The 115,343-nt window shown below is 39.4% G+C and carries 97 protein-coding genes, 2 pseudogenes and 1 riboswitch (2 of these 100 only partly in view); of the genes and pseudogenes, 28 read left to right on the forward strand and 71 right to left on the reverse strand.

Going from position 1 to position 115,343, the window contains the following annotated elements; genetic code table 11:
* A pseudogene (locus tag IGJ20_RS12385) lies at positions 1-154 on the forward strand (IS3 family transposase) (it extends 1,249 nt beyond the left edge of the window).
* Positions 155-428: 274 nt separating this feature from the next.
* Here IGJ20_RS12385 and IGJ20_RS12390 read toward each other — a convergent pair.
* The 5 genes from IGJ20_RS12390 to yfmF form a co-directional block, all read right to left on the reverse strand.
* Positions 429-1,226, reverse strand: coding sequence for a hypothetical protein (locus IGJ20_RS12390; RefSeq protein WP_071646827.1), 798 nt, complete (start codon positions 1,224-1,226; stop codon positions 429-431).
* Between the two features lie 355 nt (positions 1,227-1,581).
* The gene (gene pgsA / locus IGJ20_RS12395) at positions 1,582-2,160 is read right to left on the reverse strand and encodes a CDP-diacylglycerol--glycerol-3-phosphate 3-phosphatidyltransferase (RefSeq protein ID WP_002365382.1); all 579 of its coding nucleotides are present in this window, start codon (positions 2,158-2,160) and stop codon (positions 1,582-1,584) included.
* 124 nt (positions 2,161-2,284) lie between these two features.
* A complete protein-coding gene (locus IGJ20_RS12400; RefSeq protein WP_126254800.1) occupies positions 2,285-3,151 on the reverse strand; it encodes a RodZ domain-containing protein in 867 nt (288 codons plus the stop codon).
* Positions 3,152-3,318: 167 nt separating this feature from the next.
* Positions 3,319-4,623, reverse strand: coding sequence for an EF-P 5-aminopentanol modification-associated protein YfmH (gene yfmH / locus IGJ20_RS12405; RefSeq protein ID WP_126254801.1), 1,305 nt, complete (start codon positions 4,621-4,623; stop codon positions 3,319-3,321).
* Positions 4,616-5,884 carry an EF-P 5-aminopentanol modification-associated protein YfmF gene (gene yfmF, locus IGJ20_RS12410; protein ID WP_002398177.1) on the reverse strand — a complete coding sequence of 423 codons (1,269 nt, stop codon included), beginning with the start codon at positions 5,882-5,884 and terminating at the stop codon, positions 4,616-4,618. Before yfmF ends, yfmH begins: the two co-directional genes overlap by 8 nt.
* A 208-nt stretch (positions 5,885-6,092) precedes the next feature.
* Here yfmF and mscL point away from each other — a divergent pair, with 208 nt between their 5' ends.
* Positions 6,093-6,542 (forward strand): large conductance mechanosensitive channel protein MscL, encoded by a 450-nt coding sequence (mscL, locus tag IGJ20_RS12415; RefSeq protein ID WP_002354883.1) that lies wholly within the window; start codon positions 6,093-6,095, stop codon positions 6,540-6,542.
* Positions 6,543-6,582: 40 nt separating this feature from the next.
* Here the strand turns inward: mscL and IGJ20_RS12420 are convergent, their stop codons facing one another.
* The 3 genes from IGJ20_RS12420 to treR all read right to left on the reverse strand — a co-directional run bounded on the left by IGJ20_RS12420 (position 6,583) and on the right by treR (position 9,218).
* The gene (locus IGJ20_RS12420) at positions 6,583-7,299 is read right to left on the reverse strand and encodes a WxL domain-containing protein (RefSeq protein WP_126254802.1); all 717 of its coding nucleotides are present in this window, start codon (positions 7,297-7,299) and stop codon (positions 6,583-6,585) included.
* A 96-nt stretch (positions 7,300-7,395) separates the two neighbouring features.
* Positions 7,396-8,103 (reverse strand): WxL domain-containing protein, encoded by a 708-nt coding sequence (locus IGJ20_RS12425; RefSeq protein WP_126254846.1) that lies wholly within the window; start codon positions 8,101-8,103, stop codon positions 7,396-7,398.
* 401 nt (positions 8,104-8,504) lie between these two features.
* Positions 8,505-9,218: a trehalose operon repressor gene (treR, locus tag IGJ20_RS12430; RefSeq protein WP_002354877.1), complete on the reverse strand. Its 714-nt coding sequence runs from the start codon at positions 9,216-9,218 to the stop codon at positions 8,505-8,507.
* A gap of 261 nt (positions 9,219-9,479) precedes the next feature.
* Between treR and IGJ20_RS12435 the strand changes: the two genes are divergently transcribed.
* Positions 9,480-12,224 carry a glycoside hydrolase family 65 protein gene (locus IGJ20_RS12435; RefSeq protein WP_126254803.1) on the forward strand — a complete coding sequence of 915 codons (2,745 nt, stop codon included), beginning with the start codon at positions 9,480-9,482 and terminating at the stop codon, positions 12,222-12,224.
* Between the two features lie 14 nt (positions 12,225-12,238).
* Positions 12,239-12,889, forward strand: a complete 651-nt coding sequence (gene pgmB, locus IGJ20_RS12440; RefSeq protein ID WP_010824266.1) for a beta-phosphoglucomutase — start codon at positions 12,239-12,241, stop codon at positions 12,887-12,889.
* Positions 12,890-13,258: 369 nt separating this feature from the next.
* Here pgmB and pepG1 read toward each other — a convergent pair whose 3' ends face one another.
* The 16 genes from pepG1 to IGJ20_RS12520 form a co-directional block, all read right to left on the reverse strand.
* On the reverse strand, positions 13,259-13,402 hold the full coding sequence (gene pepG1, locus IGJ20_RS12445) for a type I toxin-antitoxin system toxin PepG1 (RefSeq protein WP_002392696.1): 144 nt from the start codon (positions 13,400-13,402) through the stop codon (positions 13,259-13,261).
* 231 nt (positions 13,403-13,633) lie between these two features.
* A complete protein-coding gene (locus IGJ20_RS12450) occupies positions 13,634-14,605 on the reverse strand; it encodes a ribose-phosphate diphosphokinase (protein ID WP_002381060.1) in 972 nt (323 codons plus the stop codon).
* A 174-nt stretch (positions 14,606-14,779) separates the two neighbouring features.
* Positions 14,780-15,217, reverse strand: coding sequence for a peptide-methionine (R)-S-oxide reductase MsrB (gene msrB, locus IGJ20_RS12455; RefSeq protein ID WP_002354871.1), 438 nt, complete (start codon positions 15,215-15,217; stop codon positions 14,780-14,782).
* Positions 15,218-15,349: 132 nt separating this feature from the next.
* Entirely contained in the window at positions 15,350-15,904 is a 555-nt protein-coding gene (locus IGJ20_RS12460; protein ID WP_002354869.1) for a Maf family protein, read from the reverse strand.
* A 24-nt stretch (positions 15,905-15,928) separates the two neighbouring features.
* Positions 15,929-18,061, reverse strand: coding sequence for a DNA mismatch repair endonuclease MutL (gene mutL, locus IGJ20_RS12465; RefSeq protein ID WP_126254804.1), 2,133 nt, complete (start codon positions 18,059-18,061; stop codon positions 15,929-15,931).
* 31 nt (positions 18,062-18,092) lie between these two features.
* Positions 18,093-20,669, reverse strand: coding sequence for a DNA mismatch repair protein MutS (gene mutS / locus IGJ20_RS12470; RefSeq protein WP_126254805.1), 2,577 nt, complete (start codon positions 20,667-20,669; stop codon positions 18,093-18,095).
* Positions 20,670-21,056, reverse strand: a complete 387-nt coding sequence (locus tag IGJ20_RS12475; RefSeq protein ID WP_002359008.1) for a RicAFT regulatory complex protein RicA family protein — start codon at positions 21,054-21,056, stop codon at positions 20,670-20,672.
* A gap of 73 nt (positions 21,057-21,129) precedes the next feature.
* Positions 21,130-21,927 carry a TIGR00282 family metallophosphoesterase gene (locus IGJ20_RS12480; RefSeq protein ID WP_002354864.1) on the reverse strand — a complete coding sequence of 266 codons (798 nt, stop codon included), beginning with the start codon at positions 21,925-21,927 and terminating at the stop codon, positions 21,130-21,132.
* 159 nt (positions 21,928-22,086) lie between these two features.
* The gene (gene rny, locus IGJ20_RS12485; protein ID WP_002354863.1) at positions 22,087-23,643 is read right to left on the reverse strand and encodes a ribonuclease Y; all 1,557 of its coding nucleotides are present in this window, start codon (positions 23,641-23,643) and stop codon (positions 22,087-22,089) included.
* 195 nt (positions 23,644-23,838) lie between these two features.
* Complete coding sequence (locus IGJ20_RS12490; RefSeq protein ID WP_126254806.1) at positions 23,839-25,743, reverse strand: BglG family transcription antiterminator; 1,905 nt, start codon at positions 25,741-25,743, stop codon at positions 23,839-23,841.
* Between the two features lie 68 nt (positions 25,744-25,811).
* Positions 25,812-27,275 carry a glycoside hydrolase family 1 protein gene (locus IGJ20_RS12495; RefSeq protein WP_002383207.1) on the reverse strand — a complete coding sequence of 488 codons (1,464 nt, stop codon included), beginning with the start codon at positions 27,273-27,275 and terminating at the stop codon, positions 25,812-25,814.
* Entirely contained in the window at positions 27,257-27,598 is a 342-nt protein-coding gene (locus tag IGJ20_RS12500; RefSeq protein WP_002359005.1) for a PTS lactose/cellobiose transporter subunit IIA, read from the reverse strand. Before IGJ20_RS12500 ends, IGJ20_RS12495 begins: the two co-directional genes overlap by 19 nt.
* A 19-nt stretch (positions 27,599-27,617) precedes the next feature.
* Positions 27,618-28,868 carry a PTS sugar transporter subunit IIC gene (locus tag IGJ20_RS12505; protein ID WP_126254807.1) on the reverse strand — a complete coding sequence of 417 codons (1,251 nt, stop codon included), beginning with the start codon at positions 28,866-28,868 and terminating at the stop codon, positions 27,618-27,620.
* Positions 28,869-28,872: 4 nt separating this feature from the next.
* A complete protein-coding gene (locus IGJ20_RS12510; RefSeq protein ID WP_010821936.1) occupies positions 28,873-29,178 on the reverse strand; it encodes a hypothetical protein in 306 nt (101 codons plus the stop codon).
* A 161-nt stretch (positions 29,179-29,339) separates the two neighbouring features.
* Positions 29,340-30,386: a recombinase RecA gene (recA, locus tag IGJ20_RS12515; protein WP_002354860.1), complete on the reverse strand. Its 1,047-nt coding sequence runs from the start codon at positions 30,384-30,386 to the stop codon at positions 29,340-29,342.
* 113 nt (positions 30,387-30,499) lie between these two features.
* Positions 30,500-31,744, reverse strand: coding sequence for a competence/damage-inducible protein A (locus IGJ20_RS12520; protein ID WP_126254808.1), 1,245 nt, complete (start codon positions 31,742-31,744; stop codon positions 30,500-30,502).
* A 191-nt stretch (positions 31,745-31,935) separates the two neighbouring features.
* Between IGJ20_RS12520 and IGJ20_RS12525 the strand changes: the two genes are divergently transcribed.
* On the forward strand, positions 31,936-33,141 hold the full coding sequence (locus tag IGJ20_RS12525) for a hypothetical protein (RefSeq protein WP_002359001.1): 1,206 nt from the start codon (positions 31,936-31,938) through the stop codon (positions 33,139-33,141).
* 75 nt (positions 33,142-33,216) lie between these two features.
* On the opposite strand, the gene IGJ20_RS12530 is transcribed toward IGJ20_RS12525, so the two are convergent.
* From IGJ20_RS12530 to IGJ20_RS12540, 3 genes are all read right to left on the reverse strand, one after another.
* The gene (locus tag IGJ20_RS12530; RefSeq protein ID WP_002354854.1) at positions 33,217-33,846 is read right to left on the reverse strand and encodes an NAD(P)-dependent oxidoreductase; all 630 of its coding nucleotides are present in this window, start codon (positions 33,844-33,846) and stop codon (positions 33,217-33,219) included.
* A gap of 58 nt (positions 33,847-33,904) precedes the next feature.
* On the reverse strand, positions 33,905-34,330 hold the full coding sequence (locus tag IGJ20_RS12535; RefSeq protein ID WP_002383201.1) for an Rrf2 family transcriptional regulator: 426 nt from the start codon (positions 34,328-34,330) through the stop codon (positions 33,905-33,907).
* An 88-nt stretch (positions 34,331-34,418) separates the two neighbouring features.
* Positions 34,419-34,802: a YccF domain-containing protein gene (locus IGJ20_RS12540; RefSeq protein WP_002358999.1), complete on the reverse strand. Its 384-nt coding sequence runs from the start codon at positions 34,800-34,802 to the stop codon at positions 34,419-34,421.
* Between the two features lie 163 nt (positions 34,803-34,965).
* Between IGJ20_RS12540 and IGJ20_RS12545 the strand changes: the two genes are divergently transcribed.
* A complete protein-coding gene (locus IGJ20_RS12545) occupies positions 34,966-35,757 on the forward strand; it encodes a hypothetical protein (RefSeq protein ID WP_002354848.1) in 792 nt (263 codons plus the stop codon).
* Between the two features lie 52 nt (positions 35,758-35,809).
* On the opposite strand, the gene IGJ20_RS12550 is transcribed toward IGJ20_RS12545, so the two are convergent.
* The 12 genes from IGJ20_RS12550 to IGJ20_RS12605 all read right to left on the reverse strand — a co-directional run bounded on the left by IGJ20_RS12550 (position 35,810) and on the right by IGJ20_RS12605 (position 50,851).
* Positions 35,810-36,946, reverse strand: a complete 1,137-nt coding sequence (locus tag IGJ20_RS12550; protein WP_126254809.1) for an ArgE/DapE family deacylase — start codon at positions 36,944-36,946, stop codon at positions 35,810-35,812.
* Positions 36,947-37,075: 129 nt separating this feature from the next.
* Positions 37,076-37,960 (reverse strand): RsiV family protein, encoded by an 885-nt coding sequence (locus IGJ20_RS12555; RefSeq protein WP_126254810.1) that lies wholly within the window; start codon positions 37,958-37,960, stop codon positions 37,076-37,078.
* Between the two features lie 24 nt (positions 37,961-37,984).
* Positions 37,985-38,482, reverse strand: coding sequence for an RNA polymerase sigma factor (locus IGJ20_RS12560; protein WP_002354845.1), 498 nt, complete (start codon positions 38,480-38,482; stop codon positions 37,985-37,987).
* A 236-nt stretch (positions 38,483-38,718) separates the two neighbouring features.
* The gene (locus IGJ20_RS12565) at positions 38,719-40,200 is read right to left on the reverse strand and encodes a helix-turn-helix domain-containing protein (RefSeq protein ID WP_002378832.1); all 1,482 of its coding nucleotides are present in this window, start codon (positions 40,198-40,200) and stop codon (positions 38,719-38,721) included.
* Positions 40,175-40,660, reverse strand: coding sequence for a hypothetical protein (locus IGJ20_RS12570; protein WP_002372750.1), 486 nt, complete (start codon positions 40,658-40,660; stop codon positions 40,175-40,177). Before IGJ20_RS12570 ends, IGJ20_RS12565 begins: the two co-directional genes overlap by 26 nt.
* A 101-nt stretch (positions 40,661-40,761) precedes the next feature.
* Positions 40,762-41,844, reverse strand: a complete 1,083-nt coding sequence (locus IGJ20_RS12575; RefSeq protein WP_002380985.1) for a DUF916 and DUF3324 domain-containing protein — start codon at positions 41,842-41,844, stop codon at positions 40,762-40,764.
* A gap of 105 nt (positions 41,845-41,949) precedes the next feature.
* On the reverse strand, positions 41,950-42,708 hold the full coding sequence (locus tag IGJ20_RS12580; protein ID WP_002383195.1) for a WxL domain-containing protein: 759 nt from the start codon (positions 42,706-42,708) through the stop codon (positions 41,950-41,952).
* A complete protein-coding gene (locus IGJ20_RS12585) occupies positions 42,709-43,509 on the reverse strand; it encodes a WxL domain-containing protein (RefSeq protein ID WP_002385162.1) in 801 nt (266 codons plus the stop codon).
* A 4-nt stretch (positions 43,510-43,513) separates the two neighbouring features.
* Positions 43,514-44,248 carry a WxL domain-containing protein gene (locus IGJ20_RS12590; RefSeq protein ID WP_002365407.1) on the reverse strand — a complete coding sequence of 245 codons (735 nt, stop codon included), beginning with the start codon at positions 44,246-44,248 and terminating at the stop codon, positions 43,514-43,516.
* The gene (locus tag IGJ20_RS12595) at positions 44,205-44,594 is read right to left on the reverse strand and encodes an LPXTG cell wall anchor domain-containing protein (RefSeq protein ID WP_002354835.1); all 390 of its coding nucleotides are present in this window, start codon (positions 44,592-44,594) and stop codon (positions 44,205-44,207) included. Before IGJ20_RS12595 ends, IGJ20_RS12590 begins: the two co-directional genes overlap by 44 nt.
* A gap of 19 nt (positions 44,595-44,613) precedes the next feature.
* Entirely contained in the window at positions 44,614-49,473 is a 4,860-nt protein-coding gene (locus IGJ20_RS12600; protein WP_161970874.1) for a hypothetical protein, read from the reverse strand.
* Positions 49,474-49,837: 364 nt separating this feature from the next.
* A complete protein-coding gene (locus IGJ20_RS12605; protein WP_126254811.1) occupies positions 49,838-50,851 on the reverse strand; it encodes an alpha/beta hydrolase in 1,014 nt (337 codons plus the stop codon).
* A gap of 165 nt (positions 50,852-51,016) precedes the next feature.
* On the opposite strand from IGJ20_RS12605, the gene IGJ20_RS12610 reads away from it, so the two are divergent.
* A complete protein-coding gene (locus IGJ20_RS12610; RefSeq protein WP_126254812.1) occupies positions 51,017-51,562 on the forward strand; it encodes a cysteine hydrolase family protein in 546 nt (181 codons plus the stop codon).
* Between the two features lie 196 nt (positions 51,563-51,758).
* Here IGJ20_RS12610 and lrgB read toward each other — a convergent pair whose 3' ends face one another.
* From lrgB to IGJ20_RS12650, 8 genes are all read right to left on the reverse strand, one after another.
* Complete coding sequence (gene lrgB / locus IGJ20_RS12615; protein ID WP_002354830.1) at positions 51,759-52,442, reverse strand: antiholin-like protein LrgB; 684 nt, start codon at positions 52,440-52,442, stop codon at positions 51,759-51,761.
* Positions 52,439-52,858 (reverse strand): antiholin-like murein hydrolase modulator LrgA, encoded by a 420-nt coding sequence (gene lrgA / locus IGJ20_RS12620; RefSeq protein WP_126254813.1) that lies wholly within the window; start codon positions 52,856-52,858, stop codon positions 52,439-52,441. Before lrgA ends, lrgB begins: the two co-directional genes overlap by 4 nt.
* 151 nt (positions 52,859-53,009) lie before the next feature.
* Entirely contained in the window at positions 53,010-53,738 is a 729-nt protein-coding gene (locus tag IGJ20_RS12625; protein ID WP_126254814.1) for a LytR/AlgR family response regulator transcription factor, read from the reverse strand.
* On the reverse strand, positions 53,719-55,488 hold the full coding sequence (locus IGJ20_RS12630; protein WP_002367484.1) for a sensor histidine kinase: 1,770 nt from the start codon (positions 55,486-55,488) through the stop codon (positions 53,719-53,721). Before IGJ20_RS12630 ends, IGJ20_RS12625 begins: the two co-directional genes overlap by 20 nt.
* Before the next feature lie 90 nt (positions 55,489-55,578).
* Positions 55,579-56,397 (reverse strand): MetQ/NlpA family ABC transporter substrate-binding protein, encoded by an 819-nt coding sequence (locus IGJ20_RS12635; RefSeq protein ID WP_002354826.1) that lies wholly within the window; start codon positions 56,395-56,397, stop codon positions 55,579-55,581.
* A 12-nt stretch (positions 56,398-56,409) separates the two neighbouring features.
* Positions 56,410-57,081 carry a methionine ABC transporter permease gene (locus IGJ20_RS12640; protein ID WP_002368484.1) on the reverse strand — a complete coding sequence of 224 codons (672 nt, stop codon included), beginning with the start codon at positions 57,079-57,081 and terminating at the stop codon, positions 56,410-56,412.
* Entirely contained in the window at positions 57,078-57,800 is a 723-nt protein-coding gene (locus IGJ20_RS12645) for a methionine ABC transporter ATP-binding protein (RefSeq protein ID WP_002354824.1), read from the reverse strand. The genes IGJ20_RS12640 and IGJ20_RS12645 overlap by 4 nt, the downstream gene beginning before the upstream one ends.
* 361 nt (positions 57,801-58,161) lie before the next feature.
* Entirely contained in the window at positions 58,162-58,560 is a 399-nt protein-coding gene (locus IGJ20_RS12650; protein ID WP_002398194.1) for an OsmC family protein, read from the reverse strand.
* Positions 58,561-58,760: 200 nt separating this feature from the next.
* On the opposite strand from IGJ20_RS12650, the gene rpsN reads away from it, so the two are divergent.
* From rpsN to IGJ20_RS12675, 5 genes are all read left to right on the forward strand, one after another.
* Entirely contained in the window at positions 58,761-59,030 is a 270-nt protein-coding gene (gene rpsN, locus IGJ20_RS12655; RefSeq protein WP_002354822.1) for a 30S ribosomal protein S14, read from the forward strand.
* 110 nt (positions 59,031-59,140) lie between these two features.
* Positions 59,141-59,290 (forward strand): 50S ribosomal protein L33, encoded by a 150-nt coding sequence (gene rpmG / locus IGJ20_RS12660; RefSeq protein ID WP_002354818.1) that lies wholly within the window; start codon positions 59,141-59,143, stop codon positions 59,288-59,290.
* Between the two features lie 15 nt (positions 59,291-59,305).
* On the forward strand, positions 59,306-60,280 hold the full coding sequence (locus IGJ20_RS12665; protein ID WP_126254815.1) for a CobW family GTP-binding protein: 975 nt from the start codon (positions 59,306-59,308) through the stop codon (positions 60,278-60,280).
* Between the two features lie 31 nt (positions 60,281-60,311).
* A complete protein-coding gene (locus tag IGJ20_RS12670; RefSeq protein ID WP_002383181.1) occupies positions 60,312-60,434 on the forward strand; it encodes a putative metal homeostasis protein in 123 nt (40 codons plus the stop codon).
* 20 nt (positions 60,435-60,454) lie between these two features.
* Entirely contained in the window at positions 60,455-61,990 is a 1,536-nt protein-coding gene (locus tag IGJ20_RS12675; protein ID WP_016618625.1) for a zinc ABC transporter substrate-binding protein AdcA, read from the forward strand.
* Positions 61,991-62,047: 57 nt separating this feature from the next.
* On the opposite strand, the gene IGJ20_RS12680 is transcribed toward IGJ20_RS12675, so the two are convergent.
* The 3 genes from IGJ20_RS12680 to IGJ20_RS12690 all read right to left on the reverse strand — a co-directional run bounded on the left by IGJ20_RS12680 (position 62,048) and on the right by IGJ20_RS12690 (position 64,912).
* Positions 62,048-63,022 carry a tRNA dihydrouridine synthase gene (locus tag IGJ20_RS12680; RefSeq protein ID WP_002413934.1) on the reverse strand — a complete coding sequence of 325 codons (975 nt, stop codon included), beginning with the start codon at positions 63,020-63,022 and terminating at the stop codon, positions 62,048-62,050.
* 191 nt (positions 63,023-63,213) lie between these two features.
* Positions 63,214-63,984 carry an ABC transporter permease gene (locus tag IGJ20_RS12685; RefSeq protein WP_002354811.1) on the reverse strand — a complete coding sequence of 257 codons (771 nt, stop codon included), beginning with the start codon at positions 63,982-63,984 and terminating at the stop codon, positions 63,214-63,216.
* Positions 63,977-64,912, reverse strand: a complete 936-nt coding sequence (locus IGJ20_RS12690; RefSeq protein WP_002354809.1) for an ABC transporter ATP-binding protein — start codon at positions 64,910-64,912, stop codon at positions 63,977-63,979. Before IGJ20_RS12690 ends, IGJ20_RS12685 begins: the two co-directional genes overlap by 8 nt.
* Before the next feature lie 257 nt (positions 64,913-65,169).
* On the opposite strand from IGJ20_RS12690, the gene IGJ20_RS12695 reads away from it, so the two are divergent.
* From IGJ20_RS12695 to IGJ20_RS12715, 5 genes are all read left to right on the forward strand, one after another.
* Positions 65,170-65,589, forward strand: a complete 420-nt coding sequence (locus IGJ20_RS12695) for a PTS mannose transporter subunit IIA (RefSeq protein ID WP_002389491.1) — start codon at positions 65,170-65,172, stop codon at positions 65,587-65,589.
* A 12-nt stretch (positions 65,590-65,601) separates the two neighbouring features.
* A complete protein-coding gene (locus tag IGJ20_RS12700) occupies positions 65,602-66,093 on the forward strand; it encodes a PTS system mannose/fructose/N-acetylgalactosamine-transporter subunit IIB (RefSeq protein WP_002354800.1) in 492 nt (163 codons plus the stop codon).
* A gap of 16 nt (positions 66,094-66,109) precedes the next feature.
* Positions 66,110-66,925, forward strand: coding sequence for a PTS mannose/fructose/sorbose/N-acetylgalactosamine transporter subunit IIC (locus IGJ20_RS12705; RefSeq protein ID WP_002365419.1), 816 nt, complete (start codon positions 66,110-66,112; stop codon positions 66,923-66,925).
* The gene (locus IGJ20_RS12710) at positions 66,922-67,749 is read left to right on the forward strand and encodes a PTS system mannose/fructose/sorbose family transporter subunit IID (RefSeq protein ID WP_002354796.1); all 828 of its coding nucleotides are present in this window, start codon (positions 66,922-66,924) and stop codon (positions 67,747-67,749) included. The genes IGJ20_RS12705 and IGJ20_RS12710 overlap by 4 nt, the downstream gene beginning before the upstream one ends.
* A gap of 147 nt (positions 67,750-67,896) precedes the next feature.
* Positions 67,897-70,416 (forward strand): sigma 54-interacting transcriptional regulator, encoded by a 2,520-nt coding sequence (locus tag IGJ20_RS12715; protein ID WP_126254816.1) that lies wholly within the window; start codon positions 67,897-67,899, stop codon positions 70,414-70,416.
* Between the two features lie 110 nt (positions 70,417-70,526).
* Here the strand turns inward: IGJ20_RS12715 and IGJ20_RS12720 are convergent, their stop codons facing one another.
* Positions 70,527-71,993, reverse strand: coding sequence for a glycoside hydrolase family 1 protein (locus IGJ20_RS12720; RefSeq protein ID WP_126254817.1), 1,467 nt, complete (start codon positions 71,991-71,993; stop codon positions 70,527-70,529).
* Between the two features lies 1 nt (position 71,994).
* Entirely contained in the window at positions 71,995-73,398 is a 1,404-nt protein-coding gene (locus IGJ20_RS12725; protein ID WP_104859534.1) for a PTS transporter subunit EIIC, read from the reverse strand.
* A 130-nt stretch (positions 73,399-73,528) separates the two neighbouring features.
* On the opposite strand from IGJ20_RS12725, the gene IGJ20_RS12730 reads away from it, so the two are divergent.
* Positions 73,529-74,527: an AraC family transcriptional regulator gene (locus IGJ20_RS12730; protein ID WP_002396794.1), complete on the forward strand. Its 999-nt coding sequence runs from the start codon at positions 73,529-73,531 to the stop codon at positions 74,525-74,527.
* A gap of 75 nt (positions 74,528-74,602) precedes the next feature.
* Here the strand turns inward: IGJ20_RS12730 and IGJ20_RS12735 are convergent, their stop codons facing one another.
* The 4 genes from IGJ20_RS12735 to IGJ20_RS12750 all read right to left on the reverse strand — a co-directional run bounded on the left by IGJ20_RS12735 (position 74,603) and on the right by IGJ20_RS12750 (position 81,075).
* Positions 74,603-75,163 carry a hypothetical protein gene (locus IGJ20_RS12735; protein WP_010817722.1) on the reverse strand — a complete coding sequence of 187 codons (561 nt, stop codon included), beginning with the start codon at positions 75,161-75,163 and terminating at the stop codon, positions 74,603-74,605.
* Positions 75,164-75,617: 454 nt separating this feature from the next.
* Positions 75,618-77,573: an AlwI family type II restriction endonuclease gene (locus IGJ20_RS12740; protein WP_126254818.1), complete on the reverse strand. Its 1,956-nt coding sequence runs from the start codon at positions 77,571-77,573 to the stop codon at positions 75,618-75,620.
* Positions 77,573-79,675: a Dam family site-specific DNA-(adenine-N6)-methyltransferase gene (locus IGJ20_RS12745; protein WP_126254819.1), complete on the reverse strand. Its 2,103-nt coding sequence runs from the start codon at positions 79,673-79,675 to the stop codon at positions 77,573-77,575. Before IGJ20_RS12745 ends, IGJ20_RS12740 begins: the two co-directional genes overlap by 1 nt.
* A gap of 152 nt (positions 79,676-79,827) precedes the next feature.
* Entirely contained in the window at positions 79,828-81,075 is a 1,248-nt protein-coding gene (locus tag IGJ20_RS12750) for a hypothetical protein (protein WP_126254820.1), read from the reverse strand.
* Between the two features lie 116 nt (positions 81,076-81,191).
* Here IGJ20_RS12750 and IGJ20_RS12755 point away from each other — a divergent pair, with 116 nt between their 5' ends.
* The 6 genes from IGJ20_RS12755 (at position 81,192) to IGJ20_RS12780 (ending at position 86,381) form a co-directional block, all read left to right on the forward strand.
* Positions 81,192-81,509, forward strand: a complete 318-nt coding sequence (locus tag IGJ20_RS12755; RefSeq protein WP_126254821.1) for a hypothetical protein — start codon at positions 81,192-81,194, stop codon at positions 81,507-81,509.
* Entirely contained in the window at positions 81,496-81,837 is a 342-nt protein-coding gene (locus IGJ20_RS12760) for a hypothetical protein (protein WP_126254822.1), read from the forward strand. Before IGJ20_RS12755 ends, IGJ20_RS12760 begins: the two co-directional genes overlap by 14 nt.
* The gene (locus IGJ20_RS12765) at positions 81,830-83,185 is read left to right on the forward strand and encodes a cell division protein FtsK (protein WP_126254823.1); all 1,356 of its coding nucleotides are present in this window, start codon (positions 81,830-81,832) and stop codon (positions 83,183-83,185) included. The genes IGJ20_RS12760 and IGJ20_RS12765 overlap by 8 nt, the downstream gene beginning before the upstream one ends.
* A gap of 213 nt (positions 83,186-83,398) precedes the next feature.
* Positions 83,399-84,766 (forward strand): Rep family protein, encoded by a 1,368-nt coding sequence (locus IGJ20_RS12770; RefSeq protein ID WP_126254824.1) that lies wholly within the window; start codon positions 83,399-83,401, stop codon positions 84,764-84,766.
* Positions 84,767-84,831: 65 nt separating this feature from the next.
* The gene (locus IGJ20_RS12775; RefSeq protein ID WP_126254825.1) at positions 84,832-85,092 is read left to right on the forward strand and encodes a helix-turn-helix transcriptional regulator; all 261 of its coding nucleotides are present in this window, start codon (positions 84,832-84,834) and stop codon (positions 85,090-85,092) included.
* A gap of 68 nt (positions 85,093-85,160) precedes the next feature.
* Positions 85,161-86,381 (forward strand): tyrosine-type recombinase/integrase, encoded by a 1,221-nt coding sequence (locus IGJ20_RS12780; protein WP_126254826.1) that lies wholly within the window; start codon positions 85,161-85,163, stop codon positions 86,379-86,381.
* Between the two features lie 109 nt (positions 86,382-86,490).
* Here the strand turns inward: IGJ20_RS12780 and rpsI are convergent, their stop codons facing one another.
* The 5 genes from rpsI to IGJ20_RS12805 all read right to left on the reverse strand — a co-directional run bounded on the left by rpsI (position 86,491) and on the right by IGJ20_RS12805 (position 90,480).
* Positions 86,491-86,883: a 30S ribosomal protein S9 gene (gene rpsI / locus IGJ20_RS12785; RefSeq protein WP_002354786.1), complete on the reverse strand. Its 393-nt coding sequence runs from the start codon at positions 86,881-86,883 to the stop codon at positions 86,491-86,493.
* Positions 86,884-86,896: 13 nt separating this feature from the next.
* Positions 86,897-87,325 (reverse strand): 50S ribosomal protein L13, encoded by a 429-nt coding sequence (rplM, locus tag IGJ20_RS12790; protein WP_048670019.1) that lies wholly within the window; start codon positions 87,323-87,325, stop codon positions 86,897-86,899.
* 236 nt (positions 87,326-87,561) lie between these two features.
* Positions 87,562-88,029, reverse strand: coding sequence for a Dps family protein (locus IGJ20_RS12795; RefSeq protein WP_002354782.1), 468 nt, complete (start codon positions 88,027-88,029; stop codon positions 87,562-87,564).
* 127 nt (positions 88,030-88,156) lie between these two features.
* Positions 88,157-88,876, reverse strand: a complete 720-nt coding sequence (locus IGJ20_RS12800; RefSeq protein WP_085443200.1) for a DUF5105 domain-containing protein — start codon at positions 88,874-88,876, stop codon at positions 88,157-88,159.
* A gap of 83 nt (positions 88,877-88,959) precedes the next feature.
* Positions 88,960-90,480, reverse strand: coding sequence for a gluconokinase (locus tag IGJ20_RS12805; RefSeq protein WP_126254827.1), 1,521 nt, complete (start codon positions 90,478-90,480; stop codon positions 88,960-88,962).
* 108 nt (positions 90,481-90,588) lie between these two features.
* Between IGJ20_RS12805 and IGJ20_RS12810 the strand changes: the two genes are divergently transcribed.
* Entirely contained in the window at positions 90,589-91,281 is a 693-nt protein-coding gene (locus tag IGJ20_RS12810) for a prepilin peptidase (RefSeq protein WP_126254828.1), read from the forward strand.
* A gap of 48 nt (positions 91,282-91,329) precedes the next feature.
* On the opposite strand, the gene rpoC is transcribed toward IGJ20_RS12810, so the two are convergent.
* The 5 genes from rpoC to IGJ20_RS12835 form a co-directional block, all read right to left on the reverse strand.
* The gene (rpoC, locus tag IGJ20_RS12815; RefSeq protein ID WP_002354777.1) at positions 91,330-94,983 is read right to left on the reverse strand and encodes a DNA-directed RNA polymerase subunit beta'; all 3,654 of its coding nucleotides are present in this window, start codon (positions 94,981-94,983) and stop codon (positions 91,330-91,332) included.
* A gap of 166 nt (positions 94,984-95,149) precedes the next feature.
* The gene (gene rpoB, locus IGJ20_RS12820; RefSeq protein ID WP_002389470.1) at positions 95,150-98,764 is read right to left on the reverse strand and encodes a DNA-directed RNA polymerase subunit beta; all 3,615 of its coding nucleotides are present in this window, start codon (positions 98,762-98,764) and stop codon (positions 95,150-95,152) included.
* 370 nt (positions 98,765-99,134) lie between these two features.
* The gene (locus IGJ20_RS12825; RefSeq protein ID WP_002396016.1) at positions 99,135-99,476 is read right to left on the reverse strand and encodes a type II toxin-antitoxin system PemK/MazF family toxin; all 342 of its coding nucleotides are present in this window, start codon (positions 99,474-99,476) and stop codon (positions 99,135-99,137) included.
* Complete coding sequence (gene mazE / locus IGJ20_RS12830) at positions 99,476-99,706, reverse strand: type II toxin-antitoxin system PemI/MazE family antitoxin (protein WP_002367500.1); 231 nt, start codon at positions 99,704-99,706, stop codon at positions 99,476-99,478. Before mazE ends, IGJ20_RS12825 begins: the two co-directional genes overlap by 1 nt.
* A 412-nt stretch (positions 99,707-100,118) precedes the next feature.
* The gene (locus IGJ20_RS12835) at positions 100,119-100,334 is read right to left on the reverse strand and encodes a zinc ribbon domain-containing protein (protein ID WP_002354768.1); all 216 of its coding nucleotides are present in this window, start codon (positions 100,332-100,334) and stop codon (positions 100,119-100,121) included.
* A gap of 138 nt (positions 100,335-100,472) precedes the next feature.
* Here IGJ20_RS12835 and IGJ20_RS12840 point away from each other — a divergent pair, with 138 nt between their 5' ends.
* Positions 100,473-101,465: a biotin--[acetyl-CoA-carboxylase] ligase gene (locus tag IGJ20_RS12840; RefSeq protein WP_002358973.1), complete on the forward strand. Its 993-nt coding sequence runs from the start codon at positions 100,473-100,475 to the stop codon at positions 101,463-101,465.
* Positions 101,466-101,631: 166 nt separating this feature from the next.
* On the opposite strand, the gene IGJ20_RS12845 is transcribed toward IGJ20_RS12840, so the two are convergent.
* Complete coding sequence (locus IGJ20_RS12845; protein WP_126254829.1) at positions 101,632-102,270, reverse strand: lytic polysaccharide monooxygenase; 639 nt, start codon at positions 102,268-102,270, stop codon at positions 101,632-101,634.
* Positions 102,271-102,698: 428 nt separating this feature from the next.
* A riboswitch (M-box (ykoK) riboswitch) is annotated at positions 102,699-102,865 on the forward strand.
* Positions 102,866-102,956: 91 nt separating this feature from the next.
* Between IGJ20_RS12845 and IGJ20_RS12850 the strand changes: the two genes are divergently transcribed.
* Positions 102,957-104,573, forward strand: a complete 1,617-nt coding sequence (locus tag IGJ20_RS12850; RefSeq protein WP_002372620.1) for a phosphatase PAP2/LCP family protein — start codon at positions 102,957-102,959, stop codon at positions 104,571-104,573.
* Positions 104,574-104,905: 332 nt separating this feature from the next.
* A complete protein-coding gene (locus IGJ20_RS12855; protein ID WP_033624079.1) occupies positions 104,906-105,049 on the forward strand; it encodes a putative holin-like toxin in 144 nt (47 codons plus the stop codon).
* A gap of 193 nt (positions 105,050-105,242) precedes the next feature.
* On the opposite strand, the gene IGJ20_RS12860 is transcribed toward IGJ20_RS12855, so the two are convergent.
* From IGJ20_RS12860 to menA, 4 genes and pseudogenes are all read right to left on the reverse strand, one after another.
* A complete protein-coding gene (locus tag IGJ20_RS12860) occupies positions 105,243-108,302 on the reverse strand; it encodes a WxL domain-containing protein (protein ID WP_161970875.1) in 3,060 nt (1,019 codons plus the stop codon).
* A 211-nt stretch (positions 108,303-108,513) separates the two neighbouring features.
* Positions 108,514-113,798, reverse strand: a pseudogene (locus IGJ20_RS12865) (WxL domain-containing protein).
* Between the two features lie 379 nt (positions 113,799-114,177).
* Positions 114,178-114,540 carry an LPXTG cell wall anchor domain-containing protein gene (locus IGJ20_RS12870; protein WP_126254831.1) on the reverse strand — a complete coding sequence of 121 codons (363 nt, stop codon included), beginning with the start codon at positions 114,538-114,540 and terminating at the stop codon, positions 114,178-114,180.
* A gap of 385 nt (positions 114,541-114,925) precedes the next feature.
* On the reverse strand, positions 114,926-115,343 hold the 3' portion of the coding sequence (menA, locus tag IGJ20_RS12875) for a 1,4-dihydroxy-2-naphthoate polyprenyltransferase (protein WP_002358958.1). The gene runs 530 nt beyond the window's last position; 418 of the gene's 948 nt are visible here — the last part of the coding sequence; the start codon falls outside the window, past its right edge; its stop codon occupies positions 114,926-114,928.

Here is a 115,343-nt window from a genome sequence, read left to right on the forward strand (position 1 = left end):
AGAAGTGTACTATGGAAAAATCTATCAAAGTCAAAATGAATTGAGAGAAGCAATTGAGAACTACATTTATTATTACAATCATCACCGAATCAAGGAAAAACTTAACTGGAAAAGCCCAGTAGAATTTCGACAATTCAATCAAAAAACTGCATAAAAATAGAGTGGAAAAATCCACTCTATAAAAAGTCTAACTTTTTGGGGTCACTACATTTTTTGGTCGCTTTTTATCTTGTGGGTAAAAATAAGTTAGAAAAAAGAACTTACATGACTACTTTCATAACCTTAAATTTTAAGATAAACAGTAGTTCACTATTTATGGAACAATAGATGACATGTATAATTATTCAATGTATTTAAGCCTTTGAGAGTGTTAAACAGTATCAACTCCACAAAGCTCCGTTCTCATTAATCTCTAGGTATTAAATTTACTATTGTAATTTTTCTCTTTCTTCCCAAATCTTCCTTCTTCGAATCGCTTCTTCAGAATAACTAGGTACAAATTGATTATCCTTTAGTTCATATCCTAAAGACTCCAGAAGGATCATTGCATACTCCTGAGAAATATTCAAATTGATTGCTAATTCGTTAAGTTCCCAGTTCCCTTTATTTATAATAAACTCCCTTAGTTGCCTTGAAGATCGTATTCCTTGTTTATTTACCCAATATTCAGCTATTTTTTGAATATCTTTATATTTTAATTTATACTGCAAATTCTTCAAGTTATCTTTTACATAATCAACCGCTAATGCTAAAAAAACTTGAAACATTATATTACTAAGATTGTTTATTATTACTTCAAGAAAAGAACCTGACCCTGCCGCTGCCCCCATACCTTTTGGTACATATATATATACGACAGAAATATCGTTTCTTATATGTCCTTTTTCCTTCAAATTCTTTAATTCTTTTAGCTTCCAATTATGTTTGACGTTATCAAAAATATCAAGAAATATCACTTCATTTTTTTCGTTAAAATAATAGTTAAGCATACTATCATAAAAATTTTGTCCTTTTATTGGATTAAGAGAAAGATAAACAAATTGGTTGATTATCTTTCCTTTAAAATTACTCATTTTATGTTCAGTACACCTCTTAGCTATATCTCTAGCTATATCTGTTATTGAATCATCATCATCCAGCTCCTTTGTTACTGTATAAAAATCATCCAGACTAAAATTTTTTAGATCAATATCTGGGGCATCGATATAAATAAATGTCATTTCCATGAATACAACTTCTCCTTTACCATATTTATTTACTTGATTCCTTTTTACAATTATCTTACATGTTAATTTTACTATTAAAAGTACTGTTACACAAAATTTTATATAAAAAATAATTAGAGTTATTACATAAGCATAAGCTATTGCAACACTTCTTTAAAAACATAAAAATTATTGCCTCTTCTGTAGGTCTCTTAACTAAATTTTTTTGTACGCTACTAGTTACTTTTTTCTTTATCTTTAGATTTCGCTAAATAAAAATTTTTCCGCTCTGCTTTATTTTGCAACCCATCAATTGGTTCAAAGAAAATACTAAAAAAACGCTTGGCACAAGCCAAGCGTTTTTTTGATTCTCTCTTTACATCGAACCTTTAAAAACATCTTTATTCTTAGCAAAATAATCAACACCAGAGTAAATGGTGAAAATCAAGCAGGCATATAGCATGATTTGATCTAGTGGTAGATGGAGTGCTGAAAATGGAATGTTGTTAATGAACAGTAAAATAATTGCAACCATTTGGGTAGCTGTTTTTACTTTTCCCGGCCAAGCTGCTGCCATTACTTCGCCATGTTCGACTAATAACAACCGTAAACCAGTTACTGCCAATTCACGACAAACAATAATTGCTACAATCCAAGCGGGTACTTTGCCTTGACCAACTAAGACGATAAAAGCGGTCATCACTAGCATTTTGTCCGCTAATGGGTCCGCAAATTTTCCGAAGTTCGTCACCAAGCCTTGTGCACGGGCAATTTTGCCATCCAACCAGTCTGTAAAACTAGCAACTGCAAAAATAATCGCGCCCACTAATTGGGTAACGGCTAACGTTGTGTCGCCAAAACTAATCGTTCCCCAGTCCATCGGCACCGACACAATAATAATAAAAATCGGAATCATAAATATTCTTAAAACTGTTAATTTATTTGGTAAATTCACTTCAATTGCCCCTTCCTTCTCCTGTTCTATTTTACGTTATCTTACTGGCAGTGTCACGAAAAAAAGAAAAGAATCTGGAATAATTGCCGTTTGACAGTTTATCCAGATTCTTCTTACACCATTTCTAACGATACGTAATCCCTAATGTAACATCCTTACGAATTAAAACTGGCGTTTTTTCCAGTGCTAAATCGGCGCCATCGACTTGAATGGCGACGTTATTTGAGGCGCCTAGAATCAGTGTTGCATTGGCGGCATTCGCAGGTAAAGCTGTTGTTTCTGTTTCTCCTGCTTGCAGGGTGTGTTGGTACGTATAGTTGCCATCGACCATCACGCCAATCCAGCAAGAGCCTTCAGTCCCTTTAAAGGTAATGTTGATTGGACTATTCGCATCTTTAACCGTTGCAGTCACTTGATTGTTGGCATCACTCACCACAGCCACAGCTGTTTTCTTCTCTGGTTCGCTTGAAGAAGACGGCGGTGTACTACTTTGTGTGCTACTTTCTGGGGCTTGACTTGATTCTTTGGGTTTTTCCACACTGGCACTAGTTGCCGGTGTTTGAATAATCGGTTCGGCTTTTTGATCTTGCCACATAATATACAGCACTACGACCGCAATGGCTAAACCAATTAACGAAAAGGCAATGGCTGGTAAGTTCCGCAGTAACCAACTGGATTGCTTTTCTTCGTCATGCAATTGCTTACGTGACCCTTCAAGCTCTTCATACACTGGCTTGGGTTCTTCGACAATTGCTGGTTCTTTGCCATCATAGATATCTACCAATTGATTGCCATCTAAGCCGACCGCACTTGCATATTGGCGGATAAACGCCCGCACATAAAAGGTGCCTGGTAAGGACTCAAAATCGTTTTGTTCAATAATTTCTAAATATCTTTTTTGAATTTTTGTCATTTGTTGCAGTTCATCAATTGAGATGTTCTTCTGCAATCTTGCTTCTTTTAGTGTTTCTCCAATATTTACGCTGGCCACTCGTCCATCTTCTCCAGTCTATTTTGTTAATTTATCGATTGTCTCATCAGTCTTTTTCAATTGCCAAGGAAAACATTCCCGTCCTTTAAGAATACCACAAAAGAAGCCAACTGAGGATAACAAAATTGAAAGATTTCAAAGATTTTTCTTTTTCTTAAACAGTTGGTTTATTGCTCGGTTTCTCCTTTAGGATACATGTAGAAACGGCTCAATCCTTCTTCACGAATAAAGGTCTCTGCTACTTGGTGGATGTCGGCTAATTGAATGCTTTCAATGACTTCAATCTTATCAAACAGCGTGGTTTCCCCAAACAATGATTGTGAAAATTGGTTGGCGATATACTCTAAAGAGTTTAAGGATTGGAAGTATTTACCAATCATTTTTTTCTTCAATAAGGACAAATTTTCTTCCGTTAATTCTGGACTTGTTGTGGCAGATAATAAAATAGCTTCAATTCGTTCCGCTAAGACTTCTGGTTGCTCACTATCGCCGCCAATATCCGCAAAATGGAAACTGCGATCTAAATTAAAGTCATAACTAAAACTATCATCTAACAAACCTTCATCATAAAGAGCCAAATAGTTTTGAGAGGTATTACCAAACAATAATTGTAACAACAAGTTCACGGTGACTTGATATTTCATTAAGTCACGACCTGTTGTTGGCACTTCATCTAAGCCTTTCAAGCCAACAAGCACTTTTGCCCGTGTGACTGCCATTTCAATGGCGCTCTCTTTGACAATGTCAGCAGCTGTTTCTTCAGGAAAATGCCGACGAATAGGTTGGGCGGCAGGAAACTCTTTCGCCGCTTGGTTTTCACGAATGAACGCCATTAACGCTTCAGGGTCCATTTTCCCTACCACGAATAAGGTCATATTACTTGGATGATAAAACGTATTGTAGCATGTATACAAATCTTCTGCGGTAATCTCCGCAATACTTGCCACTGTGCCGGCAATATCAATATGCAATGGATGCTTCGGATAAAGGTTGCCTAAAACCCCAAAGAACAAGCGCCAGTTAGGATCATCTAAATACATTTGAATTTCTTGTCCGATGATGCCTTTTTCTTTTTCGACCGTTTCCTTCGTGAAATACGGCGATTGCACAAAATCAAGCAACGTTTCTAGATTTTGTGTCACTTGATCCGTCGTTGAAAACAAATAACTCGTTTTCGTAAAACTGGTAAAGGCATTCGCTGAAGCCCCTTGTTGCCCAAATTTTTGGAAGACATCGCCATCTTCTTTTTCAAACATTTTATGTTCTAAAAAGTGGGCGATTCCGTCAGGCACTTCAATCATTTCCTCTTGACCAATTGGCACGAACGTATTGTCAATTGAACCATAATCAGTCGTAAACAAGCCATACGTTTTTTGGAAATCATTTTTCGGCAATAGGTAAACCTTTAACCCATTCGCCAGTGTTTCTGTATACAATGTTTCTTTAATTTGTGCATAGTCTTTTTTAATCATTTTCCGTTTCTCCTTCCAAAAAGAAGATCGCTTGAAGTTCCAAACGTTTGGCTACTTCTTGGATTTCTGGAATAGTCACGGCATTGATCCGCGCAATCCATTCCTCCGCCGTCAGCATCGTCTGCGGCATTAATTCGTTCAAGTATTCTTTTTCCAGCCACGCGCCTGCATTATCTAACGCTAAGATATACTGATTTTTTAACATTGCTTTCGTTTGTTCAATTTCTAATTCGCTAATCTTACCTAAGCGAATATTTTCCAATTCTGTCGAAATCAAACGCAAGACCTGATTCCGATTTTTGCCATCGATCCCTGTTTGAACCGTCATGAAGCCACGGAAAGTGTCGATACTACTAGAAGCATAATACGCTAAATGCTCTTTCTCACGGACATTCATAAATAATTTAGAATGCGGGAAACCGCCAAAAATTCCATTAAACACTTGCAACGCAAAATAATAGCTATCGCCATAATAAATATCCGTGTTGTAAGCCAAGTTTAATTTCGATTGGGCTAGCACCTCACGCTCGGTCCGCTCTTCAATCACGTTGCGAATTGGTTGATTGTAGAAAATCGCGGCTTTGCCTTCTTCACGAGGCGTAAACGGTAATTGCTTGAATAACGGCACTAGCTCCGCCTCATTGACATCGCCTAAAACAAAAATATCCACTTGATCTTCCGCCAGCATTTTTTGATAATATGCCGCTAATGACGCCGCTGTTTCCTCAGCTAACGCCGCAACGGTCCCGAAACTAGGGATTTTTTGATCCTCCGATTGATTGAAATAGACACTTTGAAGCGCCAAAGAAGCATAGGTTTGCTTGTCCTCCACAATACTTTCCAAGTACGCTTTCAAGTTCTCTTTCTCCCGTTGGAAGGTTTCCGCCTCGAATTGGCCCGCTTGAATATTGGGGGCAAAAATAATTTCCTTCAAAAAGTCCACCGCTTCGGCGAGAACCTGACTATCCTGTAAATAATGATCATTGACAATATTCATAGAAATATTAAACCAATGTTGATTGCCTTTTTTGGAAACGCCAATCCCGAAGCTGGCGCCGTAAAGTTCCGCCAAACGCTCACTTAACTTGACTTGATTCGGGTAATTCAAGCTGTTGGTTTCCATCAAACTGGACAACAGCGTTCTTTTTGTAATAGTTTCATGATTTAATCGTGTATTAAAGCGGACTAAAAGACGCACCGTTTTATATTTTTCTGTAGGAATGACGTGTAAATTCACGCCTTTAACTAATTGAACAGACATTGCCGCATCGCTCCTTCATTTGCTTCATCTTACCTAAAGAATGCTGTGAAATATATGTATCGCGTAAATTCTAAAGCATTTTTTAATGTTTTTTCCAATAGCTCTATTATAACACAGCTTCAGGTGCTTTCTGAATGATAAGAGTTTTTCAGTTCAAATTTTCAAGAAGATTCGGTATACTGTTTTTAAAGTGAGGAGGGAAAAAAGAATGATTAAAGAATTTAAAGAGTTTATCATGCGCGGGAGTGTCTTAGACCTAGCCGTTGGTGTTGTCATTGGTAGTGCGTTTACAGCGATTGTGACACAAGTGGTGGAAGGCTTGATTACCCCGTTAATTAGTCTGATTTTTGTCTTGACGACTGGGAAAAAGAGCGCCGACGATGCATTGGGTGCCCTTGTCTATAAAGTCGAAGGCGTTGAATTCAATATTGGTAGCGTGATTAGTGCACTTATTACATTTTTAATTACGGCCTTCGTCCTCTTCTTGATTGTCAAAGCGGCCAACAAAATGAAAAACCGTGGCAAAAAAGAAGAAGCGGCAGAAGAAGAAGTGGTACCAACGAGCGAAGATTACTTAAAAGAAATTCGCGACTTATTAGCGGCGCAAACACCGCCTGCTGAAACTGTCAAAACAGACAGCACTTTCACAGAGAAATAAGCAAAAAGTCATCCTAAGGGGATGACTTTTTTGTTTGGACTTACACAGACGGTCCTGCGACGAGGTTCCACGTGATACTGTCTGTGTAGGCCCCTGCTTTAATATTGTTGGCTGGTGTTGTGATGTTTAAGGCTGTATTAAACAGTGAAAATTGCCATAATCCTTGGCCTTGACCAGCTGCTGCGTTAGCCATTAATTGGGCTTCCCCGCCTAAATCAAGGGTCCAATTTTGCGGAGCAGCCAGTTGTGGTCTGACTTCTGGTGTAGAGACGGCTGTCGTCAGAGCTACATAGCTATTGCTTGTTGCCTCGTATTCTAAATCAAGTTGAGTAATCAGCGCCACTTTAATGTTGCCTTGTAAGCTTTCAGTGCCTAATTTTAGGCCATTAGATTGGGCCGTTAAATGCCAGCCTTCTTTGCTCCCACGTACGTCACCAACACCAATCATTTCTGTATGGCCGTTGATGGCCTCTGGGTCCCTTTGGTTAAGAATTGGTTTCGTTAAATCATCTGAAATTGATAATTTCCCAAAATTAAATTCGCGAGGAATAAACAGTAAATCAAAGTTACTGTTTGAGCCACTCGGGTCTGGATCAACGGTATTGGCATCGCCGTTGCCGTCTGGCAACGTGCCGCCTTCAAATTCTGCTGTGACTGGCGTGTCCCCAGTGGTCACAGCCTGTGCTGAAAGAGGTGCTAAACTTGCGCCAACCACTGCGCTACCAACTAATAAACTTGTCATCATTTTCTTTTTCATTTGTGTTCTTCTCCTTTACGATTGAATGATTATTAGAGGGCAGAACAGCAGAAGTTATCCGCTGATGGTCCGTCCTCTGTTTTTTGTTGCTTGTGCTTAGATTGATGGTCCTGCGACAAGGTTCCAAGTGATGTTACCTGTGTAGGCGCCTTGTTTCAATTCTTGAATTGGTGTAGTGACATTCAATGTCATTTTTTCAAAACGTACTGCCCAAGTCCCTTGACCTTTACCAATAGTTGCATTACTTAATGTAGTGGCGCCACCGCCAATTTTCATGCTGGTTCCAGTAGCACTAGGGGCTGTTGGATCATCAGCAATATTCATGCCATTTAAAATAGAAGTTGCTCCATAATAAGGTTCTGGAGTAACACCAACAAGATATTCTGCATAGTAAACTTTCAATCCAAAATTAATATCACCCGCTAGTTCATCTGTTCCATTACTCATTTTCGTTAGTTCACCAGTTACATGCCATCCTTCTTTAGTACCACGCACATCTCCTACCATAAGGTCTCTGGGTGTCGTTGAACTTGCTTTGATAGCAGATAAATTATCATTAATTTTTACGAGAGGAAAGCTAACACTTTTTGGAATAGCTAATAAATCAAAATCTGTATTTGGTTTCGTTGGATCTGGGTCGACATTTCCGCCAGTATTATCCTCATGGTCTGGCAACACCCCTCCACCAAACTCTACCTGCACTGGTGTATTCCCTGTCGTAGTCGCCTGTGCCGAAAGAGGTGCTAAACTTGCGCCAACGACTGCGCTACCAACTAATAAACTTGCCATCATTTTCTTTTTCATCATAATATGTACGTCTCCTTTTACTGTATGAATTTCCAGAGCGCGTGGTTCCCTTTTTCTGCGCTTCCGAAGCTATAGCCTTATTATACAAGAATCTGCCCTCTTCGTAATTTTAAATATTTAACAGCCATTCGTAAAAACTGATGATTCCTTTAAAACCAAGCGTTTCTATTGATTTCAAGCTTTAATTTCAGCACTTTTTGATATTTACAAATGTTATTTAATGATTTTTTCGTCAAATTCGTTTAAAAAACAAGGAGAAAACGTCAAAAAGTAAGAGTTAGACCTCTACTTTTTGACGTTTTCTCTTAAAATCTTATACATTTACCGGCGGTTCTTGCAAAAAAACCGTCAATTTTCATTTAATGACAGCCGTTTTTATATTTGTTCGTCACTAAGACTTACAATTTACGGCGACGGGCGAATTCCACAAACTTAAATTTGTTTAAACGGTGACGAGATTCCGTATAGCCAAAACAGCGGGTATCTTCCAAGTTCATGATACTGCGGACCACGACGACATGATTGCCTTCGACTTCACCAATCAGCTGCTTGTCCATCTCTGTGAGCGGTTCCACGGTAATTTCTTTCTGGGCATAACTAATCGCCAAGCCAAGGTCGTTTTCCAGATAATCGAAAATCGAATCTTCGGCACGGTGCTTCGGCAGTTCTGGGACAATCTCTTTAATCAAGTAATCAATATCTAAAATATCGACTTCCCCTTCAATCTCCCGTTGCCGAACTAAGCGCCACACAGGGGCCCCTTCCGTCCAACCAGTCAACTGAGCCAAGTTGCGCTCCACAGGAATTTCTTCTAAGGAAACCACATGAGTATGACTTTCAATATGCTGCGTTTGTTGTAACTCCTTGTAACTGGTCACCCCTGAAATAGGAAAATTAAACTTTTTAAAGTTGAGCACAATCGAGCCTTTGCCTTGTTTTTTCTGAATGTAGCCAGCGTTAATTAGTAAATTCAAGGCTTTCCGAATTGTTTCACGGGAAACATTGTAAGTTTCCACTAATTGATTTTCACTAGGTAATAAATCGCCTGGCTGATAGTCGCCTTGGACAATTTGTTGTTCTAATTCTAAAAATATGTCATGAAACTTGTTCATGCCGATCCTCCTCTACCAACAATTTCTTTTCTAAAAGCATAGCATATTCCCTCCGAAAAACCTAGAGCTGGTCAGAAAAATCCCCCGCACTTTCTGCCTTGCTTACGCCACAAACTCCCCCAGCCAAACCACTGCTTGACCGCCTTTTTTTCGGACCCAGCGCAGTCGGTTGCTGCCCCCTTCTGGAAAAGTTTTCCCAAGAATCTGGGGAAAATCCTTGTAATTCTGATTCGTTCATACTATACTGTAGTCAAACACAACATGTCTATACAAGTTTACAAGGAGGCGCCAAACATGACCATTTTAGAATTAACATTCGCAACGAACCAACTAACGACGACTTTTTTTAACCATAAATTGGAACCGCTTCACCAAAAAACGTTCCCTTTTGAAGCCTTGACTATCGAAGAAACGGTTCCTGAACTGTGCCAATTGATTTTGGCAGAGGCTGCGCCGATTCTGGGGGGGATTGTGGCTGATTTCCCAGTGGACTTCTTTTCGCCAGAGGAAACGTTGGCGCTGGTTCCGCAAGCGGTGATTCAAGCATTCGCGGAACAGTTGAACACGCCACTTTTAACGGCAGCCGAACAAGCGGCGGCACCGAATCTGCTGGCAGCATTTGAAGAAAAACGGCAGTATCTGGCTTGGCATTTGGACTATTATGGCTACGTGCCTGGGAAAAATGAATATGCGGTGGAGTCCCTGTTAACTGTCGGCAATGGCTTTTTAGGCTTGCGCGGCACGACACCTGAGATGACGATTTCTGATGATCATTATCCAGCAACCTATATTGCGGGGCTTTATAATACAGCGGCTTCGGAAGTTGCGGGTCAAGTAGTGGAAAATGAAGATTTCGTCAATGCTCCTGACAACCAACACATCGCTTTAAAAATTGGCGATGCCACTGACTGGTTAACGATTTCTCCAGACACGCTACAACAATTACATCGTCAATTGAACTTGAAAACGGGGTTGTTTGTCGCAGAAATGATTTTGAAAGATGCGGACAATCAGCAAATTAAATTAACGACGAAAAAAATCGCCAATATGGCACAGCCGAATGACTATCATCTGCAATATACGTTTGAGCCGTTAAACTTTTCAGCCCCGATTACTTTGAAAACCGTCACGGATGGCAGTGTCTACAACTATAACGTGGCGCGGTATCGCAACTTAACAGCGAAACATTTTCAGGTGACAGCATTAAGCGCGCAGGAAAACAAAACCGTGATTGAGGTTTGTACCAATCAATCTAACTTAAGCGTCCGAGAAACGGCTTTGATAACCGGTGATTTTTTTGAAAAAGAAGCCATTATGATTCAAGAAGAAGCGGAAAAAATCGCCCAAGTGGTGACCGTGATGGCGTACCAAGGAACGCGCTATACACTAGAAAAACAAGTCTTTGTGCAAGCCAGCCACGCCGAACAAAGTTGGCAGGTACCGTTTACGCCGAAGGACTCTTTTGCGGCCGCCGCTCAGGAAAGCGCCCGCGCTTGGCAAACTCTTTGGCAACAAGCCAACATTACTGTGACAGGCGATTTGATGTCTCAAAAACTTTTACGGATTCACAGTTATCACTTGCTGGCTTCGGCTTCGCCTTTTAGTAACCAAGCGCAAGCATTGGACGTCTCGATTACCGCCCGAGGCTTGCATGGTGAAGCGTATCGTGGACATATTTTCTGGGATGAAATTTTTATTTTACCTTTTTATATTCAACATTATCCTGACACAGCGAAACAATTGTTGCTGTATCGCTACCACCGATTAGAGAAGGCGAAGGAAAATGCGGCGGCCAGCCAGTATCGTGGCGCAATGTATCCGTGGCAATCAGGGCGTGATGGGCGTGAAACCACGCAAAAACTTCACTTAAATCCGTTGAATGGACATTGGGGCGAGGATCATAGTATTTTGCAACGGCATGTTTCCTTAGCGATTGCTTACAATGCTTGGTTGTATTGGCATAGTACACAGGATCATGAATTTATGAAACAATATGGCGGCGAAATGTTGTTAGAAATCGCTCAATTTTGGAACAGCGCTGCGACGTTAGATGACGCAACAGGACGGTTCTTTATTGATAAAGTGATGGGACCTGATGAGTTTCACGAGGGCTATCCAGACCAAGCGGAAAGCGGCTTGAAAAACAACGCCTATACGAATTTGATGGTGGTTTGGCTATTCGAAGAATTAACCAACATTTTGGCACTTTTCTCTGAGGAAGAACAGGCACAACTTTTTGCCAAAACTCAGACCTCTTCGGCTGATCTAGCCCGCATGCAGCAAATTCAAAATTCACTGGAAATTGAAGTTAATTCTGACGGTATTATTGCGCAATATGAAGGGTATTTCGGCTTAAAAGAGATTGACTGGGCGGCGATGAAAGAGAAATACGGCAATATTTACCGCATGGATCGAATTTTAAAAGCCGAAGGAGAATCTCCCGATGATTACAAAGTGGCGAAACAAGCCGACACGTTAATGTTGTTCTACAACTTAGACAAAACTCGGGTGGATCAAATTTTAGAAGATTTAGGGTATCAATTGCCTGCGGATTATTTGGAAAAAAATCTTTTGTATTATCTAAAACGGACGTCTCATGGTTCGACTTTGTCACGAATTGTTCATGCCCAATTGGCAGAAATGGCGCAATTCCATGAGCTATCTTGGCAACTTTATCAAGAAGCGTTGTATTCCGATTATCGTGACATTCAAGGTGGCACGACCGCTGAAGGGATTCATACAGGGGTCATGGCTGCGACGATTCACGTTACTTTAGCGACGTATGCAGGCGTTGACACGCGCCAGAACGAGTTATCAATTTGTCCAAACTTACCTGAACATTGGCAAGCGCTGGCGTTCCAGTTTATTCATCAAGGCGTGACGTATCAATTTTCATTAACACAAACCAGTGTCACGATTACAGCAGATAAAGACACACAATTATTGGTTCAGGGCGCGTTGATTCCGTTAACCGCCGAACGACCAAAAGAAGTACATTATCAATAAAGGAGCGAACCACAATGACGATTGGATTTATTTTTGATTTGGATGGTGTCATTACTGACACCGCCAAATTTCATTATCAAGCTTGGAAAGCATTGGCCGATTCGCTAGGCATTTCCATTGACGAAACCTTCAACGAAACATTAAAAGGCATTAGTCGGATGGACTCCTTGGACCGCATTTTAGCCCATGGCCACCGCGAAAATGCGTTTACTCCAGCAGAAAAAGAAGCCTTAGCTCAGCAAAAAAATGACCACTACGTTCAATTATTAGAACATTTAACAACAGAAGATGTTTTACCTGGTGTCGTGCCATTGCTACAGCAAGCCCAAGCACGTCACATTCCCTGCGCCGTGGCTTCGGCTTCAAAAAACGCGCCCCTGATTTTGGAAAAATTAGGCGTGCGCGCGTACTTCGCCACAATTGTCGATCCCGACTCGTTAAGCAAAGGCAAACCTGATCCTGAAATCTTTTTAGCCGCCGCTGACAGTATTGGCGTGCTACCGCAAAACGCCATTGGCTTTGAAGATGCACAATCAGGCATTGACGGCTTGAAAGCCGCGGGCATCTATGCCGTCGGCTTGTCGGCCAGCCAACCCTTACTCGGAGCCGACATGCAAGTCTCTGAAATGACTGAACTAAGCGTTGATGCACTGCTCAATCGCTAAAGAAGGACAAGAACCTTTAGCAGCAGGCACCTCTTTTCATCTACATTGTATCTATGCTAGAATGTAGATGAAAAGAGAGAGATGCGTCAACATACCTCTCTAGTGTAGAGCCGTTTGAGACGGTGACCAATTGTATTATTTAAAAATAACCGTACTCGGTCAAAGTTGACGGTTATTTTTTATTGTCATTTTTAACAGCTTTTATAATTTCACGGATTAACGCTAAATTTATTCGTGCTTTTCGGGAAAATGTGCTATAATGAAAATGAAAAGAGAGATATGCGTCAACATACCTCTCTGATGTAGAGCCGTTTAAGACGGTGACCGATTTTGTTACAAAAAATAACCGTACTCGATCAAAGTAAACGGTTATTTTTTATTGTCATTTTTAAGCAATTTCACAATCAGCGCAATCAAAGCAATGGTAAACATACCAAACCCTAGGATCGTCTGAATTGTTTCATATGCTGACAACAGGCCTCTCCTTTCTGTAAATTTTGGAAGTACGCTCATACGCACCACCTCACTGAAAGGGGAAAGTCTCTGCTCCTACGCTTCTCACTTTGTTGCGATGCTCGTCGCAAAGCGCATGTTCCTTTGCGCTTGCCTCCGCCTTAACTTCTCTACACTTATCGTATATCATGAATGCCTAATAAATATTCAGGTTACAATATTTTTTTAGATAAAATGATTTAGAGAAAAAACCGCCCACATCAGAAAAATGATGTGGGCGGTTTTTTGTAATTATTTATTTTTTGTTTCAAATAACGGACTAACTGGTTTGTTTTCGTGGATACGTTTAATCGCATCTCCGATTAATTCACCAACGCTGACTTCGTCAATTTTAGCAATTTTACGATCATCAGATAGGTAAATAGAGTCTGTTACAACTAAGCGTTCAATTGCTGAATCTTCAATACGTTGTAAGGCTGGTCCTGATAAAACGGGATGTGTACAAGAAGCGTAAACGTCTTTTGCTCCGGCTTCTTTCAATGCGTTTGCAGCAAGAGAAATTGTCCCCGCTGTGTCAATCATGTCATCAATTAAGACACATGTTTTGCCTTCCACATGACCAATGATATTCATTACTTCTGCTACGTTCGCTTTTGGACGACGTTTGTCAATGATCGCAATTGGTGCTTTTAAGAATTCTGCCAATTTACGCGCACGCGTTACACCACCATGGTCAGGGGAAACAACAACGACGTCATCGCCTTGAATGCCGTGTTCGATGAAGTAATCGGCAATTAATGGTGCACCCATCAAATGATCCACTGGAATATCAAAGAATCCTTGAATTTGGACCGCATGTAAGTCCAATGTCAACATTCTTGTTGCACCAGCTTTTTCAATCATGTTTGCAACAAGTTTAGCAGTGATTGGTTCCCGGGCACGTGCTTTACGGTCTTGACGTGCATACCCATAATAAGGCATAACCACGTTAATTGTTTTAGCACTCGCACGTTTTAACGCATCAATCATGATTAATAGTTCCATTAAGTTATCGTTAACAGGGCTACTTGTTGATTGAATGACGTAAACATGTGCACCACGAATACTTTCTTCAATATTCACTTGAATTTCACCATCACTAAATTGTGTTACAGAGCACTTTCCTAGCTCCACACCCACAGCATCCGCAATTTTTTCTGCTAAGGGACGATTAGAGTTCAAAGAAAAGATTTTCAATCTTGGATCAAAATAATGTTTCGACATTAGAACCTCCACTTTCTATTTCAGCCAATTCGTTAAAACTGAACAATACTTTCCTTCTAAAATAATAGTAGTCCTAGCCAAATAAATCAAGAGATTTTCTGTATTTCATACAAGATATTCATCAAAAGTCGCTTTCTTCTAACTATTTTATCGTATTTGTCTAAAAAATGAGGATTATTTGAATAAAGAAAGGTACTCGCCATAGCCTTCTTTTTCTAAATCTGCCACTGGCACAAATCTCAAAGCTGCCGCATTAATGCAATAACGTAAGCCGCCTTCTTGGAGTGGGCCATCAGTGAAAACATGCCCTAAATGTGAATCCGCTTCTTGACTGCGAACTTCTACTCGGTGCATGCCGTGACTAAAATCAGCTTTTTCTTTGACGCCACGTTTTTCAATTGGTTTGGTAAAGGATGGCCAGCCGCAACCAGCATCGTATTTGTCTAGGGAGCTAAACAACGGTTCGCCACTAACAATGTCTACATAGATTCCGTCTTGGTAAAAGTCATCATATTCTCCTGAAAAAGGGCGTTCTGTTGCGTTTTCTTGTGTGACGGCATATTGAAGATCCGTCAAGGTTTGTTTTAATTCTTCTTCTGTTGGTTTTGTCATTCTGTCCACTCCTTTTCTTCTGTTCAATTTATTGGGTTCAATGATACCACGTTTGCCAAACAGGCACCTAATAGTTTGCATAGTAAAAGACAGTCCTTTCTCTTTTTGACGAATGAAAAGGACTGTCTTTTATTAGTTGAATTCTTTTAGTAGTCGGGCTACTTTGGCAATTGGTAAGCCCATAATGGCGTAATAATCGCCGGCGATTGCTTCAATTAGTAATGCCCCTTGTCCTTGGATACCATAAGCGCCTGCTTTGTCGGCATATTCTGCGGTATCTAAGTAAGCATGGATTTCCGTGTCTGTCAGTGGATAAAACGTCACGGTTGAATGAACTGTCGCGGAGCGCTCTTTTTCCCCTTGTTTCAACGTCACACTTGTATACACGTCATGTGTTTTGCCACTTAACAGGCGCAACATGCGATAACCGTCTTCCCGAGAAGTCGGTTTGCCGAGAATTTCTCCCGCCAATGCCACAATTGTATCGCAGCCAATGACTAGTGCTTCGGGGGATTGTTCTGCTATAGCCGCTGCTTTTTGGGCAGCCATTTGCGCCACATATTCTGCTGGTAAGCCGTCTTTACCAACAGTTTCATCGATATCGGCTGGTGCAATCGTAAAAGTTGGGACCACACGCTTTAATAACTCCTGACGGCGAGGAGATTGGGATGCTAAAATAATTTGCATAAATTGATGACGCCTCGTTTCTTTTTAATGGGGGTCTTGAATGCGTTTAAACATTCGTTCCATATCTGAATTCGTAAAATGAATCAGCACCGGACGTCCATGCGGACAATTAAACGGATTTTTGCACAAGGCTAAATCTTTTAATAGCACGCGTGCTTGTTGCTCGTTGAGGTAATGATTGGCTTTGATGGATCGCTTACAGCTCATCATAATGGCAGTTGCTTCACGGAATTTTTTCACGCTGACCGAGCCAGTTGTTAGCAACATGTCAATCATCTCGCGAACAATGCTTTCCTCTTCGCCTGCAGGATACCAAGTTGGGTGCGCCCGCACAATGAAACTATTTTGTCCAAAGTCTTCCAAATGGATGCCGACTTCCGCAAGGGTTTCTTTCTGCTCTTTAATTTTCAAGGCATCGCTATTTGGATAATCAATAACGATTGGTACCAATAGTTCTTGTAAATCATCACTGACTTCGCCAATTTTTTCACGGAAGTACTCGTATTTAATTCGTTCTTGGGCAGCGTGTTGATCGATAATAAACAGGCCATCTTTGCTTTGTGCGAATAAATAAGTTCCGTGCATTTGACCGAAGTATTCTAGCTCAGGAAAACGTTCTGTCGGTCGTTCTTCTTCCAACTTGTTCAGGGCTTGTTTCAGTTCTCTTTGACTCGCAGCTCTATTGGCATCGAATTCTGGGTGAAGTTTCATTTCTTCTTGGAAAACCTCGTCAGCAGCCTCTGATGAAGGCAGAGAAGGTTCTGAATCAGATACTTCAGTTATTTTCGTTTCTTCGGCTATTATCTGTTGCTCATTACTAGCTGTTTCCCAATGATTTGCGGAATCAGCAGCTGCCGAAGAGGTTTCGTAAGCTGACGTTTCTTCCGCTACACTCGTTGATTCTGGCACTGGCGGCGCAAATGGGTCGTCCATTGGGTCCACTGCTCTTTCTGTCTGGTTGACAGCTTCAGGGGCGCTTGAGACTGGTGTTTCGTCTGTCGCATGTTCCGCATAGAAGCGACCCGTTGCGGGATTATAGCTTAAGCTGCCCGGTCGTTGTTTTACCGCAGGTTGTTCAGTCGATAAAGGAATTTCCATTTGTTCGGCTTTAGGTTCTGGCGGTAGTTTCTTTTTAAAACGCAAATTGTCTGCCGCATTGGGAATCAACTGTTCTTGGCTCAACACTTCTTGAATCGCCTGTTCAATTAATGCCATTAAATCTTTTTCTTTACTTAAACGAACTTCTTGCTTAGTAGGATGGACATTGACATCGACTAACAGCGGATCCATTTCAATTTCTAACACAGCAATTGGAAAACGCCCCACCATTAGTTTCGAACCATAGCCGGCTACAATTGCTTTATTTAACGCGAAATTTTTAATATAACGACCATTGATAATCGTTGATAAATAGTTGCGGCTGGCCCGTGTGACTTCTGGCAATGAAACATACCCTGTCAAAGTAAAATCAAGGTCTTTTCCTTCAATTTTCAACATTTTCTTTGCGGTACTAATGCCATAAATCCCGGCAATCGTTTGTTTTAAATCACCATTGCCTGTTGTACTCATCATTTTGTGGCCGTCATGAACTAAGCGAAAAGCGACTTTAGGGTGGCTTAACGCCAGACGATTGACAATGTCACCAATATTGGCCAATTCCGTTTGGATCGTTTTGACGTATTTCAAACGAGCGGGCGTATTATAAAATAAATTAGAAACGGTCATTTTTGTGCCTTTACGGAGGGCTGCTGGTCGGTTTTCTTCGACCTTGCCCCCTTTTAGAATCACATAGCTGCCTTCTTCTTCCTCAGCTGTGGCAGTTTCGACAATCATTTCAGAAACTGAGGCAATACTTGGTAAGGCTTCGCCTCGGAACCCCAAGCTGCGAATTCGGAACAAATCATCTCTTGTATGAATTTTGCTTGTGGCATGGCGTTTGAAGGCATTCAGTACATCTTCTTTGGCAATTCCTTCACCATTATCAATAATTTGAATGGTTTTCAAGCCAGCTTCTTCAATAAAAATATCAATTTGGGTGCTTCCTGCATCCAGTGCATTTTCCACCAATTCTTTGACGACAGAAGCGGGACGTTCAACAACTTCACCAGCAGCAATCTGGTTGGCTAGTTGTTCGGATAGTTCTTGAATTTTCCCCATTTCACGACCTCCTAACCGGTTCGGTTCCTAATTAGATACGTTTTTGCAATTGATGAAGCATGTTTAACGCATCTAGTGGTGTCATTTCTAATAGATTCATTTTCTTCAATGTGTCAATGACACTTAATTCTTCTGTTGAAACTTCTTTAAATAATGAAAGTTGCTCGGTTTCTTCATGGACTTCTGAAACTTCTTCATGATGAACTGAACTTGGAATCGTTGTTTCTTCCGCTTCTAAAGCGGATAAAATGGTGGCTGCTCGTTCTAAAAGCGGGCTTGGTAAACCAGCGATTTTAGCAACATGTATCCCATAGCTCTTATCAGCAGGTCCTTCCATCATTTTATGAAGAAAGACCACTTCGCCATCTTTTTCGACAGCGCCCACGTGAATATTCTTCAAGCCTTTTAAAGTTTCATCTAGAACAGTTAGTTCATGATAATGTGTAGAGAATAGCGTTTTGGCTTGTACTTCACGATGGATATATTCAATGATCGCTTGCGCTAGCGCCATTCCATCATAGGTTGCCGTGCCGCGCCCTAATTCATCAAATAAAATTAGGCTGTTAGGCGTGGCGTGCCGCAGTGCTTGGTTGGCTTCCATCATTTCTACCATAAAGGTACTTTGCCCTGCAATTAGATCATCAGAGGCCCCAATCCGTGTAAAAATTTGATCGAAAATTGGCATTTCAGCACTTTCCGCTGGTACAAAACAGCCAATTTGCGCCATGACCACCGTCAAAGCCAATTGACGCATGTAGGTACTTTTCCCTGACATGTTTGGTCCAGTAATCAAGAGAATATCTGTTTCTGGGTTCATGCGGATACTGTTTGGAATGTATTCTTGGTGCCCTAAAACTTTTTCCACGACTGGGTGTCGTCCTTCGACAATCGCCAAATTTTTCGTGTTACTTCTTAACGTTGGTCGAACGTATTGATACCGTTCACTAATTGTTGCAAAAGATTGTAAAACATCAACCGCACTAATGGTTTTAGCCAGTGTTTGCAACCGATCAATGTTCGTTTTCACTTGTTCTCTCACGGCCAAGAACAATTGATATTCTAGTTCAACTGATTTTTCTTCGGCTTCTAAGATTAAACGTTCTAGTTCTTTTAGTTCTGACGTAATAAAGCGCTCCGCATTAGCTAATGTTTGCTTCCGCTCGTATTTTCCTTCTTCTAAATTCGCTAAATTTGACTTAGTGATTTCAATGAAATAACCAAAGACCCGATTGTAGCCAATCTTCAAGTTTTTAATCCCTGTTTCTTGGCGTTCTTTCGCTTCTAACTCCGCTAACCATTGCTTACCATTGCGCATGGCATCACGGTATTCATCTAATTGGTCGTTATAGCCGTCCTTAATAACATTTCCTTCAGTAATTTGTAAAGGGGCTTCTTCATTAATCGCCGTCGCAATCAATGCCACTAAATCTTCAACAGGGTTTAAGTCGACTAACAAATCATCCCATTCCCCTTGATTGATCCCGACAATTAACTGTCGAATCGTTGGTACTTGTTCTAAAGAGGTCCGTAATTGAATTAAATCACGCCCATTCACACTGCCGAATGCCACGCGTCCTGCTAACCGCTCTAAATCATAAACGTTCGTCAATGCTGCTTGCAAATCTAAGCGTTCAAAATAGGCATTTAATAAGGATTGCACCATTTCTTGACGCGCCTTAATTTGACGTTCCTGAATCAGCGGACGATCCAACCATTGTTTTAATAAACGGCCGCCCATAGCTGTTTTCGTTTCATCTAATAGCCACAATAGAGTCCCTTTTTTCTGTCCTGTTCGAATCGACTGACTCAATTCTAAATTGAATTTAGAATAATGATCCATTTTCAAGAAATGATCTGGCTGATATTCCACAGCTTTCTGAATATGGGACAAGCTCCGCTTTTGGGTAACGGATAAATAAGATAATAACTTGCCTGTAATTTCAATTTCTAATGGATTAATCAGTTCATTGGTTAAAAAACTAAACTCGGCATTTTCTTCCACCGTTTCTTGTGTCGAAAAGATGATATTTAAACGTAAACTTAAGTTCTCTTTTAACGATTCAGGGATCCCTGAACCTAGGACCATTTCTTTTGTTTGCAACGCAGAAGCTTCGTTCAAAACGCCCTCTTCATCAGCCAAGACTGCTGTTTTTAATTCGCCTGTACTCAAGTCTACATAGGCAAAACCGAACTGATTACCATCTGTTAGCACAGCGGTTAAGTAATTATTGTCTTTGGCTTCCAAGCCTTTACTATTCATCACCGTTCCTGGCGTTACCAACTGGACCACTTCTCGTTTGACCATGCCCTTGGTAGTCTTTGGATCTTCCACTTGCTCACAAATCGCTACTTTATAGCCTTGCTCAATCAACGTATCAATGTAGCCTTGCGCGGCATGATAAGGAACGCCACACATAGGGATCGGATCATCCGCATTGCGGTTACGACTGGTTAACGTCAATTCTAAGATTTGCGCTGCATTGATAGCATCTTCATAAAATAACTCATAAAAATCACCTAAGCGATAAAATAAAAACGCATCCTTGTATTGGGCCTTAATGGATAAATATTGTTCCATCATGGGTGTATTTTTTGTCTTTTGTGGCATTTAATTCCCTTCCTTCTCTAGCTCTTCGTTCACGCGGTATTGAATGAGCGCCGTGACATGTTGGACTAAGTCATTGGCTTCGATCAGTTGTTCGCGGTAGGCTACAACGAGTGGGTGCTCATCAAACTCTTTTGTTTTCGCATCAGCTCGTTGAATGGCTTCTTTTTCAGCAGTTGGTTTGCCATAGTGAGCAAATTGAACCGCATCTTTTTGCGCAGCTTTAATTTCTTCCACTAATTCTGTCAGCTTTTTGTTTTTCTTTACCTTTTCTTCAATCGCTTGGTAGCGCTGAATGACTTCATCTTGTCCAATTAAATGTAACAATTTTTCTAATTCTTTATTACTTTGTGCATCTAAATTCAACGGCTCCATTTTTTTCACCTTCATCTTTCACCGGCACTTTTTCTATAAGAGCAGAAAAAGTTAACCTCTTAATGATCCGAGATTAACTTTTCTTCTATTATTCTTGAAACGGGCGATCTTCGCTAATCTGAATCGGCTCAATCATCTTCGCTTGGCCCGTTTGGTCATCAATCTCTAAAATACAGGCAGATAAAATTGTCCGCCCTGTTTCGACTACCTCAAAGCGCTTCGGCAATGCTGTCATAAACTTCTCAATAATCGGTTCACGCTTCATTCCTAGAATCCCATCATAAGGTCCGGTCATACCGACATCACTTAAGAAGGCTGTCCCTTTCGGTAAAATCCGAGCGTCATTTGTTTGAACATGCGTATGTGTTCCAACAACGGCTGAAACTTGGCCATCTAAAAACCAGCTCATGGCTTGTTTTTCACTCGTCGTTTCGCCATGAAAATCCACAAAAATGAGCGGTGTCCGTTTGCGAGCGATAGCCACTAGCTCGGCGGCTTTCTTGAAAGGATCTTCCAATGGCACCATAAATGTGCGGGCCTGTAAATTAATCACCGCTAGTTCCAATTGATTGACTTTCACAAAAACCATTCCTTGACCAGGCACATCTTCTGGAAAGTTCGCTGGACGAACCATTTTCTTCGCATCATCAATGAATTCAAAGATATCCTTGTTGTCCCACGTATGGTTACCCATCGTAACAACATCGACACCATCTTGCAAAAATTTCTTATAAATCTTGCCAGTAATTCCCCGACCAGATGCCGCATTTTCACCATTGGCAATGGTCACTTGTGGACGATATTTCTTCTTTAATTTAGGGACATACGTTGCTAGGGCTTCTCTTCCTAAAGAACCGACAACATCTCCTATAAATAATATACGCAAAAAGGTTCCTCTTCTCTTTTTAACATCTCTTGTTTATTATAGTTGTTTTCGCTTTGAAAAGAAAGTTTTGGTTTTAAAAGATTAAAAAAAGTGTCTCAACGAACAATCCTTGCAATTGTTCGTTGAGACACTACACGCGATACTTATTCGCTTTTTATTTTATTTCGCATAGTCAACGGCACGTGTTTCACGGATAACCGTTACTTTGATATGTCCTGGATAATCCAAGTCATCTTCAATTTTCTTCCGAATGTCTCGAACTAAACGAACAGATTCTAAATCAGAAATTTCTTCTGGTTTCACCATGACACGAACTTCACGTCCTGCTTGAACAGCAAAACTTGAATCAACGCCTTCAAAACTATTAGAAATATTTTCTAAGTTTTCTAAGCGGCGAATGTAGTTTTCTAACGATTCACTACGTGCACCTGGACGGGCTGCAGATAACGCATCTGCGGCTGCCACTAAAACAGAAATAACTGAGGTTGCTTCCACATCACCATGATGCGAGGCAATGGCATTAATAACTACTGAATTTTCTTTATATTTCGCAGCTAATTCTGCGCCAATCTCAACGTGAGAACCTTCAATTTCATGATCTAATGCTTTCCCAATATCATGTAGTAAACCTGCACGTTTGGCTAATTGAACATCTTCGCCTAATTCGGCGGCTAAAACGCCAGCCAGTTTTGCTACTTCGATTGAGTGGTTCAAGACATTTTGACCATAACTTGTTCTGAAACGTAAACGGCCTAAAATTTTAATTAAATCAGGATGTAACGTATGAGCACCTACTTCAAAGGCTGCTTGTTCTCCGTATTCACGAATCCGTTCATCCATTTCTTTACGTGATTTTTCTACCATTTCTTCGATACGAGCGGGATGAATCCGACCATCTTGGATTAATTTTTCCAAGGTCATTCGAGCGATTTCTCGTCTGATTGGATCAAATCCGGATAACACAACCGCTTCTGGCGTATCATCAATGATTAAGTCAATCCCTGTTAATGTTTCCAATGTACGAATATTACGTCCTTCACGACCAATAATGCGACCTTTCATCTCATCATTTGGTAAAGTGACCACGGAAACAGTTGTTTCAGAAACAGAATCGGCGGCGCAACGTTGAATTGCTAGGGAAAGCAAGTTCTTCGCTTTGCGATCAGATTCTTCTTTGGCACGTTGTTCTGACTCCTTGACCATCAAGGTTAGTTCATGATTCAACTCTTCTTCTGTTGACTTCATAATAATCGATTTTGCTTCTTCTTTTGAAAGGGAAGCAATTCGTTCTAATTCTTGATGTTGCTGATTAATTAAGTTTTCTACTTCTTTTTCTCGCTCATCAATTAATTGCTGTCTAGCACCAAGTTTCTCTTCTTTTTCTTCCAGTGAGCCTTCACGTTTTTCAAGAGAGTCATCTTTACGATCCAACGTTTGTTCCCGTTGAATTAAACGATTTTCTTGAGATTTAAGTTCTAATCTGCTTTCTTTCAACTCACTTTCAATTTCTGAACGATACTTCTGGTTCTCTTCCTTAGCTTCTAGCAATGCTTCTTTTTTCAGTGTTTCTGATTCTTTCCGAGCGTTCTCGAGAATACTCGACGCTGAAATTTTTGCACCATTTATTGCTTTATCATGACGTGACTTTGCAATAACAAATCCTAAACCAAGACCGACAATCAAACCGACGATAGCGAGGAGAATATTTAAAACCATATTTCCACCTCCATACTATCTTTTTGTTAATTCATATCTTGTAGTTTTTTGATAAACTAAAATCAATTATCAATATGCCTACTTGCATATTTGTGCATACACACAATTTTATTCTAATGTTTGTCGTGAAAGGTGTCAACTTAAAAAAGCCCTTTCTTTTGGAAAGGGCAGCAAATATTAGACAACGTCACATTTTTAGGTTTCCGCCGTCACGAATTGTTTAAATTTTAGAACAAACGACGCATAGTCTGCTGTTTGACTAAGCTGCTTGATGTAGATGGGCTCGGACATGATTTCAATAAATTTTTCAAAAAAGTCATCAAAGATTGGTGCGTCTTCTTGACGAATTGCTACTAAAGCCACCAACTTCACCTCATAATTAGCCCACCGAATAGGCTCTTGTAAGGTCATGATTGAAATACCACTTTTCTCTGCTGTTCGATCAATAGCATGGGGGACAGCGATACCTGATGGAAAGCTTGTTGGAGAAAGCTGTTCTCGTTTTTTCACACTTTTTTTAAAATCACTCGAACAATATTTTTGTATACTCATTCGTTGAATCATTTGATCAAGTAACATTTCAGGGGTTAAATCTGCTGGATCAATCTGGCTAAAATATAACTCCTTAGCAATGAACTGATCTGTTCTTATTTTCATCTGCCGCTTTCGCTTTTGTCCTTTTAAAAGATACATTCGATTTTCAATTTTCCGCAGTTCTTTTGTTGTAATAAAGGAGTGAATAAAGATTGCTCCTTCATATTTTGTGGCTAACCTACGATTAGTAGTGACTAGCAAATCAAATTTTTTCTGATCAATATTGGTCTGACGAACGACTTGTATATTTATTTGATTTCCAAAATGTTCTTGAAGTTTTTTCTGAAGCACTTCACGCATATTATGATAATCCTCCACCACCAGTAAAAGGAGAAATGGTTGCTGTTCTGTTCGCTGACTTTCCAAAAATGAGCCAAGATGTAAAGCGATAAAAGAAATCTCATCTTCTGTAAACCAAATACTTAAACGTTCTTGAATAAAGGAAGAAATGTAAACAGAAATGTCATAAATCAAAGGATAGCCTGTCTTTAAGTCCCATAAACGACTATTTCTTGTAAAAGCTTCAACATTTGAACGATCGTATAGTCCCTGTAAATGAATTGCTAATTTATTGAAAAACTCTTTGTTTTTCAATTGAATAAAATAGATTTGCTCAACCTTTTGTAAAACTTCTTCTAACACTTCAATAATTTTCGGATTCACAATCTGTTGTAATTGTGTTTTTTCACTATTCACTGTGTGTTCTTTTTGAATTCCTACAAATAATAACGAAAGTTGCGCTAACTCTTCTTTCGAGAATAGAATGTCGTAAGTTTCTTCTAAACGTAGGGCAATTTCTTTGGCCATTTGATATTCTTCTGAGTGATTTTCGGCTAATTTTGGTTTCGTTAACAAGGTGTGGCCTTGTCGGATACGCTCAATGCTAATCGCATAATGTAAAACAATATTGTTCAAGACATACTGGTTTAACCTTCTTTCATAATTAAAAAAAGTTTGTTGAATCATTTCCTCTAACTCTTCTAACGAAATATAGCCAATCATTTCCCGTACACTACGGGTCAATTTTTCTTGAAAATCACTTTCTGCATATAATAATGAAACCATGTATTGCCGTTTAGCGCGTTCTGTTCCTGTTAACCAAATATTCGCTCCTTTAAAACAAATCGTTGTTTGTTGATTTGCTAACTCTTCTTTTAATTGTTGAAGGTCATTTTTGGCGGTTGATTCAGAAATGTATAAACAATCTGCTAAATCATACAGGTTCACTCCTTCAGAGGAATGTTTTAATAGTTCAAGAAAAATTCTAGCTTTTCGTTCCTTACTGGGCGTTTCCTGTAAAATCGAAATTTGATCATTTCTACGATAGCCCCGTTGACTAGACAAAATAGCTTCTGGGTAGGCTTCATTGATTTTTGCGACACGGTTGCGAATCGTTCTTGTTGTACAACCACAAAATTCTGCTAACTCTTTGGCTGTCACCCAATGATGTTGCTGACTTTCTAAAAAAAGTATTATCTCTCTTTGCTTACTTTCCAACCTTCCCACATCCCTTTAAAAGAAAAGAAGAAGACGATTGCTTTTTATTAAAACAATAATCAACTTCTTCAATTAATCTAGATTTCTTCACCATTGGTTGCAATCACTTTTTGATACCAAGTAAAGCTATCTTTTTTCATACGTTTTCCTGTTCCCTTCCCTTCATTATCTAAATCAACATAAACAAACCCATATCGTTTTTCCATTTGCGCTGAAGAACAACTAATGATATCAATCGGTCCCCAAGCACAATAAGCAATCACATCTACGCCATCATACATGGCTTTTTTCATTTGTTGGATGTGTTCAGATAAATAAGAAATTCGATAATCATCATGGATTTGACCATCTGTCACTTTATCATACATACCAAACCCATTTTCCGCTATAATTATCGGTTTCCCATAACGATCCCAATATTGAGAAAGTGAGTTGTATAATCCCTGAGGGTCTACTGCCCAGCCCCAAGGATTGACTTTCAGTGTTGGATTTGGCGTGACAGATGCTGGATTCATTGAATTTTTTTCTGAATCAACCATCTGTGAATAATAATAAGAAATTGCTAAATAATCCATCGTATTTTCTTTTAGCATTTGTTGATCTTCAAGTGTAATATCTATCTCAATTCCGTGTTCTTCAAAATAGTTCAACGCATATTGCGGGTACTCACCACGAAATTGAACATCTGTATAAAAGTATTCCATTCGATTTCGCTTCATGGCTAAAATGACGTCATCTGGCTTACACGAAAAAGGGTAGACAGTACAGTCGGCAACCATTGTTCCCATTTGCATTTGAGGATTAATTTTTTTAGCGTACGCAACTAATTGTGCACTTGCGATAAACTGATGGTGAATCGCTTGAAAACTTGCTTCTTCATAATTATCCACTGTATCATAAGGAATTGCTGTTGAGTTAAACGGTTCAAATTGAATCAGATTAATTTGATTAATGACAATCCAATATTTTACTTTTTCTTTGTAACGTTCCAAAAGGACTTTGCCATATTTTACAAATAAATCAATAACTTTTCGATTGTTCCAACCACCATATTTCAATGAAATTTCAATCGGAGTTTCATAATGTAGAATAGTGATGATTGGTTCCATCCCTAATTCAATGATTTTGTCGATTAATCGATCATAATAAGCCAAGCCCGCTTCGTTTGGTGTTTCTTCTTCCCCTGTTGGAAAAATCCGCGTCCAATCAATAGAAGTTCGGAATGTTTTGAAACCTAATTCTTTAAGCAATGCTAAATCTTCTGGATAAGTATGATAAAAATCAATCCCATGACGTTTAGGATAGTAGCCATCAGTATCTGCTAGATTCGCTTGAATGTCTGCTACAGACATGCCTTTTATTTGTTCTTGGCTGATTTCTGCATTTGTTTTATCTGGATAGTATTTGTGTACATCCGCTAAACTGATGCCTTTACCATCTACTTGAAACGCTCCTTCTGCTTGATTTGCGGCAATTGCGCCACCCCATAAAAAATCCTTTGGCATCTGATAATCTTTAAACATTATTTTTCCTCCTGACATAATTGTTGACTAAACTTTTTAAAAAGCTTCACTAAATGCTCACCAATTAAAATTTCACTTTGAGCCGTCATTAAGGTATCTTGTGCATGACAAAACAGCGTCGAGTAACGAATTTGTTCTCCTGAAGCTTCTAATTGTAACGTATCTGTCTGTATGCCATGTGCTAAAACGACTTCTTTCCGTGCCTCTATTAACTCCTTTTGTGCCTGCTCATACGAAGTCTCTTCTAATTTTTCTAACGCTTGAACTAGATGGTCTCTCGCATTTCCTGCATGAATTAAAATATTCATTGATAACTGATTTAACTGCTCATTTTCTTCCATAATAACCTCTCCTTTAACCTTAAATAATTACTTCTTTTTGCACTTCTTTTTCTTGCTTAAGCAGTGATTGATCATATGCTTTGAAAAATGGCAAGAATACCAGCCATGTAATGACAAAAATAAGCACGCAAACAACAACCGCTCGAATATCTTGTGTCGCTAAATAAGAGGTAAATGGATATGGCATATACCATAATAAAAAGCTTTGCGTAGGAATATTGACGAATCCCCAATACATCGTAGCGTAGGCAATTGATGGAACAACGAGTGCATTAATCCACATAGGAATCATCAAGTATGGATTAAAGGCAATTGGCGCACCGAAAACTAGTGGCTCGTTGATATTAAAAATTGAAGGAATCAACACAGCTTTGCCAATTGCTTTTAGTTGTGCAGATTTGCTAAGTAAAACCATCATGACAGACAAGGACAATGTTGCACCAATCCCGCCCATCGATGAAAAAGCGTAACACGTTTCTTGTGTCGCAATATTCACTGCATGACCACCATTCGCTACAGCTTCCGCATTTGCAGCTAAACCAGCCATATAAACAGGATAGATTACAGGCATCATCACCCAACCAGAGATTCCAAATGTATAAAGAAAGACTGGAATAAACACAGATAAAACAAACCCCGGATATGATTGCACAATATTTGCTAATGGACTGAAAATTAGAATAACGATATCAAAAAAATCAATCCTAAATTGAATAGTGATCAACCAACCGACAAACAAGATAAAGGTAATTGGCAGCAGACTATTAAACCAACCAACCACAAAATCGGGAATTGGTGTATCTTCATCAAAAAAAGATTTTTTGGCAGCCAAATGCATCACAAGACTAACAAAAAGGCCTGTAATCATCGCTAAAAACATCCCTGTTGCACCAAACCTTGAAAGAATAAAGGTAATTTCACCTTTCTCAGATAACGTTGGAAAGAGCAAAATCATAAACAAAACAATGCTAGTAGCACCTGCTATTAATTTTTGTCCGCTATGACCTTTCTTCTCCATCAAATAATAAGGAATCATAAACGAAACGATTAACCCAAACATTCCAAAAGAAAAATTACTAATCATTGAAAAATCTGGCATGCTTGGAAAGAGATTTTTTAACAAAGAGACCACTGTAACTAACGAACCTACAAAAACCAATGGAAGAGCCGCCATAATTGCATCCTGTATAGCAGAAATCCAAGGATTTTTAACTACTTTATTCACTTTCGGCGCGAAAGAGTTCGTCATAAAATCCATAATTTTTTTCATTCACTCATTCCTCCATTGTCATTATTAGGTCTAAGGCTTTTTCTCCATCTAAGCTTCCATAAATAGCTTGTGGAATAACCATAGCCTTCACTTTTTTCTCAGCCATTTGCTCTTGAATATCATTTAACATATAAGCTAAATGTGGTCCAATTAACAAACAATCAATTTCATTTATACGTTCATCCAGTTGAGATTCACTTGTCGCTTTAACTGTCACTTCAATCTGTCTTTTTTTAGCAGCTTTTCTAATCGCTGCAGCCATGAATCCACTTGATGCACCCGAACCACAAATTAGTAAAATATTTTTCATTTTCTCCACCACTTTCTTTTTTGTGTCTTAATTATAGAAAAAACTTGTATCCGCTTACAAATAAATATTTTTCCTATCCTTAGGAAATAAAAAAAAAGACAACACCTGTCCTGTTCAGTAAGTGTTGTCCTTCTTCTTAACGAGTCGTATTCACTCGTTATTTATTCATCTAAGGGTAATTCTTCTTGACCTTCTGCTTCTTCTGTAATGGTTGAACCGTCACCGATGCCGTATGCATCACGGACCAATTTAGACACTTCTGCCATCATTTCAGGATGATCCGCCATGTATTGTTTGGCATTTTCACGGCCTTGGCCAATTCGTTCTTCTTTGTAGCCATACCAAGCACCACTTTTGCTGATAAGGTCTTTTTCCACAGCCATATCTAGTAATTCGCCTTCTTGGGAAATCCCTTGGCCATACATGATATCAACTTCTGCCACTTTAAATGGTGGCGCCACTTTGTTTTTAACGACTTTAATTTTTGTGCGGTTACCGACGATGTCTGTTCCTTGTTTTAACTGTTCTGCACGACGGACTTCTAGACGAACCGTTGCGTAGAATTTCAATGCACGTCCACCAGGAGTTGTTTCAGGATTTCCGAACATCACGCCAACTTTTTCACGAATTTGGTTAATGAAAATAGCAATTGTTTTTGTCTTATTAATTGAGCCTGATAATTTACGTAGTGCTTGAGACATTAGTCGAGCTTGTAAGCCGACATGGCTCGCTCCCATCTCACCATCAATCTCTGCACGAGGAACTAACGCAGCAACCGAGTCGATGACAACGATGTCAATCGCACCACTTGAAACTAAGGCATCGGCAATCTCTAAGCCTTGCTCACCCGTATCTGGTTGAGATAAAAGTAATTCATCAATGTTAACGCCTAGTTTCTCCGCATATTGAGGATCCAATGCATGCTCAGCATCGATAAAAGCGGCTGTTCCACCATTTCGTTGCACTTCTGCAATTGCGTGTAAAGAAACAGTTGTTTTACCTGAACTCTCAGGACCATATACTTCAATAATTCGGCCACGTGGATACCCACCTACGCCCAATGCAACATCTAACGCTAAAGAACCACTAGGGATAGTTGAAATTTTTTGATCAGCTTTTTCGCCTAATTTCATAATAGAACCTTTCCCAAAGTTCTTTTCAATTTTTTTCAGTGCGGCATCTAAAGCCACTTTACGATCATCTGCCAATGGATAATCCTCCTTTAATTTATATAAACTTATTTTTCATTTCCTGTTAGTAGGTCTATCATATCTCTTTTGTACCAAAAAAGCAAGAAAAAACCGAACAAACATTCGTATATTTATTTTTCATTAATGATTCGGCGCCGCAAAAGATCTAACCCTCGCATAACCGCACTCTGTCTAATATAATTTCGGTCACGGTTAAAATGGAAACATTCTGCAACGGTTGGTTGGCCTTCTTCCGCCAGCCCAATCCAAACAGTGCCTGTCGGTTGACCTTCGATTGGGTCACCAGCGACCCCAGTAAATGATAAACCATAGTTAGATTTAGCTAACTGACGCGCTTTCTCTGCCATTTCTTTGGCACACGCTTCACTTACCGTGCCATGCTCTTCTAAAAGTTCATGAGAAATTCCTAAAAAGTTCTCTTTTGTTTCTTGCGAATACGTCACGAAGCCTCCCTTAAAAATCTTCGAAGCACCCGCAATTTCCCCCAGTGTACTTTGGAATAGGCCAGCGGTGAGGCTCTCAGCAGCCGTGACGGTTTGTCCGTTTTGTAATAACAAATCCACTGTTACCTTGGCTAAACTATTGTCATCCCCATACCCATAAAAATAGTCTCCCACTTTAGCTAAAACCTTTTCTTCCGTCGCTGTTAATAATTCTTCGCCAGCTACTAAGTCTTTTGTTTTAACTGTTAAACGAAGTGTCACTTCATTAGGCTTAGCATAAGGCGCAATGGTTGGATTCGTTTGGTGCGCAATCAACGATTGAATCTCGGTCACCAGCTGTGATTCACCAATGCCATAAAAACGCAAGACTCTTGAAATCAATTGTTCTTCTTGTGGAAACGCATCAATCAATAAAGGTCGTGCCGCTTGTTGGAACATCGGAATTAACTCATTGGGCGGCCCTGGTAAGAGCAAATAGCTTGTTGTGCCTTCTGTTACGAAAGAACCAACCGCTAATCCTGTCGGGTTTTGAAGAACTTGTCCACCTTCAATGGCTAACACTTGTCGTAAATTATTTTCCGTCATTGGCCGCTTAGACTGTTGGAAAAACTGGTGCAAGCGGTTCAATCCTTCTTGATCTTCTACTAATGATTTATGGAGATGTTGTGCAACAACTTGCTTGGTTAAATCGTCTTCTGTAGGTCCTAGCCCTCCACACAGGACAATTAAATCACTTCTTTTTTCTGCTTCTGTTAGTAGCGTTTCTAAGCGGCCGCCGTTATCGCCAACAACGGTCTGATAGTAAACATCGATGCCTAGCGCAGCTAACTCTTCTGATAAAAAGGTGGCGTTGGTATTCACTACTTGTCCCAGTAATAACTCTGTTCCGACTGCAATGATTTCTGCTTTCATTGATTTCCCCTTCTCTAATAACATACGTAGTTAAACTCACTTTCCATTTTAGCACAACAAAATTTTTACAAAAGAATTTGAGCTTCAGGAAATAATTTTTTTATCAGGAAATTTATTAATTATTACGAAAAAAATGTTCATTTTCTCACAATACATTGTATAATAACGTTATATCGAAAGGAGAGAAATGAATGAGTGTAGTATTAGGACTTTTGGGTCTATTAGGGTTACTTGTCAGCGGGGGACTGACTATCAAAGCATTAATTAAGAAACAACCGAAAAAACAATATGGCTATGCCGCATTAGCAAGTGCCGCTCTATTTATTGGTGGGGTTGCCACGACAGATTCTTCCCCAACGCTTTCACTTGATGCAGAGAGTGTTGAAACCGATGCCAATGGCTCAGCCACCATCAAAGGCGAATACGACGGCAACAGCAAACTAACGGCCAATGGCAAGGAAGTAAAAACGAAAGACAAAACGTTTGCTTACAAAGTAAAACTGTCCGATGAAAAAACGCAAAAAATCACCTTTGTGGCTGAGAAGAAAGATACCAAAGTTGAAAAATCAGTCGAAGTCACACCGTCAAAAGAATTTATTGCGAGCATCACAGATTCTGAGCAAGAATTAGCCAAAACAGAAAAAGCTTTAGCTTACGCTGAAAAACAACCTTCTCAGAAAAACTATGATGAAGCCGCAACCTTAGTATCTTCATTAAGTCAAGAATACGAGGAATACAATGATCGCCTTGAAAAAATCAAAGAAGCAGTACCTGTTGATGAAGCAGTTACAACTGCTGAAAAATCTAAAAGTAAAAGCGATTATCAAGCAGCTGAAAAATTAGTAGCTGCTGCCCCAGTTGGCAAAGAAGGATTTCAACAACGATTAACGACTGTTCAAACCGCTATCGCTGAAAAAGAAAAAAATGAACAATTAGTCGCCAGTGCAACTGCCGCTGTTGAAAAAGCTGAACAAGAACCAACTAATGAAGCTTACTATAATGAAGCGATCAAACAAATTGACGCTTTAAACTCCCCAAATCAAGCTTTAACAAAACGGGTAGCCGTTGTTAAAACTCAATTAGATGCCCACAAAGAAAAACAACGAAAAGAAGCAGAAGCTCAGAAACTAGCCGCTGAAAAAGCGCAAAAAGAACAAGCCGAAGCGGCAGCAAAAGCGCAAGCTGAAGCAGAGGCGCAACAAGCCGCACAGGCGCCGGCGGAAGTCGAGACGGCTGCTGCGGAAGCACCAAGCGGTAACGCCTTAATTAAAGGGTCACGTAATGGAATTTATCATGTACCTGGAAGTAGATATTATAATAGAACTACGAATCCAGTAGCTTGGTTCTCTACTGTTGAAGAAGCAGAAGCAGCAGGATACCGAGCACCCAAACAGTAAATACATTAGCAATAATTAATCAAACAAGAAAATGGGGCCTCCGTTGTTTTAACGGAGGCCCCATTTTCTTGTTTTTTATTGATACACACTAATTCGTTGATTTGGGTGTGCATTACTTTCCACTTCATCTAACATGGCAACGGCGTAGTCTGCGTAACTAATGTAGCTGTCACCTTGACTATTGGTTGTTAATTCTTCGCCAGCGACTTCATAATGGCCTGTCGCAGGACCTTCAGCATCAAACATGGCTGCAGGACTAATATAGGTCCAGTGAATGTTTTGAGCTTCTTTCAATAAGTTTAAAGCTTCGCCCATCGCCGAAGCTAATGGCTGAATTTCTGCTGGGAATGATGGTGTATCTTTTAATTGAGTTGTGTGTTCTGGGTCCACATACAAGGTTCCAGCGCCCCCAACGACAAACAAGCGCGTTTTTTGATTGGTTAAAATCTCAATCAAATGCTGGGTAGATTTTGGGAAATCTTGCACATCAGGGAATCCTAAGGCACTAATTAATACATCAAACGCTTGAATATCTTCTGTTGTTAATTGATAAACATCTTTTTCAATGGTCGGTGTGCCATCTGTTATTTTTGAGGCATTACGAACGATGGCTGTCACGTCCATCCCGCGACGTTTAGCTTCTGCTAAAAGTAATTGTCCTTCTTTTCCTGTTGCTCCTAATACTGCTACTTTCATGTAAATCATCCTTTCATTTTTAAATAGAACTAAAATAGTTACATTTAATACTTTAAAAGTAGAGAGATTACTTATCTCTCTTAACTTCTATTTCATGAATCACATCTGCTAAGGTGATGCTTTTCAATTCTTCTTCCATTTTTTGTTGCACTTTAGTAAATTCAGTTTCTAGTACCGATTGGATATTTGCCCCAACGGAACAGTTTGGATTAGGATTTTGATGAATATTGAAAATCTCTCGTTCCAATTCAACCGCTGTATAAATTTCATACAGTGAGATCTCTTCTGGTTTCTTTAATAAGGTATTTTTATTGGCTCCACGCATGGAATGAATCAAGCCGGCTTTTTTTAACTGGCTCATTAGTCGTCGAACAACGACTGGATTCGTATTCACGCTCGAAGCAATGTATTCAGAAGTCACTTGTTCTTGAGGACCTGTTTCAATCAAACTTAAAATATGAATCGCAACACTTAATTTCGTTGACATGGCCATGTCTAATCACTCCAAACTAAATGTAACGTTATTTGTTACATTTATAGAATACGCTGTTTCGTTTTATTTGTCAATGAGAAACCTCTGACTATTCAAAATAAAAATCATTTGTTGAAACAACACGGGCCCCAAACGGCATTAACGCTAATTTCGCCAATTTAAAGGATTGTTGCCCAAACGGAATACCGATGATTGTCAAACAAAGCAATAAGCCACTAATACAATGTCCAATTGCTAATGGTAATCCACTGATAATCAGCCAAATAATGTTTACCACCAAAGATACGCCGCTATCACTATACACGACTCGCTTTTTAAACGGCCAAAAGCTCAACCCCGCTAATTTAAAACATTGTAAACCAATCGGAATACCGATAATTGTAATACACCAAATCACGCCTGCGAATAGCCAAGATAAGCCACCAAAAAAGCCGCCAAAGATGAACCATAAAATATTGCCAAGTGTTTTCATTCCTGTTCCTCTACTTTCCTCATTAAAAATTATGTATGTGAGTAAGTATACCACGAAAGCTTCTTTTTGTTTCAAACAATATTGTAAGGTCGCTGACTCATTAAAAGACGAAGACGCTATTTCATGATACAATGAAGAGACTAACGATAAAGGAGCAGACTTCATGGACTTACATTTAACCGTTGATCTAAAAAAAACAAAGACACTCATTGATTTAGCCGATCAGGCCCACTTAATCATTGAACAAACAACTAAATTACCGAAAAAAGAGGCAGCGATTCTTTTCTTGCTAAGAGATAACCAACTAGTTGCTTTAGGACTTGCTGAAGAAAAAGCTACATATAAAGAAGTTTCTTTTGATCACTCGATTTTATTGAAACCGACTTGGGACACAGAACTTGCCTATTTAGCGCAAGCTTTCCTAGATGATGCGAAAGAAAGTGGTTTAACATTGGAAGCAACCCCAGCGACAGTCAAAATTCCGAAAAGTGCGGTAGCGACAGTGACTAACTATAAAGAAACAGTCACCTTTATCTTGGAACGTTTTGGCTACTCTCTGTTTAAAAAACCGGCGCCGAAGAAAGCCAGACCAGCCAAAGCACGCCACAAATGGACAAAAGAAGTCAGCCAAATTCCTTTTTATATTGATACTCGACAAAGCAAAGCAACTGTTTTTTGGCAAAAGCGCAATGAAATGCTTATTAAAGCTGGCGCGACAATGATGCCCGAAGCCCCTTTAAATAAAGACGGGTCTGTCGGTTTCTCCGCCAGATTTGGTGAAAAACTTCGTGATGAACGCAAGGGCCAATTTAAAGACTTTGTCACAACGGAAGATATCGTCTTAAAAAGCGTTAATGAAGTCGGCTTGTTTCTCTATTTTGCTGGAACAAACAGCTGGTTAGAGCTAGTTGATGAGAACGGCAAAACCTTAAATGAATGGACTGTGGTGGAATAAACCTTATAAAAAATGTCGCACCTGATTTTTATGATTCAGGCGCGACATTTTTTTAATTTAAATAACTTTTTGCTATCGCTTGATACTTATCAATCATATCTAAATAATTATCAATTTCGACATATTCGTCGACTTGGTGTGCAGTAGTGGTCACGCCTGGTCCAAAGACAACGCAATCAAATGTATTGTCTGATTTAGTAAATTCAGCTAAGTCTGTGGTCCCAGCGCTTGTCACTAATGGTAATGGTTGATCAAATTGGGCTTGAATGGCTTGAATTAACGCAGAATCTTTCTCAGCTTTTACAGGAATTTTATTGTAATCAATCGTTAATTCTAACTGATGTTTTTCTTTTTTGTTCAATTCATCGACAATTTTTTGTAATAATGCAATGACTTGGTCGTTGCTGAATTCTGGAATTGAACGGATATTCCCTTGCAAGGCTGCTTGACCTGGAATACTGTTCACTTGTGTGCCACCTTTAATGACGGTTACATTGTGAATCGTTCGACCTAATTCAGGATTTTCATAGTTTGCTGTGACTTCCGCCATTTGTTGGTTTGCTTCTGTAATAAATTCGTTCAAATTATTAATCGCGTTAATGCCTTCTTCTGGCATCGAACTGTGGGCTTCTTTTCCGTGTGACACAACAGAATAGTTAATTGAACCCATGTGCGCATACATCAAGTTATAATTGGTTGGTTCTCCAATGACTAAGGCACTTAAATCATCCGCATAGCCTTTTTCAGTTAATTGGCCAGCACCTAGCTCACCGACTTCTTCACCAACTGTACCTAAAAATTTAACCGCTCCATTTAATGGAACTTCCTTTTCTTTTAATTCAATCATTGCTAAAACCATTGCGACTAAGCCGCTTTTCATGTCCGTTGCGCCACGGCCATACAATTTTTTTCCTTCAATATGGGCCGCAAATGGCGGGAAAGTCCATTGACTTTCGTCCCCTTCAGAAACCACGTCCATGTGGCCACTAAACCCTAAGACTTTTTCTCGGTTTTCACCTAAATAAGCAACCAAACTACTACGATTTGGTGCATAAGAAACAAGTTCAGAAGGGATCTCATATTTCTTCAAAAGATTTTGTAAATAGATTGCCACTTCTTCTTCGTTTCCATTTACAGATTTAATTTTAACCACATCTTGTAAAATACTAATTTTTTCTGATTTTTCCATTGCCATTCGCCCTTTCTTGTTATGCTTAATTCTAGTGTACGCTTCTCTCAGTAAAACCGCAACTGACTTGGTTAGGTCAGTAAAAAACACGCGACAGTTTTAAGAAATGTCGCGTGTTTTTTACTGAGTTTATTTTAAATAATTAGGCGCTGCCAATTCATTCTCAATGACTTGATTAGGAATCACAAATTCAGGGGTGCCCATATAGTAAGGCGCAATCTCTCCTTGAGGAAACACAATCACTAATTGGTGTTTTTCATTGATATAGAAAGGTTGGTCCTTTTTAATTTTTTTGAAGGATTGAACATCACTGGGGGCATCCTCTTTTTCGGACCAGTATATTTTATTGCTATCGTTCTTCATTTGGTCTGCTATTTGTTGTTTAATTTCACTACTAATGACATCAATGTAAAAATCATTTTTAAAAATTAAGGGGAGTGAAACGACAACATTGGCTCGTTTGTCGATGGTGTCATATTTCGTTGTCGTCGCAGAGCTGCCTTTAATTTCTGTGAAGGTTCGCTTGACCACTAGGAAGCGACGGTCGTCCACGACTTTTTCATAATCTCCAGTGACTGAAACACGAGAACCATCAAACAATTGCCCTTTGACTTGTTGAAATTCTGTTTGGGCTTCTTTCAAGTATTTTTTATTGAGCGTGTCGGCTACTGAAGATTCTTGGGATGTTTGGATTTTAGGGACATCGATGTTTACTTCACTTTCCTGTTTTTTCGCTGTCAACGTTTTGATGGTGACTAATTGAACAATTTTATCTAACACAGGAATGTTGCGGGCTGCTTCACTAAAACCTGGAAACAAATTGACTGATAAGACAAAGCCACAAGCCACCACTAAACTACTTTGCAGTGAGCGGTTTCTAAAACGAAGCCAGGTGTACCGCTTTTTCTCTTTATGAAAACGCGCTTTGACTTCCGCTTGTAGATCCGTTGGCAACGGTTGTTGGCGGTATTCTTTTGAAAAGTTTTTAACAACACTTTTTACAAAATCTTCCATTATTTTTTCGCTTCCTTTCTTTTACTAATTCAATAGACTTCGGAGTTCATTCAAACTGCGGTACATCTTCGTTTTAATCGTGTTTTCGTTAATATCCAGGATCAAGGCGATTTCTTTTAGCGTAAATCCTTCAAAAAATTTTAATAGAATAATTTCACGATTGGGACTATCTAATTGATTAATAATTTCTTCAATTTCTAAAAAACTGCGTTGGGGATTATTTAAAAGGGCTAACACATGTTCATCTTTTTCAATATGAACAGCTTCTCGTTTCTTTTTACGCCAATAATCTGTCGCTACAGAAAGCAGAATTCGAAAGAACCACGCTTCAAAATCCTTAATATCGGGTCCTTTTTGGATGGCCTTCAGTGCCTTTTCAAAGCTTTCTTGAATCACATCCAAGGCATCTTCTTTCGAATGTGTATAATTAAAGGCAATGCGATACATTTTTTCATATTTGGTATCCACAAGCGTTTCTAACGCGCGAATTTGTTTTTTTCTTTTCCAACCATCGAAAACCATCGATTTCTGGAACCTCCTTTCCTGTACACTTATATAGACGAATCACAAGCATAAAAAGTTTCAACTTTTTTATTATTTTTAATTTTTATATTCTAAAAGAAAAAGCGCGGTACAAAAATCACTTTGGATTTTTGCTCCACGCTCAAAATCTGATAAACGGCGGGAACAGAACCAGCTCCTTCGGAAATAAGCCGAAATTATCCAAAAATTAAAGAACAATTTCCGGAAATTTCTTCTTATTTCTCGGAGCTAAGCGGTGCTGTCCCAACCTTGTTTTCTTCTCCCGAGTGCGGTCTTAGTGCACTCAGCGTTTTAATAAAATGCGACCAATCAACAGGACGTGGTGGCGCTAGCCAAATAATTTGAGTAATCTCAGGCCAATCGACAAAATGAATATCCGATAAAATTAATTGTACACTTTCATCTACATGTGCTTTGAAAATGATATTCCATTCCGTAATTTTTTCAATATTTTTTTGTATCATACGATTATAGGCTTCACCAAAGGAAAAGTCGACACACAATGTAATCGGAGCCAAAACTTTTTTCAATGGTAACGCATCCACCATTAACAACAGATACCGATAAAATAAAAACTGTCTGGCATCCCAAACAGCGGGATTCGTTTTTTGTTCTTGAATAAATTGTCGACTAGCAGAAAAATACTCTGTATACGTTTCTGCAAAGTAGGTTATATCCATTTTGCGATAACTATAGTTTGCTTCTATTGGAAAATGGAACAATTTAAAATGTACGATTGTTACTTTTTGTTCAAAACCTTGCAGGACTTCCTCGGAAAGCTGAAATTGTATTTTTAAATAGCTTAACAAGTCACGATTCAATTGTTGAATTTCTGCAAATCTTTGGCAAAGTGCTGCTGAAGCTACTTGAAGCCACTCTTCAGCAATTAAAAATAAGAGTAAATAATTGCCTTCGTTTGTTCGTTGTGGTTCTGGGATTTGAAGACTCTCTAACCAATTGAAAACATTCTGCTGATTGTCACCGGCTAATTGTTTTAACACTTGCGAATCTACTTTTTTCTCTACATAAAACTGTTGCTGCGTTCGTACTAAAGAAACCGCCAAAAAATGAAAACATTTAGCTTGTGCATAGCCCGCACGCTGATTAAGATGTACCTTCTCAGAAAAAAATAGCTCAAAGTTCCGAATCTGCTCTAAAACTTTTTTACCGTACAATGAAAAATCACGTTGGTATAATTGTAAAAAAACCAGTGTTGTTACTTCGCGTAAATTGGTTTCATTTCCCACCAAGTGAAATTCTTTATTAATTGTAATTTGATAATTTTCCAGCATTTTCTTTAATTCCTTGAACTCCTTATAAGCCAATGTGTGACTAACAAAGTGTTCTAACGCAAACTCATTTACAGAATCAAAACGCTGAAAAAAGAAATCTTGAAACATAGCAAAACGTAACGACTCTTTAATATAGCAATCAATCAAAGTAGCGGAAGTTTCCGTTCCTGATTCATTAAGCGTTAAGAAAATACCATCGCTCACAATTTGAAAATCCTCTGATAAACCAAATTCAATAAAATCGGCATTTAATTCAGCGACCGTTTTGTTCACGATAAATTCAGATAATTCTAACTCCTGCATTACGGTTTCTTTTGACTCTGTTAACATCGGTGCATTTTCCAGTAACTGAAATAAGGCGATTTTTCTTTTATCCACTTTATTTAAAAACATCATCAATATCATAGACTTCTCTCACATCCATTTTTTTCCCATACAATCCATTTCCTGAAAGAAAGTACCCAACCGCTGCTAAATAGCTTTCAGATTCTTCATCGCCGCCTGCACCAAGTCCGTTAGGAAAGACAAAATCTTTATTCACTTGTAAGGGATGAGCCGTTGTTTCTTTTGTTTGTTTCTTTTTTTCTTTTGACATTGCCGGTTTCTCCACAGGTTTGTCTTTTTTCTTGGGTGAAGGCTTTTTTTCTTCAGAAGGAACCGTAGTTTTTTGATCTTCCTGAGGGGTTGGCGCAGGTTGTTCCGGTTCTGACTTTTCCTGAGGGGTGATTGATTCTGGTTTTGGTTGAATTTCTTCCGTTGGTTCTAAGGGATTATAAATAGGTGTCGCCAATGTTTGAATTGGTTCTATTTCGACAGCCGTAAAAATTAGCAAAGAACTAAATAAAAAAAGATACTTTTTTCTCATGGCTTCTCACTCTCTCTACCTCTACTTTATGGGAAGCAATTCCTTGTAAAAGTACCTTTACTTTTACAAGGAAAACCCTTTTTGTCAATAGATAGCCCTTTTTATTGCTCAGATTGTTGTTCTTCCTCTTTTTTCTTTTTACGATACAAGAAGAAAATCAATAAGAGCAGCGCTAGAATGATTAATGCAATCAGTAGATACAACCACCAATTGGTTCCTTTAATAGTTACGTCTTTTTCATTTAATTCTTTAGCGACGTCCCCAGAAATAGTAAATTCTTTTGTAAATTCCCATTTGTACAGGTACCGTTCTTCACCATTGGCACCTTTGACTTGATAGGTACCCTTTTCATCTTTTACACCATAGGCCGTTGATTTCAAGACATATTTTCCTGGCGTTAATCGTTCCCCTTTTAAAGAAATTGGGTAACTAAAGTTAGAGTTTGGCGCCACTTGCATATCCTCAGTATCGGATTGGTAAAGCGTTTCGCCTCCTTTTGAAACAGTGTTGATTAAATGTAATTGGTTTAAATAGGCCGCTTGTGGGTTTTGTAAAGAAACATTGATGACGTTTCGCGCGTTGACTTGGCCTGGTTTAACCCCCAGTAATTTTAAATCTGGTTGAACCTTTGTCTCATTTTGCTGAAGAATAATGGCCACAACATAGGAGTATTCATTATTAATAGCTAACCCTTTTGATTGGTCCGCAGAAGTCGTGGTTTCTTTCTTTTTCTCTTTGAGTGTTATGCCGCCAGCCATCACGCCATCAAAAGAATCTTTAGGCATCGTGATGGTTAAAGGTAAGGTCTTTTGGGAATGCTTCGGCAAGATGATTTCTTTCGGTGTTTCCACATAATCTTTTAAGTTAAAGCGTAAAGTTTTGTCAGGTTTGATCCCGTTTTGCCCATATTCTACTACGCCATTTAAATTTGTTGTCGCTGAGTTCACCGTATTTTCAATGGTAATGTCTTCATCTGTATCATTGCGTAACTGAATTTCTACGGTTTGTTTGGCACCAGGCGCCATTTTTAAGTCAAAGTAGGTTTTTGATTTATCCACTTGATTTTCGGGAATTGTTGGTGTGACCGCAAAATTAAATTCAGAAGCGTGCGCCTCCACGCCAATCCAGCCAAATAGCATACAAGCGATTACCGTTGCATATACTTTCCATCTGTTCATATTCATTCTCCTAAGTCTGTCATTCTTTGTTGTATTATAAGCACCAAAAGACCGAAAGATAAGCCAAAAATTTTTGACTTATATCCCGATCTTGCGTGTATGCTGTCGTTCTTAGTTTCCTGTGTTAGCAGGTGTATCTGTCAAAGTCCAAGTAAAAGTTGTCGTGTATTTTTTCGCATATTTTGTGGTTGAACCAGGTACTTCTAATGAAATACTTGTTTTAGCGGCATCTACACTATCGCCCCAGCTCATTAAGTACGTACCCGCACCTTCTTTATCGCCAGCAGCCATGACCACTGATTCAGCCCCAGTTGGGTTTAATTCAATCGTAGCTGGCGCTGTCGTTGGTTTTGCAGATTGTGAAGCTGAAACCACGCGTCCGTTGCTTAAAGTTACTTTGGCCGCTGTTAGTTCTTGGTTGGCTTCAGTTTTGAATTGACCATTTTGTTTTACTTTTAACGTCCAACCTGTTTCAGTCCCACGATTATCTGAGACTTGAACAAAGTTCGGGCCTTCTTGGTCGGCACCAGCATTATCTTTGTATTTTTGTGTTTCTGCATAGTAGGTCATATTTTTTGAGGTAATCGTTTGTTCCCCAAAAGATAAGCTAGATGCATAGTCAATGGATAACGGACCTGCTGTCCCTGGCTTAGGCCCTGTCGGATCAGTTGGATCAACTGGCGTAATTGGTTTATCCGGATCTGGATTCGTCGGATCAACTGGATTCGTTGGGTTCGTATTTGGTGCAAATTGAATCGCTCCGTTTGTTTGGTATTCACCACCGTCGACTGCTAATGCACTCATTGGTACAAGTGCCAGTGCGCCTAAAGTTGTGGTTGCCATCAATGTCATTACTTTTGTCTTTTTCATTTATTTCCCTCCATTATTTACTGGTACATCTGAAAGTAGCCAAGTCAATGTTGTTTTATATTGTACTGCATCCTTAGGGGTTTTCCCGGGAACAGTTAGTGAGATTGCCCGTGTGATTGTGGCATTTACTTGCTGTCCTTGTTGATTTTTTTCGGTCACTTTTTCTGCTTGCCCCCACAGCGTGATCCACGTTCCGGCACCGGTCTTTTCTGGGGCTTGCATGACAACAGTTTCTGCGCCCGCAGCATCTAATTGAATGTTTGCGGTAGCTGTTGGCGGCAATACGTCCGTCGCATTTGAGCGAACACTGGGCTCAGTAAAGGCGACGGTGGCGCCTGTTAATTCTTTGTGTAATGTTTCTGCATTACGAAATTGACCATTTTGTTTCACTTTTAAAACCCAGCCAGCATTGGTTCCCCGTAAATCACTTACTTGTACATAATTAGCAGTTGCCAATTCACTTGCTGAACCATCTGGATTTTTATAGGTTTGCGCTCTGGCAAAATACGTTTGATCCTTATTCGATATCTCATTACTCCCAAAATCCAAACTTGAGGCATAATCGATGGAAAGTGGCCCAGGTGTGCCTGGATTAGGTCCATCAGGATTCGTTGGATCGACTGGTCGAACTGGTTTTTCTGGATCGGGATTTTCTGGATTCACTGGATCCGTCCCATCTGTGCTTGGGGTAAAAACAATCGACTGTTCGCTATCAAAAACGACCGTCGCCGCTTCAGCAGGAACAGTGGCGCCAAGCAACATTGTTCCGAATAACAAGGAGTAGACGACTGTTTTTTTCATTTACTTAGCCTCCAACATTCGTTGGCACAGATTTCAATGTCCACGTTAATGTCGTACGATATTCTTTTGCTAATTTAATCGCTTTACCTGGGACATTTAATTTCACGGCAGTAGCACCTTCTGTCGCATCTTTCCCAAAACGATAGACCCAAGTTCCCATTCCTTTGCCATCTTCTGCTTTGACTAATTCTACTTCTGTTCCGGGAACAAAGGTATGTGCTGCTGTTGGTGTTGGCGCGTATGCGGCATCAACAATCGATGTCACACCTGCATTGGCAATCGATAAAGCGGCCCCAACTAATTCTTCATTTTGGGCTGTTTTGAATTGCCCATTTTGTACAGCGCTTAACGTCCAGCCTTCTTGTGTCCCACGTTTATCCGTTACCTGAACATAGTTGGGACCTGTTGTTCCATCTTTAAATGTTTGAATTTGTGCGTAATAATCTTTCGTATCGGAAGTGATTTTTTGGGCGCCAAATTGAAAGCTTGAAGCATAGTCAATTGATAAGGGGCCTGCAGTCCCTGGTTTTGGTCCAGTTGGGTCAGTTGGATCTTCTGGTTCAACTTTTTCATCTGGATTGGTTGGGTTAACTGGCTTCGTTGGATCTGTATCTGGTTCAAATGTAATGGCGCCATTACTTGTATAGTTCACGTTAATGTCTTCCGCAAATGCTTGTTGTGTCGCTAGGACACCGCTAAATCCTACAATCCCTACTACTGCTAATACTGTTTTTTTCATCTTCTCTTCTCCTTTTAATAAATAATATGCCTATAGTGATAAGGCTGATTCCCAAATAAATAAATGGTGCTTGATTGGTGGTACCTGTCGCTGGTAATCTTCCTTGTCGCGACCCATATACGCCAGAAGAAAGGACGGATGAAGCGCCTCCGTCAGCTGGCTTGGTGGGTTCGGTCGTTGTGGAAGAATTACTAGTCGCTGTTGTCGACTCTTCTGTGGGATATTCATACGTTCCATAAAAGGAGACAACACCACTATTTTCATAAGCTGCTTCCCCAAACGCAGTGTCTGAATGACAGAAGCTGAAAAGACCTAAAAAACAACTAAGCAAAAGGTATTTTTTCATCTCACTTCTCTCCTCCTTGTTATGGTGCCATGACTAATGACCATGACAATGTCCCTTTGAATTCGCCAACTTTTTGTTTCTCGACTGGCACAGATAGTTTAAGTCCCCGTTGGTTTGCCGCACCCCAACCTTGGTTAATTGTATAACTACCTGAACCGGAGCCTTCATTTTCTGTAACAACCGTATCTCCTTTATTGAGTAAAAATTCTCCTTTGTCTGTAACCAATGACAAATCTTCCAATTGATCTGTGCCGTTCGTTAAGGGATTCGTTACCTGAACATTCAGTTTCCAAGGCGTACTTTCTGTCCCGCGTGTGTCTTGAACGACTAAATCATCTGAAAGAGTTGGCCAGTAAACTTCTGGCTTGGCAGAAATTTTTTGTTTGCCAAAATCAATTGTTTTAGGTACTTTTTCTAACGTTAATTCACCTGAAATAGACACATTGACTTTTTTATTTAACGTTTCACCAGCTTCTGTAAATTGATAATTGGCTGGCACCGTTTTGGCTAATTCTTCTGGTTTCGCTTGTTGAATGGCTTGGAAGGTTGCGGCATCAAGACTTGGCGTTTGATTGGCCCGACCATCTGCGAAAATCACCGTTGCTTGTGTCCATTGTGCCAACTCGTCTGAATTCGTTAAGCCATTTGCTTCTTTTAACTTCAAATGCGCACTTGTCGCATACAAGGCAAACGAACGATCTTTGGCAAGGACACTTTCATTTTTCACAACAACTAAATGAACCGTTTTGTTTTGCAAATTATCCCCTGACGTCCCTGCTTCTAATTGAATATCATGTTTCCGCGATACAGTTTTTTCTGCTAACGGCGCTTGAATTTGTGGTAAATCCGTCTCTTTTAATGAGGTTTTGAAAAACGGCCGACCTTTTGCGCCAAGCATTTCTATTACTTTATCGACAGTCGTTAGTTGCGCTGCCTCATCTTCTGTGACAATCACCGATTGCCCCGAAAGTTCCACTTTATTTGAAAATTGAACTTTCACCTGATAACTGTAGTTCATATTCGTCGCTTTCCATGAAAGCGGGGTGGTATCTTTCTGCTCTGGAATTTGCTCTATCGCGCTCCCAACTTCACTAGATTTAACCGTTCCTTGGTGCAACCAAGAACCTGTTACTTCGTCAGGAAGGAAGCTTAGGGTTGGTGTTAAAGCACTTGAGGTCGGAATCATCAAACGTCCTTTTTGAACTTTTTGTCCAGCTACTTCGGTGCCCCACGCTTGTAAGGTTAACGGCGCATTGCCGGCTTTGACCTCTTTTACATCATGAGAAATAGTACCTGCACCTGCCACAATTCCAGGCGTTTCCACTTCGTAATCGATGATGGAACCAGGAATTGCTATCCCATAGCCATTGGCGCCCTTTGTCACATCGTTATCGCCAATAAATGTTTTTCCAGTCGCTTTTTCAATCCCATGAAACGTTGTTGGCATAAGTTTTGTAGCATTATTGACCGTTGGATTAATCGTCAAGACCTGATAGGCTTTGACATTTCCAAACCAAGTCCCTGTGCTATCCACCAAAGCAGTTGTATCTGTCGTTGGTTTAATCCATAAAAGTTCATCTTTTGTTGGATCGACAGCTTCAAAATCCGCAATGTTTACCTTACCTGTACCAGGAATTGTTTCTAATGTTGCATGATCCTGAACCGTTAGTTTGCTAGCTGAAATTAAATTGGCCGTGTTGGTAATCCCAATTCCTGCATTTTTAGATAGATGAATTGATCCGAATTCATTGTAAGTCGTACTATGATTCGCGGCAGTAGCAGAAACGCCATTTTTGATGTTCCCACCATTAGCCATTAATTTAATGCCATTGGTGACATTTAATTCCGTAAAGTTGACAACGCCTAAGCCTGTCGCATTTAGTGGTTCTGTTTGATAGTTATTGGTGCCGTCAACGTTAGTCCCAAAGTTAAAGGCCACTTTATTTGAACTAGCATTCACAATTGCATTAGTGAAATTATCTGTTGATGAACCACCGGATAAACCGTTAATACTAACTGCACCTTGAACATTTGCGGTAACATCACGTAAGATTTTTCCGCCACTGATATTGGAATACTGTGTCGCATATAAATTTCCAATACTAGAACCCGCTGCTTGAATATTCATTGTAATCTTGCCGTTCTTGGTATACGCAGCATTGGTTCCACCATCACCGTAAATGCTGGCCCCATTTAGAGATTCCACACCTGTTTTAGTGAAAATATTTAAAGTAATTGTGTTTGATTCATCCGTTCCTAGTGTCGTATTTTGACCATAGGGCCGACCACCAGTAATGTAGGTATTACCAGGCAACTTAAACTCTCCGTTGTAATTTCTTAAATCAATTAAGAGTTTGGCATTTCCAAGAAGTGAGCCCGCATTGGTAATCCCACCTGAAAAACCGTTCGCGCCTGTCCGAGGAGTTCCTGAGAAATTTCCTCCGTAGATGCGATTGTCTGAATTACCAGTAATTGTATGGCCACCGCTTGCTCCATAAGAAGCACCCATCGAAGCATTAATTACTCCTTCATAAACCGTTACACCGACATTCCCAACATTTTTGGCATCATTCCAGCCACCGCCTGAAAGAAACCAATCGACTTGACCATTATTAACGATTGTTTGACCGTTTCCATAAACTCGAGCTGCTTGATAGCCTGTTCCTTCTAATGTGTCAGCAATCCCGCCATTCAATGTGTTAGAAGTATTGCCTTCAACGACACCTGAAAAAGAGCCACCATATGTCCAGCGAGCAATGGTATTATTTAAAACAGTCTTAGTATCTCCTTTTATATAGATATCCCAAGTATCATTACTAGCAGGATAGCCGCCGCCACCAACAATATCCCAACCTGAACTATACCCACGACTTTTATCGGTCGTTGAATAATCTAAGCTTGTCGGTTTTGCGCCTGAATAAGCCATACCATCGCCACCTAAGGACCTATCACCATTCGCTGTTCCCACTTCAATTGTTGTATTTCCTTCGATATAACCGCCGCGGCCAGCTGCAGTTGAGTAAATTGCACCATTATTAAACGAACCGCTGACTAATTTAGAAGAAATATTTCCAAAAACTTTAAAAGCTGCTGCTGATTTGGCTAATTCTGCTCTTTGTTGTGGTGTATAAGCATCATACGTTGCTTCATTTGAGGCCCCAATTTGACTCTTGTTAAATTTCGAAACATTGTTACCAGCACCGCCGTTAAAATCATTAATACCACCAGCGGAATTCGTTCCTGCTGTAACCACATTCGTAATATCTCCGATGATCGTTCCAGAATATTGGTTGCCTCCTTCAAAATCTGCACGACCCGCACTATACAACTGTGTATTTAAATTTGTAGTAATTCCATCAGTCGCACGATTCGTTCCTATATCGCCGCGGGAAGAGCCACCAATAAAACGTTGACCCGCTGTATACCAACGGCCATATCCAGAAATATCGTTTGTTACTTTTCCACCAATATTTCCGTATTGAACACCGCCATAATACGTACTTAATTGGAAACCTGTAGCAGCATTCGTAATCGCAACCTTTGTTGAGACGTTACCAGTAACATTCGCTGTGTTGGTTGCGTTGGTCCCATAACCGCCCCCATAAATTGAAGCAATTCTGCCACCAGAATCATTGACAACCAATGAAGTATTCCCAGTCACTGTCCCAATATTGGCGCCCCCACTTAATGTATTTAGTCCGCTCCGTGTATTGTTAATAACAATCGTAGGATTTCCAGCTAAATTACCACCATTTTGGTTTCCGCCATAGAAATTCCATGTCCCTGTACCTGTACTATTTACTGTTAAAGTTGGGTTTCCTGAAACATCTCCTGTATCCGTTCCACCGTATACGGTCAGACCGTTTCCACTAGAGCCGCCATTCAGGTTCAAACTGTAACCATTTAAATACATATTCGTACCTGTATAGTTTAGATTTCTCAAAGTGATGTTTGAGCCAAAATAGATATTTTGATTAAATCCTAACGTCTTAGAACCCGTTGGCGCCGTTTGATCCATACTAATCGGATCCGCGCTGTTTCCAGTAATCACTAAATGATTGACCTTACCTTGCAAGGCGTAAAAGGTCATATTACTTGCCGTAACGGTGTCAGGAATCACTTTAGCGGTGGTCGCCGCACTCGTCGTAATATTGTTTCCTATATAAAGAGTGAAATCGCCATTGTTCCCCTGTTGATACAAATCAAACAAGGCTTCTTTCAAGCCAGCCTCTGTCGATGCATATTCTTTGTACGCTGCTCCATCTCCTGCTGGACTTGGCACAACAATCACTTTTGTTTTATCTGCAGGGGCAATTGTGTCCGCAATGGACTGATCAACTGAAACAGCTCTGGCCATGCGTGTCAGTTTCTGTTTAAAGACAGCCGTAAGTTGTGTATCTTCTGAAAACTCTAATTGAAGGAGTTCTTCATTTGTATATGTTTTTCCTTGGTAAGACCAGCCAACGAAAGTCGCATTTCCCTCACTATTCGCCCATTTTGGTAATTCTTCTGTCCGAAGTGGCTGATTTTTTTCTTTTACCACTTGATAACTTTTGGCATCATTTAGAAACAAAGCTTGATCCGTTGTTTCAAAGGTCAAGGTGATTTGCTTCTGCTCTTCGCTTGGTTTTGTTTCTGTGGAAGAGGTGGTTACTTTTTCTGTGATAGCACTAGATTCCGTCATTGATGACTGTTCTGTAGAATGTGCGCTGCTTTCTTTTGTTGCTTCACTTGTACTGGTTTCTGCTGTTTTTGGCTGTGTCTGCGTACGTTCTGTTTGTTGCTCCCCTTCAATCGCCCACGCTGAAACAGATAAAAATGGTTGTACAAGTAAACAAGTTGCCAATAAAACAGCGATTTTCTTTTTCATTAACTTCATCACTCCTCCCTCGAAGTAAACTTTCCACAACCAACCTATGGCTCAAGTATACGAAGTTTTCTTCTGATTTTTTTAAAGATATTTTCTTAATTTCAAAAAAAAATTTATTTTTTAATTTTCTTTTTGTTAACTAAACGAATTTTTTGCTATTTTTTGTAAGATAAAATGTTAATTTGTTCACAAAAATAATAAAAACGTTGTTTTTAACATTAAAATTAACAAACGAGTTCGTAGTATAGTACGGATTTTTTCTCATGTAAACATCATTAAATAAACATTTTTGTTTAATTTATACATATTTCTCAGCAAAAAAATGACAAAAATACATAAACAGAGGCCTTAGAAATATTTCTAAGGCCTCTGTTTATTTATACTTATTCACAAACTGGACTGTTTCTTGGTAACATTGTTTAGCTTCTTTTGTTTGATAGTCGAATTGATATTCGTGGGTGATCGTTGCTTTCTTATCTTTGAAAAAGAGAGCTGAAACTGGAACATTTAAAGTTTTTAACCGCTGAACCAAGGCTAGTCCTTGCTCTTGGAATGAAAAGCTATTGCCATCTGTTAGATACGTCGGGGGAAATTCTTTGGTGACTTTATCCACTAAACTCACTTCTTGCAATTCTGCACTCGTCTGCCAGTCTTTAGTGCCGAGCAAGGACCAAGCCACTGTTTTAACGAAAAATTTCATAAAACGATTATCACTTTGTTGGTTGGCCATTTGTTTCAAATCCACCGGACCACAATACGAGAGTGTGCCTTTTAAATGGCTAGCCGGCAACGCTGCAGTCATCCCTAGTTCTTTGGCATAGTTGGCATTGGTTTGAACTGTTGCATATTGTAGAGCAATCTGTGCACCCGCACTGTCCCCGCCAATAAAAAGCTTAGATAAATCTAACATGGGATACGCTTGTTTCTTTTCTAATAAAAATTGAACAAGTTCATTGACCTGCTGGAGCTGGCTTGGATAAGGTGCATCTGGTGCTAATTCATAATTCATTGAAATAAAGGCAACTGAGGAATCAGCCACTAAACGTGTCGCAAACTCTTTCATCCCAGACTTATCTCCTCCCACATAGCCACCACCATGGACCCATAAAACGACTGGTACCGCTTGTTTTGACGTTTGGGGATAATACAAATCAAAGGTATTCTTTTTTCTTGAAGAAGGGTATGTTTGATTTTCTTGCAATTGAACATTGGGCAATGCTTTATCATAGGAAGCTGAATCTTTTATTTCAACTTCGCCTGCGAATAACTGGTTGATGACCCAAGCGCCTGGCTTAGGAGATAATTGAAAGGCGAGAAACACGCCTAAGCAAATAACCACAAGGATTCCTAACAACCAAAGGATAAAACGTACGATTTTTCTTTTCACTCTATTCACCTGCTTTAATTTGTAGCAAAATTATAGCATGTTTTTTAGCCAAAGCGTTTATTTTGAAACAGCTTTTTTAGAATTTGATGTACTTTTATCATTTGAAATGCTTTCTTAAAAGCTGTAAAATGAACAAAATGACTTTAACCTTTAGGAGGTTGCCAAATGAAAGCTCTGATTTCCATTGATTATACGAATGATTTTGTCGCCACAGACGGAAAACTAACCACTGGTGCCGCTGGGCAAGCCATTGAAACGGCCCTTGTTCAACAAACAAAGCACTATTTTGACAATGGCGATTTTGTGGTTTTTGCCATTGATGGGCATGCCCCCCTAGATCACTATCATCCTGAAAATAAACTTTTCCCGCCCCACAATGTCTTAGGAACTGACGGGCGTAATCTGTTTGGCTCGCTAGCTGATTTTTATCAAGCTCACAAAAATGAGGCAAGCGTTTATTGGCTGGACAAACGGCACTATTCTGCTTTTAGTGGCACGGATTTGGACATTCGGTTACGAGAACGAGGAATTACAGAGCTTTGTTTAACTGGTGTTTGTACAGATATTTGCGTGTTGCATACGGCTGTCGATGCCTATAATTTAGGCTATCAATTAATGATTCCCGAGAATGCCGTTGCTAGTTTTGATGAACAAGGACACGAATGGGCATTACGCCACTTTAAACAAACTTTAGGAGCAACCATTCTATAAAAAGACTGGTCAATCCTTCCACGCGCCCTATCTATACTCAAAAAATCGTGTAAACAACACAAAAGAGCCTGGGACAAAAATCACTTTGGATTTTTGTCCCAGGCTTAAAAATTGATAAACGGCGGGAACAGAATAAGCAGAGACTGCTAGCTGATAGAAATTAGCTACTCATAAAAAAGTGAGGAATCCCACTTTTTTATAGACCAATGACCGTTGCAAAGAAAGGAACTACTAAAACAGTAACTACGCCAACCACTACGACAGAAATACTAGCCATAGCAGCCTCTGTTTCGCCCATTTCCATGCCAACTGCCACACCTAGGGCATGTCCGGCCGCACCTAAAGCTAAACCTTTGGCGATTGGATTGTTAATTTTAAACCATTTCAATGCAATTCGGCCCAAGGCATAGGTTAGTACACCATTGAAGATTACAGTAAACGCCGTAATGGAAGCAATTCCGCCAACAGTTTGAGAAATAGGTACGGCAATCGCTGTTGTAGCTGCTTGTGGTAAGATTGAGGCCACTAAATGATTATCCATGCCAATCACTTTTCCTGCAAAATAAACAGCCACTAGCGAACCAAAAGAACCAATTGTTAACGCCGTTAAAATTTCTAACCAATATTTTTTCAACACGTCTCTCTTTTTATATAAAGGAATCGCAAACGCTACTGTCGCAGGCTCTAGAAAGAAGCTGATATATTTGCCACCTTCATTGTATTGCTCGTAACTAATTCCTGTTACTTTTAAAACGACAACGCCTAAAATCATCGCAACGAATAATGGCGTAAATAAGAAGAAACCTTTACTTTTTTTAAACAACCAAGTACCTATGCCAAATACAGCTAATGAAATAATAATGCCAACATACGGATTCATGCGCGAACCTCTCCTTTCGCTTTCTTCGTTGCTGCGGGTTCTTTTTCTTTTCGAGCATCTTTCATATGCAATAAAAAGGCGCCCGTCCAACCAGTCGTTGCTAGTAACGCTAGTGTGGCTACTAAAATAACAAAAACAATTTGAACGCCAAATTGTTGCATAATCCCTAAAGAATTAACTAAGGAAATCCCTGAAGGAACAAATAAAAATGTAATAACCGTTGATAAGCTATTACCTAGCTCTTCCACTTGCTCCAATTTAACAACTTTTGTACATAAACCAATGAACAATAACACCATGCCAATTACTGAAGCAGGCATTGGTATTGGGGAAATGAACGCCAAGCCGTTGGCGATTAACATAATAATGGCAAAAACTGCTGCTTGTTGTAAAAATGAATATACTTTCTTTTCCATTCTTCTTCGCTCCCTTTTGTCTGTTTTCTATGGGTTAAGTATATAAAGAAAACGTTTTTTTAAGGGCTTTTTTTCATGAAATGCCAGAATTTCTTCACCAAATGCAAAAATCACCACTTGAAATGCATTCGACATTTCAAGTGGTGATTTTTTAACTTAAGCCAAGTTTTTCTTTAAATTCTTTGACGTATGAACGGCTAACAGGTACTTTTGAGCCGTTGGTTAAAATCACTTGCAACGTGTTATTAAACCACGGCTGAATTTCTTGAATTTTTGTTCGATTCAAGATGAAACTTCGATGCGTTTTAATAAAGAGCGTGGCAGGTAATTTTTGTTCGATACTGTTGAGGGTCCCTGTCATCTTGTAGACCTGTTGATCCACAAAAATGCTCAGTTGCCGTTCTTCGACAGAAACGAGGTAAATATCTTCTGGCGCCACAAGATAAATGCGGTCTCCCCCTTGAATAGGTATTGCTTCAGATTTTGGTCCTTTTTCGGCAGTGTTTTCTGGGACAGCTTGAGCCATTTCTTTCGATGCTTTTTCAATGACTTGTGTTATTTTTTCTTCTTCAAAAGGTTTCAAAATATAATCTTTTGCATTCACTTGAAAGGCCTTTAACGCATATTGATCATAGGCGGTTGCAAAGACCAAGTAGGGCGCTTTTTTAAGATGGGTTAATTTTTCCGCTAAATCAAACCCGCTTTCATCGGTCAAATGAATATCTAAAAATAACAAATCTGGCTTTTGATCCATCATCTCTTCCATTGCCTCCGCCACAGAATCCGCTTCTGCAACGCTCGTCACTTGCGGATGTTGGGAAACAAGATAGCTCAATTCTTCTCGTGCTAAGGGCTCATCATCAACGATTAATACGTGCATCTAATTCCTCCTGTTCCATCGGGATTTCTAAATGAACATGGCTCCCGCCTGTCTCTAAATTTTCAATTAAAAAACAACCTTCTGATCCATAAAGGTTCGCCATTCTGCGGGACAAGTTTTCCAGTGCCGTGCCAGTGCCTTTTTCCGAAGTCACTGTCGTCTTTCCTAATAGCAAGCGGCGTTCTTCAGGAATCCCTTGCCCATTGTCATACACATCCACATGTAATTTGTGTTGTTTTGCTTTGACCACTACCCGAACTTGATTGTTCTCCTTCCGGCTGCCAAATGCATGCTTGATGGTATTTTCCACTAACACCTGAATCGCATACGGCGGTACTTTTTCTGAAGCAACCGCTTCTTCCACGTCAAATGTTACTTGATAACGATTCGGAAACCGTGCTTGTTCTAATGACAAATAGGCTTTTACTTGTTCTAGTTCTTGTGAAACTGGGATCGTAGTTTGCACGGCTCCCTGCAAGTTGCCTCGAAAGTATTTGCTTAATTGGAGCAATAGTTTCCGCGCTTTTTCACTGTCTTTCCGCATTAATGCGGAAATAGTATTGATGGCATTAAAGAAGAAATGCGGGTTCACTTGCGCTTGCAAGGATTTAATTTCAGCTTCTTTAAGTAATTTTGATTGTACTTCCGCTTCACCTAATTCAATTTGTGAAGAAAAAATTGTCCCAAGACCTTCTGCTAACTGTTCCTCGACATGCGTTAACTGCGCTGGATCCGTAAAGTACATTTTTAAGGTGCCAACAATTTGCTGATGGGAAAATAATGGAATCACAATCGCCGCTTGCAACGGACAATTAGGGTCCGAACAACCAACTTCTTCTTTGGCATGCGCGATGGTCATTTGGCCCGTCCGTAACACTTCCCGAGAAAGCTCCGTGATGACTTCTAGCTCTGGAATATGATGGTCGCTTCCTGCGCCAACATGAGCTAAAATTTGATGACTGTTTGTCATGCTAATCGCACTGACTTTTGTATAATGCTTAATAATCTCCGCGACTTTTTTGCTGGAATTTTTATTGAGTCCTTCTCGAAAATATGGCAGTGTTTCCGCTGCTAATTCCAAAACATCGTGCGTCTGAACCGCTTTGGCCTGCTCTTCTTGTTTCAATGTCGTCGTTAGAATCGACATAAAAATGAACGTTCCTACGCTATTTAACAAAATCATCGGCAGCGCAATAAAACGAACCAACGTGGCCCCATCCGCTAGATCACCGCTGAAAAAGAAAATAAAAATCATCTGAATCATTTCCATGCACGCTCCGACAATGGCAGAAAAGCCGGCAGACGGAAAAACGGTTTGCTTTGCCATGCGGCTCCCTAAAAAACCGGCAATTAAGCCAACAATTAAAGAAGCAGGCACATAAAAGAAACTATGCCCCCCGCCTTGAATAACCCGATGAAAGCCAGCAATTAAACCAACCGTACTGCCGACAATCGGACCACCCACTAATCCAGAAACGCCAATTACTAACGTACGCGTATTCGCAATGGAAGCATTGCTGCTTAAATAGGTTAGTAAATTATTGGGAACAATCTGATTCTTAGCGATTTCGATACCTGTAAAATTAGAAATAATAGCAAATAAACCAAAAATCAAAATCAACTGAACTTTTGAAGACATTTTTTCACGACTTAATAAAACACGCTTAAAATAAGGCACATTCACTAAAAGAAAGGCCAGTAAAATAATTAAGCCCACCCGTTCCATCATTAAAATAAATAATTCGACCACACCGGCACCTCCTTCCTATTAACTATACTATAAATCAAGGAAAAGAAAAAAATGAAGCTTCTCAAAAAGAGGCTTCATTTTTTCTATTCATTAAAACGCAGGAATATTGGCGCCTTTAGAATTTTTCTTGATGTATTCAGCAACTTCTTTTGTTGTCATCGCTTCTTTTAAAACCTTGATTTTTTCACTATCTTTTTCGCCTTTACGTGTCACAACTTGCAATGCGTAATGTTTACTTGCTTCTTCATCTTCTAACAAGATCGCATCTTTCGTTGTTAAACCAGCAGGTTCTAAGTAGGCTGGGTAGCAGAACACCATAGCGATGTCTTTTTCATCATAGGCTTTAGCTAAATTCAGTAAATCAATGCTTTCAAAAGTGATGTTTTTAGGATTTTCCACGACATCTGCCACCGTACCGTTAAAGCCGACACCTTCTTTTAATTTAATCACGCCGTTTGCATTTAAAATTGCTAAAGCACGACCTTCATTGGTTGGATCGCTAGGAATCCCCACTTTGGCATTTTCAGGTAAATCTTTCGCATCTTGGTATTCTTTTGAATAGAAACCACCAGCAAAATAATAAATCGGTTGCACAGCCACTAAATCAGCTTTTTTCTCTTTGTTAAACATTTCCATGAAGGGTTGATGTTGCGCAAAATTAGCATCCGCTTCGTCATGTTGCACGGCATCGTTGTAGGCAACATTGTCGCTCACTTCCATAATGTTAATTTTGTACCCTTTTTTCTCAGCTTCTTTCTTGGCAATCTCCAAGATATCTTTTGAAGATTCCAATTGCACGGCAACGGTAATCTCCTTGTCTTCTTTCTGGTCTGCTTGTTTATTTCCCCCACAGGCAGCTAAAATAACTGTTGCAATAACAGCGAATGTTGCTAAATAAAACTTCTTCATTCTTTTGTCCTCCTACTTTCTTTTGTCTAGTTTTTGGGCAATGAAGTTCCCAAGCATTTGTAAAATGAAGACCAGTGCAATCATAATCACAATGGCAACATACATAATACCGTATTCATACCGTTGATACCCGACACGAACTGCAAAATCGCCAATCCCGCCGCCACCAACAACACCCATCACCGTGGAATATGAAACCATACTCACTGTCGTGGTTGTGTAAGCAAGGACTAATCCGCTACGCGCTTCCACCAATAAAAAGTGCCAAATGTATTGGACTTTCGAGGTGCCTAACGAATTAGCTAAAAAATAAATTTCTTCTGGAACATCCAACAGCACTTGTTCAACCAAACGAGCAAAAATCGCGATCGCAACGATACTCAATGGCACAGATGAAGGAATTGGGCCAAACGCCTTTCCTAAGACAGAACGAGTAACTGGAATTAACGCAATCACAAATAATAAATAAGGAAACGAGCGAATAACAGTTACAATGAAATTTAAAACCCAGTACAGCCAAGGTTGATGCCCTTTGACTTTCGGATTAGCCAAAAATAGTCCTAAGCCTAAAGGCAAGCCGACAAGCAAACAGATAGCCATCGAAATCGACATCATAATCCCTGTTTCTTTTAAGCCCACCAGCATAGATGGCCAATATTCGGCAAAGGTTTCTGAAAAAGTCATGGGCGCAAACTCCTTTCCACTTTTTCTAAATAGGAAAGCGGTTCTTCCTCATATTGCTGAGGATTATTCAGAAATTCGCCAATTAACTGACCTTTTTCCATCACTAAGATACGATTACATAAGCGCTTCACGGTTTCTAATTCGTGACTGACAAAGAAAATAGTCGGTCGGAATTCCTGATGCGTCTTATGTAATAGTCGAACGACACTTTCTGTATTTTCTTCATCTAATGAACTCGTTGCCTCGTCACATAATAACCATTTTGGATTACGGCTCAACGCTCGAGCAATAGAGACACGCTGTTTTTCCCCACCAGAAAGCTGAGCAGGATACGCTTCTGCCTTATGGGCCATATCAACAAATGTTAATAAACGCTCAATTTTTTCAGGCTGTTTCTCTTTTAAAAGTTTCAAAGGCAACGCAACATTATCATAAATTTTCAAATTTTCTAACAAATTGTAATGCTGAAACACCATCCCCATTTGTTGTTGCTGCTGGCGAACTTCTTTTTTAGAGAAGGTTTGAACATTTCTGCCATCAATACGAATCTCCCCTTCACTCGGTTGTTCCATTAAATTCAACAAACGTAACAACGTGGACTTGCCAGAGCCACTTTTCCCAACAATCCCAACGATTTCTCCTGGTTGGACAGAAAAGTGAATATTTTTTAACGCGTGTGTCTCTTGATAGACTTTCGACACATTCACTAACTCAATCATGATTACCTCCTAAAGGCCGACAAACAAACTATAACAACTAAAAAAACTGTATAACAATTAAAGTAATTCTGTGAAACGATTTAAAAAAACTATTACGAATTAAAAAATAACACACGTTTCGCAAAACAGCTTTATACCAGAGATGTAACTACTTACATCATCTACTAAAACAGAAAAAAAAGCAACCTTTTTATTTGTGAAAAAAACACTATCTGTTTTTTGTCTGTATTATTTTGTACAAATGAATTAAAAATTTCCTGTTTCTACAGCTATTTCCCCACGCTCCTCTAAAAAAAGACATTCTCAGAAACGAGGCATCCAAAAAGGGAAAAGCGCTCGTAACGATAATGTCTCTAATAGTTTACTTTTTAAATACAACTGTTTCTTCGACAGTAATTCTTTCAGCCAATGATTGAATCACTGGACAGTTTGGGGCGACAAGCTTCAAACACCGTGTCGCCCGTGCTTGAAAGGCTTCTGGAACAGACACATAAAAGAGAATCGTCACCTGTTTTAATGGTTGTGCGCGTCTCTCTACTTCTCTTGAATACGTGACTTCTATTTTTTCAAACTCAAAGGGAATGTGCGAATTTTCCAAAACGGATTGATACACGTATCCCCCACAAGCGCCAATTGCCGAAACGAGCATTTGAACTGGCGAATATCCCTCTTCTTTTGCTAACACCCAGCGCGCTGTTTTCGTTTGTAATTCAAATTTTTCCACACCACGAATAATCGTCAAACGTTCTACCATTGCCATCTTCACTCCTTTTTACTCTTTCTTAAAAGATACTACAAAACAGCTCTAAAACAAACATTTCTAACTTCTCAACTTAGCAAGTCCTAAAAAAAACAAAATTCTCACTTGACAAACAACGCAACACCTGATAATATACTTCCGTTCAAATCGTAACCATTACGATTTATATTTTATAAATCCAAAAAGAAAGGAAGTGCCTTATGGCTAAAAAATCAAAAATTGCTAAAGCAAAAAAACAACAAGCAATGATTGCAAAATATGCGCCTATTCGCCAAGCCTTAAAAGAAGCTGGCGATTATGAAGGTCTTAGCAAATTGCCAAAAGATGCTCATCCAAGTCGCTTAAAACTCCGCGATCAAACAGATGGGCGCCCACGTGGCTACATGCGTAAATTTGGCATGTCTCGGATTCGTTTCCGTGAATTGGCTCACCAAGGCTTGATTCCTGGCGTCAAAAAAGCAAGCTGGTAACTCATTATTTCGATAAAGACAACTAGCGAGGACAGTCGCATTTGGGCTGACCTCGCAGCCCCCTTTATCTTTTATACGCAATTAAAAAAATCAAATTGGAGGACGGTACTATGCGCCAAACCATTACGTTAGCTTGCGCTGAAACTGGCGAGCGCCTTTACTTAACAAGTAAAAACAAACGAAATACACCAGAAAAATTACAGCTGAAAAAATATTCACCAAAACTACGGCGCCGCGCACTTTTCACTGAAGTCAAATAACAGGAGGAAAACTTGATGGGCATTCCAATCACCATTGTTTCTGGCTTTTTAGGCGCAGGAAAAACAACCTTAATTAACCATGCGCTTGCGCAATCACCGTTTCCTAAAGAAGAAATTATTATTATTGAAAATGAATTTGGTCAAACAGGCGTTGACCACGCATTACTTTTACAAACCACGGAACGAATTATTCAATTAAATAACGGTTGCATGTGCTGCAGCTTACGAGGAGATCTTCTTGCCTCTTTATCAGCAATCTTAGAAGTGTACCAAGAAGAGCAACAACCCATTGCCCAAGTCATTTTAGAAACAACGGGCATTGCTGATCCGCAACCAATCATTCAAACAATTTTAACGACCCCGCACATCAAAAATCATTTCTATATAGACAGTCTCTTAACGGTCGTTGATGGGCATCATTGGCAACAGCAGCTTCAAGAAGCCGAAGCCATCAAACAACTGGCCTTAGCAGATCGCCTCTTTTTTTCTGTCAAGGAACCAGCAGACAGCACTCAGCTACCAACGTTCCAAGAAACCCTTCGTACCATTAATCCTTTTGCTGATATTTTATCCTTTCAAGCCAACGAGCCTCTTTTGGCTAGTGACTTTTTTCAATTAAATAAGTTTACGACAACACTTACAGAACACGAAATGACTCATTCCCCGCATGAGCACGCCCACGAGCATCATCACCATACCTTTCACTCCCTAACGTTAACGGCGTCCTCAGCCCTCAACGAACCTCTTTTCACTCGTTGGCTTGATTGGTTAATGTATACACATCAGGAAAAGTTATACCGTTTCAAAGGGATTCTCGCCTTACAGGAGCATGACTTGGCCATTGCCATGCAAGGCGTCAACCAGCAAGTGGCCTTTCAAATGACGAATCAACCCCCTCAAGAAACGACAATTGTTCTGATTGGCAAAGAATTAGAGACAAAAAAAATTCAAGAAACCTTTCAAACCCTCAACAAAATAGCTACTCCGTAAATTATTTTTTACGAAATGGAGGTCCTATATAATGGAAAAAACTGACTTATCTAGCGCTTATCGTCGACTGAAAAGTCCCAACATCAAAACACGAAAACGCGCACTTAAAATCATTAAAGAACATAAGCGCAATAAACAAAAGAAAATTGCGTAATTCACTAAAGGAGCACACCTATGAAAAAATTTACTCTTCCCCTGTTAGCCGCCTTATCGCTAATCCTTTTCGGCGCTTGCGGCAAAACAAACACCTCTGATAAAACCGCTGACGGTAAAGAAAAACTATCCATTGTCACGACTTTTTATCCTATGTACGATTTCACTAAAAATATTGTAGGCGATGAAGGAGACGTCAAATTGTTAATCCCTGCTGGTTCTGAACCACACGATTATGAACCATCCGCCAAAGATATGGCTACCATCCATGATGCGGATGTTTTCGTTTACCACAATGAAAATATGGAATCTTGGGTACCAAAAGCTGCTAAAGGCTGGAAAAAAGGAGCCCCAAACGTCATTAAAGGTACCGAAAACATGGTCTTACTTCCTGGCAGTGACGAAGACGGACACGAACATGACCACGAACATGGCGAAGAAGGCCACCACCATGAATTAGATCCGCATACTTGGGTTTCGCCCCATCGTGCCATCCAAGAAGTCACAAACATCAAAGAACAATTAGTCAAACTTTACCCTAAAAAAGCCAAAACATTTGAAACAAACGCAGAAAAATACTTAACAAAATTAACAGCCTTAGACAAAGAGTTCCAAACAGCTTTGAAAGACGCTAAGCAAAAAAGTTTTGTTACCCAACATGCTGCATTTGGTTATCTTGCCTTAGATTACGGCTTAAAACAAGTGCCAATAGCTGGTTTAACACCTGAACAAGAGCCAACCGCAGGGCGCTTGGCAGAGTTGAAAAAATATGTCACAGACAATCAAATTCGCTATATTTATTTTGAAAAAAATGCCAACGATAAAATTGCTAAAACGTTAGCTGACGAAGCAAATGTTCAATTGGAAGTCCTAAACCCGCTAGAAAGTTTGACACAAAAACAAATGGACAATGGCGAAGATTATCTTTCTGTAATGAAAGAAAACTTAACTGCTTTGAAAAAAACAACAGATACAGCCGGGAAAGAGGTTCAGCCAGAAACCTCTGAAAAAACAGAAAAAACCGTGGCTAACGGCTATTTCAAAGACAGTGAGGTGGCTGAGAGAACACTGGCAGATTACGCTGGAAATTGGCAATCCGTCTATCCTTTATTAAAAGATGGCACATTAGACCAAGTCTTCGATTACAAAGCGAAACTGAAAAAAGATAAAACACCAGCCGAATACAAAACCTACTATGATGCCGGCTATCAAACCGATGTCGACCACATCAACATCACTGATTCCACCATTGAATTTCTGGTCAATGGCAAACCACAAAAATTCACCTATAAAGCAGCCGGTTATAAAATTTTAAACTATGCAAAAGGCAACCGTGGCGTCCGTTTCCTTTTTGAAACAGACGATGCCAATGCTGGGCGGTTTAAATACGTCCAATTTAGCGACCACAACATCGCACCAACGAAAGCCGCTCATTTCCACATCTTCTTCGGCGGCGATAGCCAAGAAAGTCTGTTCAATGAAATGGACAACTGGCCAACGTATTATCCAAACGACTTAAGCAAACAAGAAATTGCCCAAGAAATGATTGCGCATTAAGCATTCAAAAGAGAGGAGATAGCATTAGCTAAAATGCTGCCTCCTCTCTTTTTTAATTTAGTCAAGCACACCATGTTCTGCTTCAAACGTCGCTAACAACTGGCGCACTTCATCCGTTGATTTTGTATTCATTAATTGTGCTCTTAAATCACTGGCACCTGGAAAGCCTTTGACATAAATTTTAAAGAAGCGATGCAACCCAACAATGGAGCGAGGCACCAATTCCGCATATTTGTCTTGCAAATCCAATTGTAAACGTAGCAAGCCCAGCAATTCTTGTGGCGTATGTGTTTTGGGTTCTTTTTCAAAGGCATAAGGATTTTTAAAAATCCCCCGGCCAATCATGATGCCATCTACACCATATTGTTCTGCTAATTCTAGGCCCTTTTGACGATCGGGAATATCCCCATTAATCGTAATTGTCGTTTGCGGTGCGACACGGTCCCGAATAGCCATAATTTGCGGAATGACCTCCCAATGGGCATCCACTTTACTCATCTCTTTTCGTGTTCGCAAATGAATGGATAGATTCGCAATGTCTTGCTCTAATAAATGCGTGATCCACGCCTCCATTTCCGCCATTTCAGTAAACCCAATGCGTGTTTTGACACTAACAGGTAAGCCACCTGCTTTGGCGGCGTCAATCAATTCAGCCGCGACTTCTGGGCGCAAAATTAACCCGCTGCCTTTTCCACGCTCAGCCACGTTGGGCACAGGACAGCCCATATTTATATCTAATCCTTGAAAGCCCATCTCCGCTACGCCGATACTCATTTCACGGAAAAATTCCGGTTTATCTCCCCAAATATGTGCCACCATCGGCTGTTCATCTTCTGTAAAAACGAGGCGCCCGCGCACACTGTCTTTCCCTTCAGGATGACAATAACTATCTGAATTAGTAAACTCTGTAAAAAACACATCTGGTGCCCCAGCTTCTTTCACGACATGACGAAAGACCACATCAGTGACGTCTTCCATCGGTGCTAAAACAAAAAAGGGCTTTGGCAATGTTGCCCAAAAATTCTTGCTCATCTTCATATACTCCGTTTCTGATTTTTTCTTTATTTTCAACGACAATTGTCGACATATTCTGGTGCGAAACATTGCTATTATACAGGGAAATGCACGAAGAATCAAAAAAGGCATACTTAGAAACAAGAAAACTGTCTGAATCTGCTCGCTAAAATGAGTGATTCAGACAGTTTAATCTTTTTACGTCAGGCTTAACTACGTAAGCCACGCCCTGTTTCTACAAGGTACCAACAAATGCCATATAAAACGACAATAAATAAGATTAAAATGGTCATAGAAATACCAATTGGCACATCTTGAACCCCTAGGAAACCGTAGCGGAACCCAGAAATCATGTAAACAATCGGATTAACTTTTGAGACAGCTTGCCAAAATGGCGGCAACATGGAAATGGCATAGAAAACCCCACCCAAATAGGTTAAAGGCTGTAACACAAAGGTCGGCACAATCGATACATCATCATAGGATTGCGCAAAAATACCATTTAACAAACCAGCTAAAGAAAAGAGAATCGCTGTCATCAACAAAGTCATGATGACCATCAGCCAAGAAACAACGTGCAATGGCACAAAAAATAGAGAAATGATGGTGACTAACGCACCGACCAAAATACTACGACCAACGCCACCAATCACAAATCCCCAAATAATCACATGAGTTGGAACTGGCGCCACGAGAATTTCTTCGATATTTTTCTGGAATTTTTGTGAGAAAAAGGAAGATGAAACATTGGCGTACGAGCTTGTAATGGCTGACATCATAATTAAACCTGGAACGATAAATTCCATATAAGAAAAACCGCCCATGTCGCCAATTCGCCCGCCAATCATTTTCCCAAAAATCACAAAATATAAGGACGTCGTAATCACTGGCGGTACCAGTGTTTGGACCCAAATCCGTAAATAACGGTTGGTTTCCTTCACAGCTAAACTTTTTAAAGCAGTAAAATACAGACTAAACATGTTGATCCTCCCTTTGGTACGTATCCTCGGTAATCTTCAAGAAGAGCTCTTCCAAACGGTTGGACTTATTCCGCATTGACAATACTTTGATTCCTTGTTGACTTAGCTGTTCAAACAAGTGATTGACTCCTTGGTTTCGTTCCACTTCCACCGCTAACGTTAACTCGTCCTCAAACACACTTTGATAGCCTTCAATAACTGGCGCCTGCGTATAAGGTGCTAAATCAAAAATAAACGTTTCAAATTGTAATTTTGCTAACAAGTGCTTCATGCTGGTGTTTTCAATCAATTCACCAGACTGAATAATCCCAATGTTACGACACAACATCTCAGCTTCTTCTAAGTAATGGGTCGTCAAAATAATCGTGGTTCCCTGCGCATTTAACTCTTGTAAAAAGGCCCACATTTCACGGCGCAATTCAATATCGACACCTGCAGTTGGTTCATCTAAAATCAATAACTTCGGCTCATGCATCAGCGCGCGAGCAATCATCAAGCGACGTTTCATTCCGCCAGAAAGCATTCGCGCCCGCTCGTTCCGTTTTTCCCATAAGTTGGATTGTTTTAAATATTTTTCACTCCGTTTCATGGCTTCTTTACGAGACACCCCATAATAGCCCGCTTGATTGACCACAATCTGTTGGACCGTTTCAAACGGATTGAAGTTAAACTCCTGCGGCACTAACCCAATCTGTTGCTTCGCCCGCACCATCTCCGTATCTAAATCATACCCAAAAATTTTGACTTTCCCCGAAGTCTTATTAACTAACGAGGTCACAATCCCAATCGTCGTTGATTTTCCTGCGCCATTCGGTCCCAAAAGAGCATAAAAATCGCCTTCTTCGACTGTTAAATCAATCCCCCGCAACGCTTCAACACCTGAAGCGTACACTTTGCGTAAATCTTGTATCACAAGAGCATCAGTCATTCGTAACTCTCCTTAATGTATAAATATTCATGAGTATTATTGTAACACTTCTCGATAAAAACGGGGGTTATTTTGATTAAATTTCACAGTTTTGCTTAGTTATTTTTCAACAACAAACTAGCCAACGATTAACGTGTTTATTTTGATTTAAAACTGTTTAAACAGTTTCAAGAACGTTAAACTCCTTTCAAATCAAGGATTTAGAGTTCTCTTTTTTTGGCACAGAACTTGCTTTATATAAAAGTGAGGTGAAAAGAATGAAAAGAAAATTTTTAATTGCTAGTCACGGAAACTTAGCGAAAGGCTTCCAAAGTTCCTTGGATATTCTCGCAGACAAAGGAAAAGAGCTGGCGGTCATCAATGCCTATGTGACTCCTGAGGACTACACGCCAATTATTCAAACGTTTCTTCAGTCCCTTGGCGCAGAAGAACAAGCTATTATTTTAACAGATTTATATGGTGGTAGTGTCAATCAAAAAATTGTTCAAGAAGTCATGACGACAAAACCAGACAATGTTTTTATCATTTCCAATGCCAACTTAGCCATTGCCTTGTCGCTGATTTTCTTAAAAGAAGGCGAAAAGCTAACCAAAGAAGATATTCAAGCAACAATTGCTGAAGCACAAATTCAATTCGTTGAATTAAACCCATCAAATGAAGAAGAAAACTTTTTTTAGGAGGAAATTAAAATGATTACACAAGTACGAGTAGACGACAGATTAATTCACGGCCAAGTAGCCGTAGTTTGGACCAAAGAATTGAATGCCCCCTTATTAGTTGTAGCGAATGATGAAGCAGCCAAAAACGAAGTAATGCAAATGACGTTAAAAATGGCTGTCCCTAATGGCATGAAACTATTAATTCGCTCAGTTGATGATGCGATTGATGTCTTCAATGATCCTCGTGGTAAAGACAAACGAATTTTTGTAATTGTGAACAGTGTAGCGGATGCTACTAAAATTGCGAAAAACGTGACAGATATTGAAAGTGTGAATGTTGCCAATGCTGGCCGCTTTGATAAATCAGATCCAGCCACCAAAACAATGGTTTTCCCAAGTGTCCAATTAAACCCTGAAGAGTTAGAAGCTGCCAAAGAATTAGCTAGTTTGACTCACGTGGAAAGCTATAACCAAGTACTGCCAACCAACTCAAAATTAAGTTTAAAACAAGCCGTCAATTAAAAGGAGGAAATGAACAATGCTTATGCATGCAACAATGGCAGCCTTAGCTGTATTTATCTGTTTTGCTGGGAATTATTTAACTGGTCAAAGTATGATGGAACGTCCCTTAGTCGTTGGATTAGTCACAGGAATTTTAATGGGCGACATGAAAACAGGGGTTCTAATGGGGGCCTCTTTAGAAGCAATTTTCTTAGGAAATGTTAATATCGGTGGTGTTATCGCAGCGGAACCTGTAACTGCGACTACTTTAGCCACAACGTTTGCAATTATTTCAAATGTCGAACAAAAAGCCGCCATGACGTTAGCCGTACCAATTGGGATGTTAGCCGCTTTCGTGGTGATGTTTTTAAAAAATGTCTTTATGAATATCTTTGCTCCTTCTCTTGACAAAGCAGCACGTGAAGGCAACCAAAAAATGGTTGTGACACTGCATTACGGAACGTGGATCATTTATTATTTAATCATCGCTTCGATTTCATTTATCGGAATTTTAGCAGGAAGCGGGCCAGTAAATCTGTTTGTTGAAAGTATTCCACAAAATTTGATGAACGGCTTAAGCGCAGCTGGCGGACTTTTACCTGCCGTTGGGTTTGCTATGTTAATGAAACTGTTATGGGATAATAAATTAGCCGTCTTTTACATTTTAGGCTTTGTTTTAACCGCGTACCTACAATTACCAGCCGTTGCGGTGGCGGTTATCGGGACAGTAATTTGTGTCGTGAGTGCCCAACGGGATGTAGAATTTCGCGACATTCTAAAAAGAAAACCTGCGGCGTCTTCTGCGGTTGAAGGCAGCGCGAAAGAAATCGAAGAGGAGGACTTTTTCGCATGAAGTTAAAAGAGAATTTATCTAAAGAAGAGAAAAAAATGATGCGCTCTGTTTTCTGGCGTTCTTGGACGATGAACGCTAGCCGGACAGGAGCTACACAATACCACGCAGTGGGTGTCATGTACACTTTACTCCCAGTTATCAATCGTTTTTATAAAACCAAGGAAGAACGGGCCGAGGCATTAGTGCGTCACACCACTTGGTTCAATGCAACCATGCATATCAATAACTTCATCATGGGGCTCGTTGCTTCGATGGAAAAACAAAACAGTGAAGACGAAAATTTTGATGCTAGCTCTATTACAGCGGTTAAAGCCTCACTAATGGGGCCACTTTCAGGCATCGGTGATTCCTTCTTCTGGGGCATCTTGCGTGTCATTGCTGCCGGTATTGGGATTTCATTAGCCAGCACTGGTTCGCCATTAGGGGCGATTGTCTTCTTACTTTTATACAACGTCCCTGCGTTCTTAATTCACTATTATGCGTTGTATAGCGGCTATTCAATCGGTGAAAGTTTTATCCAAAAAATGTACGAATCAGGCGGAATGAAGATACTCACAAAAGTATCAAGTATGCTAGGCTTAATGATGATGGGCAGTATGACTGCTTCAAATGTAAAATTCAAAACGATTCTTGAAGTTTCCGTTAAAGGAAGCAAAGACGTAGTTAAAATCCAAGACTATTTGGATCAACTATTCGTCGGTATCGTACCATTAGCCGTGACATTACTTGCTTTCTGGCTATTACGCAAAAAAGTCAATGTTAACGTAGTGATGTTTGGCATCATGTTCTTAGGCATCTTGCTAGGATTACTAGGCATCTGTTAAAATTGAAACAATAAACATTTAATCATTAAACACTTAGAGCCTGAGACAAAAATCCAAAGTGATTTTTATCTCAGGCTTAAAAGCTGATAAACGGCGGGAACAGAAGCAACCCCTTTCCCGACCTCTCTTTTGGAAGGACGATGAATCATGCGCTTGGAGACCTACCAACACTTAGTTGATATTTTAGAAACCAGCAACACCCCGATGAGCACACAAGAAATTGCCACAAAAATTCAATTAAGCCGCTCGGTAACCAGCTTATACTTAAATAAATTATTGGAAAAAGGTGAAGTCCAACAAACGGGAAAAAAACCCGTTTATTGGCAATTAACCCGTGCAACAACCCCCACGACCGATGTGTTTCGACAATACATCGGTAGCCAAGGCAGCGCCAAAAAAGCCATCGAACAATGCAAAGCCGCTATGTTGTATCCCCCATTGGGTATGCCTTTATTAATCCATGGAGCCAGTGGTGTCGGCAAAAGCTTTTTGGCAAAGCTGATTTATGAGTATCTGAAAAATGAACAAATCATTGGCCTGGAAAAATTCTACACCTTTAACTGTGCCGATTATGCCAACAATCCCGAATTGCTATCATCCATTCTCTTCGGCCATACCAAAGGCGCATTTACTGGAGCTGAATCAGAAAAGCAAGGACTCTTGGCCCAAGCCAATAATTCCGTACTCTTTTTAGATGAAGTACATCGATTATCCAATGAAAACCAAGAAAAACTCTTTCAGTTTATGGATACAGGGACCTTCCGCCCCATTGGTGAAGAAGGAAAAATGGTGCATTCCAAGGTCCGGCTACTATTTGCGACCACCGAAAACCCGAAAAAAGTCTTATTGCCAACCTTTTATCGCCGAATTTCCGTAATCGTCTCACTTCCGAACTTCAAAGAGCGCCCCATTCGAGAACGGATTGCGATTTTAAAAAACTTATTCCACCGAGAAGCGAAACGAATGACCAAAGACATCAACGTGGACGAAGAAATCTTTACGGCATTATTAGAAAATGACGAACCTGGCAACGTGGGAAGTTTATCCAACAAAGTGCAGCTCCTTTGCGCGTCGCAATTACGAAAAACTTTGCCCAATCAACCCGTCGTCATTGGCGATGCGACTCAACCAATGATTACGATTCCTTTAGACAAAGAAGTGTTAGAAGAAGACACACTTTCTTCCGATATTTTCGCAACATTTGAAGCCTTATTTACAAAAGAAAAAACACTGGCCCACTTAAAAACTGAACTGACACAATTCATTAAATATTGTTTAGACGATGAAATAACCTTAGAAAATGATTATTTTTTACAAAACCTAGTCACGGAAGTCCAAACCAAAAACAAACTAATTATTAACCAACCTGAACAAACTGAAAAACCGATGAAAGATGTTGCCAAATTGCTGAAAATTTTACCGCCAACATTTAACGAAACAGTGTTCCTTCCAGTCCAAACACAATTAAAAGAACACTATCCGCGAACGGTTTCCCTCGTCAAAAACTTAGTCAGTCCGCTGCCAGAAGAATACCGTTTCTTGACAGAGGTACTCTTATCTGTATTACTTAGCGGAGAAATTTCTGAAACGATTCCTTACCAAGCGCTCCTCGTGGCGCATGGTGAATCGACTGCCACAAGTATTCAAGCCGTTGCCAACAAATTATGTGGTACCTATATTTTCGATGCGATTAACATGCCCTTAACCTCTTCCGTCCGAGATATCGTCGCCGAAGTTAAAGACTGGCTTTCTCAGCGGGACACATCACAAGGCGTCATTATGCTCGTCGATATGGGTTCCCTGACACAACTTTATAAAAGTTTGAAACCGCAAATTCTTGGAGAACTTTTGGTGATCAATAACCTGACCACTGCCTATGCGTTGGAAATTGGTCATCAATTAATGAACGAACAACTTTTCTATGGTATTGCTAAAACCGCTGAAAAAAAATTTAAAACCGATGTACAGTACTTTGAAGGCTTTTCAGTGGAAAAAAATATCATTGTCTCTAGTATTTCAGGTCTGGATATTGCCAAGCAAATCAAACAAATCTGTCAAAAATACCTGTATACTGATATTAAAGTCATTACTCTAAAATACAAAGATTTGGTAAACACGTTAGACATTGCCAACGCCGAAGAAAATTATTTAAAAGAAACCTCGCTCATTTTGACGACGTCTTACTTAGACAACCATACGAATGTTGCTAGCGTGAATCTCTTAGACATGTTAGACGAAGATGCAGGAACACAGTTGATGGAACCTTTCCAAAACTTGATGCATCCCAATAACATTGATAGCATGATTAACGAATTTGTTCACTTCTTCTCGAAAGAAGGCTTGTCAGAAAAACTAGAATTTCTAAATCCTGACGTCATTATTAAACAAGTCGAAAACGTTACAAAAAACATTGAAAAACGCTTCGACCTCACACTCAGCGGCAAAATGAAATTTAACTTAATGATGCACAACGCGCTCATGGTAGAGCGGACAATGCTCGGCGTTGAAGACTATGAAATCCCTGCTAACCTCGAGGAACTAACCATTAACCAAAAACCATTTTTCCAAAATGCTAAAAACATTTTCTATACCCTAGAACAGTTTTATCGAATAGAGATTTCCAACTGGGAACTCTATGTGATTTATGAAATTTTGTCTTCTCGGTGAGGGGGATGGGAAAGAGCTTGGACCGTAAGTTATTGCGACTTATGGCCCAAGCTCTCTTTACTAAAGGATCTCAATAGATGTCCTTTTTATTTTTCTTCACTAACAGCAAATCACCGATTCAAACTTTCTCCATTTGTAGAAATAACCTCTTTATACCAATGAAATGAATCTTTTTTACTTCTTTCAAGCGTTCCATTCCCTGCATCATCACTATCCACGTAAATAACACCATACCGTTTAGACATTTCAATGGTTCCACATGAAATGATATCGATGATTCCCCACATAGTATAGCCTAAAAGCTTTACACCATCAGCAATTGCTTCACTCATTTGTTGTAAATGCTTTTCTAAATAGTCAATCCGATAAGGATCATGAATTGCGCCATCCTCTTCTACTTGATCATAAGCACCTAACCCATTTTCAGCAATAAACAGCGGCAATTGATAGCGATCATACATCTCATTTAGAGAAATTCTCAAACCAATTGGATCAATTTGCCATCCCCAGTCACTTGTTTCTAAGTAAGGATTTTTCATCCCACTTAGTAAGTTTCCACTGGTAATTTCATAATCAGGACTGACACTAGTTATCATTGACATATAGTACGAAAATGATAGGAAGTTTACTTTATTCTCTGCTAATAATTCTAAATCTCCAGGAGCGACTTCTATCGTAATTCCTAACTCATCAAACATTCGCTTTGTATAGCTAGGATATTTCCCTCGTGCTAAAACATCCGTATAAAAGTAATTCTTATAGTTCTCATCCAAAATGCTTTGCATTACATCTTCTGGCTTACAGGTCGCAGGATATGTTGTAAATCGTGCAATCATTCCACCAATCATTGGTTCGCCTAGTATTTCTTTTGCAGCTTTAATTGCTCTTGCATTTGCCACGAACTGATTATGTCCTGCTTGAAAAATACTTTGGTTATAGTTTTCTTCTTGATCTTCAATAACGGCACACCCATTGTATGGATTAAATCTATTACAGTTAATTTCATTAAAAGGTAGCCAATAGTCCACTAAATCACCTAAACGCTCAAACAATGTACGTGCATAGACTTCAAAAAAATCAATAGTCTTTCTACTTTTCCAACCACCATATTTGGTCACTAAATTAACTGGAATCCCATAGTGAAGCATTGTAGCAAAGACTTTCATTCCTCTTTTTTGGCATTCAGTAAATAGATCAACATAAAATTGTATTCCTGCTTCATTAGGACTCTCGTCATCTCCATTTGGATAAATACGCGACCAATCAATGGATGTTCGGAAAATATTCATCCCCATTTCTTCAAACAACGCTAAATCCTCTTTATATCTATGATAAAAATCAATCCCTCTTCTAAAGGGATAATTGCGATCGCCTTCTGCAACCAGCGCTTGCTCGAAACGCTCACTGGTCATATTAATATCTCTGTTTCGATTCCGTTCTTCACGATTCCAGTTAGGGTCAAAGTAACGCATTGATTGTGTATCCACACCTTTGCCATCTTCTAAATAACCACCATCTGCTTGACCACTCGAAATAGCCCCGCCCCATAAAAAATCCTTTGAAAATGTGTAAGTCATTTTACTTTTCCTCCAATTCATTACGTAAATACTGGTCCTTATAAACTAGACCACTCGTTATAATAAAAGCTAAAATAAAACTAGCCACTGCACAGACAATTGCAAAAATAAAATTCCATTGATTCGTTGGATCAATAAAAATAGGCAATGTCGTAATTCCTGTTGGCGCAAAAGTCATTCGCTTAACATTCAGAAAACCCGCAAGTAAACCACTCATTGCACCAGCAATAATCACTGCTAAAAACGGTTTTTTATATTTTAAATTCACGCCATACAAAGCTGGTTCGGTAATTCCTAACAGTGCAGTAAATCCTGAAGAAAAAGCCAACCCTCGTACTTTCTGACTCTTTGCAAAGCGACCTACAGCAATTGCTGCGCCTGCTTGAGCGAAATTAGAAACTAAAAACCCAATCCCTAACATATCAAATCCATTGGAACTGATAGATTGTAAAACGAGAGGAATTGTTACCGCATAATGCATCCCAGTCATAATGAAGACTGGCGATAACGCACCAAAAATAAATGGTAGCACCCAAACAGCATAATTTTGAACTAAATTTAAGACAATTCCTAATCCTTGTCCAACCCAACTTCCTAATGGACCAATAATTCCCAAAGCTAAAGGAATCATAATAAAAAATGTCACTAACGGCCGCAAGAAAAACTTTACTGACTCAGGACAAAAACGTTCGACATAACGATCCACATAGGAAGCTACCCATATAATTAAGATAATTGGAATCACAGTTGAACTATAATTAGCTAACGTAATTGGTAAAAAGCCAAACATCTTTAATGGTTTACCTTCACTTACCAATGAAACAAAGGTCGGATGTAGCAGTAGCATACCTATAATTGTTCCTAAATAAGGATTCAAACGAAACTTTATTGAGGCAGAATAAGCAACTAAAACAGGCATAAAATAAAAAGCAGTATCGCCAGCAAATGTCAAAATTTGATAAGTACCACCTGCAGGATCAATTAAATGGAACAAATCTAAAAGCACCAGTACTGTTTTTATCATTGCTGCAGCGGTGATTGCAGGTAACAGCGGTGTAAAAATACCTGTAATTGTATCTAATACTTGTGGAATAATCCCTTTTTTTGATGGTTCACTTGGCTCGGCCATTTCTTGATGACTCAGATCACTTTCAGACTCAGTTGACAGCAACTGAGTAAAGTGTGCATAAACAGTTCCGACACTTTGACCAATAATTATTTGATATTGTCCTCCGGTAACAATACTGCCCATTACGCCGTCTAAATCATTTATAGACTCTTGCTGTATTTTCTCTTCATCATTTAGCGTTAAACGCAAGCGAGTTGCACAATGAGTAACACTTTTCACATTTTTGGCTCCGCCTATGTTTGACAAAATGCTTTGACATAATTTTTGAACATCCATCAATAACCCTCCTATTCAACTTGTATTTCAATACTTGTACAAATATCAATCACTAGTTATACTTGAATTATACAATTATAAAAAACGCTTTCAATAATCGTTTTCCAGAACATTTATAACAAAAGGTAAGGTGATAAAATTGTTAAATCAACTCCCATCAGACTTATTTCTGTTAACCCACAGCGAACACCATTATTTAGAGGATCCCAATTATCATAGCCCTATTTATGAACAACTAGACAAAATTCTGTTACATGATCAAGAAGTCTATCAGTTTCAATTACCAAATTTAAAACAAAACCTTATTGAAATTAGAAGAGATTCGCGATTCACAGATGTACCATTACATGTACATACTAATTTAAATCTTAATTATGTCTATTCTGGAAGCTGTCATTATCAAGTAAACGGAACCGAGGTATTACTAAAAGAAGGAGATTTATGCATTGTTGATCGGCATGTTCTTCGCTCAAAAGGCAGACTAAGTGAAAAAGATATTGTCTTTAATATTAGTCTAAGCAATGACTTTTTTTCACGAGCATTTATTATGGGCTTAGGTGAAACAAGCATTTTAAGTACTTTTTTATTTTCAGCAATTACTGAAAATAACCACCATGACGGCTATATGATTTTTCAGAATAACCATAAGAATACAATTGCTTTTCTCAATCAACTAATTTGTGAATATTTCCAAAATGATACTTTTAGTAAACATGCGATAGAAGCACTCTTTTCATTAATTTTTATTCAGCTTATCCGTGATTATCAGAAAAATTCCACAAAGAAAGTTGCCCCTATTAGCAATAAAACCAGCCATATGTTAGAAATTATCGATTATATAGAAAAAAATGCTCGCACCTGTACATTAAAGGAAACCGCATTATTATTTAATTACCATCCAAAATATTTATCTCAGTTAATCAAACAGACTTTCAATAAAACCTTTAAAGAAATTCAAACAGAACAAAGGATGAAAAATGCGATACAATTATTGCGTTATTCAGAATTATCAATCGCTGAAATCTCTCAAAATGTTGGTATTTCAAACGTAAGCCAATTTTATAAAAATTTTTCAGCTCTCTATACACTCTCTCCTAATGAATATAGAAAAACATTGACGAAACACTGAAATACTCACTTACTCCATTAATGGTATAAAAAAAACACTTTCTATCAACAGAAAGTGTTTCAATAAATATTTCGTTTAGGCAGCGCTGTTTCCTGTAGTGTAAACGAACAAGAAAGTGAACAAAATGGACACGCCAACCATTATTAATTTTTTCGTTTTGTCGGGGTCCTCTTGAAGTAGCCATTTAATCAACAGACTGCCTCTAATCCGTTGACTTGCCTTCTCTTTTTCAGTCGCTGACTTTGTATACCGCCAACCACAAAAGTGCCAACGAAGTAAATTGGCGTACCAAGCCCGATAGTTTTTAGATAGAAAACCACCACAGATAAACAACGCTCCTAATAAAATATCTAAATACAACCAAACAACAAATGTTAACGGAATATCGATTAATGAATAATTCTTCACTTCAATCACTTGATCTTTCAAACCAAATTGATGAATAATCCGTTCTTGGTATTCAGAATCCGTCTCCGCTTCTTCTTTTCCCCCAACAACTTTTATGGCTGACTCGACGCCCATACCTTTTATAAAAGCTTGTTTGGAATGACAATACTTACATTCCACCACTTGATCAGCGGTATCGTACCATCTAAACGCATTCGCCCCACAACTTTGACAAACCACACTACTCATTTTTTGCCTCCGATATTTGTTATTTTTTATGGTTATGTTTCATTACTTAATGATACCATTTTTTGGAGAGGGTTGGGTTAGAGAGATTGATAAAAAAGACACTTTCTCATTGCGAGAAAGTGTCTTGAAACATTGTAATTGATTGGTAAGCGAACATGTTCGCAACGACTCCAAATAATTAACGTTTTGAGAATTGTGATGCTTTACGAGCTTTCTTAAGACCTGGTTTGAACAACGCCTAATTGAATAACTTTCAAAAGCTTTTATTATCAAATCTTTTGGGCGATTACAAATAACAAAACTTCATCTAATTTCAACTAATATCATTTGAATGGTGTGAATTTTAACCCTAAATAAAACGAATTGAGCTAGCTTTTACCATAAGTTCACACCATTAAGTGATATTTTCCATTGACTAAAAAACATTCCCGTTTAAATCGAAACTACTACATTTTTACATATTAGCTTCAACAAAAATTTTATCTCGCCAACTTAAGTCAAAATTGCCCGCAAGTTCTTCGTATGATTCATCAATTGCTTTTAATAGTTTTCGTTCATCGAGATTGTTTTTCAGCATATGAAGTAGTTCTCGATTCTCCAGAGGGAAAATCTTTACTAAATCTGCAATTTCATCTTTATTTGATGACCGTAGAGGTACACTTGCAACTGCTCGCCAAATATTTACAGTATTATCGTCCAGTTCATCAGCAATAAATAAAGTAATGACATTCTTATCAAAGTTGTCTACCGTCAAATTTGTTGCATGTCGTAATACTGGCTCCCATTCTCCACGTTTTTGAGCTTGGGCATTCATCAAAGTAACTTCAAGCATTAATGTCAAGTTTTCATAATCAATGACAATATCACCAGCACCACCAGCTGCATGTGATAACGGACGCATTTCACCGTCTAAGGTTAAATTCAAACTCTTTGTAATAAAAAATTCTTCTTTAGAAATATAAAACCATGCAATAGCAACAATATATTCATAAATTGTTGGAACCGTTGCCGATTCTGATACTTCTGATTTAATTTTTTTATCATCTCTTGTTGAAAATAGCGGTAAGATTTCAATAATTTTTTCTCGAGGAAATGTTTTTGAGATAAATTTTCTAAATTTATCTTCTTTTTGCGTTAAAACAACACTTTCGATTTGTGAAGTATTTTCAATTCCAAGAAATGCTTTAATTTCCGACAAAATAGCAGATTCATCTAAATCCAATACCTCAGTTATTGTAGATTCTTGATAGAATGAGTAACTCAAGTTTTCTTCATAATCAGCATAGTTTTCAGTTCCCGAGAAACTCATAGAACTAAATATTATCGAAAGAACATCTTGATTGGTAGCATTGACTAGTCCAGTATTGAAGTCTAATAATCCCGATAAATTGAAGGTTCGTTTTGTCATATCTCGATACTCACGAACGATATCATCTTTTTTAGAAAGTACAAATTGATTGTAAATCAACGTATTATTTTCTGACAGCAAATCATTATCTACGTTTTCATCTAAAAAATCTTGGATATTTTTAGATTTCATAAAATTCGTTTTAGCAAAAATAGCTTTTCCAAATCCAAATGCCTTTGTTAATTTATCGTTAGAATTCAATTCAAGCAAAGCATCTAAATTTTCAACATTTTTGTTAGATTTAAACGCCAACAACTTATTTACAAATTCAAAATATATTCCTTGCGTAGCTGAAGATTTTCTATTCACGAACAGCGAATCAAATTCTTTTCTATTTAATGGTTTTTTTGAAAAAAGTTCATCAGCAGTCAATTCACTTGTATTCTCTGGAAAATTTCTATCCAAAAATTCCGAAAAAATTTCATTATTATCATTAACACTGTGATAGTCGTTAATGATGTCTTTTATTTTCCTATTATCAAATGACGGCTGAATTAAATGAATTAGTGTTAGAAAATCTTGTTGTGGGATATTTTGATACTTTATCACCAATCCCAATGCGACACGAAATGGATAAAAATAATTCATCTTATTTGAATCATAAACACGTAGTTTTAACAGCTGACGAGTGAATAATAAATTATTCGCATCAATTCCTAGTGAACGTTCAACATCATTTGCACTAAGCGTATTTTCATTTATCCAACTATTAGCAACTCTTGAAAGTTTCCTTTTTGAATTTGTTAGCCCAATTTTAACTAAGGCATTGGTTAAGGTTCTCCCACGTTTTGCAAAATCCTCATCAGTATTCCTAGAAAATAAATCTGTTTTTGTCAAAATTTTTTCGTAAAATTCTGCTTGCGCGACATTATTCCATTCATTGAATTCTAGATTTGTTTCTTGAAGATAAGGCAACAAAGTTTTATAGTCGTCAATTAATGTTTTTCTTCTAAAACTTGTGTCACCTAGATTAAATGTTTCTGCGGTATTTGTAAGCTTCATTAAATATCCCTCTCGTAATTTGTGACTAAAACTTCAACTGTTTCACTTTGTTTAGCCTTGGACTGATAGTTACTATTATTGTAATTATAGTTTAAGACGTACAAATTATATTTTGAAGCCCAACTTTTAAGGATTTCATTTTCTCTTCCGTTATGAATTATCACATTTGAAAGAGCAAACTTAATATTATTTTCATTTGCTTTATCTAAATAATCGTATAAGTCTTTTTCATCTTTTTCAGACCAACCACCATTTTCATTGTAAGCTGCCGTCGTAATAAGATACGGCGGATCAGCATAGATGAAATCTCCTGTGTCTATACTCACTTCTCGGAAATCTTTGGTGGAATATTCAATTGGTGAGTCCTGTATTACTTTTACAAACTTACGTAATTTTTCCTCCATCTTTTTGTTAAAGTCTCGTTTACCAACTGGAAGATTATATTTACCCTTTGAATTAAAGCGAATCTGATTATTAAAACCGAAAACAACTAACAAGTAAAACAGCAATGGTGACGGTGAATTATTATAATCTTTCCTTAGCTTCAGAAATTTTTCTTTATTGTATGCACCTAAACCACTAGCACTATTCGCAGAATAGAATTCATATCCATTTTTTTTCGTATTAGATAACCCATATTCACTTATTTTCATTTCCGCTTGGTTAATGAAATCATCTATATCAATAGTTGAAATATACTCAAAAAAATTAATCACATGATTTTCAACATCATTCATAAGATAACTTTCTGCTTGTCCATTTTTTGCCAGATTTGCAGTAACGCTACCACCACCAGAAAATAAGTCAATCAATCGTGTATACCTTGAAGGAAAATATGGTCGTAATTGTGGAAGCAATTTTTGTTTCCCGCCCGTATAATTCAGTGGCGATTGAATTATTTCATCATCAACTGTGCAAAGATACAGTAATTCTTTATGATTTTCTATATTCGACTTGCCCGTTGTAAAAGCATTAAAATCAATTGAAAAAACTTCTACTTGCCCACGTTTCTTCAATGTGGCAATAATTTCTTCATTTGAAATCTTTGCGTTTGAACGTGAATTTCCTTTTTTCGCCATATTATTGTACGAAACTAAAATATATCGAGCGTTAATATTTTGAATCAAATCATCAAATGCTTGGGGTGCTTTAGATTTAGTATAGTCCGAAGATTTTTCAGAGCGGTTGACCGCTTTCATTGCCACTCCCTCAACGTCCGGCTTTTTCCATTCCATAACGTTTTCTAAAACATGATAAGCACTTTCATAGCCCCGAGAATTATAAGGTGTATCAATGTAAACAAGGTCTGTTTTAATTTTTCTAACTAGCTGATTAGCATCTTCATTGTAAATTTCATTTCCAACATTTTTATTGAATTCGGGAACTCGTAAATAAATAGGTTTAAAGGTATCCATTTTTTTCCGATATGCATCAAAATGTCCTACTGTGTTAGCCACCTTATCCATAGCATATAGCAAAGACGTTAACAAAAATGCTTTCTCACGTTCGTTTAAATCGTTGTAAGTCTCGATTTTTTCACGGATTGCATCAATTTTTTGTGCGTTTTCAACTGAAAAATATTTATTACCAAAATTTTTATCAACATATCCATGTATACCTTCAAGAGAATTCAGTTCTTCAATTTTGAACTGAATCTTTTTTTCATCTACGGGCATATTCCCGAACCATGTTTCATAAGAAATGTAGTTGCTTGTAAGAATATCGTTAACTATGACTTTTTTGCCTTGCTTGTTAAATAAATTAGCAACAACGCCTGTTCCACCAAAAACATCAGCAACTGACTTAACATTTTTGGTGTGTTCCGAAACAACATCATTGATAAAATCTAGCATTTTCTGTTTACTGCCTAAATATCTTCTATTATTGATATGAAGAGGAGTCGATTCAGTTTTAAACAACTCCAATTGTTCGCTGTGACTATGCTTCAATTTTTTGTCAATAAGTTCCGCTTGACTAAATGTCCAAGCATTCTGATGCCCTTTTTTTACTGTGGGTGCAGGAATTTCGTTTTTCCGAACCCAATTGTTTACAGTTTGTCGTGATACTTCGTACTTGTCCATTAAATCTTGTGTTGTCATCATTTAGGCATCACCCTCTCTTTACAGTTAATGCAATTCTACCATATTAAGTGCAATAAGTAATTATCAATGTTTAGTTTTCAAAGTAAATTACCATTTCCTGTCGTTTGTCTAAATTGTTTTCAAAGATATTATGTTTCTAACAAACGCAGAACTTACTCTTCTTCCTGTTCTATTAAACTTTCTATTTCCATTTGCTCTTCTATTAATTTAATAAACCGTTTCTCTTCTATTTCTTCCGCTACTTGTTGTTCTTCCATTTCTTTCATTAATTGAAGTAGTCTTTTTTCTTCCTCCTGTTCCATTAATTGAAAAAAACGTTTTTCAGAATAATAGGGGCTAGAATTTTGTTGGAACATTTGACTATCAAAATATTCTTTCTCAATGTTACCGTACAAATCGTTTTGTATTTGTTTCAACTGTTCAATATATTTCTCACTTGTGCTGTATAAATAATAAAAAACATCATTAAGCTTTTTTTCATTCCAAGTTAAAGTGCTGTGGTCATATGATTCTGGACTCGTAATCATATCATAGTACTGTAATTCAGAATTTATTTTAAAGTCATCAATAATAATGTCGTAGGCGCGTTTACCAAGAGAACTATAAGTTTCCATAGCATAAATAGGAGAAAGAACATCATCCAATTTTTCTTGAAATGCTTTGTCAAAATTTTGAAAATTTACTATTTCAGACTTTTTAAGGTATCGACCTTTTTCATCTTTTGATTCATATTCGTATTGACCATATAAAAAATCTGTAAAACGTTTCATTATTTTATCCGACTCGTTATTCAAGCAAAAAAAATATATAGATTCTGCAAAAACATCAATATTACTATTTTTATAATCTGGTGCAAATACTGAACCAAAGTGTGTATCTTCATTTACAGATTTTTCTAGTGCTTCATAGGTTGCAAAGGGTACATAATCTATTAGAATACTGCGAATAATTGGTGCATACTTTTCATCATCTGCTAAATCCACGAATAGATTTAGCAAGAAATAAAATTTCCCTTCTTTTGACATGACTTCATCTTCACATCCCCAAATAACTTCTTGTGGTGATAAAAATTCAAGATTATTTTTTTTCATTTTTATCTCTTCGTCTTTTACAGGAGAGGTTGTTATTAAATTTGGTTTTAGTTTAACATTTTCAACCAACGCCTCAGCAATTGTTACAGTCAATAGTTTCATAACTTTATCAATCGAAGCGCTTTTAATATTTTCTATCAGACTAGGTTTATTCTTATATAGATGAGTATTCCTGAGTGGTTTCAAACCAGCATACATATTATTTTCCGATTCCTTCAATACTTTTCTTTCTTTATCTATTGTTTCAATCCTACAGTTGATTCTATTTTGTGCTCGACCTACATAATAATTTTTCAAATTACTAAACATATTGTTTCCTCCACAAAAAAAACGGAAAATTTCAGTTATATTTTATCATATTTTTCCGCGGTACTCCATTTTATAGGTGTTAAACTAAAGAAAATTAAGAAAGGAGGATTTCTCTCATGCCACAAGATATGAAACAAACTCTTCGAGATTTGCGCACGCATCGCCTGACAAGCTTTGGAAACAGTGCTTATCAGCGCATTAGCAATGATTGGTATTTTGAAAGTGTACCATTTGAATTATCAGAAATTTGGTACGGTCAAGAAAATTTATCATTCATCACATTATCTATTCGTTATGATTCAGATATTGACTTGATGTCAGAAAACGAACTTGAAGAGCGCATTGATAATGAACAACAACTTATTGCCCATCTGCAAAAAATTTTTGCGGATATTGAAAAACAGAAAGAAGGAAAAAACAATGGCAAAAACTAATTGGAATCGCTCACTTAGCGAAGTAACAAAACAACAAACCCAACCGAAACTGATGATTAGTGAAAAGACTGGCAACGAATACACTACGGACGTGATTCCAGTGCTGAACGTGCTATCAATTGGGTCGATTGAAGAAGTCGATGGAAAGTTTAAGTATCCAATTGTGGACACAAAAAACGACTTGGAATATAGCATCAAAGTACCAAACAAAGTAGATGTGAAGTTCGGTACGCTTCTACAATTCAAAAATGTCCGTGGTGGTACAACTGGTAATGGTGTCGGCTGGTATGCCGCTGATTCGGTAACTGTGGTTCAGCGCAATGCTTAGCCGAAAATATCGCAGAATCAAACCTACTGCAAATTGTAAACCACAAGGCTATCAACTTTCTTTGATAGCCTTTGCGGTTACTATTGGACTAGGCGTATTGCTTACCATGGCAAAATACAAAAGTACAGTACTAGCACCATACCTTATCAAACCGGTACTATTCTTTTTCACTGGCAGTTTTATTATTTTTTTACTACTAATATATACTTGGCTTCATCGTGAACAAGTATCATCGCTTGATGTTGCAATCATGACAAAACGTTCTCATCGAATTGCACAAAAGATAAAGCGACTATTCAATGATAAACAAGTAACCGATGTTCTTAAATTATCAAACAGAACTCGATATGGCGATGAAATGCCAGAAATTTATGTTTGGTTAAATGATAATTTGTCCGATGGTTTCATAGGTATAGAAAATATTGCCAACTGGGAACGTGCCGACCGTGAAAAATTTGAACAACGTGTGTCGGGAATTTTATCTGGAAAATATCAGCGCTTTGCCGTTGTCAGTTCTGAATTAACTGCTGGAGATAGTTTCATCATCTTTTATTTTGAAGATACATTAACTTCACAACGATTATTTGTAGAAGATAATAACGATTCGCTTTTGAGTTTAATAAGTGAAGATAAACATGCGGTTCAACTTTCTAATGATTTAGTTTGGCATTCAGACATAACTCCCATGATGAGCATAATAGCTCGTACTAGGTCGGGTAAGTCTGTATTAGCTGGGCGGTATATGGCAAGGTTGATGACTCTTCAAAATTGGACTATAGAATACAACTCGGCAAAATTTGACCGCTACGTTAAAGAATTTAACGGCGAATCTGACCCTGTTAAAATAGTAGAACGTGCGGAATATTGGTGTACTGTCATGGATAAGCGATTATCCGAAATTAACGAATCTGGTAAAGAAAAATATCTGGAGATGGATAACATGGCGGATATTGGACTGTTCTTTGACGAACTAGGAAACCTTAATGCTTCGCTCGAGTCGATAGATAAAACCGATAAAACTTTAAAAGTTAGTTCCCGATGGACGACCGCAATTAATCGTTTATCTGCTACTGGGGGGTCTGCTGGAATCCACATTATCGCTATTAGCCAATTTGCTACAAAAGAAGGATTTTTACCTAGCCTCGCTCGTGTCAACTGTTCTGACGCCGTTATCATGTTGGGTGGTGCTGCTGATTCTGCTGATGAGCGAAAATATTTGATGAGTGGTTTTGCTGACATGCCAAAACGTTCCTATGGTAAAGGACAAGGAATCGCTAGAATTGTAGCTTCTGGAAAAAAATGGGAAGTGCCACACTTTTATGAAACACCTTGGTTTAGTGAAAGTTAAGATGAAAATTCACATGAATAGTCATTTATAAGATATATCGTAATGTTAATTCTAACTATGTTCAACGCCTGCACGGCACTGGGCTTGTCGAGTGCCGTGCATATCAAAAAAACTAGATATGACAAGGGTTTGAGATGATTTTGAAAAAATCAAACCCTTATTGTATCAAGGGGATAGTTAGGAGAATAATTAAAAAATGGAGTTAATTCTATTATGGCAAAAAAGGAAAGTGCATTGAGAGCAATTATGCTAGTGCAACAATTGGAAGAAAAGTATTGGTTATCACCAGAATACAAAGATACAATTCAACAAGCTGAGAACGGCGACTGCCGACCATTGCTTGAAGTCATTGTAAAAAAGCTACAAAATAACGATATTATTCCGATAGAAGCATACATCATAAAGCATGACAAAGATGAAATATCAATCTGGGATGCCAAAGAGCTGAAAAACGTTATCAAGAAAAAAGCTGAGCATGTACATGTTTTACTAAAATTTGAAAAAGGTGCTTCTTTGAACAAAATCTCTTTAGCGATCGGAGTTGAATCTCAATATCTCGAAAAACTTAAATCGGGACGGTATGGCTATGAAAACTGCTTAGCCTATCTTGTTCACGCTAAGGATGAGTCTAAACACCAATATCAGCCAGAAGAGGTTGTGACCGTATTAGGAGAAGATTATGTAAGTCTGTATCATCGTAATATGTCAACTTGGGTTAAAGGGCGTGCAACGAAAAAAGCTAAAGAAACAGACCTTTGTGTAGATTGGTTAATAGAAAAGATATTAGCTGGAGACATCACAAAAAGCATTATCATGCTGACAGATGAATACTATGCGATTTACGGTCAACATAAACGAAAGATCAACGAGGCATTAGATACAGCTGGCGAACGAAAAAGCTATCGAACAATTGCCGAACTCGAAGATGGAAAATTCAAAAAGACTGTTATTTTCGTAAATGCTGAGAGCGGTGTAGGAAAAACATTGTTTAGTAAAAAGTTGATAAACCTGTTACAGATGATTGCCCTGAAATATGGACAAATCTGGGATTTTTGTGTAACAGCTTCTACAAACGCTTTTGACGAATATAACGGTCAAGAGATACTGTTTCTTGATGACATTAAAGGAGATAGTTTGACAGTTTCCGATTGGTTAAAGCTATTAGACCCTTACATGATTAGTCCTATTTCCGCCCGATATCATAACAAGATGGGGTCGGCAAAAGTTATCATCATTACAAACACAAAAGAACCACTAACATTCTTTGAACAAGTAAAAGGAAATATTGGGGAAGACCTTGGGCAATTCATAAGACGCATTGACTACTTGGTTGAAATTAAAGAAGAGTTTCACTTTTACGTTCCCGAGAAATCTAAAGTGCTTCCGACAAAAAGTGAACTTTCTTATTATGAACCACGTCATTATTCTTTCACATTTTCTGAATTTGAAAAATATGCGAGTAATTTTGCTATGGATAAATTAGTAAAGAAAGTGATACGCAACATGCAATGGAATCAAAAAAAGGCTATCTCTGACACCGTCCAAAGTAGCAAAGATAACCTAATACAGAAACAAAAATAGTCAACAACTACTTTTGTTGTTGCTATTATCTCAAAAATGGTTTGAAGAGACAAGGAGCAAAAGATATGCAAGTAATACTGCCAGAAGAACAAGTTCGTCAAATTCAACTTTTGATTGCCGACTTGATTAAACTTGAAATTGAAAACAGGTTAAACAATAGCGGTCTTGAAAGTCCGTTTTTGAATAAACAACAAGCGTGTGATTATCTTGGAATTTCCAATAATACGCTAGATAGTTGGGTAAAAAAAGGACTACCTATCATTCGTATCGATAGAACCGTCCGCTTTGACAAAACTGAAATCAATCGTTGGTTACAAAATCAGTAACATTTTAACCGTGGTTTGCTATAATGAAGCCACGGTATTTTTCTAGCTCAATTCAAAAGGAGAATACTATGTCAATTACAAAAACTAAAAATGGAACATATCGCTTACGTATGTATATTCCCGAAGAAGCTAAATCTTCCTTAGGGATTGATAAAAAAGTGATTGAAAAACGTTTTAAAACAAGGAGTGAAGCTAAAAAATACGAACTTGAATTTCAAAATAAAATTGAAAAGGTTTTGAGTGGAGAAACAATGGTCTCTTCGCAAAATAATGGTTCAATTCTCTTTTCGGATTTCTATAAAAATGTCTGGTGGGAGTCTTATAAGGCTGGTCAAACCACTTCAACCACCAAACCACCAACAAGAGCAACAATAGATAATACGGAGATTGTCTTTAGAAAACATATATTGCCAATGTTTGCAAATTATTCATTAGATTTTCTGAACCAAAATAAACAAGTGGTGTTGAATCTACTGACTCAAAAAGCTGAAGAATATGCCAACTTCAAAGTGATTCGTAGCTATGTAAACTCTATTTTTGACTGGGCTGAAGAACTTGAATATATCCAGACTAACCGTATATCAAAAACAATTAAAAGAATCAAAGCAACTAAGAAAATCAAACTTCAAGAAGCTAAAAAAGATGAAGATTTGTATTTATCACAAAGCGAACTTCAAGCATGGTTTACCGCTTTTGAACAAGACCTAAAAGCCGAGAAGATTTTGTTTAAGGATTACGTTTTGTTTTACACAACTTTTTTCTTGGGTGATAGAAAATCTGAAAGTTATGCTCTCCAGTGGAAACATATTGGAATAAGACAGCAGGAAATTCAGCTTGTGCAAGCTCTTGATAAATATAAACAGAAAAAGTCTACCAAAGGCAATAAGAAAACAAAATTTGGCATTCCTATTGAATTGGCAAACCTTTTACAAACATGGAAAAAGCAACAAAAATATGAATTAGCAAAATTTGGCATTATCCAAACTGATGAACAATACGTGTTTACCTATATTGACACTAAAGGAAATGTTAATAGCCCATTACATGCAGACTATCTTAACAATAAGATGAAATCAGTAAGAAATCGTCACCCAGAACTTGCACACGCCACACCACACAAACTTAGACATACTGGAGCGACACTTGCAACACAAGCTGGAACTTCACTAGAAGATATTTCTATGGCTCTTACCCATAGCGATACGCTCACGACTAAGGCATATGTTAATACTTCGAACGTTGTACCAATGGCAGTAGGCGAAATTGCTTATCGTAATCTAAAAAAGTAATGGTGTGAATATGGGGTGAAAAGTGGTGTGAATCAGATAAAAAAATATCAAAAAAAGCACCCATGGCGTGAACCATGAAAGTGCTTTGAACGCTGATATAACAATGATATTAACGTTTACTAAATTGTGAAGCTTTACGGGCTTTCTTAAGACCTGGTTTTTTACGTTCAACCATACGTGCGTCACGAGTAAGTAACCCAGCGCGTTTTAAAGCAGAACGGAAGTCAGGATCTACTTGTAACAATGCACGAGCGATTCCGTGACGGATAGCTCCTGATTGTCCAGCATAGCCACCACCGTTTACGTTTACGATTACATCGTAAGCGCCTTTTGTTTCAGTTACGCCAAATGGTTGGTTGATAACTTCACGCAAGTCAGCATGTGGAATATATTCTTCTACGTCTTTTTTGTTTACAGTAATTTTACCAGTACCTGGTACTAAGCGTACGCGGGCAACTGCATTTTTACGACGGCCTGTGCCGCTATATTGTACTTGTGCCAATGAATTTCCCTCCTTAAATTAAGTTCGTGATATCTAATACTTCTGGTTGTTGTGCAGCATGTGGATGCTCAGCTCCACCGTATACGTTCAATTTAGTAAATTGTTTACGTCCTAAAGTGTTTTTAGGTAGCATACCTTTTACAGAAGTTTCGATAAGACGGCGAGAGTTTTTGTCGCGTAATTCACCAGCAGTCACTGATTTTAATCCTCCAGGATACATTGAGTGACGGTAGTAAATTTTGTCTGTAGCTTTTTTACCTGTTAATTTTACTTTATCAGCGTTAATTACGATTACGAAATCTCCAGTATCCACATGTGGTGTGAATGTTGGTTTATTTTTACCACGTAGTACAGAAGCAACAACTGCTGATAGACGTCCTAAAGGAACATCTGTTGCATCTACTACGTACCATTTACGTTCTACTTCGCCAGCTTTGGCCATATATGTTGTACGCACGTTTCTTTCCTCCAATTTTGTTTTCGATGTTTGACATACACTTGAGTTTCCGGGGCTCATTGTGGGGCAAACAATACCATTTAATATTTTACCTTCAATCACTGATAAAGTCAATGTTTTTCTGCGCTTTCAGAAAATAGATTTTCACTTATTTTTTTGTGCCTTTTAAACAGAAAAAAACCGCCAACGTCAACGTCAGCGGCTTTGGGAGTTGTTTTAAATTATGCGTCAATACCAGGCGCTTTGCCAAGTTTGGCTTGTAACATCCAAATATTTTTTTCGATGTCTGTTTTGTTTGCGATGAAAATGTCTTGTGTGCAGTCGTCGCCTTCTTCACCAGAAACTTCGATTCCTTTTGCGTAAAGGTCTGCTAAGTAACGGTAGCCTGCTACTAATTTTTCCATACGTTCTGGAATGGTGCGGTCCCAATTACCAATTTCATCTTCAATTTTTGTATTTTCTGCGAATTCACGCAATGTTGAGAATGGAGAGCCGTCCAATGTGATTAAACGTTCTGAAACAACATCTAATTGCTCATTGATTTGATCCATGTATTCATCCATTTGTGGGTGAAGTGTTAAAAATTCAGGTCCACGCATATACCAATGTGTTTGATGAATTACCACGGAAAATTGGCTTAAATCTGCAACGAGTTGGTTCAAAATTTCTTTTGTTTTTTCAAATTTCATTCTTTGTCATCCTCCTAAATATTTTTTCTACACTCTTAGTGTAATATGAATTGTGAAAAAAGTACACTGAAAACCTTTCTTTTTTAAAATTATTATCAAATTATAATAATTACAATTAAGAATCTAATTAATTTCCTGAAATCGCTGTTTTTTCATCCGCAGTGACGACTTTTTGTTCCGCTTGAGTGAGGATCGTGTCGAGTGCCTCCGTCAACTCGTCAGTATCTTCTTTTCCTGTGACGAAAGCTAAAAAAAACTGATTCAGTCTCAGTTGCTCCGCTGCCGGCAAGTACCATTGCCCTTCTACTTGCTTAACCGTTAATGGCAGTTCAACTGGCTCATGGCTGACATTGATTTGTTGGATTTCTTTTTTTAAAACGGCTAACGTGTGCTGCATGTCTAGCGCTTGTGTCGCCTGTTGCGTTTGCTGAAGAAGAGCAGTGGTTGTATCTTCAATCGCCGTCACAAAATCTAAGCCCTTAATCTGAAAAGTGATTGTCGCTTGCCCATTCAATTCTTTCGTGGCTACTAGTTGATATGACGCTTTTTTCTTCACTTGAGCCAGTAATTCTGTGCTAAGCTTCTGGGCTTCAGTCTCGGTGACTTCAGCGTTCATTTCTTTTAAGCTATTGAAAAATTGCTTCTGGAACTGTTGACGGCTCGCCTGCAAATGCTCCGCCAAGACTTTCGGTTCACGAAAAGTTTGAGAGAATGTCGCTGTCTTTTCTTGATAAATAAAGTAATCTACCAACTGTTGCGCTGCTTTTTCGCCGGAACGAGACGGTGCACTGCAGCTTGCTAACGCCCCAATGAATAACAGAAATAGTGGTAGTAGCTGTTTCTTCATTCCTCATCCTCATTTCCTCAAGTCTTCGTCTCTCTTCTAGTTAAGCAACTTCTCAGCCATTTGTCAAAGCTATTTACTATCAATTATTTGCGGAATTCTGCTAATTTTTGATAACTTTGTGCTAAAATTTGTTGGGTTTCTTGAAAAACAGGATACAGTTCTTGATAAACTAGCAATTGATCCGCTCGTGGCGTGACCGTTTCATGAATCAGCACCTGTTGCGCCGCTGCTTGTAAATTTGGTAACTGACCTAAGCCTTGCCAACCTAGCAAAACAGCGCCTAATGCCGAAGCTTCGGTGCTATCAGTGAACGATAACGTTTCTCCCAGCACATCAGCCATGATTTGACGGAACACAGGGGAATCAGCAAAGCCGCCTGTCGCCCGAATCTCCTGAACGGGTCCAACGAGTTGTTTCAAATCCTCTAAAATAGTTTTTAAATTGAAACAGATTCCTTCCACCACCGCTCGAGCTAAATGTCCGGCGTGGTGATTTTTGCGCAAGCCAATAAAACTTGCGCTCGCCTCTGCATTCCACAGCGGTGCTCGTTCACCTAGCAAATAAGGATGAAACAGTAAGCCATTTGCCCCAGCTGGCACGGTTGCAATTTTGGCCATAATTGGGTCATAGAGATTGGTCCCGTTTTGGATAGCTTGCTGACGTTCTTCTGCAAAAATCGTTTGGCTCGCCCAATCTAACGCAACTGCACCATTACTACTTGCGCCACCAATCACCCAGTGCTGTTCATCTAGAGCAAAACAAAACGTTTCACCTTGCGGATGCAAAAAAGGTTCTTCGACAATATACCGAAGTGCGCCGCTCGTACCAACGGTCAAAGTCGCTACACCCATTCCTAGCGCTCCCAAACCTAAATTAGACAACGGGCCATCCGCACCACCAAGAACTAAAACCGTTTCCTCCTCAACACCAAGCATCTCTTGCCAAGAAGGCGCTAACGCTGGAAAAATGAACGTTGACGGGGCAACTTTTGGCAACTGTTCCTCCTCAATAGATAAATACGCTAAAATCGACGATTCCCATTGCCGCGTGTGAATATTAAATAAACCCATCCCCGAAGCACTACTATAATCTGTCCAGTATTCGCCAAAGAAACGGTAAAAAATGTAGTCCTTAATCCCAATAAACTTGGCCGCGCTCTGCGCAACGGCTGGCTGATTTTCCTGCAGCCAGCGAATCTTGTACAAAGGCGCCATTGGATGAACTGGCATGCCTGTCAATTGATAAAACAATTGGGCCGCTGGCGTTTCTTTTAACGCTTCCGCATAATCAGATGCTCGTGTGTCAGCCCAAGTAATCACTTGGGTCAATGGGCGTCCTTGCGCATCCATGGCAATTAAGCCATGCATCGCTGAAGCAAAAGAAATGAGCCCAATTGGTTGATTCTTCACTTGTTGTGTGACGGTTCGAATACAGTTCACCACAGCTTGGAACAGCGTTTCTGGGTCTTGCTCCGCCATTCCTTCAGTCTCTTGAATTAATGGATAACGCACATAGCTAGAAGCTACGACTGTGCCATTTGCTTGAAAAGCCACTGCTTTGGCTTGCGTGGTGCCAACGTCGACACCAATCGCTAATTTTTCCATTTGATTCCCTCATTTCTTGTTTCTTTTATTATTCCTAACAAAAAAAGATTTGTCTAGTCAAACGAAAAAGTTTAAAAAAAGCGTAGTTTATTTTTAAGGAGGTAACCTATGTTTTTCTTGAGTCTCTTTTTGATTGGTGCCTGTTTCGGTTCTTTTTTATGCTTAGTGGCGGAGCGCTTACCAGTAGGGCGTTCTTTGTGGTGGCCCCCTTCCCACTGTCAAGGTTGCCACCAGCCTCTACAACTCTATGAATTAATTCCAGTTGTTTCGATTTTGCTGCAGCGCTTTCGTTGTCGAAAGTGTCAACAGCCAGTAGCTAAGTGTTATCTTTTAGCAGAACTTGTCATGGGCGGCTTAACCGCAAGCTGTTTTTCAGCTGGCCTGACGAGTGATGCTTTGATTCTCTGGTGGTGGCTGACGAGTGCTTTCACATTATCCTTGATTGATTACTGGTATTTAGTGGTTGAACCGAAGATTCTTTATCCTAGTTTTCTTGTGCTTTGTTTGCTGAAAGTGACGGGTCAGCATTCGTTTTACTTACTGACTGGTCTTTTTTGTTTTTGTTTTTTCCGAGCCGTCTTACATTATTTTCCGGAAGCCATGGGGCGAGGGGATCTTTTGTTACTGGGTTTGTGGGGCTGTTTTTTACAGGTACCTCAGTTGCTGATGCTACTATTTTTTGCCAATAGTTATGGCCTAATCTATGGCTACAGCTGTAAATTTTTGGGGTATCCAGTTGAACAGAAACTTCCCTTTGTCCCCTTTTTAAGTTTGGGCTTACTCACAATCAGTTGCTTATAGCAAATAAAAAAAGCCGTAAGGAGCATGCTCCTTGCGGCTTTTTAGGGTTTATTTATTGATGTTTTTCATCGCATCTTCAGCAGCCATTTGTGCTTCAATGTCTGAAATACTATAAACGTTTTCGCTAGCTACGCCAACTTCTTTTGGTTCCATGTTACGGTAACGAGCCATACCAGTACCAGCTGGGATGATTTTACCAATGATAACATTTTCTTTCAATCCAAGTAATGGATCTTTTTTGCCACGGATAGCAGCATCTGTTAACACGCGTGTTGTTTCTTGGAAGGATGCAGCAGATAAGAAGCTGTTTGTTTCCAATGACGCTTTGGTAATACCAAGTAAGACTGGACGACTAGTAGCAGGGACGCCACCAGCAACTAATGTGTCGTAGTTACGGTCTTTAAATTCTGCGATGTCCATTAATGTTCCTGGAAGGATTTCAGTGTCACCTGGATCCATTACGCGGATTTTACGTAACATTTGACGAACCATTACTTCGATATGTTTGTCGCCGATTTCTACCCCTTGCATACGGTAAACACGTTGTACTTCACGTAATAGGTAGTTTTCAACAGATAAAACATCACGAACTTGTAATAATTGTTTTGGATCAATTGAACCTTCTGTCAACGGTGCACCACGGTGGATGATGTCGCCTTCAGCAACTTTCATACGTGCAGTGTAAGGGACAGTATAGGTACGTGTATCTGTTTTTCCTTTGATGGTTACTTCTTTTTGACGTGTGGCAGGATCTTCAGAAATATCGATAACTTCACCGGTTACTTCTGTAATCACTGCTTGCCCTTTCGGATTACGTGCTTCAAAGATTTCTTGGATACGAGGTAAACCTTGAGTGATATCGTCACCGGCAACCCCACCGGTATGGAACGTACGCATAGTTAACTGTGTACCAGGTTCCCCGATTGATTGAGCGGCGATTGTACCAACTGCTTCTCCGACTTCAACGTCAGAACCAGTTGCCAAGTTACGTCCGTAACAGTGCTTACATACACCATGTTTTGTGTTACATGTAAAGACAGAACGGATGGTTACTTTTTCAATACCAGCGTCCACGATTTCTCTTGCAAGATCTTCAGTGATTAATTGATCCGCACCAATGATGATTGCACCAGTTTCTGGATGAACAACTGATTTACGTGTATAACGACCTAATAGACGTTCGTCTAATGGTTCGATAATTTCGTTACCTTCACGAATTGCTTCGATTTCAAGACCACGGTCAGTGCCACAGTCGTCTTCACGAATGATTACGTCTTGGGCAACGTCAACTAAACGACGTGTTAAGTAACCTGAATCGGCTGTCTTCAAGGCCGTATCGGTCATCCCTTTACGAGCCCCGTGAGTTGAGATAAACATTTCTAAGACAGAAAGTCCTTCACGGAAGTTTGAGATGATTGGTAATTCCATGATTCGTCCATTCGGAGCGGCCATCAAACCACGCATACCAGCTAACTGTGTAAAGTTGGAGATGTTACCACGGGCTCCAGAGTCAGACATCATGAAGATTGGGTTACGAGCTTCCATACTTTCGATCAGTTTTTGTTGGATTTCGTCTTTGGCACCGTTCCAAACGCCGATTACACGTTCATAACGTTCGTCATCAGTAATTAAACCACGACGGAATTGTTTAGTAATTGTTTCAACTTGTTTGTGGGCAGCATCAATGATTGCTTGTTTTTCATGAAGAACCATGATATCGGCAATCCCTACCGTCATCCCAGCATAAGTTGAGTGTTTGTAACCTAAGTCTTTCATGCGGTCAAGCATTTTAGAGGTTTCCGTAATGTGGAATCTCTTGAAGACTTCAGCAATGATATTTCCAAGATTTTTCTTCTTGAATGGTAAAACTAATTCTTGCTCTTTAATGTGTGCAGGAATGTCTGTACCAGCTTCTACGAAGTATTTATCTGGTGTTTGAACAGTTAAGTTATAGTCTGTTGGTTCGTTCAAGTAAGGGAACTCAACAGGCATGATTTCGTTAAAGATGATCTTACCAACTGTGGTGATTAAGATTCGTTCTTTTTGCCAATCAGTAAATGGTTTGTCACCTAAAAGTGTTGTTTGAACCCCAATCCGTGAGTGTAAATGCACGTAGCCATTTTGCCATGCTAAAACAGCTTCGTTCATGTCGCGGAAGATCATGCCTTCCCCTTCACGGCCTTCTTCTTCCATTGTTAGGTAGTAGTTACCTAAGACCATATCTTGAGATGGTGTAACAACTGGTTTACCATCTTTCGGGTTCAAGATATTTTGAGCAGCAAGCATTAACATACGAGCTTCTGCTTGTGCTTCTTCGTTTAGAGGCACGTGAACCGCCATTTGGTCTCCATCGAAATCGGCATTGTAGGCTTCACACACTAATGGGTGAAGACGAATCGCACGACCTTCAACAAGAACTGGTTCGAAAGCTTGGATCCCTAATCTATGCAACGTAGGTGCCCGGTTAAGTAAAACTGGGTGTTCTTGGATAACTTCTTCTAAAATATCCCAAACTTCATCTTCGCCACGTTCGATTTTACGTTTCGCATTTTTAATGTTTGTCGCAATTTCACGTTGTACTAATTCACGCATTACAAATGGTTTGAATAATTCAATCGCCATTTCTTTTGGTAAACCACATTGGTACATTTTTAAGAACGGACCAACGACGATTACGGAACGACCAGAATAGTCAACACGTTTACCTAGTAAGTTTTGACGGAAACGACCTTGTTTCCCTTTCAACATGTGAGAAAGAGATTTCAATGGACGGTTACCTGGTCCAGTAACTGGACGGCCACGACGACCATTATCGATTAAAGCATCGACCGCTTCTTGTAACATCCGTTTTTCGTTTTGAACAATGATGCTTGGCGCATTTAAGTCTAATAAACGTTTTAGACGGTTGTTACGGTTGATAACACGGCGGTATAAGTCATTTAAGTCACTTGTTGCAAAACGACCACCTTCCAATTGAACCATCGGACGTAAATCTGGTGGAATAACTGGGATAACATCCATTACCATCCAGCTTGGTTGGTTACCAGAAGCACGGAAGGCTTCTAAGATGTCTAAACGACGGATGGCACGTGTCCGTTTTTGACCAGAAGCTGTTTTTAATTCTTCTTTTAATTGCGCAACTTCGCCATCTAAATCGACGTTATCTAATAATTGTTTCACGGCTTCGGCACCCATAGCAGCTTTGAAGGCTTGGCCATATTGTTCACGTTTTTCACGATATTCGCGTTCCGTTAACAATTGTTTTTTCTCTAATGTTGTGTCACCTGGTTCGATGACAACGTATGAAGCAAAATAAATGACTTCTTCCAATGCACGAGGGCTCATGTCTAAAACAAGACCCATCCGAGATGGAATTCCTTTAAAGTACCAGATATGTGAAACTGGTGCGGCTAATTCAATATGTCCCATACGTTCACGACGTACTTTTGAACGAGTGACTTCAACGCCACAACGGTCACAGACAATACCTTTATAACGGATACGTTTATATTTACCACAAGCACATTCCCAGTCTTTGGTTGGACCAAAAATGCGTTCACAGAATAACCCTTCACGTTCGGGTTTTAATGTACGGTAGTTAATTGTTTCGGGTTTTTTAACTTCCCCATAAGACCAGCTTCTGATCTTTTCTGGTGAAGCAAGCCCTATTTGCATACTTTCGAATTTATTTACATCGATCAAAAGGAATTCCCTCCATTTCCTTATTTAGAGAAGCTGAGTCAGCAACTTGTTAGCAAATGGCAAGCATCACTTGAAAGAAGGTCTGACGACACTTGGAACAAGTAATGGCTTGCGCAGTTGCAACAAAGTCGCAGTTGAATCAACTCATCAGAGTGGTAGCGACAAATTAGTCTCTGTCTTCGGCTGTTTCAATTTCTTGAACAACGTCTTGTGCTTCTTCTTTCACGACTGATTCTGCTTCTTTTTCCAGCTGTTTCGCTGATTGTTGTTCCGCAAATTTGGTTAGTGCGTCAACGGTGATTAAATCATCATCGTCATCGTCCATATCGCGTAACTCAATCTCAGCTTCCTCAATGTCCAAGACACGCATGTCTAAACCAAGTGATTGTAATTCTTTCACTAATACTCGGAATGATTCAGGCACACCTGGTTTTGGAATTGGTTCACCTTTAACGATGGCTTCGTATGTTTTCACACGTCCGACAACGTCATCAGATTTGTAAGTTAAGATTTCTTGTAATGTGTAAGCAGCACCGTAAGCTTCCAGTGCCCAAACTTCCATTTCCCCGAAACGTTGTCCACCGAATTGAGCTTTACCACCCAACGGTTGTTGCGTAACAAGAGAGTAAGGTCCGATTGAACGAGCATGCAATTTGTCATCAACCATGTGGGCTAATTTAATCATATACATGACACCAACGGAAATACGGTTATCAAATGGTTCACCTGTACGTCCATCGTAAAGAACTGTTTTAGCATCGCTAGCCATACCAGCTTCACGAACAGTTTCCCAAACGTCTTCATCGGTTGCCCCATCGAAAACAGGTGTTGCGACGTGAATACCTAATTGGCGAGCAGCCATACCTAAGTGTAATTCAAGTACTTGTCCGATATTCATACGAGAAGGTACCCCTAATGGGTTCAACATGATATCAACAGGTGTTCCGTCAGGTAAGAATGGCATATCTTCTTCCGGCATAATACGGGAAACAACCCCTTTATTTCCGTGACGTCCCGCCATTTTATCTCCTTCGTGAATTTTACGTTTTTGAACGATATAGACACGAACTAACATGTTGACACCTGGTGATAATTCATCGCCAGCTTCACGAGTAAAGATTTTCACATCATGAACGATACCGCCGCCACCGTGAGGTACACGGAGAGACGTATCACGAACTTCGCGGGCTTTTTCCCCGAAGATTGCGTGTAATAAACGTTCTTCTGCAGATAATTCTGTAACCCCTTTAGGTGTGACTTTCCCAACTAGTAAGTCGCCATCTTGAACTTCAGCACCAATGCGGATAATCCCCATTTCGTCTAAGTCTTTCAACGCGTCTTCCCCAACGTTTGGAATTTCACGGGTAATTTCTTCAGGTCCTAATTTTGTATCACGTGCTTCTGATTCATATTCTTCAATATGCACAGAAGTGTAGACATCGTCTTTAACTAAACGACGGCTCATGATAATGGCATCCTCGTAGTTGTAACCTTCCCATGTCATGAAGGCAACTAAGACGTTTTGCCCTAAAGCCATTTCGCCTTCTTCCATAGAAGGTCCATCCGCTAAAGTATCGCCTTTTTCAACTTTTTCACCTAAGTGAACAATTGGGCGTTGGTTGTAGCTTGTTCCTGAGTTAGAACGACGGAATTTTGTAACCATATATTTGTCTAATGCGCCATTGTCGCGACGAACGCGAATTTCTTTTGCATCGACGAATTCTACGACACCGTCATGTTTACATAGTAAAGCAGCACCTGAGTCATGGGCTGATTTATATTCCATACCTGTACCTACCCACGGAGAGCGTGGTTGAATTAACGGCACCGCTTGACGCTGCATGTTGGCACCCATCAAGGCACGGTTGGAGTCATCGTTTTCTAAGAAAGGAATACATGCTGTTGCGACTGCGACTACTTGTTTTGGTGAAACGTCCATGTAGTCAACTTTGTCTACGGCAACTTCTAAGTTTTCACTTTGTAGACGCGCCATAACAACATCATTGGCAAATGTGCCATCTTCATTTAAAAGTGAGTTTGCTTGCGCTACGATATAATGGTCTTCGATGTCTGCTGTTAAGTAATCTACTTGATCAGTAACACGGCCTGTCGCACGATCAACACGGCGATAAGGCGTTTCGATGAAACCAAATTTATTCACTTTCGCATAACTAGATAAGCTATTGATCAACCCGATATTTGGTCCCTCAGGCGTTTCAATTGGACACATACGACCATAGTGAGAGTAGTGAACGTCACGAACTTCATAACCGGCACGGTCACGAGTCAAACCACCAGGCCCTAAGGCTGATAGACGACGTTTATGGGTTAACTCACCTAATGGGTTTGTTTGGTCCATGAACTGTGATAACTGTGAAGAACCAAAGAATTCTTTGATACTTGCTACCACTGGACGGATGTTGATTAATTGTTGTGGTGTCAATGTTTCTGTGTCTTGAATAGACATTCTTTCACGAACCACACGTTCCATACGGGCTAAGCCAATACGGAATTGGTTTTGTAATAATTCGCCTACTGAACGGATACGACGATTACCTAAGTGGTCGATGTCATCGACATTGCCGATATCTTCCATTAAGTTGAAGAAGTAGCTCATTGAAGCAACGATATCTGCTGGACGAACTGTTTTTACGCTGTCGTCTGGATAGCCGTTACCAATCACATTTACGATACGTTCAGGATCTTTTGGTGAAAGAACTTGAATCACTTGGATTGTCATTGGTTCAGTTACTACCGCATCTTCACTTGGATAGTAAGTTACGCTGTTTAAGCCGTTGTCAATGTATTCGCCTAATGTTTCCATGATTTGGTGTGTTAAAACCGTGCCTTTTTCGACAATGATTTCACCAGTTTCTGGATCAACTAGCGTTTCAGCTAAGGTTAAGTTTAAGAGACGTGTTTTTAAGTCTAATTTTTTGTTAACTTTGTAGCGACCAACGTTTGCCAAATCATAACGTTTTGGATCAAAGAAACGTGCAGTTAACAAGCTACGTGAGCTATCTGCTGTTTTTGGTTCGCCTGGGCGAAGACGTTCATAAATGTCTTTCAAGCCTTCTTCTGTACGAGAATCACTTGCATTTTTGTGTAAATCTTTTTCAATTGTGTTACGTAAGCTTTCGCTGTCGCCGAAAATTTCGAAGATGGTATCATCTGAACCGAAACCTAAAGCACGAACTAACACAGTTAAAGGAATTTTACGTGTGCGGTCAATCCGAACATAAGAAATGTCTTTCGCATCTGTTTCCATTTCTAACCATGCACCACGGTTAGGAATGACTGTTGAGCCAAAACCTTCTTTGCCGTTTTTGTCCACTTTTCCATGGAAGTAAACACCTGGAGAACGAACTAATTGGGAAACGATAACACGTTCTGCCCCGTTGATGATGAAGGTACCCATTTCTGTCATTAATGGGAAATCGCCGAAGAAGACTTCTTGGGATTTAATTTCACCTGTTTCACGGTTGGTTAAACGTAATGTTACATGTAATGGCGCAGAATAGTTGGCATCATGTGCGCGGGCTTCTTCTACTGTGTACTTTGGTTCTTTTAATTCATAGTCAACAAATTCTAAGGATAAGTTTCCTTGGAAATCATCAATTGGTAAAATGTCTTCAAACATTTCACGAAGTCCCTCATCTAAAAACCATTGATAAGAGTCTGTTTGGATTTCAATTAAATTTGGTAATTCCAATACTTCACTGATACGTGCGAAACTTCTACGTTCGCGATGCTTTCCGTATTTTACTACGTGTCCAGCCAAGCTCTTCACCCCTCTAGTTATAAGTCTATCAAAACACCGATCCGAAAAATTACATTTACGTTACATATATTAAATATATGTAACAAAAAGCATTTTTTGCAGTTTTTAAGCAAAAAAAAACCAAAAATAGAACATGCTTCCGAAAAATTTTCTGGCGTTTCTACTTTTGTTTTCCTATAAAAAACCGGAACGGACAATATTTCGCTCCTGCTTCGTCACTTTCAGATAGTTTTTGCTCTATAGATTCTACTACCTTTGTCCAGAAAAGTCAAGGGTTTCTTTAAGGTTTTCTTTTTCATAAAAAGGAGTTTTTTTGTAAAGGGTTTTAATGAAAAAATGCGTAATAAATAATTACGCATTTTTTCAACAACTAGAAAATATATTCAATTATTTGGTCAATTTTCGCCATATCTTTTAATGGCAAATGCTCAATTTGACTTAATTTTCTTTCAGTGAAGTCCAAAGATTTCAGTTGTGAGATCACTACTTGTCCATGGGTTTCTATGACATCGGGCAACGTATATCGAGTGGGAATATTTTTAATGGTGGAAGTAATCGGGCAAATCACAGCAAACATGGTTTTCCGATTAAATTCATATCTTGACACGACTAAACCAAGGCGTCTCTGCTGAATTTCTTTACCTGCAGCAGGATCAAAATCAATCCATACAATATCTCCTTTTTTGGGAATGTACTTCTTTTCAACGTTCATTAAAAAAGTTCTCTCCCCTCAGGTGCAAGATCATGCCACTCATCTTTTTCATAATACTCACCTTCTGGACCTTCACTAAATGGATCCTGAATTTTAGGGACTAATGTAATTGTACCGTCGTCAGAATACATCACAATATATTCTTGGTCGACTTTTGGTTTTTTACCATTATCAGTGGGTAAAGTTAAAACGACCGAGTTTCCTTGTCTTCTTGATTTAGTTGTTAGCATGAAATCACTCCCTTCGCTTCATTATACTATGCCTTTGCAATGATAGAAAGAATTTTAAATCACACTAAATGTGACTGAGTTTACTATATAATGCGATAATGCGCGTGGGACAAAAATCACTTTGGATTTTTGCTCCACGCTCAAAAACTGATAAACGGCGGGAACAGAAGCAACACTACGCGTTGCTCCGATCTCAACAACTTCTAAGGTGTTTTCTCGACATGCGTCTCGTCACAGTACAGCCTTCAAAAGAGCTACAGCTCTAAGAGTTGCGATGTTTCACTGTGAAGCATGAACAGATGAAATCATCGTACCTACTTGGTTCTCGGAGTTAAACGCTTCTGGCCCGACCTCCTTTTCCCTATCTTCCTCTTCACACAAAAAACGAATGCAAAGATGCATTCGTTTTTGACTAACCGCCACCTAATAAAAAGTCTAGGACATTCATGCCGCCGCTTGTTTGGCTGCGGTAAAGTTCGGTGTAGCCGCATTGGGTACAGCTAATTGTAATAAATTTTTTATTTTGAACATCAAAAATTTTCGCAAAGTTCCCACCTGTTGCTTGAAATTGGTCCGATACATAGTGCATGTTGCCACATTTCTCACAAACATATTGTTGCTTTTCCATTCCCCTCACTCCTTCTCAATAAAATAAGTATAACAAACGCCTGCTTCATTTTCCTCCATCCTAAGATGGATTTTTTCACTAGTTGACCAAGCCTTTTCCTTTCCGCTACAATAAGCATAACGAATCGGAGGAAAAAATATGTCGACAAAAAGCCAAGTCCTAACTTTATTGATGAAACAAACGCCCGCATTCCTTTCTGGCGAAGAGATGGCACAACGTCTGTCCTTATCTCGCACAGCTATTTGGAAAGCAATTAATGAATTGAAAAAAGATGGCTATCAAATTACTAGCGTGCAAAACAAAGGGTATCGCCTTGAAAAATCAGATGTCCTTTCTGCAGAAGGCATTCAGTTGGCGTTATGGCCACAAACACCACCTTTAACAATTACCGTCCTAGAAACATCTGAATCTACCATGACCGATGCTAAGCGGGCGATTTTAGACCAGACGCCCGACAATACATTGATTGTTGCTGACATGCAAGAAATGCCACGGGGCAGGTTCGGCCGGCCGTTTTTCGCTACGCCAGGTAAAGGGATTTACATGAGCATGGTGCTTCAACCGAACCAAAATTTTGAAGAAATCGCTCAATATACTGTGATTATGGCCGTAGCGGTCGCTCGAGCAATGGATGCTCTGGCAGGCGTTCACACAGAAATTAAATGGGTCAACGATCTTTATTTAAACGGCAAAAAAGTTTGCGGGATTTTGTCGGAAGCCATGAGCAATGTGGAAACAGGGCAAATTTCCAATGTTATCATCGGCATGGGGATTAATTTTTCAATTACAGAAACCGAATTCCCTGAGGACATTCGGCAGAAAGTGACTTCCCTTTTCCCAGATGGTGAACCGACGGCGACGCGAAATGAATTAGTCGCCAACATTTGGAATCATTTTTACCAAATTTTAGACGAACGTTCAACGAAAGACTTTTTAGAAGAATACCGACAACGCTCCTTTGTGATTGGCAAAGACGTCGCTTTTACCCAAAACGGTCAAGACTTCCGCGGCGTTGCGACAACCATTAATGGAAATGGAGAATTGATTGTCCAGTTGCCTGATGGCACGGCCAAAACGTTGTCTTCTGGAGAAATTAGTTTGGACCAGATTGGTGAATGGCGTCGAGGATAAATGGGGAAGTTTAGAAAAAAGCAAGTGGGGCATCAGTCGTTTTGACTGATGCCCCACTTGCTACTTCTGAAGATAATCAGCTGAACAAAAGCAGCCCCTTCGGAAATTTCTTCTTATTTCTTGGCACTAAGCACTTTTGTTTCAGCCGCATTATCTTGATACCTGATTATTGAACATTAACATCTATCGCTTGATAAAATGAATTAATCGTGTCATTGATATCCCAAACGGCATAAATAACATGGTATCCTTTCCTATCAGCGGGAATATTTATTCTGTGTGTTTCTGTATCATTGACCATAAATCCTTGACTAGGAGGTAAATCTTGACCGATTGGTTGCCCTACTATGCCAATCAGTTTCATTTCGTCCATCGTTAATGGTGCATTAGGATTCCATCCAGGTTTCGTCATATAGTATCTAAAACGATTGGTCTTATGTTTTGCCGTCATTACCCATTTAAAATTATTCTCTCCTGTTGTTATATTACTTTTTACCCAACGAGTGGCTGTTTGTTCATCTAGTTTGGAATAGCTTGCTAATCCAGCTGAAGGCAACCTTCCATTTAATTGACCCGTGTCTAATAATTTAGTTGGCGCTTCAATTCCTTGGGGTGTCGTGATAATTTCTGGCTGTGAGCTGTCTTGACCAGGTCCCCATCCAAATCCGTTTGCTTCCGCATTTTTGACTCGACTGACTGGGCTATCAACATAGCCGTGTGCATAACTCTGCTGTGCATCTCCTAAAGCAAAAACACGGATCATCGTTGCGCCTACTGCAATTATGAATAACATCATTTTTTTCATGTATATCGCTCCCTTATAAGCAAAACCCTTCAAAAAACATGTAATCTTAATCAACTGAAACGTAAATCTCCACAACATCATTTTTACTTTTTCGATAGCGACCATCAACTTTGTGCACAATTATTGTCGACATATTTATTTTAAATGAACTAGCAATTCAATAGCAACTGTCCGCCTTTTTTACTGAGAAAAACTTATAGCACTCTTATAAAAAATGTTTGTTTTTTAATTTATCATTATTGAACACCCAACTATTTATAGCGTTTAACCGAGAACAGCCTTGCCCACTCTTTTTTTAGAATGCTCAAGTACTGTTTTTTTAACTGCTTCACTTCCCCACACCTTTAAATTTATTTAAAAAACAATAAATTTTCTTAAACTTCATTGTGAGAACCGCTGCATAAATTCTATACTTCTAGCGTTAGATAAAATAACCTTGTTAGGTGAGGCTCCTATCCAAACATAGGCTATTGCGCAGAAATGTCGAAAGACACCAATGTGTAAAACAGGAATGGTCGAATTAAGGCTCTTCTAAAAATAGCTAAGAGAAATCTTTACGTTGGATAGTGCTAAAGCTCAGACGATGAGAACCGATTGGCTTGCTGTGTCCTGTTTAGTCGCAAGCGCTTATTTACGATCGATGCTGGCTTAGTCTACTCTTTCAAGGGGAAAAGAAAGGGATTCTCATGCAAACATCGAATAAAAAATTTCCACTTTATGCCCTAACAACGCTTGGTTTTACTTTCCTCACTTTGTTAGTGGCGGCTAGTCCAAATTGGTTTCAACAAATGGACGAAGCTATCTATCACATCAAATGGCAATTAAATGCCCCACTTTTAACAGCGGTCAATCTGTTAGCAAAAACTGCCACGATTGGACCAATGCTGCTATTCTTCTTATTATTGATGGTATACCTTTTACGCAAAAAAGAAAAAATCCTAGCCTTTTGGGCTGTCAGTAACCTATTAGCTGTCGGCTTCTTAGGGAGCGTTTTTAAACATGTGGTGGGTCGGGCTCGACCAAACCTAGGCGCTTTAGCTGACCGGAGCTCTGCTAGCTTTCCCAGCGGACATTCATTATTAGCAATGGCGCTGGTCTGTACAATTTTGATCATTTTGGCCTATCTTCATGTCGAAAAAACCAAAGGCATTAAAATTTTCTTACTAACATATTTAGTTTTGATTGTGTTAGGTCGTTTAATCTTACGCGTTCATTATCCTAGTGATGTCATCGCTGGGATGCTCCTAAGTTATAGCTGGATCAACTTTTCATTTCAAATTGTTCAACGTTATTTGCCGGCACCTGAACCAGAGGAAGCAGAAGTACCGACACAACGCCGGCGTCGCCATTCTCGTAAAAGAAAAAGTTTATTCGTGGTCTTCAGTTTAACCCTTTTATTTTTAGGTACACTTTCTGTTTCGGCTTACGGCGTCAGCATGTATCGCAATTTACAAAAAACGGCGAATACCATGTATAAACCAAGAAAATCTTCCACGAAGAGTCCCGATTTAGCCAAAGGGGAACCGGTTAGTTTCTTAATTATGGGAATTGCGAATGACTCAAAACGCAAAACCGATTACCGCTCCAACGCCTTAATGGTGGTTACAGTGAATAATCAATTACAAAAAACTACCATCACCAGCATCCCGCGCGACTACTATGTGGAAATGGCTGGCACCAATGGCGAATACAATAAAATCAATGCGGCCCACGTTTTCGGTGGTGCCGATATGCAAATTAAAACGGTTGAAAATGTCTTGCACATCCCAATCAATCATTACTTTTCAATTGATATGGATGCTATGAAGGACCTTGGCGATGCGGTGGGCGGCGTCACTGTTGACAATGCCTTTGCTTTTGACGCTGAAGGGATTCATTATCCGAAAGGCAAACAGCATTTAGGGGGCTGGGAAGCTTTACAATACGCGCGCATGCGTTATGAAGACCCCGAAGGCGACTATGGTCGTCAACGCCGCCAACGAGAAGTTTTAATCGAATTAACCAACAAGCTACTTTCTTTTAACAGCTTGCTAAAATATCAAGAAATTCTGGACGTAATCGGCGAACATGGCGAAACCGACTTGTCCTTTGACCAAATGATGGCGATGCTAAAAAAATACACCCCCGCACTAAAAACGATTGAAACCGATCAATTAAAAGGCTACGATTACACTGGCGATGGCGTGACAGGGATTGAAGGTATTTCTTATCAACTTGTGGAAGAGAGTGAACGCCAACGTGTCGAAAATGCCATCAAAGAACAAATGAACCTCTCTACGAAAGACACTGAACAATCACAATAACGACTAAAAAGCAGCGCCCCTTAATGAAAGGGGCGCTGCTTAACTTTGCCTAGTTAGACGGTCATTTCAAAATGTAAAAATTTTGTCACCGTTAGTAACGGCTCTACATCAGAGAGGTATGTTACAGCATATCTCTCTTTTCATTGCTATTATAGCACAATTACCTAAAAAAATATATTGCAAACTAATTATTTTTCAGTCCTACATGGTATAATCTATATGTAGAGAAGTTATGGTGGAGGCAAGCACACAGGAACATGCGCTTTGCGACGAGAATCGCAATGAAGTGAGAAGCGTAGGAGCAGAGACTTTCCCTTTCGGTGGTAGTGCTTATGAATGTAAGTGCTAAAATCTATGAAAGGAGAGGCCTTTTGTCTATCGCAGAAGCTTTAGCTCTGATGATTAGTTTCGGCTCTTTTATCGCAACGTTAATCTTCGGAATCCTAAAAGCTGTTAAAGAAGACAAGAAAAAATAACCGTCTACTTTAGCGAGTACGGTTATTTTTTATAAATCACTAAAAATCGCTACCGTCTGAAACGGCTCTACACTAGAGAGGTATGTTACAGCATATCTCTCTTTTCAATGCTATTATAGCACAACGACCATCAAAAGACCATCAATAAAAATGCCCGAGCCTTAGAAAAATAAGAGGCTTGAGTATTTTTATTTTAGGGACCAGTCACTAAATTCCACGTGACTGCGGCTTGGTATTGTTGGCCTGCCATGCCTTGGTTGGCTGGCACTTCTAGTTTGATGTTAGCAAACGTGAAGTCCAACTGATAGACGTCACTACCTGTGAACTGTTGGTTTGCGACCACCGCTGTTGCGGTATTGTCGGCGGTTAAAGTCACGGTGCTGGTCTTGCCAAGTGGTGTCCTGGTTTCTGTTGGTTGGTTGTAATCGGTAAAGCTGGCAGCAGCGGCCGTTCCTAGCAACAAGCGAGTCGTTGTTGGCAGGCTGTCTGTGGCTGATTTCGGTTGTGACAGCTGCGCCGTTAAACTCCAATTGGCTTGGCTAGTATTCAGGCGTAAATATGGGTTACGGGTGCCATTGCCGTAGTAATCGGCGGCCTTCTTCAAGCCATATTGTTGCTTACTTCCTGAAATTGCTAGTTTACCAAAATCAAATGTCGGGGTACTAATAAAGCCGTCGCCGTCAGGACTCGTAACTTCTTGATCCAAGTCTTTAATACGGACCGTATCTTTGGCGGTTAAGCTGCCAAAGTTGCCCGTTACCTCAACATCAGCGGTTAAAACTTGACCAGGTTGACCGGTCACGGTGGTTCCTAATATGTTCATTTTTAATTGACCGCCAGCTGGTAAAGGCTGATCCAACGTGATGGACACTCCTGCACCGGTCGTCCATTGTTCTTTGGTGACAGGAAAGGCTTTGGTGTTTTGACCCGTTCCTTGTACAAATATCGTGTTGGGTGCGCCGATGCCAGCCGCCCAAGTTGCCGTTGGCTTGATTTTAATGGTGGTTAACGGCGCTTCGCCTGTGTTCTTCAGTAGCGCCTCCCAGTAATCCATTGTGGCGCCATTTTCGATTATGTCAACGGCACCTGTTAACGTTAGTTCCGCGGTGGGAATCGCTTCTTGGTACACAGCGGTCATGTCGTCCTCATCATTAAAAGTTGGTGTAAAACTTGGGGTCGTTGTCGTCTTTAATGTTGCTGGCTTGGTTTTGCCTTTAAACCAGCCTTGGAAGATATAAGTTTTTTCACCAGCTTGGTAGATCTTCGGTAAAGCTTTCGTGGCGGTGTAGACATAGTTTTCACTGTCCATCACTAGCTGGTTTCCTTGTGTAAAGCCAGTTGGTGGCATGATTTTTGCACCACTATCATCTACAAAATGTTCTGTGACCCGCCGATTTTCTAAGTAATAATAAATGGTGCCATCAGGGGTCGATAAATTATAGTTGCCCCCAGCAGTTCCTGAATAGATACTCATTGAGTAAAGTGTCTTCGTGGTGTCCCACGTCCAATAAGAACGGCGGGCAGTATAGCGCGTAGCACTTTTTTGGGTCAAGTTATACGCAGTGGTTCCCACTAAACTACTAACAATGTTGTCGGGGTTTTCGATGCCACGGCGCACTTCATTTGGTACTGGATACTTGGTTTTATCCCCTGTATACGCAGTAGTTGGCGAAATCGAAATCGTCTGGTAATACTTAGGAATTTCAACACTCACTTCTTGCGGGCCATAAGTTACGATTGTCCCATCGTCTGGGCGTGTGTAGACTTTTTGCGGGATGGCTAATTTCTTTAATTGACTTGCTGGCATATCGATTCCATCAATTGTGGGAAAAGTCGTCATTTCCCCTGTGGCTCCGTCACTTTCACCCATGGTCGCACTTAGCTTAAACTTGGCGGGATCAAGCAAATTCCCTTGCTCATCAACATAGCCGAACAAAGCTTCTCTCGCTGGCAACGTATAGGTTTTCATCACTGCTTCTTCATAGACCACATGCAAATCGTCATTGTCATCATAGGTCACCGCATAACTAGGCGTTTTGGTGGTTTCCAACGTGCTAGGTTTCGCATTCCCTTTGTACCAACCTTTAAATAAATACGTCTTCCCATCACTGCCTGTGTAACGTTCAGGCAAGGTGCCTTCTTGGGTAAAAGTAAAATCCTCCCCTGTCACAATGGTTTTCTTATCCTGCGTAAAACCTTCTGGCGCAGGAATCGCCCCGCCTGCGGGATTCTCAAATTTTTCCGTGACACGCCGCTTGGTTAAATAATAATACACAGGACCCGCTGTTCCTCGTCTTTGGTGCGAACTAGTTGGACCGCCGACATCTCCATAAAAATAGGTCAGTGCATACGTAACGCCTCCTGGTGCCGTAGCTACCGTATATTTAAACGTCTTTTTAGGACCAAACGTCAGCTTATTGGGCATTTTTTCATTGGTTAACTCTAATTCCGTCTCCGCATTGGCGCCCACATAGTTCGTCACTTTGCCCCCAACGTTCGCAAAAACCGTAGGCACTGGATATTGCGTAGTGTCTCCTGTATAAAACGTACTTGGTCGAATGTCCAGGCTTTGATACTCCTTAGGAATAGTAAACGACACTTCAGAAACGCCATAAATGTTACTTGGATCCCGATTGTTGGTATCATATTTAAAAGCTGGTGACGTTGGAATAGACAGTAACTTTCCGCCATTCACAGTGGTGGGCTCAAGGGGGGTTCGTTGTAATTTCTCTTCATAAAACGAAAACGTGGAAAGATTGACCGCCATCGTAATTCGGTCGGGATCAAACAACGTCCCGTCTTCCTCCACAAAGAAAAAGGGAATCTCGCGCCCTTCCACAGAAGAATAACCAATCGCTCGAGAAGCAATTCTTGCCGTTTCCTGTGGCGGCACTGTTTTCGCTTCACTAGCGACCGTTGCCTGTGACTCTTCGGTTGTTTGTGTCGTCTGGCTCGCTTCGTCACTAGACTGAGATGTTGCTACTCCTTGCTCCGTCTCCCCAGTAATCGTTTCCGCTAACACAGTCACACCAACCACTGAATCCATGAACAAAGAACAACTTAACCCAACAACTAGCCATCTTTTCCAATTTACTCGCTTCATCTTGCTCCTTCTTTCTATGTAAAAATTCAATCTATAGTCTCTATAAAGTCCTTTCTTAATCAGTATCCTGTTATTATCGATACTGATAACTAGCATTTTTTTATTTATTTTACCAAAGAACACACCGCTTGAAATTTCAAATTTTGACATATTGAGTGCCGTTTTTTAGTGATTCCTATCCTTTCAAGGCTGAGCGCCTCTGTTCCCTTTGAAAACAAGTGTTATTTTAGCGAAAATCAAGGATTTAAACGCTCTTTTGATGAACCCCAACTGTTTTTTTCTTAATATTTAAACCAAAAAGCTCAAAATGTTAGTAATAACCACTAACATTTTGAGCTTTTCTCATGATAACTTAACTATTTTAAGGACCTGTAACTAGGTTCCATGTAACTGCGGCCTTGTATTGTTGCCCTTTAACACCTTGATTGGCTGGCACTTCAAGTTTGACATTATTGAAGGTGAAGTCCAACTGATAAACATTACTACCTGTGAATTGCTTGTTGGCAATAATACTCGTTGCTGTGTTGTTGGCTGTTAAGCTAATGGCACTCGTGGTACCGACCGTATTTTTCAACTCGGTTGGTTGATTGTAATTGGTAAAGCTAGAGACAGGCGCCGCCCCTAATAATAAGCGGGTCGCTGTAGGCAAGCTGTCTGTCGCTGATTTCGGTTGCGACAGTTGCGCCGTTAAGCTCCAATTGGGTTGCGTTTTCTTAATCCGCAGATACGGATTGCGGGTACCGTTACCGTAGTAATCCGCGGCTTGTTTCAAGCTGTGTTGTTGCTTACTTCCTGCAACGCCCACTTGACCGAAATCAAAGGTTGGTACACTGATGAAGCCTTCGGTCGTTGGTGTGACTACTTCTTGATCATTTGGACGAATTCTCACGAAGTTATCCACTGTACTATCTTTAATACCACCAAATACTACAACTTCTGCTTTCAAAACAGTGTTTGGTTTCCCTGTTGCGCGAGTTGTGAAAGCAATTGAAACTTTTTTGCCGATAGGAACGGCATTTGGTAAAGAAACCCCCTCTGTCCAAAGTGTACTATTTACTGGGATTGATTTTGTCGTTTCTCCTTCTGGTGTCACTTCCATAAAGGTCGGGATCGTCAGACCAGCTGACCAATTGGGCCCTTTTTTCAAGTTAAGATTCTGTAAGGGTGCTTTGCTAGTATTCGTGATCGTTGTTGTCCAGATTACATTGGTATTCGTATCGATCACTTCTTTTGGTCGAGTTAATGTGACACTAGCCGTTGGTATTTCTTCCTTATACATGGCGGTCATATCGTCATTGCCATCAAAAGTAGCATTGAACGTTGGTGTTGTGGTTTTGTTCAACGTACTTGGCTTGGTTTTCCCTCTATACCACCCTTGGAACGTATAGGTCTTGCCACCTGCAGTATACGTCGCTGGTAAAGCTTTCGCCGCTGTGTACTTGAAGGTATTACTGTTCATTGGTACTTGGTTACCTTGGGTGAAGCCTGTTGGTGCGGTAATTTTGGCACCGTTGGCATCAACGAAGTTTTCGGTAACTTGTTTCCGTGTGACTTTGTAGACTAACTTCGCATCATTGGTAGGATTGTTACTGAACAACTCTGTAACAAATCGATAATACCTTGCGTCAGAAGAACTAAGACTATGACCTACAAGCATGCCCAAAAATCTACCATCAACATTAGAAAAATTCGTTCCATCTGTCTTGAAGTTTAGCCCATTAATCTCTGTTGTAGATATACTCGATGGTATCGGCGCCTTGTTCGAGTCTATCACTGTTGAAAGATCAGATCGATAATCATAGCTATAAACATTCAAACCGCTACTTTGAGCTGTTTCTACTCGAATACTATCAACATATTTTAACTGTTGATCAATTGCCAACTTGTCTAACTTAAATCGAAGCCTGTTCGTTGTACTAATTGGCTGGCCATTATTATACTTTTTCAATAACTCATGGGACAATGGGATACTGCCATTATTAATACTTACCGTATATTGCCCACTGCCATTATTTTTTGATGTTACGTCATATAAATCAGTTCTTAAGGACGCACTCGTACTTTGCGCATAGTACTTACCACTAAAGGTTAACGCTGGTGTGAAAGCTCCGCCTTTTTCATTCACAAAGTTCATATTGACTGATGGATAAAAGGTTGTAATTGTCTCTTCCTTATACATCGCTGTCATATCGTCATTGCCATCAAAGGTCGTATTGAACGTTGGTGTTGTGGTTTTGTTCAATGTACTTGGTTTGGTTTTCCCTTTATACCATCCTTGGAACGTATAGACTTTGCCACCTGTAGTATACGTCGCTGGTAAAGCTTTTGCCGCTGTGTACTTGAAGGTGTTACTGTTCATTGGTACTTGGTTACCTTGGGTGAAGCCTGTTGGTGCAGTAATCTTGGCACCGTTGGCATCGACGAAGTTTTCGGTGAGTTGTTTCCGTGTGACTTTGTAGACTAACTTCGCACCATTGGCAGGATTGTTACTGAAAAGGTCCGTATTTAAAAGATAATTACTTCCAGTAGAACTAACACTATGCCCTACGCGCATGCCCAAAAATCTATTATTGGTATTAGAAAAATTTGTTCCATCTGTCGTAAAGTTTAGCCCATTAATCTCTGCTGTAGACATATTAATTGCTATAGGCGCTTTACTCGAATCGATGACCGTTGAACCATCATGTGTATAATCATAGCGATAAGTATTCAGACCACTACTTTGAGCAGCTTCTACTCGAATGCTATCAACGTATTTTAACTGTTGATCAATCACCAACTTGTCTAGCTTAAAACTAAGGCTGTTCGTTGTACTGATTGGACTTCCATTATTGTATTTTTTCAATAACTCGTGGGACAACGGGACACTACCATTGTTAATGCTTACTGTGTATTGTCCATTACCATTACTTTTTGAGGTCAAGTCATATAAATTGGTAATTACCTTGTCACTAGCTCTTTGTACATTGTACTTACCACTAAAGGTTAACGCTGGTGTAAACGCACCACCTTTTTCATTCACAAAATTCAGATTGATTGATGGATAAAAGGTCGTAACTGTTTCTTCCTCATACACCACATTCAAATCATCATTGTCATCGTAGGTCACTTGATAACTTGGCGCTTTGGTAGTTGTCAATGTGTTGAGTATGGACTTGCCTTTGTACCAACCTTTGAACTTGTAGGTCTTACCACCTGTTGTGTAGGTGTCTGGTAAGGTGCCTGCTTGTTTGAAGGTATAGGCATCGCTTGTGATTACCGTTTTTTGCCTTGAGTGAAACCTGTTGGCGGTGTGATTTTGGCGCCACTTGTGTCTACGAAGTTTTCAGTGACACGGCGGTTTTCTAGATAATAATAAACAGTTTTATCTGGGGTAGCTAAATTGTAATTGCGCCCTGCATTGCCTGAATAAATGCCCATTGCGTAGAGCGTACGGTTTTTATCCCAAGCCCAAGGCACTTGTCGTGTATTATAAATATTACCGCTCTTCTTGGTTAGGCTATACGCTGTGGTACCAACGGCAGTACTAACTATTGTACTTGGATTTTCAATATCTTTTCTGACTTCATTGGCCAGCGGGTACTTGGTTTTATCGCCTGTGTAATTAGAAGTTGGTGAAATCGAAATCGTTTGATAATACTTAGGAATCTCATGAGTAACACTCTGCGTCCCATAGGTTGTCAGCCGTTCCCCACTTTCTGGTAAGTTATAGACCTTTTGAGGAACCGTTAACTTTTTCAGTTTCGTCGTTGTAACGTCTGTTCCAGTAATGGTTGGAAACGTGGTGGTCGTTCCGCTGTCAACATCCGTTGTTTCAGCCATCGTTGCTTTTACTGTGACATTCGCTGGATTAATTAAATTGCCTTGTTCATCAACATAACCGAACGTAATTTCTTGGCTAGGTAAGGTGTAGGTTTTAAGTTTTGTTTCCTCATACACCACATTCAAATCGTCATTGTCATCATAGGTCACTTGATAACTTGGTGCTTTGGTAGTGGTCAAGGTACTTGGTTTGGTTTTGCCTTTGTACCAACCTTTGAACTTGTAGGTCTTACCGCCTGTTGTATAGGTGTCAGGTAAGGTACCTGCTTGTTTGAAGGTATAGGCATCACTTGTAATCACCGTTTTTTTACCTTGAGTGAAACCTGTTGGCGCGGTGATTTTGGCACCGCTTGTGTCTACGAAGTTTTCAGTGACACGGCGGTTTTCTAAGAAATAATACATGGTCTCGTCTGTAGTGTAGTAAGCAGGTGCATTTCCTGTTGCATTTGCTGTTGATAAAATTAAGTCAAATACGGTTTTAGTTGTATCTGACTCCCAGAAGAGTTGTCGTATTCGATAAGAATGAGCGGTTGTCGTTGTAGCTAAAGTATAATCACTACCATCTGTTACTAAACGATCATCAGGTAAGACACCACCTACGTATCTCATTCTTGTTGTAGCGATTGGATAAGCGGTACTAGAGCCTGTATAATATGACCCTGGCTTAACTGTCGGCAACTTATACCGTTTAGGAACAGTTACGCGGAAATTTGTACCACCAGAATAAGCAGGGCTAACCGTTGGTGTATACGTTAGTTGTTGGCTAGGAATCGTTAACTGTTTCAAGTTACCGTTGTTCACGCCGCTAGCTGTGCCGACTTGTTTCGACGTTCCATTCATGATAGTTGTTAAATTGGTCGTCATGTTAAAATTCGTTGGTGCGACTAACGCACCTTTTTCATCGACAAAACCAAATTTATACGTAACAGCTGGAATTGTGGTAGTCGTTTCTTTTGTTTCCTCATACACCACATTCAAGTCATCATTATCATCATAGGTTACCCCATAACTTGGTGCTTTGGTGGTGGTCAAGGTACTTGGTTTGGTTTTGCCTTTGTACCAACCTTTGAACTTGTAGGTCTTACCACCTGTTGTGTAGGTGTCAGGTAAGGTGCCTGCTTGTTTGAAGGTGAAAGCATTGCTGGTCATTGGTGTTTTCTTACTTTGGGTAAACCCTGTTGGCGGTGTAATGGCTACGCCATTCGCATCTACGAACTTTTCGGTGACTTGTTTACGTGTGACTTTGTAATTAAGTGTTTCTCGGTACGTTGGCGTGCCGTCAAAGCCTAGTAATAGTAGGTCCATCCCTGAGTTCGTCCGTATACCATCTGTTCTCATTATAGTTACTACATCCAAAACGTTCGTAGTAAAAGCTACTGAATTTAGAGAAAAGATACTTGCACTATTTTTAGAGAATATTCTATCTCTCTGAGTCAAAATGTTATTAGTGTAATTACCAAATTGAGGTGTTTCAGATACTTGTTGATTACTGTAACGAGTCATGCTTATAGTATTTGTCTGAGTAACAATACTGTCGACATATTTTAGTGTATTATCAATCTTTAATTGTTCAATCGCGTATATATTCACATCGTAACCTGCTGGTACATTTGTGAGAAAATCGTACGGTACAGAAATTGCTGCGTTGACAGCTACTCGATATTGCCCACCACCTGCATTAGAAGAAACAATTGGATATCTATCAGCGTATGCGCGCCATTGCTTAGTTTCTATGTGACGTGCTAATTTATAATACGTCCCTGACAACGTTAAGGCTTCATCAGTAAAGGCTTTTCCTGTTTCATCAGTAAAAGCAAAGGTCATTCTCGGATAAATCACTTGATTATTCGGCACCCAACGTGGTGAAATGCTCTTTTGTAGGTCATTTTCACTACTAGTTGCTGGTGCCTGTTCGGTGGTATCTGTTTTCACCTCGGGCGTTGCCGTTGGTACTTCTGTTTCTACTTGTTTCTCCGCTTCTATCGTTTCCTCTTCCTGACTCGTATCAGTTGTTACTTGACTATTTTGTGTACTGGCTTTCGTTGTTTCTTTCTTAACGCTACTTGCTGATGTTGCTTCCTTAGCGCTACTTGCTACTGTCGGACTACTTTCAATCGTGATGGTTTCCGCAACTGCGGTCACGCCAGAAAAGGCGTTAATCACTAAAGAACTACACAAGCCAATGGTTGCTAATCGTTGCCACTTAGTTTGCTTCATGTCGTCCCTTCTTTCTATGTACCATTCCCGCCAAGCCGATTAAGGCTAAGCCGAGAATGCTAAGATTTGCCTGACTCTTGCTCCCTGTACGAGGGAGCTGCGAGCCAGTTGTGGTGGTCTGTGTCGAACCACCACTTCGTTGATCTCCTTGCGGATGACCAGCTGGTTCCTTGGGATCAGCAGCTGGCGCATCTGTTTTCGGTGGGGCATCTTTAGGAGCGGGTGTTCTCGGATTTTGGTAAAATTCAATCCCCACCGAACTAGAACCACCATCAGACGCTTCAACATTTATAAAAAAACTAGGAGAAGATAGTAGACACACAATCATTAAATAACGCTTTTTTTTCATTTAAAAACCTCCTTTAGATTCACTTGTATTCGTTGATCTTTTATACAAGGAATGTGTAACAACCTTTTTTCATACCTCTATAATAACAAAGAACCCCCCTTAGGAATTGACGTTTTTTTCGCACCTCTTGCGAAAATTTTGAAAGTTCTTGTTATACTACGGTTTATAACGCCCGTTATTTAATAATCGTTACTAAAAAAAGGCGATTTTAGTCAATTTTTATCAAAAATCCCCGACAAAAGTTTAAGGTTTCTAGCCATTTAACGAGAAAAGCTCAAAAAGTTAGTAATTGATACTAACTTTTTGAGCTTTGTATAACACTTTTGAAGAAGTCGCTTGAAAAAAAACAGTATTTTTTTCGTATTTTCTCTACTTTTTTAAGAATCTAGCCAAGCAACGCACTAATTAATAGCCCTAAGGCATAGGTGCCATTGAAAACCATTAAGTTTTTAATGGAATGACGGAAACTTTTCGGCTGCGGCAATTCTTGTTTAAACGTTTGAATATTTTTCCAAATGACAGGCAAAGTAGCAAATGTAATTAACACTGGCCATTGATAAATACCACTAATGAAGCCGAATAAAATCACCAGATAACCAGCTAGCGCTAACACTTGAAACAGCACAATCCCTGCTGGGCGCCCGATATAATAGACTAATGTATAACGGTGGTTCTCAATATCCGTGTCTAAGTCCCGTAAATTGTTGGCGAGCATGATGTTAGCAATCGAACAGACCAAGGGCAAGGACGCCACGACAATCGCAAGTACCGCCCAGAGATTGCCGTCTAAGCGAAAGGCGCCG

This window comes from Enterococcus sp. DIV0294 (assembly GCF_050558155.1).
GTDB lineage: Bacteria > Bacillota > Bacilli > Lactobacillales > Enterococcaceae > Enterococcus > Enterococcus faecalis.

Bases quoted from the DNA above. Each gene is read 5' to 3' on its own strand.
- IGJ20_RS12545 (WP_002354848.1), top strand. From the start codon at position 34,966: ATGGACTTACATTTAACCGTTGATCTAAAAAAAACAAAGACACTCATT.
- IGJ20_RS12870 (WP_126254831.1), bottom strand. From the start codon at position 114,540: ATGAAAAAAAAGCGTTATTTAATGATTGTGTGTCTACTATCTTCTCCT.
- pgmB (WP_010824266.1), top strand. From the start codon at position 12,239: ATGACGATTGGATTTATTTTTGATTTGGATGGTGTCATTACTGACACC.
- IGJ20_RS12855 (WP_033624079.1), top strand. From the start codon at position 104,906: ATGAATGTAAGTGCTAAAATCTATGAAAGGAGAGGCCTTTTGTCTATC.
- rpmG (WP_002354818.1), top strand. From the start codon at position 59,141: ATGCGCCAAACCATTACGTTAGCTTGCGCTGAAACTGGCGAGCGCCTT.
- lrgB (WP_002354830.1), bottom strand. From the start codon at position 52,442: ATGAATCCGTATGTTGGCATTATTATTTCATTAGCTGTATTTGGCATA.
- IGJ20_RS12765 (WP_126254823.1), top strand. From the start codon at position 81,830: ATGCTTAGCCGAAAATATCGCAGAATCAAACCTACTGCAAATTGTAAA.
- IGJ20_RS12525 (WP_002359001.1), top strand. From the start codon at position 31,936: ATGAGTGTAGTATTAGGACTTTTGGGTCTATTAGGGTTACTTGTCAGC.
- IGJ20_RS12450 (WP_002381060.1), bottom strand. From the start codon at position 14,605: ATGTCGAAACATTATTTTGATCCAAGATTGAAAATCTTTTCTTTGAAC.
- IGJ20_RS12800 (WP_085443200.1), bottom strand. From the start codon at position 88,876: ATGAAGAAACAGCTACTACCACTATTTCTGTTATTCATTGGGGCGTTA.
- yfmH (WP_126254801.1), bottom strand. From the start codon at position 4,623: ATGATTAAAAAAGACTATGCACAAATTAAAGAAACATTGTATACAGAA.
- IGJ20_RS12860 (WP_161970875.1), bottom strand. From the start codon at position 108,302: ATGTCAAAATTTGAAATTTCAAGCGGTGTGTTCTTTGGTAAAATAAAT.
- IGJ20_RS12595 (WP_002354835.1), bottom strand. From the start codon at position 44,594: ATGAAAAAATACCTTTTGCTTAGTTGTTTTTTAGGTCTTTTCAGCTTC.
- IGJ20_RS12805 (WP_126254827.1), bottom strand. From the start codon at position 90,480: ATGGAAAAATTAGCGATTGGTGTCGACGTTGGCACCACGCAAGCCAAA.
- IGJ20_RS12685 (WP_002354811.1), bottom strand. From the start codon at position 63,984: ATGTTTAGTCTGTATTTTACTGCTTTAAAAAGTTTAGCTGTGAAGGAA.
- IGJ20_RS12760 (WP_126254822.1), top strand. From the start codon at position 81,496: ATGGCAAAAACTAATTGGAATCGCTCACTTAGCGAAGTAACAAAACAA.
- IGJ20_RS12560 (WP_002354845.1), bottom strand. From the start codon at position 38,482: ATGGTTTTCGATGGTTGGAAAAGAAAAAAACAAATTCGCGCGTTAGAA.
- IGJ20_RS12640 (WP_002368484.1), bottom strand. From the start codon at position 57,081: ATGACTTTTTCAGAAACCTTTGCCGAATATTGGCCATCTATGCTGGTG.
- IGJ20_RS12670 (WP_002383181.1), top strand. From the start codon at position 60,312: ATGGAAAAAACTGACTTATCTAGCGCTTATCGTCGACTGAAAAGTCCC.
- IGJ20_RS12835 (WP_002354768.1), bottom strand. From the start codon at position 100,334: ATGGAAAAGCAACAATATGTTTGTGAGAAATGTGGCAACATGCACTAT.
- IGJ20_RS12510 (WP_010821936.1), bottom strand. From the start codon at position 29,178: ATGAAAAATATTTTACTAATTTGTGGTTCGGGTGCATCAAGTGGATTC.
- IGJ20_RS12780 (WP_126254826.1), top strand. From the start codon at position 85,161: ATGTCAATTACAAAAACTAAAAATGGAACATATCGCTTACGTATGTAT.
- IGJ20_RS12550 (WP_126254809.1), bottom strand. From the start codon at position 36,946: ATGGAAAAATCAGAAAAAATTAGTATTTTACAAGATGTGGTTAAAATT.
- IGJ20_RS12565 (WP_002378832.1), bottom strand. From the start codon at position 40,200: ATGATATTGATGATGTTTTTAAATAAAGTGGATAAAAGAAAAATCGCC.
- IGJ20_RS12715 (WP_126254816.1), top strand. From the start codon at position 67,897: ATGCGCTTGGAGACCTACCAACACTTAGTTGATATTTTAGAAACCAGC.
- IGJ20_RS12710 (WP_002354796.1), top strand. From the start codon at position 66,922: ATGAAGTTAAAAGAGAATTTATCTAAAGAAGAGAAAAAAATGATGCGC.
- IGJ20_RS12585 (WP_002385162.1), bottom strand. From the start codon at position 43,509: ATGAAAAAAACAGTCGTCTACTCCTTGTTATTCGGAACAATGTTGCTT.
- IGJ20_RS12720 (WP_126254817.1), bottom strand. From the start codon at position 71,993: ATGACTTACACATTTTCAAAGGATTTTTTATGGGGCGGGGCTATTTCG.
- IGJ20_RS12420 (WP_126254802.1), bottom strand. From the start codon at position 7,299: ATGAAAAAGAAAATGATGACAAGTTTATTAGTTGGTAGCGCAGTGGTT.
- IGJ20_RS12475 (WP_002359008.1), bottom strand. From the start codon at position 21,056: ATGAAGGTGAAAAAAATGGAGCCGTTGAATTTAGATGCACAAAGTAAT.
- yfmF (WP_002398177.1), bottom strand. From the start codon at position 5,884: ATGTCTGTTCAATTAGTTAAAGGCGTGAATTTACACGTCATTCCTACA.
- IGJ20_RS12425 (WP_126254846.1), bottom strand. From the start codon at position 8,103: ATGAAAAAGAAAATGATGGCAAGTTTATTAGTTGGTAGCGCAGTCGTT.
- mutS (WP_126254805.1), bottom strand. From the start codon at position 20,669: ATGCCACAAAAGACAAAAAATACACCCATGATGGAACAATATTTATCC.
- IGJ20_RS12850 (WP_002372620.1), top strand. From the start codon at position 102,957: ATGCAAACATCGAATAAAAAATTTCCACTTTATGCCCTAACAACGCTT.
- IGJ20_RS12635 (WP_002354826.1), bottom strand. From the start codon at position 56,397: ATGAAGAAGTTTTATTTAGCAACATTCGCTGTTATTGCAACAGTTATT.
- rpsN (WP_002354822.1), top strand. From the start codon at position 58,761: ATGGCTAAAAAATCAAAAATTGCTAAAGCAAAAAAACAACAAGCAATG.
- IGJ20_RS12500 (WP_002359005.1), bottom strand. From the start codon at position 27,598: ATGGAAGAAAATGAGCAGTTAAATCAGTTATCAATGAATATTTTAATT.
- IGJ20_RS12770 (WP_126254824.1), top strand. From the start codon at position 83,399: ATGGCAAAAAAGGAAAGTGCATTGAGAGCAATTATGCTAGTGCAACAA.
- pepG1 (WP_002392696.1), bottom strand. From the start codon at position 13,402: ATGAGCGTACTTCCAAAATTTACAGAAAGGAGAGGCCTGTTGTCAGCA.
- IGJ20_RS12675 (WP_016618625.1), top strand. From the start codon at position 60,455: ATGAAAAAATTTACTCTTCCCCTGTTAGCCGCCTTATCGCTAATCCTT.
- IGJ20_RS12750 (WP_126254820.1), bottom strand. From the start codon at position 81,075: ATGTTTAGTAATTTGAAAAATTATTATGTAGGTCGAGCACAAAATAGA.
- IGJ20_RS12735 (WP_010817722.1), bottom strand. From the start codon at position 75,163: ATGAGTAGTGTGGTTTGTCAAAGTTGTGGGGCGAATGCGTTTAGATGG.
- IGJ20_RS12535 (WP_002383201.1), bottom strand. From the start codon at position 34,330: ATGGCCATGTCAACGAAATTAAGTGTTGCGATTCATATTTTAAGTTTG.
- IGJ20_RS12725 (WP_104859534.1), bottom strand. From the start codon at position 73,398: ATGGATGTTCAAAAATTATGTCAAAGCATTTTGTCAAACATAGGCGGA.
- treR (WP_002354877.1), bottom strand. From the start codon at position 9,218: ATGAACAAGTTTCATGACATATTTTTAGAATTAGAACAACAAATTGTC.
- IGJ20_RS12840 (WP_002358973.1), top strand. From the start codon at position 100,473: ATGTCGACAAAAAGCCAAGTCCTAACTTTATTGATGAAACAAACGCCC.
- IGJ20_RS12570 (WP_002372750.1), bottom strand. From the start codon at position 40,660: ATGAGAAAAAAGTATCTTTTTTTATTTAGTTCTTTGCTAATTTTTACG.
- IGJ20_RS12390 (WP_071646827.1), bottom strand. From the start codon at position 1,226: ATGGAAATGACATTTATTTATATCGATGCCCCAGATATTGATCTAAAA.
- lrgA (WP_126254813.1), bottom strand. From the start codon at position 52,858: ATGGAAAAGAAAGTATATTCATTTTTACAACAAGCAGCAGTTTTTGCC.
- IGJ20_RS12810 (WP_126254828.1), top strand. From the start codon at position 90,589: ATGTTTTTCTTGAGTCTCTTTTTGATTGGTGCCTGTTTCGGTTCTTTT.
- IGJ20_RS12775 (WP_126254825.1), top strand. From the start codon at position 84,832: ATGCAAGTAATACTGCCAGAAGAACAAGTTCGTCAAATTCAACTTTTG.
- mutL (WP_126254804.1), bottom strand. From the start codon at position 18,061: ATGGGGAAAATTCAAGAACTATCCGAACAACTAGCCAACCAGATTGCT.
- IGJ20_RS12495 (WP_002383207.1), bottom strand. From the start codon at position 27,275: ATGTCAGGAGGAAAAATAATGTTTAAAGATTATCAGATGCCAAAGGAT.
- IGJ20_RS12755 (WP_126254821.1), top strand. From the start codon at position 81,192: ATGCCACAAGATATGAAACAAACTCTTCGAGATTTGCGCACGCATCGC.
- mscL (WP_002354883.1), top strand. From the start codon at position 6,093: ATGATTAAAGAATTTAAAGAGTTTATCATGCGCGGGAGTGTCTTAGAC.
- rny (WP_002354863.1), bottom strand. From the start codon at position 23,643: ATGGTTTTAAATATTCTCCTCGCTATCGTCGGTTTGATTGTCGGTCTT.
- IGJ20_RS12700 (WP_002354800.1), top strand. From the start codon at position 65,602: ATGATTACACAAGTACGAGTAGACGACAGATTAATTCACGGCCAAGTA.
- IGJ20_RS12610 (WP_126254812.1), top strand. From the start codon at position 51,017: ATGAAAGCTCTGATTTCCATTGATTATACGAATGATTTTGTCGCCACA.
- IGJ20_RS12540 (WP_002358999.1), bottom strand. From the start codon at position 34,802: ATGAAAACACTTGGCAATATTTTATGGTTCATCTTTGGCGGCTTTTTT.
- IGJ20_RS12745 (WP_126254819.1), bottom strand. From the start codon at position 79,675: ATGATGACAACACAAGATTTAATGGACAAGTACGAAGTATCACGACAA.
- IGJ20_RS12680 (WP_002413934.1), bottom strand. From the start codon at position 63,022: ATGAGCAAGAATTTTTGGGCAACATTGCCAAAGCCCTTTTTTGTTTTA.
- IGJ20_RS12825 (WP_002396016.1), bottom strand. From the start codon at position 99,476: ATGAACGTTGAAAAGAAGTACATTCCCAAAAAAGGAGATATTGTATGG.
- IGJ20_RS12690 (WP_002354809.1), bottom strand. From the start codon at position 64,912: ATGACTGATGCTCTTGTGATACAAGATTTACGCAAAGTGTACGCTTCA.
- IGJ20_RS12645 (WP_002354824.1), bottom strand. From the start codon at position 57,800: ATGATTGAGTTAGTGAATGTGTCGAAAGTCTATCAAGAGACACACGCG.
- IGJ20_RS12650 (WP_002398194.1), bottom strand. From the start codon at position 58,560: ATGGCAATGGTAGAACGTTTGACGATTATTCGTGGTGTGGAAAAATTT.
- mazE (WP_002367500.1), bottom strand. From the start codon at position 99,706: ATGCTAACAACTAAATCAAGAAGACAAGGAAACTCGGTCGTTTTAACT.
- IGJ20_RS12695 (WP_002389491.1), top strand. From the start codon at position 65,170: ATGAAAAGAAAATTTTTAATTGCTAGTCACGGAAACTTAGCGAAAGGC.
- IGJ20_RS12795 (WP_002354782.1), bottom strand. From the start codon at position 88,029: ATGAAATTTGAAAAAACAAAAGAAATTTTGAACCAACTCGTTGCAGAT.
- IGJ20_RS12590 (WP_002365407.1), bottom strand. From the start codon at position 44,248: ATGAAAAAAACAGTATTAGCAGTAGTAGGGATTGTAGGATTTAGCGGT.
- IGJ20_RS12575 (WP_002380985.1), bottom strand. From the start codon at position 41,844: ATGAATATGAACAGATGGAAAGTATATGCAACGGTAATCGCTTGTATG.
- IGJ20_RS12705 (WP_002365419.1), top strand. From the start codon at position 66,110: ATGCTTATGCATGCAACAATGGCAGCCTTAGCTGTATTTATCTGTTTT.
- rplM (WP_048670019.1), bottom strand. From the start codon at position 87,325: ATGGCCAAAGCTGGCGAAGTAGAACGTAAATGGTACGTAGTAGATGCA.
- IGJ20_RS12460 (WP_002354869.1), bottom strand. From the start codon at position 15,904: ATGCAAATTATTTTAGCATCCCAATCTCCTCGCCGTCAGGAGTTATTA.
- IGJ20_RS12505 (WP_126254807.1), bottom strand. From the start codon at position 28,868: ATGAAAAAAATTATGGATTTTATGACGAACTCTTTCGCGCCGAAAGTG.
- IGJ20_RS12555 (WP_126254810.1), bottom strand. From the start codon at position 37,960: ATGGAAGATTTTGTAAAAAGTGTTGTTAAAAACTTTTCAAAAGAATAC.
- IGJ20_RS12665 (WP_126254815.1), top strand. From the start codon at position 59,306: ATGGGCATTCCAATCACCATTGTTTCTGGCTTTTTAGGCGCAGGAAAA.
- IGJ20_RS12530 (WP_002354854.1), bottom strand. From the start codon at position 33,846: ATGATTTACATGAAAGTAGCAGTATTAGGAGCAACAGGAAAAGAAGGA.
- msrB (WP_002354871.1), bottom strand. From the start codon at position 15,217: ATGACAAAACCAACAGAAGAAGAATTAAAACAAACCTTGACGGATCTT.
- IGJ20_RS12435 (WP_126254803.1), top strand. From the start codon at position 9,480: ATGTCTATACAAGTTTACAAGGAGGCGCCAAACATGACCATTTTAGAA.
- IGJ20_RS12845 (WP_126254829.1), bottom strand. From the start codon at position 102,270: ATGAAAAAAATGATGTTATTCATAATTGCAGTAGGCGCAACGATGATC.
- IGJ20_RS12740 (WP_126254818.1), bottom strand. From the start codon at position 77,573: ATGAAGCTTACAAATACCGCAGAAACATTTAATCTAGGTGACACAAGT.
- IGJ20_RS12520 (WP_126254808.1), bottom strand. From the start codon at position 31,744: ATGAAAGCAGAAATCATTGCAGTCGGAACAGAGTTATTACTGGGACAA.
- IGJ20_RS12580 (WP_002383195.1), bottom strand. From the start codon at position 42,708: ATGAAAAAGACAAAAGTAATGACATTGATGGCAACCACAACTTTAGGC.
- IGJ20_RS12600 (WP_161970874.1), bottom strand. From the start codon at position 49,473: ATGAAGTTAATGAAAAAGAAAATCGCTGTTTTATTGGCAACTTGTTTA.
- IGJ20_RS12625 (WP_126254814.1), bottom strand. From the start codon at position 53,738: ATGCACGTATTAATCGTTGATGATGAGCCCTTAGCACGAGAAGAATTG.